At 72.9% G+C, this 115343-nt stretch carries 95 protein-coding genes and 2 tRNA genes (2 of these 97 cut by a window edge); 51 read left to right on the top strand and 46 right to left on the bottom strand.

Annotated elements, in window-relative coordinates:
- The 5 genes in view from ABZ576_RS03715 to ABZ576_RS03695 are tightly spaced (at most 41 nt apart) and all read right to left on the bottom strand, a layout consistent with a single transcriptional unit that may run on beyond the window.
- Positions 1-56 carry the 5' end (the start) of a protein phosphatase 2C domain-containing protein gene (locus ABZ576_RS03715; protein WP_360735352.1) on the bottom strand. 1267 nt of this gene lie to the left of the window's left edge, so 56 of the gene's 1323 nt are visible here — the first part of the coding sequence; its start codon is at positions 54-56; its stop codon lies off the left edge, out of view.
- Between the two features lie 3 nt (positions 57-59).
- Complete coding sequence (locus ABZ576_RS03710) at positions 60-2510, bottom strand: tetratricopeptide repeat protein (RefSeq protein ID WP_360735350.1); 2451 nt, start codon at positions 2508-2510, stop codon at positions 60-62.
- On the bottom strand, positions 2507-3787 hold the full coding sequence (locus ABZ576_RS03705; RefSeq protein WP_360735348.1) for a hypothetical protein: 1281 nt from the start codon (positions 3785-3787) through the stop codon (positions 2507-2509). The genes ABZ576_RS03710 and ABZ576_RS03705 overlap by 4 nt, the downstream gene beginning before the upstream one ends.
- Before the next feature lie 41 nt (positions 3788-3828).
- Positions 3829-4860, bottom strand: a complete 1032-nt coding sequence (locus tag ABZ576_RS03700; protein WP_360735346.1) for a glutamate ABC transporter substrate-binding protein — start codon at positions 4858-4860, stop codon at positions 3829-3831.
- 14 nt (positions 4861-4874) lie between these two features.
- A complete protein-coding gene (locus ABZ576_RS03695) occupies positions 4875-6200 on the bottom strand; it encodes a hypothetical protein (protein ID WP_360735531.1) in 1326 nt (441 codons plus the stop codon).
- Positions 6201-6543: 343 nt separating this feature from the next.
- On the opposite strand from ABZ576_RS03695, the gene ABZ576_RS03690 reads away from it, so the two are divergent.
- Positions 6544-7071, top strand: a complete 528-nt coding sequence (locus tag ABZ576_RS03690; RefSeq protein WP_360735344.1) for a GNAT family N-acetyltransferase — start codon at positions 6544-6546, stop codon at positions 7069-7071.
- 68 nt (positions 7072-7139) lie between these two features.
- Here ABZ576_RS03690 and ABZ576_RS03685 read toward each other — a convergent pair whose 3' ends face one another.
- The 7 genes from ABZ576_RS03685 to ABZ576_RS03655 all read right to left on the bottom strand — a co-directional run bounded on the left by ABZ576_RS03685 (position 7140) and on the right by ABZ576_RS03655 (position 15231).
- Complete coding sequence (locus ABZ576_RS03685) at positions 7140-8129, bottom strand: BadF/BadG/BcrA/BcrD ATPase family protein (protein WP_360735342.1); 990 nt, start codon at positions 8127-8129, stop codon at positions 7140-7142.
- A complete protein-coding gene (locus tag ABZ576_RS03680) occupies positions 8120-9385 on the bottom strand; it encodes a 6-phospho-beta-glucosidase (protein WP_360735340.1) in 1266 nt (421 codons plus the stop codon). Before ABZ576_RS03680 ends, ABZ576_RS03685 begins: the two co-directional genes overlap by 10 nt.
- 7 nt (positions 9386-9392) lie before the next feature.
- Complete coding sequence (locus tag ABZ576_RS03675) at positions 9393-10286, bottom strand: carbohydrate ABC transporter permease (protein ID WP_360735338.1); 894 nt, start codon at positions 10284-10286, stop codon at positions 9393-9395.
- Positions 10283-11230: a sugar ABC transporter permease gene (locus tag ABZ576_RS03670; RefSeq protein WP_360735336.1), complete on the bottom strand. Its 948-nt coding sequence runs from the start codon at positions 11228-11230 to the stop codon at positions 10283-10285. Before ABZ576_RS03670 ends, ABZ576_RS03675 begins: the two co-directional genes overlap by 4 nt.
- Positions 11227-12573 (bottom strand): ABC transporter substrate-binding protein, encoded by a 1347-nt coding sequence (locus ABZ576_RS03665; RefSeq protein WP_360735334.1) that lies wholly within the window; start codon positions 12571-12573, stop codon positions 11227-11229. Before ABZ576_RS03665 ends, ABZ576_RS03670 begins: the two co-directional genes overlap by 4 nt.
- A 100-nt stretch (positions 12574-12673) precedes the next feature.
- Complete coding sequence (locus tag ABZ576_RS03660; protein ID WP_360735332.1) at positions 12674-13885, bottom strand: ROK family transcriptional regulator; 1212 nt, start codon at positions 13883-13885, stop codon at positions 12674-12676.
- A gap of 236 nt (positions 13886-14121) precedes the next feature.
- Positions 14122-15231: a mechanosensitive ion channel family protein gene (locus ABZ576_RS03655; protein ID WP_360735330.1), complete on the bottom strand. Its 1110-nt coding sequence runs from the start codon at positions 15229-15231 to the stop codon at positions 14122-14124.
- 316 nt (positions 15232-15547) lie between these two features.
- Between ABZ576_RS03655 and ABZ576_RS03650 the strand changes: the two genes are divergently transcribed.
- Positions 15548-16084, top strand: a complete 537-nt coding sequence (locus ABZ576_RS03650) for an HNH endonuclease (protein WP_030608086.1) — start codon at positions 15548-15550, stop codon at positions 16082-16084.
- Between the two features lie 131 nt (positions 16085-16215).
- On the opposite strand, the gene ABZ576_RS03645 is transcribed toward ABZ576_RS03650, so the two are convergent.
- From ABZ576_RS03645 to ABZ576_RS03625, 5 genes are all read right to left on the bottom strand, one after another.
- Positions 16216-16908 carry a hypothetical protein gene (locus ABZ576_RS03645; RefSeq protein WP_360735328.1) on the bottom strand — a complete coding sequence of 231 codons (693 nt, stop codon included), beginning with the start codon at positions 16906-16908 and terminating at the stop codon, positions 16216-16218.
- 335 nt (positions 16909-17243) lie between these two features.
- Positions 17244-18455, bottom strand: a complete 1212-nt coding sequence (locus ABZ576_RS03640; RefSeq protein ID WP_360735326.1) for a hypothetical protein — start codon at positions 18453-18455, stop codon at positions 17244-17246.
- A gap of 212 nt (positions 18456-18667) precedes the next feature.
- On the bottom strand, positions 18668-19438 hold the full coding sequence (locus ABZ576_RS03635; RefSeq protein WP_360735324.1) for an ATP-binding cassette domain-containing protein: 771 nt from the start codon (positions 19436-19438) through the stop codon (positions 18668-18670).
- 229 nt (positions 19439-19667) lie between these two features.
- On the bottom strand, positions 19668-20663 hold the full coding sequence (locus tag ABZ576_RS03630) for a zf-HC2 domain-containing protein (RefSeq protein ID WP_360735322.1): 996 nt from the start codon (positions 20661-20663) through the stop codon (positions 19668-19670).
- Complete coding sequence (locus ABZ576_RS03625; RefSeq protein WP_360735529.1) at positions 20660-21265, bottom strand: RNA polymerase sigma factor; 606 nt, start codon at positions 21263-21265, stop codon at positions 20660-20662. Before ABZ576_RS03625 ends, ABZ576_RS03630 begins: the two co-directional genes overlap by 4 nt.
- Before the next feature lie 159 nt (positions 21266-21424).
- Between ABZ576_RS03625 and ABZ576_RS03620 the strand changes: the two genes are divergently transcribed.
- From ABZ576_RS03620 to ABZ576_RS03595, 6 genes are all read left to right on the top strand, one after another.
- Entirely contained in the window at positions 21425-21670 is a 246-nt protein-coding gene (locus ABZ576_RS03620) for a hypothetical protein (RefSeq protein ID WP_360735320.1), read from the top strand.
- On the top strand, positions 21671-23878 hold the full coding sequence (gene malQ, locus ABZ576_RS03615) for a 4-alpha-glucanotransferase (RefSeq protein ID WP_360735318.1): 2208 nt from the start codon (positions 21671-21673) through the stop codon (positions 23876-23878). It begins immediately after the preceding gene.
- A 49-nt stretch (positions 23879-23927) separates the two neighbouring features.
- Positions 23928-24209: a hypothetical protein gene (locus ABZ576_RS03610; protein WP_360735316.1), complete on the top strand. Its 282-nt coding sequence runs from the start codon at positions 23928-23930 to the stop codon at positions 24207-24209.
- Between the two features lie 477 nt (positions 24210-24686).
- Positions 24687-24914: a hypothetical protein gene (locus tag ABZ576_RS03605; RefSeq protein WP_360735314.1), complete on the top strand. Its 228-nt coding sequence runs from the start codon at positions 24687-24689 to the stop codon at positions 24912-24914.
- Positions 24915-25122: 208 nt separating this feature from the next.
- Positions 25123-27702, top strand: coding sequence for an aminopeptidase N (pepN, locus tag ABZ576_RS03600; RefSeq protein WP_360735312.1), 2580 nt, complete (start codon positions 25123-25125; stop codon positions 27700-27702).
- Positions 27703-27945: 243 nt separating this feature from the next.
- Positions 27946-29121 carry an MFS transporter gene (locus ABZ576_RS03595; protein ID WP_360735310.1) on the top strand — a complete coding sequence of 392 codons (1176 nt, stop codon included), beginning with the start codon at positions 27946-27948 and terminating at the stop codon, positions 29119-29121.
- Positions 29122-29196: 75 nt separating this feature from the next.
- Here ABZ576_RS03595 and ABZ576_RS03590 read toward each other — a convergent pair whose 3' ends face one another.
- On the bottom strand, positions 29197-30216 hold the full coding sequence (locus ABZ576_RS03590; RefSeq protein WP_360735308.1) for an aspartate-semialdehyde dehydrogenase: 1020 nt from the start codon (positions 30214-30216) through the stop codon (positions 29197-29199).
- A gap of 329 nt (positions 30217-30545) precedes the next feature.
- Between ABZ576_RS03590 and ABZ576_RS03585 the strand changes: the two genes are divergently transcribed.
- Complete coding sequence (locus tag ABZ576_RS03585; protein WP_360735527.1) at positions 30546-31094, top strand: sigma-70 family RNA polymerase sigma factor; 549 nt, start codon at positions 30546-30548, stop codon at positions 31092-31094.
- Position 31095: 1 nt separating this feature from the next.
- Positions 31096-32067, top strand: a complete 972-nt coding sequence (locus tag ABZ576_RS03580; RefSeq protein WP_360735306.1) for a hypothetical protein — start codon at positions 31096-31098, stop codon at positions 32065-32067.
- A gap of 140 nt (positions 32068-32207) precedes the next feature.
- Here the strand turns inward: ABZ576_RS03580 and ABZ576_RS03575 are convergent, their stop codons facing one another.
- A complete protein-coding gene (locus ABZ576_RS03575) occupies positions 32208-35504 on the bottom strand; it encodes a S8 family serine peptidase (RefSeq protein ID WP_360735304.1) in 3297 nt (1098 codons plus the stop codon).
- Between the two features lie 154 nt (positions 35505-35658).
- Positions 35659-36201 (bottom strand): CGNR zinc finger domain-containing protein, encoded by a 543-nt coding sequence (locus ABZ576_RS03570; protein WP_360735302.1) that lies wholly within the window; start codon positions 36199-36201, stop codon positions 35659-35661.
- Between the two features lie 109 nt (positions 36202-36310).
- Here ABZ576_RS03570 and ABZ576_RS03565 point away from each other — a divergent pair, with 109 nt between their 5' ends.
- The 5 genes from ABZ576_RS03565 to ABZ576_RS03545 all read left to right on the top strand — a co-directional run bounded on the left by ABZ576_RS03565 (position 36311) and on the right by ABZ576_RS03545 (position 41398).
- Positions 36311-36757 carry a VOC family protein gene (locus ABZ576_RS03565; protein WP_360735300.1) on the top strand — a complete coding sequence of 149 codons (447 nt, stop codon included), beginning with the start codon at positions 36311-36313 and terminating at the stop codon, positions 36755-36757.
- 2 nt (positions 36758-36759) lie between these two features.
- Complete coding sequence (locus tag ABZ576_RS03560) at positions 36760-37746, top strand: pyridoxamine 5'-phosphate oxidase family protein (RefSeq protein ID WP_360735298.1); 987 nt, start codon at positions 36760-36762, stop codon at positions 37744-37746.
- Positions 37731-38213 carry an NUDIX hydrolase gene (locus ABZ576_RS03555; protein WP_360735296.1) on the top strand — a complete coding sequence of 161 codons (483 nt, stop codon included), beginning with the start codon at positions 37731-37733 and terminating at the stop codon, positions 38211-38213. Before ABZ576_RS03560 ends, ABZ576_RS03555 begins: the two co-directional genes overlap by 16 nt.
- Before the next feature lie 200 nt (positions 38214-38413).
- Entirely contained in the window at positions 38414-40171 is a 1758-nt protein-coding gene (locus ABZ576_RS03550; protein WP_360735294.1) for a TIGR03767 family metallophosphoesterase, read from the top strand.
- 87 nt (positions 40172-40258) lie between these two features.
- Positions 40259-41398 carry a serine hydrolase domain-containing protein gene (locus tag ABZ576_RS03545; RefSeq protein ID WP_360735292.1) on the top strand — a complete coding sequence of 380 codons (1140 nt, stop codon included), beginning with the start codon at positions 40259-40261 and terminating at the stop codon, positions 41396-41398.
- A 7-nt stretch (positions 41399-41405) separates the two neighbouring features.
- Here ABZ576_RS03545 and ABZ576_RS03540 read toward each other — a convergent pair whose 3' ends face one another.
- The 3 genes from ABZ576_RS03540 to pepN (ABZ576_RS03530) form a co-directional block, all read right to left on the bottom strand.
- Entirely contained in the window at positions 41406-42215 is an 810-nt protein-coding gene (locus tag ABZ576_RS03540; RefSeq protein ID WP_360735290.1) for an SGNH/GDSL hydrolase family protein, read from the bottom strand.
- A gap of 225 nt (positions 42216-42440) precedes the next feature.
- A complete protein-coding gene (locus ABZ576_RS03535; protein ID WP_360735288.1) occupies positions 42441-43478 on the bottom strand; it encodes a hypothetical protein in 1038 nt (345 codons plus the stop codon).
- Positions 43479-43685: 207 nt separating this feature from the next.
- Positions 43686-46268, bottom strand: coding sequence for an aminopeptidase N (gene pepN / locus ABZ576_RS03530; protein WP_360735286.1), 2583 nt, complete (start codon positions 46266-46268; stop codon positions 43686-43688).
- A 142-nt stretch (positions 46269-46410) separates the two neighbouring features.
- On the opposite strand from pepN (ABZ576_RS03530), the gene ABZ576_RS03525 reads away from it, so the two are divergent.
- Positions 46411-47073 (top strand): DsbA family protein, encoded by a 663-nt coding sequence (locus ABZ576_RS03525; RefSeq protein WP_360735284.1) that lies wholly within the window; start codon positions 46411-46413, stop codon positions 47071-47073.
- Between the two features lie 168 nt (positions 47074-47241).
- Here the strand turns inward: ABZ576_RS03525 and ABZ576_RS03520 are convergent, their stop codons facing one another.
- The 15 genes from ABZ576_RS03520 to ABZ576_RS03450 form a co-directional block, all read right to left on the bottom strand.
- Positions 47242-48267 carry a 2-hydroxyacid dehydrogenase gene (locus ABZ576_RS03520; RefSeq protein WP_360735282.1) on the bottom strand — a complete coding sequence of 342 codons (1026 nt, stop codon included), beginning with the start codon at positions 48265-48267 and terminating at the stop codon, positions 47242-47244.
- Positions 48264-49337, bottom strand: coding sequence for an ABC transporter ATP-binding protein (locus ABZ576_RS03515; RefSeq protein ID WP_360735280.1), 1074 nt, complete (start codon positions 49335-49337; stop codon positions 48264-48266). Before ABZ576_RS03515 ends, ABZ576_RS03520 begins: the two co-directional genes overlap by 4 nt.
- Positions 49315-50142, bottom strand: a complete 828-nt coding sequence (locus tag ABZ576_RS03510) for a DeoR/GlpR family DNA-binding transcription regulator (protein WP_360735278.1) — start codon at positions 50140-50142, stop codon at positions 49315-49317. Before ABZ576_RS03510 ends, ABZ576_RS03515 begins: the two co-directional genes overlap by 23 nt.
- A complete protein-coding gene (locus ABZ576_RS03505) occupies positions 50139-51227 on the bottom strand; it encodes an ABC transporter ATP-binding protein (protein ID WP_360735276.1) in 1089 nt (362 codons plus the stop codon). The genes ABZ576_RS03510 and ABZ576_RS03505 overlap by 4 nt, the downstream gene beginning before the upstream one ends.
- Positions 51224-52048 carry a carbohydrate ABC transporter permease gene (locus ABZ576_RS03500; protein ID WP_360735274.1) on the bottom strand — a complete coding sequence of 275 codons (825 nt, stop codon included), beginning with the start codon at positions 52046-52048 and terminating at the stop codon, positions 51224-51226. The genes ABZ576_RS03505 and ABZ576_RS03500 overlap by 4 nt, the downstream gene beginning before the upstream one ends.
- A complete protein-coding gene (locus tag ABZ576_RS03495; RefSeq protein ID WP_360735272.1) occupies positions 52045-52929 on the bottom strand; it encodes a sugar ABC transporter permease in 885 nt (294 codons plus the stop codon). The genes ABZ576_RS03500 and ABZ576_RS03495 overlap by 4 nt, the downstream gene beginning before the upstream one ends.
- Positions 52929-54365 carry an extracellular solute-binding protein gene (locus tag ABZ576_RS03490; protein WP_360735270.1) on the bottom strand — a complete coding sequence of 479 codons (1437 nt, stop codon included), beginning with the start codon at positions 54363-54365 and terminating at the stop codon, positions 52929-52931. The genes ABZ576_RS03495 and ABZ576_RS03490 overlap by 1 nt, the downstream gene beginning before the upstream one ends.
- Positions 54366-54655: 290 nt before the next feature.
- A complete protein-coding gene (locus ABZ576_RS03485) occupies positions 54656-55303 on the bottom strand; it encodes a superoxide dismutase (protein ID WP_360735268.1) in 648 nt (215 codons plus the stop codon).
- Positions 55304-55422: 119 nt separating this feature from the next.
- Positions 55423-56811, bottom strand: a complete 1389-nt coding sequence (locus tag ABZ576_RS03480; protein ID WP_360735266.1) for an amino acid permease — start codon at positions 56809-56811, stop codon at positions 55423-55425.
- 122 nt (positions 56812-56933) lie between these two features.
- A complete protein-coding gene (locus tag ABZ576_RS03475; protein WP_360735264.1) occupies positions 56934-57824 on the bottom strand; it encodes a TauD/TfdA family dioxygenase in 891 nt (296 codons plus the stop codon).
- Positions 57825-57835: 11 nt separating this feature from the next.
- On the bottom strand, positions 57836-59173 hold the full coding sequence (locus ABZ576_RS03470; RefSeq protein WP_360735262.1) for an LLM class flavin-dependent oxidoreductase: 1338 nt from the start codon (positions 59171-59173) through the stop codon (positions 57836-57838).
- Positions 59170-59904 (bottom strand): ABC transporter ATP-binding protein, encoded by a 735-nt coding sequence (locus ABZ576_RS03465; protein WP_360735260.1) that lies wholly within the window; start codon positions 59902-59904, stop codon positions 59170-59172. The genes ABZ576_RS03470 and ABZ576_RS03465 overlap by 4 nt, the downstream gene beginning before the upstream one ends.
- A complete protein-coding gene (locus ABZ576_RS03460) occupies positions 59880-60728 on the bottom strand; it encodes an ABC transporter permease (protein ID WP_360735258.1) in 849 nt (282 codons plus the stop codon). Before ABZ576_RS03460 ends, ABZ576_RS03465 begins: the two co-directional genes overlap by 25 nt.
- Entirely contained in the window at positions 60725-61768 is a 1044-nt protein-coding gene (locus tag ABZ576_RS03455) for an ABC transporter substrate-binding protein (RefSeq protein WP_360735256.1), read from the bottom strand. Before ABZ576_RS03455 ends, ABZ576_RS03460 begins: the two co-directional genes overlap by 4 nt.
- 206 nt (positions 61769-61974) lie before the next feature.
- The gene (locus tag ABZ576_RS03450; RefSeq protein WP_360735254.1) at positions 61975-63174 is read right to left on the bottom strand and encodes an ROK family protein; all 1200 of its coding nucleotides are present in this window, start codon (positions 63172-63174) and stop codon (positions 61975-61977) included.
- A 435-nt stretch (positions 63175-63609) separates the two neighbouring features.
- Here ABZ576_RS03450 and ABZ576_RS03445 point away from each other — a divergent pair, with 435 nt between their 5' ends.
- Positions 63610-64188, top strand: coding sequence for a biotin transporter BioY (locus ABZ576_RS03445; RefSeq protein WP_360735252.1), 579 nt, complete (start codon positions 63610-63612; stop codon positions 64186-64188).
- A 108-nt stretch (positions 64189-64296) separates the two neighbouring features.
- Here ABZ576_RS03445 and ABZ576_RS03440 read toward each other — a convergent pair whose 3' ends face one another.
- The gene (locus ABZ576_RS03440; protein ID WP_360735250.1) at positions 64297-65715 is read right to left on the bottom strand and encodes an amino acid permease; all 1419 of its coding nucleotides are present in this window, start codon (positions 65713-65715) and stop codon (positions 64297-64299) included.
- A gap of 215 nt (positions 65716-65930) precedes the next feature.
- Between ABZ576_RS03440 and ABZ576_RS03435 the strand changes: the two genes are divergently transcribed.
- Together ABZ576_RS03435 and ABZ576_RS03430 are read left to right on the top strand one after the other, a co-directional pair.
- Complete coding sequence (locus ABZ576_RS03435) at positions 65931-66416, top strand: ribose-5-phosphate isomerase (RefSeq protein WP_360735248.1); 486 nt, start codon at positions 65931-65933, stop codon at positions 66414-66416.
- Between the two features lie 100 nt (positions 66417-66516).
- On the top strand, positions 66517-67326 hold the full coding sequence (locus tag ABZ576_RS03430; protein WP_360735246.1) for a DNA-formamidopyrimidine glycosylase family protein: 810 nt from the start codon (positions 66517-66519) through the stop codon (positions 67324-67326).
- 37 nt (positions 67327-67363) lie between these two features.
- Here the strand turns inward: ABZ576_RS03430 and ABZ576_RS03425 are convergent, their stop codons facing one another.
- Positions 67364-68605, bottom strand: coding sequence for a GNAT family N-acetyltransferase (locus tag ABZ576_RS03425; RefSeq protein WP_360735244.1), 1242 nt, complete (start codon positions 68603-68605; stop codon positions 67364-67366).
- Positions 68606-68776: 171 nt separating this feature from the next.
- On the opposite strand from ABZ576_RS03425, the gene ABZ576_RS03420 reads away from it, so the two are divergent.
- Positions 68777-69949 carry a PP2C family protein-serine/threonine phosphatase gene (locus ABZ576_RS03420; RefSeq protein ID WP_360735242.1) on the top strand — a complete coding sequence of 391 codons (1173 nt, stop codon included), beginning with the start codon at positions 68777-68779 and terminating at the stop codon, positions 69947-69949.
- A gap of 25 nt (positions 69950-69974) precedes the next feature.
- Positions 69975-70442 (top strand): HD domain-containing protein, encoded by a 468-nt coding sequence (locus ABZ576_RS03415; protein WP_360735240.1) that lies wholly within the window; start codon positions 69975-69977, stop codon positions 70440-70442.
- Here the strand turns inward: ABZ576_RS03415 and ABZ576_RS03410 are convergent.
- Entirely contained in the window at positions 70439-71626 is a 1188-nt protein-coding gene (locus tag ABZ576_RS03410) for an acyltransferase family protein (RefSeq protein ID WP_360735238.1), read from the bottom strand. The genes ABZ576_RS03415 and ABZ576_RS03410 overlap by 4 nt on opposite strands.
- A gap of 449 nt (positions 71627-72075) precedes the next feature.
- On the opposite strand from ABZ576_RS03410, the gene ABZ576_RS03405 reads away from it, so the two are divergent.
- Both ABZ576_RS03405 and ABZ576_RS03400 read left to right on the top strand, forming a co-directional pair.
- The gene (locus ABZ576_RS03405) at positions 72076-72270 is read left to right on the top strand and encodes a hypothetical protein (RefSeq protein WP_360735236.1); all 195 of its coding nucleotides are present in this window, start codon (positions 72076-72078) and stop codon (positions 72268-72270) included.
- A gap of 97 nt (positions 72271-72367) precedes the next feature.
- A complete protein-coding gene (locus tag ABZ576_RS03400) occupies positions 72368-74512 on the top strand; it encodes a serine/threonine-protein kinase (protein WP_360735234.1) in 2145 nt (714 codons plus the stop codon).
- 67 nt (positions 74513-74579) lie between these two features.
- On the opposite strand, the gene ABZ576_RS03395 is transcribed toward ABZ576_RS03400, so the two are convergent.
- Positions 74580-74653, bottom strand: a tRNA-Gly gene (locus tag ABZ576_RS03395).
- Between the two features lie 160 nt (positions 74654-74813).
- Between ABZ576_RS03395 and ABZ576_RS03390 the strand changes: the two genes are divergently transcribed.
- From ABZ576_RS03390 to clpX, 5 genes are all read left to right on the top strand, one after another.
- Positions 74814-74890: transfer RNA gene (locus tag ABZ576_RS03390), tRNA-Pro, on the top strand.
- A gap of 179 nt (positions 74891-75069) precedes the next feature.
- Entirely contained in the window at positions 75070-76440 is a 1371-nt protein-coding gene (gene tig, locus ABZ576_RS03385) for a trigger factor (RefSeq protein ID WP_360735232.1), read from the top strand.
- Between the two features lie 381 nt (positions 76441-76821).
- Positions 76822-77427 (top strand): ATP-dependent Clp protease proteolytic subunit, encoded by a 606-nt coding sequence (locus ABZ576_RS03380; protein ID WP_360735525.1) that lies wholly within the window; start codon positions 76822-76824, stop codon positions 77425-77427.
- 69 nt (positions 77428-77496) lie between these two features.
- Positions 77497-78162: an ATP-dependent Clp protease proteolytic subunit gene (locus tag ABZ576_RS03375; protein WP_360735230.1), complete on the top strand. Its 666-nt coding sequence runs from the start codon at positions 77497-77499 to the stop codon at positions 78160-78162.
- A 171-nt stretch (positions 78163-78333) separates the two neighbouring features.
- A complete protein-coding gene (gene clpX, locus ABZ576_RS03370) occupies positions 78334-79620 on the top strand; it encodes an ATP-dependent Clp protease ATP-binding subunit ClpX (RefSeq protein ID WP_030648610.1) in 1287 nt (428 codons plus the stop codon).
- A 69-nt stretch (positions 79621-79689) separates the two neighbouring features.
- Here clpX and ABZ576_RS03365 read toward each other — a convergent pair whose 3' ends face one another.
- On the bottom strand, positions 79690-80643 hold the full coding sequence (locus ABZ576_RS03365) for a hypothetical protein (protein WP_360735228.1): 954 nt from the start codon (positions 80641-80643) through the stop codon (positions 79690-79692).
- A gap of 137 nt (positions 80644-80780) precedes the next feature.
- Here ABZ576_RS03365 and ABZ576_RS03360 point away from each other — a divergent pair, with 137 nt between their 5' ends.
- From ABZ576_RS03360 to ABZ576_RS03305, 12 genes are all read left to right on the top strand, one after another.
- Positions 80781-83405 carry a valine--tRNA ligase gene (locus tag ABZ576_RS03360; RefSeq protein ID WP_360735226.1) on the top strand — a complete coding sequence of 875 codons (2625 nt, stop codon included), beginning with the start codon at positions 80781-80783 and terminating at the stop codon, positions 83403-83405.
- A 200-nt stretch (positions 83406-83605) separates the two neighbouring features.
- Positions 83606-85120, top strand: a complete 1515-nt coding sequence (locus tag ABZ576_RS03355; RefSeq protein ID WP_360735224.1) for a folylpolyglutamate synthase/dihydrofolate synthase family protein — start codon at positions 83606-83608, stop codon at positions 85118-85120.
- Between the two features lie 7 nt (positions 85121-85127).
- Positions 85128-85490: a DUF4233 domain-containing protein gene (locus ABZ576_RS03350; protein ID WP_360735222.1), complete on the top strand. Its 363-nt coding sequence runs from the start codon at positions 85128-85130 to the stop codon at positions 85488-85490.
- A gap of 65 nt (positions 85491-85555) precedes the next feature.
- The gene (ndk, locus tag ABZ576_RS03345; RefSeq protein ID WP_360735220.1) at positions 85556-85969 is read left to right on the top strand and encodes a nucleoside-diphosphate kinase; all 414 of its coding nucleotides are present in this window, start codon (positions 85556-85558) and stop codon (positions 85967-85969) included.
- Positions 85970-86230: 261 nt separating this feature from the next.
- Positions 86231-87250 carry a rod shape-determining protein gene (locus tag ABZ576_RS03340; RefSeq protein WP_014672705.1) on the top strand — a complete coding sequence of 340 codons (1020 nt, stop codon included), beginning with the start codon at positions 86231-86233 and terminating at the stop codon, positions 87248-87250.
- Between the two features lie 163 nt (positions 87251-87413).
- On the top strand, positions 87414-88355 hold the full coding sequence (gene mreC / locus ABZ576_RS03335; RefSeq protein WP_360735218.1) for a rod shape-determining protein MreC: 942 nt from the start codon (positions 87414-87416) through the stop codon (positions 88353-88355).
- Between the two features lie 13 nt (positions 88356-88368).
- Complete coding sequence (gene mreD / locus ABZ576_RS03330) at positions 88369-89046, top strand: rod shape-determining protein MreD (RefSeq protein WP_360735216.1); 678 nt, start codon at positions 88369-88371, stop codon at positions 89044-89046.
- A 105-nt stretch (positions 89047-89151) separates the two neighbouring features.
- A complete protein-coding gene (locus tag ABZ576_RS03325) occupies positions 89152-89340 on the top strand; it encodes a hypothetical protein (protein WP_360735214.1) in 189 nt (62 codons plus the stop codon).
- Between the two features lie 32 nt (positions 89341-89372).
- Positions 89373-91625: a penicillin-binding protein 2 gene (mrdA, locus tag ABZ576_RS03320; RefSeq protein WP_360735212.1), complete on the top strand. Its 2253-nt coding sequence runs from the start codon at positions 89373-89375 to the stop codon at positions 91623-91625.
- Entirely contained in the window at positions 91622-92818 is a 1197-nt protein-coding gene (gene rodA / locus ABZ576_RS03315) for a rod shape-determining protein RodA (protein ID WP_360735210.1), read from the top strand. The genes mrdA and rodA overlap by 4 nt, the downstream gene beginning before the upstream one ends.
- Positions 92819-92946: 128 nt before the next feature.
- Positions 92947-94476, top strand: a complete 1530-nt coding sequence (locus ABZ576_RS03310) for a CYTH and CHAD domain-containing protein (RefSeq protein WP_360735208.1) — start codon at positions 92947-92949, stop codon at positions 94474-94476.
- Between the two features lie 98 nt (positions 94477-94574).
- A complete protein-coding gene (locus tag ABZ576_RS03305) occupies positions 94575-96536 on the top strand; it encodes a TIGR03960 family B12-binding radical SAM protein (protein WP_360735206.1) in 1962 nt (653 codons plus the stop codon).
- A gap of 93 nt (positions 96537-96629) precedes the next feature.
- Here the strand turns inward: ABZ576_RS03305 and ABZ576_RS03300 are convergent, their stop codons facing one another.
- The 3 genes from ABZ576_RS03300 to ABZ576_RS03290 all read right to left on the bottom strand — a co-directional run bounded on the left by ABZ576_RS03300 (position 96630) and on the right by ABZ576_RS03290 (position 99286).
- Positions 96630-97169, bottom strand: a complete 540-nt coding sequence (locus ABZ576_RS03300; RefSeq protein ID WP_360735204.1) for a hypothetical protein — start codon at positions 97167-97169, stop codon at positions 96630-96632.
- A gap of 71 nt (positions 97170-97240) precedes the next feature.
- Positions 97241-98356, bottom strand: coding sequence for a glycosyltransferase (locus tag ABZ576_RS03295; protein WP_360735202.1), 1116 nt, complete (start codon positions 98354-98356; stop codon positions 97241-97243).
- A 183-nt stretch (positions 98357-98539) separates the two neighbouring features.
- Positions 98540-99286, bottom strand: coding sequence for a hypothetical protein (locus tag ABZ576_RS03290; RefSeq protein ID WP_360735200.1), 747 nt, complete (start codon positions 99284-99286; stop codon positions 98540-98542).
- Between the two features lie 407 nt (positions 99287-99693).
- Between ABZ576_RS03290 and ABZ576_RS03285 the strand changes: the two genes are divergently transcribed.
- The 11 genes from ABZ576_RS03285 to ABZ576_RS03235 all read left to right on the top strand — a co-directional run.
- Positions 99694-100293 (top strand): hypothetical protein, encoded by a 600-nt coding sequence (locus ABZ576_RS03285; protein ID WP_360735198.1) that lies wholly within the window; start codon positions 99694-99696, stop codon positions 100291-100293.
- Between the two features lie 36 nt (positions 100294-100329).
- Complete coding sequence (locus ABZ576_RS03280; protein ID WP_360735196.1) at positions 100330-101442, top strand: hypothetical protein; 1113 nt, start codon at positions 100330-100332, stop codon at positions 101440-101442.
- A 46-nt stretch (positions 101443-101488) separates the two neighbouring features.
- Entirely contained in the window at positions 101489-102265 is a 777-nt protein-coding gene (locus ABZ576_RS03275) for a TIGR03936 family radical SAM-associated protein (protein WP_360735194.1), read from the top strand.
- Positions 102266-102668: 403 nt separating this feature from the next.
- Positions 102669-107534 (top strand): Rne/Rng family ribonuclease, encoded by a 4866-nt coding sequence (locus ABZ576_RS03270; protein WP_360735523.1) that lies wholly within the window; start codon positions 102669-102671, stop codon positions 107532-107534.
- A 231-nt stretch (positions 107535-107765) separates the two neighbouring features.
- Positions 107766-108086, top strand: coding sequence for a 50S ribosomal protein L21 (gene rplU, locus ABZ576_RS03265; protein ID WP_028422127.1), 321 nt, complete (start codon positions 107766-107768; stop codon positions 108084-108086).
- A gap of 14 nt (positions 108087-108100) precedes the next feature.
- A complete protein-coding gene (gene rpmA / locus ABZ576_RS03260) occupies positions 108101-108355 on the top strand; it encodes a 50S ribosomal protein L27 (RefSeq protein WP_030605064.1) in 255 nt (84 codons plus the stop codon).
- Positions 108356-108477: 122 nt separating this feature from the next.
- On the top strand, positions 108478-109926 hold the full coding sequence (gene obgE, locus ABZ576_RS03255) for a GTPase ObgE (RefSeq protein WP_360735192.1): 1449 nt from the start codon (positions 108478-108480) through the stop codon (positions 109924-109926).
- Between the two features lie 188 nt (positions 109927-110114).
- The gene (locus tag ABZ576_RS03250; protein ID WP_360735190.1) at positions 110115-111527 is read left to right on the top strand and encodes a VCBS repeat-containing protein; all 1413 of its coding nucleotides are present in this window, start codon (positions 110115-110117) and stop codon (positions 111525-111527) included.
- A gap of 562 nt (positions 111528-112089) precedes the next feature.
- Positions 112090-113637 (top strand): alkaline phosphatase D family protein, encoded by a 1548-nt coding sequence (locus ABZ576_RS03245; protein ID WP_360735188.1) that lies wholly within the window; start codon positions 112090-112092, stop codon positions 113635-113637.
- A 344-nt stretch (positions 113638-113981) separates the two neighbouring features.
- A complete protein-coding gene (locus tag ABZ576_RS03240; RefSeq protein ID WP_360735186.1) occupies positions 113982-114449 on the top strand; it encodes a hypothetical protein in 468 nt (155 codons plus the stop codon).
- Between the two features lie 197 nt (positions 114450-114646).
- Positions 114647-115343, top strand: the beginning of a protein-coding gene (locus ABZ576_RS03235) for a bifunctional cytidylyltransferase/SDR family oxidoreductase (RefSeq protein ID WP_360735184.1). 800 nt of this gene lie beyond the right edge of the window; only the first 697 of its 1497 coding nucleotides appear in the window; the start codon lies at positions 114647-114649; its stop codon lies beyond the right edge, outside the window.

The following is a 115343-nucleotide window of genomic DNA, read 5'->3' as shown; positions in this document are numbered from 1 at the left end:
GGCTCCGCGCAGCTCGGGCACTTCGGCAGTGCGGCCTGCCGGGGCATCTGCGACATCGACTACACCCACGTCCGGGGGCGGTAACGGTTGGCCCGTTCCACCAGCTCGATCCTCTCTTGGCCGCCGGGCGCCAGCCGGGCCAGCGTGCGGTAGGCGCGCTCCAGGCCGAAGCGCAGGTCCCGCTCGTCCAGACCGCTGCCCAGCAGCACCCGGGCTCCGGCGGCGGAGCCGGTGCCCCGGCCCCCGGAGAGTATCCAGTCCAGCGCGCAGCCGAGCACTTCCGTCGCCAGCCGCTCGCGCCGTGCCGGGTCCAGGCCGTACGCCTGGAGCGCCTCGACCTGCCCGGCGGCGGCCGTCAGGTCGTCCAGGAACGGTACGTCACCGGCGCCGGCCGTGCGCTGTCTGAGCCGGGCCCGGACGGCGGCGACCCGGGCGGCCGTGTAGTGGATGGAGGACTCCGGCACCGACTCCAGCGTCCGTACGGCGCCCTGCCGGTCCCCGGCCGCGAGCCGCACCCGGGCCAGGGCGAACGCGGCGCTCACGAAGCTCGGGTCGGTCGTCCACACCAGGCGGTAGTACTCGGCCGCGTTGTCCGGCTGGCCCAGCACCTCCGCGCACAGGCCGAGCGCCAGCTTGGGCGCGGCCTCGCCGGGGAAGGCGTCGTAGACCGCGTCGAAGGCGAGCGCGGCGCCCTCGTAGTCGCCGGTGACCAGGGCGGCCACGCCCCGGTACCACACCACCCGCCAGTCGTCGGGCCGCTGCTCCTCCAGCTCGGCCAGGCTGCTCAGCGCGCCCGGCCGGTCACCGCTCTCCAGCCGGGCGCGGATCCGCCGCAGCCGGGACTCCACGCTCTGGGTGGGCGCCGCGGCCAGCGCGGTCATCAGCTCGGCCGGCGCGGAGCCCATGAGGCCCGCCAGGAAACCGGCGTCGGGGTCGTTCGGGTCGACCAGCGGCACCGGCAGGGCGAGCGCGGCGGCCGGGGCGTCGACCGCCGTCACGAGGGCCGCCGGGGCGGGTGCGGCGGCGGTGGTCCCGGCCTTGCGCACCGGCCGCGCGCCCAGCCGGGACACGTCTCCGTCCAGGCGCGGGAACAACTCCGTGTCCACGACCTTCACCTCGGGCGCGAACAGCGTCGACAGCGCGGGCCGCGGCTGCCCGCTCTGGAGCGCGACGACCTCCCGCAGCACGCCCGTCAGCTGCTCGGCCATCTCCTGCGCGGAGGCGAACCTGCGGGCCGGGTCGGGGTCGGTGGCGCGCACCAGGAGCCGGTGGAAGGACTCGTAGCGGCGGAAGACCTCGATGGTGTCGGGGTCGGGCAGGGAGTCGGCGTAGACGTTGGTGTAGCCCTGGAAGTCGAAGGTGAGGACGGCGAGCGTACGGCCCACCGTGTACAGGTCGCTCGCCACCGACGGGCCGACCTCGGCCACCTCCGGCGCCTGGTAGCCGACCGTGCCGTAGATGGCCGACTCGTCGTCGTCCATCCTGCGGACCGCGCCCATGTCGATCAGCTTGAGCTGGTCCTCGGTCTGGATGGCGTTGTCGACCTTGAAGTCGCAGTACAGCAGGTTCCGGCTGTGCAGGTGGCCGAGCGCCTCCAGCGCCTCGATGCCGTACGCGCACGCCTGCTCCACCGGCAGCGGGTCGCGCCGGCCGTCGGGCGCCCGGCGGGCGTTGGCGATCTCCTTCAGCGACTTGCCGCCGACGTACTCCATGACGATGTAGCCGTCGAGGGAGCCGGTGCGCGGGTCCAGGTGCTCCACGAAGTTGTAGATCCGCACGATGTTGGCGTGCTCGATCTCCGCGAGGAACCGCCGCTCGGAGATGGCCGCCGCCATCGCGTCCTGGTCGCCGGTGTCCAGCAGGCCCTTGAGCACCACCCAGCGGTCGGCGACGGCCCGGTCCACCGCGAGGTAGATCCAGCCCAGCCCGCCGTGCGCGAGGCAGCCCGCGACCTCGTACTGGCCGCGCACGATGTCCCCGGCCCGCAGCTTGGGCACGAAGGAGTACGGGTGCCCGCACTTGGTGCAGAAACCCTCCGTGCGGCCCGGCCGGTCGCCCCTGGCCCGGCCCACCGGCGCCCCGCAGTCCGACCGCGAGCAGAACCGCTTGCGCTCGGGCACCTCCGGGTTCTCCAGCACCATCGAGCGCGGGTCGGGCCGCGGCACCTGCGGTACGGCGACCAGTCCGGCGCCCAGCCGTCCGCGCGTGGAGGGGCCGGAGGAGGAGCCCGAGCTGCGCACCGACACCGAGCGGCCGGTGGACCGCCCCGACAGCGACCGCGACAGCCGCCCGGACACCGACCGCCGTGACCTCGACGACTGCGAGGACGAACGGGAACCGCCGCTGTCGGCCGAGCCCTTGGTGATCCCGGTGGCCGGCGAGCCCACCATGCCGGTCGCCGACACGACCGGCGCGAGACCGCAGGTGTCGCAGTACAGCTCGCCGCCGCCGACGTCCTCGTACGCCCCGCCGCAGTCCGGCCGCTGGCAGGTCCCCCCCGGCTGACTCATGACCGGTCCCCCTTACCGTCCTCCGGCGCGCCCGCGCCGCCGAGCAGTTCGGCCGCCGCGCGCTGGTAGCGCAGCACGGCCTGTTCGGCCACGCGCAGGTCGCAGGGCGCGCTCCACAGCATGCGGCGGGCCGCGTCGTACCGCTCGACCAGCAGCGGGTCCTCCGCGAGCCCGTGCCGGGCGACCTTCGCCTTGTAGGCGTCGAGCCTGCCGCGCAGCTCGGCGCGGACCGCGAGCGGCGCGGTGACCGCGGTCAACGACTCGCGGGCGCGCAGCAGTTCGTCCTCCGCCTTGCGCTCCAGCGACTCCAGCAGCGGGGAGAGCCGGTGCCACTGTGCCTGCCTGCGGTACTCCGCGGCGGCCGCCAGCTGCTCCTGGAGCACGGTCGGCGGTCCGCTCACCACCGGCACCTCGGTCGCGGCGATCTTCGCCAGCACCTCGCCGCGCGCGGCACGGGCCTCGGCGAGGGTGCGGTCCGCGCGCGAGAGCACGTCGCGCAGCCGGATCAGCCGGGCCTCCGCGTCCTGGCGCACGGTCAGCACGGCGTCGATCTCCCGCCGCACGTCCTCCAGGGCGCGCGCCTCACGGTCGTACACCGTCGTGTCCGGGCGGCCGCCGCCGGGCGCCGAACCGCCGCCGGCCGGCACCCAGAAGGCGAGCGGGTCGGTGACGGCGTCCTGGCGCAGCCTGGTCAGCGTGTGCGTGATCCGCTCCAGGTCGTCGCCGGCCGGGTGCTCGCCGGGGCGCACGCCGACGGAGTGCGCGAGCGAGCGGGTGCGCTGGAGCTCCGCGGCGAGCAGATCGATCCGCGCGGGCAGCGCCGACCACACCGCGTCGGCGGCGACGATCACGTCCAGGCTCGTCGCGTACAGCTCGTTCATCCGGTCGACCAGGGCGGACAGCGAGAACGTCTCGCTCAGCCGGCCGTTGCCGCCGCCGGGGACCGTCACCGACGGGCCGCGCAGCAGTTCGGTCAGTTCCGCCAGGTCCTCCCGGCTCGACCAGCGGCGCCGGGCGCGGATCTCCCGCGCACCGCGCAGCGTGGCCGTGTACGCGTCGAAGTACGCCCACAGCAGGGTGATCTGCGCCTCCGTGGCCTGCCAGCGCTCCTTGGTGACGCCGGTCAGTTCGGCACCCTCGAGGAGTCTGCGGCCCGCGTGGTCCTGGAGGGCCAGCAGCGAGGTTTCGATCGCCTCGTGCTCCTGGCCGAGCCGCGCCAGCGCACGGTCCACCTCGTCCCGGTCCATCACCGGCCCGGCGGGGTCCGTGACGCCCATCGATCACCTCTCGCTCGCTGTCTGTTCCGGTCGGGTGCTGCTCAACTCGTGCGCAGGTACTGCGGCGCCGGCGGCTTCGACGCGGCGGAATCCTTGCCCAGTGTCGCCGACAGCCAGTCGTCGTACGACGACTGCCAGCCGTGCGCGCGGTAGTCCACCAGAACGCGGTTGACCCGGCGTACCAGATCGGTGGCGTCCTTCTTCATCGCCACGCCGTAGTACTCGGTCGTGAACGCCTCGCCCTTCAGTTCGACGGCCGGGTCCTGGGCTGCCTGGCTCGCGGCGAGCGCGCCGTCGGTGACCACCGCGTCCACCTCCCCGAGCTGGAGCCTGACCAGGCAGTCGAGCTGGTTGGGAACGGTGGTGGACAGGTCGGTGGAGGCGGGCAGCCGGCCGGCCTTCCGGTCGGCTGCCAGCTTGGCGTACGCGGTCGAACCGGCGGCCGTGCAGACCTTCTTGCCCGCCAGCGAGTCGTCGTAGCCGGTCACCGGGGACGACTTGGGCGCCAGCACCTGCTGCCCGGTCTTGAAGTAGGGCGTGGAGAAGGCGACCTGACGCAGCCGGTCACAGGTGATCGTCATGGTGCGCACGACCATGTCGACGCGCCCGTCCTCGATCGCCGGGATGCGCCGGTTGGTCGGGATCGCCTTGAACTGCACCGCCTCGGGGTCGCCGAGGATGTCCTCGGCGATCCGGTGGACGAGGTCGATGTCGAAGCCCTCCAGCCGGGCGCCCTCGGTGTTCGGGTTGCGGTAGCCCCAGCGGTAGCTGTTCTGGTCGACGCCGACGACCAGTTTGCGCTTGGCGCCCGTACGGGCCTTGATGGCGTCGATGGTCGGGCCGTCCGCGCCGGACGGGGCCGGCGTCCGCTGGTGCGCCGTGGCGTCCTCGCAGTCGTCGGCGCGGACCCGGCTGCCGGTGGCGATCTTCTGCCCGCTCCGCTCAGCGGCGGCCGGCGCCTCCTGGGTGCGCGGCAGCAGCAGGACGAACGCCAGTGCCAGCGCGCACAGCACCGCCATCGCGGCGACCCCGCCCCAGCCCCTCAGGGAGGCCCGTGCACGGCTCACGTCCATCGCCTCGTCCTTCGTCACCGGTACTCCGAAAGTCTGCGCCCGATGCCGGCGACGCCGGCGGCCGCGCCCAGCACGGCGAGGACGGCGACGCCCACCGGCAGCCCGGTCATGGCGTCCCGGCCGTCACCGGCCGCCTGCCGGAACTCGGCCTGCTCGTGGTCGATGGCCCGGGCGAGGTTGCGGTCGACGCTGTCGAAGCACTCGCCGGTCGCGCCCTTCGCGCCGATCACCTTGTCCAGCGCCTGCTGGTAGTTGCCGTTCTCGTCCTCGGTCCGGGCGGCGGCGTGGCGTTGCTTCCACACCGCCATGTTGCCCTGCGCCGCCTCGACCGGTGCGCTGCCCCCCTGGTCGTCGGCGAGCGCCGCCGCCTCGGTCAGTCCCTTGCCGAGCACGGCCATGTCCTGGTCGAAGTCGTGGTGGTAGGCGTCGTACGTCTCGCCGTCGACCGTGATGGTCTCCGCGCCGCGCGCCACCAGGCTCAGGTTCTCGTTCCCGCGCGCCTTCAGGGAGGCGATCCGGGCGTCGTGCAGGACGTTGAGCGAGCGGACCCCGTGCTCGTAGGAGCCGTCGAGCCCCGAGCGGGCGACCGCGTGGCCCACGACCAGCCACAGCAGGGCCACCGTGGTCGCGGCGGTGGCGGCGGCCAAGCCGTGGTTGAGCACGCGGTTGGTGCGCCGGTACACGCGGTGCTGGGCCCAGCCGAGCGCGGCCAGCGCGAGCAGCCCGAGCCCGATCGCCACCCACGGGTACGGCGTTGCGTCCCCGTAGTCGGCGTCCAGCCGGCGGTTCTCCGTCGTGTACAGGTCCTCCGCCGCCGGGAGCATCTCCTTCTGCATCTTCTCGTTGGCGTAGCGCAGGTAGGCGCCGCCCACCGGGTAGCCCTGGCGGTTGTAGGTCCGGGCGCGCTCGATGAGGCCCTTGTACTCGGGCAGCAGCCGGTTCAGCCGGGCGATGGTCGCCTCGGCGGCCGAGCCGGGACGGGCGTTGGCGGCGGCGGTGACGAGTCCGGTGGCGGCGGTCCGTACGTCCTTCTCGTAGCGGTCCCGGGCGGGGGCGTTCTCCTGCCCGCCCGCCAGGAAGCCGCTGGAGGCGGCGGTGTTGGCGTCGGCCAGCGACCGGTAGATGCCGGCCGCGCCGGAGCTGAGCGGCTGACTGCGGTGCAGTACGTCGTCGGCGGCGGCCGAACGCGCGCTGGTCTGCCAGGCGGTGGCCGCCCCGAACGCGACGACGAGCAGCGCCAGCACGGCACCGATGATCCGCAGCCGTCCCGGCTCGGTCGTCGCGGCGGCCCGCAGCCGGTCGACGCCCTCGGCGAAGGCGGTCCGCCGGGCGGGCGGCACCGGCGGCACGGCGGCGGCCGGCGGACGGGGCTGAGCGGGGATGCCGGGGGCACCGGCGGGGCCGGGGGCACCGGCGGGACCGGCCGGCGGTGGTGCCGCACTGCTCATCGGCGGGTGTGTCACTCGACCTCCCCCATGGTCATCCGTTCGCCGCCCAGTATCACCGCCCGCACCGGCATTTAGCACCGGCCTTCACTGGATCTTGCTCGGATCGCAGTGCGCCCGGGGGCGCGCGCCGACGGACGCACCACCCTCACCGAGGAACACGCCGGGTACGGCGAATCGGTTCCCCGGCCTCCGGCCGTCCGGTCCCGGCCGTCCGGTGCCCTGCGAAGATCGCGGCATGCACGACATACGCTTCCGCCTCGCCGGCGATGCCGACCTCGCCTCCCTCGTCCGCCTGCGCGACGACGCCGCGCGCTGGATGCTGGCCCAGGGCATCACCGGCCAGTGGCGGCCGGGCGAACTGGACGAGGGCCACTTCCGCCGGGTCACGGAGAGCGGCGAGGTCTGGCTCGCGGAGTCCGGCGGCCGCCTGGCCGGGGCCTGGGAACTGTGGTGGGAGGACGAGGACGCCTGGGGACCGCAGCCGCCGGTGGCCGGTTACGTCCATCGTCTGATGGTGAACCGCGGCAGCGCCCCGCCCGGCACCGGGCGACTGCTCCTGCGCGCCGCGGAGCGCCGGGTGGCCGAGGCGGGGCGGACCCGGGCGCGCCTGGACTGCCTGGCCGGCAACGCGCCCCTGACCGCCTACTACCTGGACGCCGGCTACCGGGTCGTCGGCCACAAGACGGGCAAGCCGCAGCCGAGCGGCCCGCCCAAGTCGTTCACCCTCCTCGAGAAGCCCGTGCGCGCCGACGGCGGACCGTGATCACCCGTTCTCCGTCGGACACACGGCGGTCGTCCGGTGCCACGGGGAGAACGGGCCGCCGCCGCTGCCTACGGTCCGTTCTCCCAGTGGGACCGCGCCCGCTCCCGGGCCGGTGGTCCGGCCGCCAGGTGGTCCAGGCCCAGCAGGGCGGCGCCCAGGACCGGGCTCGCCGTCACCACGCGGACGTCGGCCTTGGGGGCACGGGCCGCCAGCAGGTCGCGCACGGTGTCGTTCAGCAGGGGGTGGCCGGCGGTGAGGACACTGCCGCCGAGCAGGACCGGCGTCTCCTCGGTGAGCAGGTCCAGGCGGGTCAGGGCGACCGTCGCCATCACCGCGACCTCCTCCGCCAGCCGGGTCACGAGGCCACGGGCCACCGGGTCGCCGTCCGCGGCCGTGGCGAACAGGACCGGGGTCAGTTCCTGCCGCCGCTCCTTGCCGACGTGCTCCAGGTGCAGGGCCTCGATGAGGGCGTACATGGTCGGCAGGCCGAAGTGCGCGGGCAGGGTGCGGGACAGGGCCGTCGGCCCGCCCCGCCCGTCCTCCGCGCGCGCCGCGTGCCACAGCGCCTCCTCCGCCAGGCCCCAGCCCCCGCCCCAGTCCCCGGAGATGCGGCCGATGGCCGGGAAGCGGGCGGTACGGCCGTCGGGTCGCATGCCCACGCAGTTGATGCCGGCGCCGCACACCACCGCCACCCCGCGGGGCTCGTCGACGCCCGCGCGCAGGATGGCGAAGGTGTCGTTGCGGACCGTCACCGACGCGCCCCACGCGCGCGCGTGCAGCGCGGCCGTCAGCCGCTCCTCCTCCACCGGCAGGTCGGCGTTGGCCAGGCAGGCCGAGACATGGGTGACGCCGGTGACGCCGGCGGCGGCGAACGCCCGGGCCACCGGATCCGCCAGCGCCTCCAGTGCGGCCGCCACGCCCACCGCCGGTGGGCGGAAGCCGCCTCCGCGGGCCGTGGCCAGCACCTCGCCGACGGCGGTGACCACGGCCACGTCGGTCTTGCTGTTGCCCGCGTCGACGGCGAGGACCGTCAGGGGGCCGGATGCGGTCAGGCCCACGCGAGGTGCTCCCGGTTGTGTGCGACGAGGCTGTCGGTGAGGGTTTCGGCGTACGCGTACTGGCCGATCAGCGGGTGGGCGAGCAGCGCGCGGAAGACGCGGTCCCGGCCGCCGCGCAGGGCCGCCTCCAGGGCCAGCTCCTCGTAGGCCGTGACGTTCGCGATCAGGCCGGAGAAGAGCGGGTCCAGCCCGGTCACGGGGAGCGGGGCCGGGCCGGCCGGGCCGACCGCCGCCTGCACCTCGACCACCGCGTCGTCCGGGAGGAAGGGCAGCGTGCCCCGGTTGAGGGTGTTGACCACCTGGTAGGGGTTCCCGCCGCCGCCCAGCAGGGCCGCCGCCAGGTCCACGGCCGCCTCCGAGTAGTAGGCGCCGCCCCGCTTGGCCAGCAGGGCCGGTTTCTCGTCCAGGGCCGGGTCGCCGTACATCGTCAGCAGCTCGCGCTCCATGGCGGCGACCTCCGAGGCGCGGGAGGGCCTGGTGCGCAGGTCCCGGACGACCTCGTCGTGCGCGTAGTAGTAGCGCAGGTAGTAGGAGGGGACGACGCCGAGGCGGTCCAGCAGGGGGCGGGGCAGGCGCAGGTCCTCGGCGATGGCCCCGCCGTGTCCGGCCAGCAGTTTCGGCAGGACGTCCGCACCCTCGGGGCCGCCAAGGCGCACACCTGTCTCCCAGGTGAGGTGGTTGAGGCCCACGTGGTCCAGGTGCACGTCCGCCGGTGTCACCCCGAGCAGGCCCGCGAACTTCCGCTGGAGACCGATCGCCACGTTGCACAGCCCGACCGCCCGGTGCCCGGCCCGGAGCAGGGCGCGGGTGACGATGCCGACCGGGTTGGTGAAGTCGATGATCCAGGCGCCGGGGTTGGCGCGGCGGACCCGTTCGGCGATGTCCAGCACGACCGGAACCGTGCGCAGGGCCTTGGCCAGGCCGCCCGCGCCCGTGGTCTCCTGCCCGATGCAGCCGCACTCCAGCGGCCAGGTCTCGTCCTGCTCCCGGGCCGCCTGGCCGCCCACGCGCAACTGGAGGAGCACGGCGTCGGCGCCGTCGACCGCCGCGTCCAGGTCGGACGTCGTGACGATCCGGCCGGGGTGGCCCTGCCGGGCGAAGATACGGCGGGCCAGGCCGCCGACCAGTTCCAGGCGGTCCTCGGCCGGGTCCATGAGGACCAGCTCCCCGACGGGCAGGGTGTCGCGCAGGCGGGCGAAGCCGTCGACGAGTTCGGGGGTGTACGTCGAGCCGCCGCCGATCACGGTGAGTTTCATATCCAGATCAACCCTTTACTCCGGTGAGGGTGACGCCCTCGACGAACGCCTTCTGGGCGAAGAAGAAGACGAGGATCACGGGGGCCATGACCAGCACCGTCGCGGCCATGGTGAGGTTCCAGTCGGTGTGGTGGGCGCCCTTGAAGGACTCCAGGCCGTAGGAGAGGGTCCAGGCGCCGGGGCTCTCGGACGCGTAGATCTGCGGGCCGAAGTAGTCGTTCCAGGCGTAGAAGAACTGGAAGAGGGCCACCGCGGCGATGCCCGGCCGGGCCATGGGCAGCACGACCCGCAGCAGGGTCCTCAGATCGCCGCAGCCGTCGACCTTCGCCGCGTCCAGGTACTCGTCCGGGATCGTCGTCAGGAACTGGCGCAGCAGGAAGACGGAGAACGCGTCGCCGAACGCCATCGGGACGATCAGCGGCCACAGGGTGCCGGACAGGTCCAGCTGCTTCGCCCAGAACAGGTACATCGGGATGACCACCACCTGCGGCGGCAGCATCATCATCGAGACCACCAGCAGGAGCGACAGGCTGCGCCCGCGGAAGCGGAACTTGGCGAGGGCGTACGCCACCGGGACCGAGGACACCACGGTCAGGGCGGTGCCCAGGCCGGCGTAGAGCAGGGTGTTCCGCCACCAGGTGAGAAAGCCGGGCGTGTCGAGGACCGTGCGGTAGTTGCCCCACTCCCAGGTGTGCGGGACCAGGTCCCGGCCGAGGGCCTGGCTGTCGCTCATCAGCGAGGTGAGGAACACGAACACGAACGGCAGCGTGAAGAACAGGGCGGCGGCGACGCCGAGCGAGTGGACCGCGATCCACTCCAGCACCGCCTTGCGGCGGGCGGCACGTCCGGCGGGGGAGAGGGGCGGCGCCGGTGCCACCGGCTGGACCGGTACGCGGGTCACGGTCGGTCACCTGCCTGGATCAGGCCGCCCCGGCGCCGCATGAGCAGCGCGGTGAACGCCATCGACAGGGCGAACAGCACCAGTGCCACCACGCAGGCGGATCCGTAGTCGAAACGCTGGAAGCCGAGGTTGTAGACGAGCTGGGGGAGGGTGAGCGTGGACTTGTCCGGGTAGCCGGGCTCGAACTGGGTGCCCGCGCCCTGGATCACACCGGAGGCGACCTTTCCCGCGATCAGCGGCTGCGTGTAGTACTGCATGGTCTGGATCACCCCGGTGACGACCGCGAACAGCACGATCGGGGAGATGTTCGGCAGGGTGACGTACCGGAAGCGCTGCCAGGCCGAGGCGCCGTCCAGCTGCGCCGCCTCGTACTGCTCCGCCGGCACGTCGAGCAGCGCGGCCATGAAGACGACCATCAGGTCGCCGACCCCCCACAGCGCCAGCAGGGTCAGCGCCGGCTTGGACCAGGCGGGGTCGCCGAACCAGCCCGGTGCCGGCAGCCCGGCCCGCTCCAGCAGGGAGTCGACCGGGCCGGTGCCGGGGTTGAGCAGGAACGCGAAGGCCATGGTCGCCGCCACCGGCGGGGCGAGGTACGGCAGGTAGAACAGGGTGCGGAAGAGTCCCGTACCGGTCTTGATCCTCGTGATGAGCAGCCCGACGCCGAGCCCGAAGACCACCCGCAGGCCCACCATGACCACCACCAGCCACAGGGTGTTGCGCAGGGCGGGCCAGACCAGCGGGTAGTGCGCGAAGACGTACGTCCAGTTCTTCCCGCCGCTCCACGTCGGCGGCCGGAAGCCGTCGTAGTGCATGAAGGAGAAGTAGACCGTGGACAGCAGCGGGTAGGCGAAGAAGACCGCGAAGCCGATCAGCCACGGCGACATGAAGGCGAGCGTGCGCAGGGCCGAGCGCCGGCGTTTCGACGCGAGGGTGACGGCGCTCATCCGCGGGCCTGCGCGATGTCCGTGTCGATCTGCGCGGCCGTCTTCCTCAGCCCGGCCCGCAGGTCGGTGACCTTGCCGCTCTCGTAGTCGTAGCCGAACTGCTGGATCGTCACCAGGTACACACCGCCGTTGACCGAGGCGGGGGCGGTGGTCGAGTCGGGGTGCGCGGCGATGTCCAGGAAGGTCTTGAACCGCGGGTCGTAGGTCAGCTCCGGGGACTCGAGCGCGGCGAACGTGGAGGGCACGTTGTGGATGGCGTTGGCGAAGCCGACCACCGCGCCGGTGTCCGTGCTGATGTACTCGACGAACTCCCAAGCCGCGTTCTGCTTGCGGCTGGTGGCGGAGATGCCCGCGATGGTGCCGGTGATGTAGCCCTTGCCGTACTGGTCGGCCTGGTCGTCGGGGACGGGCAGCGGGGCCACCCCGATCTCGAAGTCCGGGTCCGCCTCCTCGGCCATGCCGAGCCGCCACTCGCCGTCCAGCTGCATGGCGACCTGGCCGGTGTGGAAGGGATGCTTGGGGCCCCACTCGTCGCCGAGGGTGGCCCGGAACCTCTCCAGCCGCCGGAAGCCGCCGAGTTCGTCCACGAGCCGCTTCTGGAGCGTGAAGCCCCGCACGAAAGCGGGATCCCGGGCGAGGTTCGACTCGCCGCTTTCGGTGAAGTAGGCCGGGGAGAACTGGCCGAGGTAGTGCTCGGTGGTGGATTCCCAGCCGTGGTAGTTCGGCATGAAACCGAGCTGCCGGTAGCCGTCGCCCTGGCGGACGGTCAGCTTCCGGGCGTCGTCCTCGAACTCCGACCAGGTCTTCGGGGGGCGCCGGAGGCCGGCCTTCTCGAACGCCGTCTTGTTGTAGTAGAGCCCGTACGCGTCACCGAGCAGCGGGACCGAGCAGCGGTTGCCCTCGAAGCGCGTGTACTCGTTCATCGGCTTCGGGAACGTCTTCCCCGGGTCGATCCCGGACTTCTCGAAGAAGGGGTCCAGATCCACCAGCGCGCCCGAGGAGCAGAACTTGCCCACGTTGTTGGTGGTGAAGGAGGAGATCACGTCGGGGGTCTTCGAGCCGCCGGAGCGCAGCGCCTGGTTGATCTTGTCGTCGGTCATGTTGCCGACGACGTCCACATGGATGCGGGGGTGCGCCTTCTCGAAGCCGGCGACCAGCGCTCCGACCGCTTCCACCTCCTTCGGCGCGCTCCAGGCGTGCCAGAAGGTGATGGTCGTGTCCTTCGCCGGGTCGTCGGTGGCGCCCGCGCCGGACGGGCCGGTACACGCGGCGGTGAGCAGCACGGCGGAAGCAGTCAGGGCGAAAGCCGCTTTTCGGGCGAGTGCGGGTATGGCTGTGGGCATGGCGAGGTCTCCCGGGGACGGGTGGACGGAAGAGAGGAAAAAGGGGAGGAGGAGAGGAGGAGAGGGGGAGAGGGGGAGAGGGGGAGAGGGGTGCGGGGGCTCAGCGCGAGGTGTCGAAGACCTCGTCGCGGGTGGCGGCGAGCGCGGACTCCAGGGCGCCGCGCAGCACGGGGTGGTCGCGCACGTCCCCGACGACCAGCCGGGGCCGGGCCGCGGCCAGGTCCTCCAGCTCGGCCTGAACCAGGGCGCGCAGCACCTCGCCGCCGGCCGTCAGGGCGGAGCCGCTGAGGACGACGAGTTCGGGGTCGAGGACGGAGACGAGCGCGGCCAGACCGGTGGCCAGCCGGGTGGCGTAGACCCGGAGCAGCTCCCGGTGGGGACCGCTCGCGTGGTCGGCGGCGCGGGCGACGAGGGCGGCGGCCGCCTCGGCGTACGGCCCCGGCGGCAGGTCGGGGACACCGAGTTCCCGGGCCAGCTCCGGCAGGGCCTGCGAGCCGGCCAGCTCCTGGTAGCCGCCGCTGTTGGCCTTGGTGACCTGGCGGACCAGCGGTGCGCCCGGCACCGGCAGGAACCCGACCTCGCCGGCGCCGCCGGTCCAGCCGCGGTGCAGCCGGCCGCCGAGGACCAGGGCCGCGCCGAGGCCCTCCTCGTTCCACAGCAGGACGAAGTCACGGTGGCCGCGGGCCGCGCCGAGCCGCTGCTCGGCTATGGCGACGAGGTTGACGTCGTTCTCGTACTCGACCGGCATCGGCAGCGCGGCGGCGAGGTCGTCGAGGAGCGTGGGGGAGTGCCAGCCGGGCAGGTGGGAGGCGTAGCGCAGCCGCCCGGTGTTGGGGTCGAAGGCGCCGGGCGTGCCGATGACCAGCCGGTGCACGTCGGACCGGGTGAGCCCGGCGGCCTTGACGGCGCCGTCGAGCGCGTCGGTGACCTGCCGGACGACCGCGTGCGCCGGCCGCCGGCCGGGGGTGGGCAGCTCGTACTCGCCGACCGTGCGGCCGGTGATGTCGGCGACCGCGGCCCGGATGCGGTCCGGGGTGACGTCGAGCCCGGCGGCGTGGGCGGCGGTGGGGTTGACCGCGTACAGCTGGGCGTTGGGGCCCGGCCGGCCCTCGCTGGTGCCGGTGAGCCGGACCAGCCCGGCCGCCTCCAGGCGGGCCAGCAGCTGGGAGGCGGTGGGCTTGGACAGGCCGGTGAGCTTGCCGATCCGGGTGCGCGACAGCGGCCCGTGCTCCAGCAGCAGGTCCAGGGCGGCACGGTCGTTCATGGCGCGCAGGACGCGCGGGGTGCCCGGCGTACCGGCGGTTCCTGCCATGGGGTCGACACCTGCCTTTCCAGCCGCCCAGCTTTTCAGTGACCCGGGCGTGGCGTCCAGTCTTGATCTCCGGTCGCCGGGAGCCACTGTTAGGAAACTTTCCTGTTCGAGTGGGAGGAACGTAAGCCCGGCGGGAAGCGGGCGTCAATACACGGCGCCCCCGAGGCGACGGAGTCGTTACCTCGGGGGCGCGGTGGTACGGGCGTGGTGGGTACCGGGCCGCCCGGCCCGGCCGGCTACTTCGCCGGGGGCGCCGGGCGCTGGGCGGCGATCGGGGACGCCGCCGCCGATTGCGGGGAGTCCGCGTTGGCGTACACCGACGGGGCCGCGACCGTCGCCGTCGGGTCGGGGGCGTCCGCCTGGTCCTCGACCGCGGTCGCACCGCCCACGATCCGGATGCTCGCCGCGTCGAACGCCCGCTTGATCCGCCAGCGCAGCTCCCGCTCCACCGTCACCGACTTGCCCGGCATCGTCTTCGCCGACACGCGTACGACCATGGAGTCGATCAGCACCGAGTCCAGACCGAGGACCTGCACCGGCCCCCACAGCAGCTCGTTCCAGGGCTCTTCCTTGCCCATCTTCTCGGCGACCTCGTCCAGCGTGGCCCTGACCCGCTCCAGGTCCTCGCTCGCCCGCACGGTCACGTCCACCCCGGCCGTCGCCCAGCCCTGCGAGAGGTTGCCGATCCGCTTCACCTCGCCGTTGCGGACGTACCAGATCTCGCCGTTCTCACCGCGCAGCTTCGTCACGCGCAGCCCGACCTCGATCACCTCGCCGGACGCCACGCCCGCGTCGATCGTGTCGCCGACGCCGTACTGGTCCTCCAGGATCATGAACACGCCGGACAGGAAGTCCGTGACCAGGTTCCGGGCGCCGAAGCCGATCGCGACGCCCGCGACACCGGCGGACGCCAGCAGCGGCGCCAGGTCGATCTTGAAGGTGGACAGCACCATCAGCGCCGCCGTCCCGAGGATCACGAAGCTCGCCACCGAGCGCAGCACCGAGCCGATCGCCGCCGCCCGCTGCCGCCGCCGCTCGGCGTTGACCAGCAGCCCGCCCAGCGCGGTGCCGTCCACGGCCTGCGCGGTGCGGTTCATCCGGTCGATCAGCTTGGTGATCGCCCGCCGCACCACCGCTCTGAGCGCCACCGCCACCGCCAGGACCAGCAGGATCTGCAGGCCCATCGCGAGCCAGGTCTGCCAGTTCTGCTCGACCCAGCTCGCCGCGTTCGTCGCGCTCTCCTGGGCGTCCTGGAGCGTCGGCACGGCCGGGGCCGACCCGGAGGGCGACGGCGACGGGGACGGCGATGCACCGGCGGCCGTCAAGGCGGCGGGCAGGGACGACACGGCAGGTACCTCCAAGGTGCTGCGCGGTCCGTACCGGTGGGCGGTCAAGGTCACGAAAAGGTCACCGGACGGACAGGTTCACCACACTAACGGGGCATTGTGGGTGCCTCGGGCCGATCCGCGCAGGAGGCGTGCAGGAGAGACAGGACTCACGCGGGCTTGAACAGGCCATGATCCGGGGGATGAATCGGATGTGGTCGAAAACACTCCCAGCCCGTTACCGGGACATGGTGGCGCTTCCGCCAGGCGTGAGGGGAGACTGGCCACAGTTCGTCCCGGCGCGAGCCACGCGCCGCCGACGCCCAAGGAGGCACCCGTGCCGCATGTCCTGGTCCTCAACGCGTCGTACGAGCCGCTCGGCGTCGTACCGCTCCGCCGCGCGCTCGTCCTCGTCCTGGAGAACAAGGCCGTCTCCCTCGAGGAATCCGGCGCCTATATGCACAGCGCAACCGTGACCCTCCCCGCACCCAGCGTGGTCCGGCTCAAGCGATTCGTCCGGGTCCCCTATCGGGGGCCCGTTCCTCTCACCCGGCGGGCGCTCTTCGCGCGCGACGGGGGCCGGTGCATGTACTGCGGTGGCGTCGCAACCAGCGTCGACCACGTCATCCCGCGCAGCCGCGGGGGCAAGCACGTCTGGGACAACGTGGTGGCCTCCTGCCGCCGCTGCAACCACGTCAAGGCCGACCGCCACCTCGTCGAGCTGGGCTGGCGGCTGCGGCACAAACCGGCTCCGCCGACCGGACTGGCCTGGCGGATCATCGGTACCGGGCACCGGGACCCGCGGTGGCTGCCGTACCTGCAGCCCTACGGCGCGGACGACGCACTGGCCCGGATCGACGGGGTCTCCGCCTAGGGCGTGTCCGGCCATTGCCGTCGTCGCCCGGAGGGCGGCCGCGCGCGCATGGTCGGACAGGCCCCTGATCCGGTCCGCCGTGTCCGCGCCCGTGACAGGTGGGCGCCCGGTCGGCCGACAGGGGGCGGCGCCTAGCCGGCACCCCCCTCGGGGCGGGCGCCCCGTACCGCGTACAGGGCAGCGCCCAGTACGAACGCCGTCACCGCCGTCGCCCACGCGCCCCCCTGGGCGCCCGGCTGCACCGGCCACGCCCACACCGTGGCAGCGCGTCCGCGGGCCATGCCGGAGGCCAGGTAGACGGCGCTCACGTAGGCGAAGGCGGGCAGCCAGCTGAGGCGGGCGCCCAGCAGCACGGCCGCCGCCGCGGTGAGCCCCGTGCAGCCCAGGGTGTTGCGCAGCACGGCGGGCGGACCGAAGGTCTCCGCGTGGCCGAGCACGGCCGGCGCCACCAGCAGGGCGGCCAGCACGGTCAGCCCGGCCAGCTGCACCAGCCGGCGCGGCCACCACGGCCGGACGGCCGTGCGGTCCAGCTCGTCGCAGGCGCTGTACAGGCTCGTCCCGATCACCGCCGACGCCAGCAGCGGTGCCAGCGCGACGACCGGCACCCGGCGGTCGGGGTCCAGGTAGGCGTCCAGCCGGCCGGCCGCCCACACCGCGAAGAGGGCCGTACCGACGAGCGCCGCGAGCGTGAGCGGCAGCGCCCGCGAGCGGGCGTACAGCAGCAGGCCGGGGGGCGGGGGCAGGGGCGTGCGGGCTGTCGGGACGGGGGTGCGGGGCGGCGGCGCGGGATGGTGCGCCACCGGCACCGGGCCGTGGGGCGTCATCACGGGGCCGTGGGGCGCCGGGGCAGGGCCGTGGGCCGGCGGTACGGGGTCGTGGGGCGTCATCAGGGGGCCGTGGGGCGCCGGGGCAGGGCCGTGGGCCGGCGGTACGGGGTCGTGGAACGGTGGTACGGGGCCGTGGGCCGGCGGTACGGGGTCGTGGAACGGTGGTACGGGGCCGTGGGCCGGCGGCGCTGGGTCGTGGAACGGTGGCGCTGGGTCGTGGAACGGTGGTACGGGGCCGTGGGCCGGCGGCGCTGGGTCGTGGAACGGTGGCACGGGGCCGTGGGCCGGCGGCGCTGGGTCGTGGAACGGTGGCACGGGGCCGTGGGGCGTGGTCACAGTGCGGGGACCTCCTCCGGGTGGCAGCCCGCCCGGGCCGCGAAGTACGCCGACAGCCACTCCCGGCGCTCGTGTCCGTCCATGCGGGTGAGCCGCGCGCGGGCCTCGCGCAGCGCCGCCCGCTCCGGGTCGAAGCGGTCCAGGTCGTCCCGGGCCGCGTGCGGCGCCAGATAGCCCCGCACCGCGTCGTCCGTCGTCTGCACCCGCTCGCTCAGCTGCTCCTCCGGGCAGTCGCCGCGCAGCGAAAGCGCGCCGGCGGCCTCCCAGGCGAACCGCTCCGGATCGGTCAGCCGCCCCCGTACGGCCGACCAGCCCAGCGGGATGAGGCCCGGCAACTCGGCCTCGCCGGCGCGCGGCGCGCCGCCGTGGTCGGCCCACCGCACCGGCAGGTTCCGCACCCCCTCCAGCCGGCCCGTGACCCCCGCCAGCGCATCGCCGACCTGCGGCAGCATCCCCGCGTACCGGGCGTTCACGCACACCGCCGGAGTCGTGGAGGTGTCGCACACCTGGCGGCGGGTCAGGGGGTCGGCGTGCCACAGACCCTCCCCGCTCTGTGCGAGCAGCACGCCGGCGGCCAGCGCCAGCGCCAGCGGCGGCAGCGCCGTCACCCGGCGCCGCGCCGCGTACGCCAGCGCGCAGGCACAGGCGAGCCCGCCGGTCCAGACCGCCATCGCCCACGGCTGCCACCACACCGGCAGCTCACCGACCGCGACCAGGGCGGCCGGGTTGAGCGGCCGGGCGGCGGCCGGACCATCCAGGGCCACGACCGCCAGCCCCACGTAGCCGGCCATCGCCAGCAGCGGCGCCGCCAGCCGCGTGGACACCACCCGGCCCAGCACGTGCCCGGCCAGCGCGCCGGCCGCCATCGCGACCGCGTCCCCCGGCAGCAGGGCCGGGTGCGGCCGGTCGCCCCGGGCGTAGGGCCAGGTGGCGAGCATGGCCGAGGCGCCCGCGACGAGATAGCCGACGGCCACCCACAGCGCGACGGGCAGCGCCGCCACCAGCAGCCGGGCCAGCGGCGGCCGTACGGTCGTCGCCCACAGCTCCTCGGTACGGCGCCGCCGCTCCCGGCCGCCCTGCCAGCAGCCCGCCGCCGCGGCGAGCGGCAGCGTGATCACCATGGCCGTGTGCACCTGGACGGCGGTCTCCGACCAGCCGCCCTGCCAGCGGTCCGCCGTCCCGCCCAGCAGCGCGCCGGACGTCAGCACGACCGCGGCGCCGGCCCCGGGCGCGAAACCCCGTAGCCACTCCGCCCGCAGCGGATGCGGCGCCCGCCCCCGCCTCGAACGCGGCCCCGAATGCGACCCCGCACGCGGCCCCGACGGCGGCCCCGGCTCGGACGTCGGCCGCGGCACGGCCTCCGGCACCGAGTCCGGCGCCGGCACCGGCCCTGTCCCCCGCTGTCCGGTGGCGCGGCCCATCACACCGCCTCCCGGGCACCCGGAGCGCGGTGCGCCCTCAGCGCCGCCGTGTACCCGCGCTCGATCGGATGGTCGCCCGGCCCGCCGGACGCCTCCCCGAGCCGGCTGAGCGCCCCGGGCGTGCCCCGGTACGCGATCCGCCCCCGGTCCAGCAGGGTGACCTCGGTACAGGCGGCCGCCACGTCCTCCACCAGGTGGGTGGAGACCACCACGGTCGCCGTGGCCCCGAGCTCCCGCAGCAGCTCCCGGAACTGCACCCGCTGCTCGGGATCCAGACCGGCGGTCGGCTCGTCCAGCAGCAGTACGGCCGGGTCGTTGACGATCGCCTGCGCGATGCCCACCCGGCGGACCATGCCGCCCGACAGCGTCCGCACCTTCGCGTCGATACGGTCCCCGAGGCCGGCCCGGGCCACCGCCCGCTCCACGGCGGCCGGCACCCGCGCCGCCGGCACCTCCTTCAGCCAGGCCACGTACGCGACGAACTCCCGCACCGTGAAACCCGGGTAGTAGCCGAACTCCTGCGGCAGATAGCCGAGCCGCCGCCGCACCCCGGCCAGCCCGCGGTGGCCGGCGGTGTCCTCGCCGAGCAGCTCCACCCGGCCGGCGTCCGGCCGCGCCACCGTGGCCAGCACCCGGATCAGCGAGGTCTTCCCGGCCCCGTTCGGCCCGAGCAGTCCGTGCACACCGGTGCCGAGCGCCAGGTCGAGCGAGTCGAGGGCGAGGGTCTTGCGATGCCGGACCCGCAGGCCGGACACACGTAGGGAACTCATGTCTCTCCAGGACAGGGCGCGGGGCCGCGACAGCCGGTCGGGTCCCGCGGATCGGCCGGGCACGGGACCGTGACGGCCGGCCGCTCCGCGAAACGGGTCGCGCGCGGGGCCGGCGACGGTCGGCCGGGTGCCGGGTGTCGGTCGGGTGCGGGGCCGCGACGTACGGTCGGGCCCCGGAGTCGGTCGGGGGGGGGGCGGCTCGACGCCGCGGACAGGTGGGGGACGCCCTTCAGCGCCGCAGCGGGCGGTCGTACGCGGGGCGGCGGCCGGTCAGCAGGACGGCGCTCAGCACGGCCGCCGCCGCCCAGCCGCTCTGCGCGGCGGCACCGTCCAGACAGCGGGACAGCTGCTCGGCCAGCCGGCCGGTCACCGCACCGCCCGGCGCGACGGCCACCGGCCCCAGCACCGCGCACAGCCAGCCGCCCCCGGTCACCCCGGCCGCCGCCCGGCACCCCACGAAGGGGGCCAGCACCAGGGTGGCCAGCGCCAGCACCAGCGCCGGCAGCAGCCAGGCCGCCGCGGCCGGGGCCCCCGAGGCGGGCAGCAGCAGCCCGGTCAGGGTCAGCAGCGGCAGGCTCACCGCCAGGACGGCGACCGTACGGGTGAGCGCCAGCCGCAGCCCGCCGCCGGGCGTGGCCGCGGCCACCTCGTGCAGCGGATCGGCGTGCGGGCCGTAGGAGAGGGCGACCCCGGCGACCGGCACCACCGGAGCGATCGCCAGCAGCAGCGCCCGCGCCCCCGGCAGCCCGGCCCCGTACGACAGGGCCGGCGCGCCCATGGCCACGCCCAGCACGGCCGGCAGCCACGCCCCGCGCACCGCGGGCCCGGCAGCCCACAGCAGCCGTACCCACCGGGACAGCCCCACCGCCGGCCCGGCCGCCCCGACGGCCGGCGCCCCCGCCGCCACGGCACCCTGCGGTACGGCACCCGGCGCCGACGGCCCGGCGACGGGCCCCGGCAGCGCCGGCGCTCCGGCCGGCCCCGGCACCGCGGGCACGGCACCCTCCGGCAGCGGAGCGGACTCCAGCACCGCGGCCCGTACCCGGGCGAGCACCGCGTCCGCCGCCGTACCGCGTACCGCGGCCGACACCCGGGACGCGCACCGGGCGCAGTCCTCCACGTGCTTCTCCAGGGACCAGGCGTCCGGCTCCGGCAGGACGCCCTCGGCATAGCGGGCGACCAGGTCGTCGGAGGCGTGCCAGTGCCGCCTGTCGGGACGCGTCATGCCGTACCTCCCAGCGGGGACGGGTTCAGCTGGGCGAGGGCCTCGCGCAGCTCGGCGCGGGCGCGGCGGGCCCGGGACTTGACCGTGCCCTCCGGTATGCCGAGCAGCCGGGCGGCCTCGCGGGTGCTCAGCCCGTCGACGACCGTCGCCCGCAGCACCTCGCGCAGCTCGGGCGAGATCCGGTCGAGCGCCGTACCGACGTCGCCGTACTCCAGGGCGGCCAGCACCCGGTCCTCGGCGGACGGCGCGGCGGCGGCCTCGTACCGCCCCGCGGACTCCGGCTCCGGCAGCGGCGCCGCGACCCGCGCGGACCGCTCCTGCGCCCGCCGCGCGTCGACCAGCCGGCGGGCCGCGATCGTCCACAGCCAGCCGCCCGCCTCCTGCCCGCGGTGCCCGGCCGCCGACCGCCACACCGTGACGAACGTGTCCTGCAGCACTTCCCGCACCAGCTCCGGATCGGCGCACCGCCGGGTCAGCCGCGCGTGCAGCCACCCGGCGTGCCGGTCGTACAGGGCGGCCATCGCCGCCGCGTCCCCCCGGGCGACGGCCCGCAACAGCGCCGCGTCCCCGCCGCCGTCGTCCTTCTCCCGCTGGCCCCCCATGGGGCGGAACAGTCTCACACCCCCTCTATCGATCACGGGACCGGCGGCGGATCACCCCGGCCGCCGGTTTTTGCCGCGCGTGGCGTCGGCGTCTCTGGGTAGGCCTGCCGTAACCCGTCCATAGCCACAGCATCCGGCACACCGACAAGGAGGCCCTCCGTGGGCGCACCCGCTCGACTCACGCTCCCGGCCCCGTTCAAACCCGTGGCGGACCCGTCCGCCGCCCCCCACGACGCGTCGCTGTGCGTCTTCAGCGCGGAGAGCGCGTGCGCGCAGACACCGCTGACCAGCGAACCCCCGCTGCCCGACGCCGAGCCCCTGACCAGCGAGCCCCCGCTCGCCGAGGCCGCACCGCTGACCAGCGAGTCGGACCCGGTCCCGGACTCCTTCGCGCCGGGACTGTAGATGGCCGCGGCGCACGACGAGCACCTCGCGGAGGACCTCGCCCGGCTCGCCGAGCTGCACGGGGTCGCCACCTCCTACCGCCCCGCCCCGGACCGCACCGTCAAGGTCCCCGCCGCCGCCGTGACCGCCGCCCTCGCCGCCCTCGGCGTCGACGCGACCGGCCCGGACGCCGTCCGCACCGCCCTCGCCGCCCGGGAACGGGAACTGCGCGAGCGCCTGCTGCCGCCCACGGTGGTCCACTGGACCGGCGCCGAACCGCCCGCCGCCCTCACCGCCCTGCCCGCCGGCACCCGGCTGCACGTCGAGCCCGAGGAGCCGCCGACGGCGGCCAGGTCCGAGGGAGCGGTGGAGAACCCCGGCACATCCCGGACGCAGCAGACCTCCGAGGCAGGTGCGGCTCGCGAGGCCGAGGAGACCGCCGGGTCCGTCCGCCCGGCGCACGCGGTCCTCGCCGGCCTCCCGCCCGGTGTCCACCGGCTGACCGCCACCGCCCCCGACGGGCGCACCGGCCAGGCGTACCTCGTCGTCGCCCCCGACCGGCTGCCGGCCCCGCCCGGCCGCGGCCACGGCCTCCTCGTCCAGCTCTACTCCCTGCTCTCCCACCGCTCCTGGGGCATGGGCGACCTCGCCGACCTCGCCGAACTGGCCGGCTGGGCCGGGCGCACCGCCGGCACCGGCTTCGTGCAGGTCAACCCGCTGCACGCCGCGGTACCCGGCGCCCCCACCGACCCCTCCCCCTACCGCCCCTCCTCCCGCCGCTTCCCCGACCCCGTCCACCTGCGCGTCGAGGACGTCCCCGAGTTCGCCTACGTCGAGGACCGCGAGCGGCTCAACGGCCTGCTCGCCCAGGCCGAACGGCTGCGCGCCGCCGTCCTCGACAAGGGCGCCCTCATCGACCGCGACGCCGTGTGGGACCTGAAGCGGCAGGCGCTGGAACTGGTCCTCGCCGTCCCGCTGGGCCCCGGGCGGCAGGCCGCCTACGACGCCTTCCGCGCCGCCCACGGCCAGGCCCTCGAGGACCACGCCACCTGGTGCGCCCTCGCCGAGATCCACGGCTCCGACTGGCACTGCTGGCCGGACGGGCTGCGCGACCCCCGCTCGGCGGACACCGCCCGCGCCCGCACCGAGCTCGCCGGCCGCGTCGCCTTCCACGCCCGCCTCGCCTGGCTCACCGACGGCCAGCTCAGGGCCGCCCAGCGCGCCGCACGCGAGGCCGGCATGCCCGTCGGGATCGTGCACGACCTCGCCGTCGGCGTGCACCCGGCCGGCGCCGACGCCTGGGCCCAGCAGGACGTGTATGCCGCCGGCATGTCCGTCGGCGCCCCGCCCGACGCCTTCAACGCCCGCGGCCAGGACTGGGGCCTGCCGCCCTGGCGGCCCGACCGGCTCGCCGCCTGCGGCCACGCCCCCTACCGCGAGCTCCTGCGCGCCCTCTTCCGCTACGCCGGCGCCCTGCGCATCGACCACGTCATGGGCCTGTTCCGGCTCTGGTGGGTCCCCGAGGGCAGCCCGCCCACCGACGGCACCTACGTCCACTACGACGCCGAGGCCATGCTCGCCGTCCTCGCCCTGGAGGCCACCCGCGCCGGGGCCCTCGTGATCGGCGAGGACCTCGGCACCGTCGAACCCGGCGTACGCGAGGCACTCCAGCGCCGCGGGGTGCTCGGCACCTCCGTGCTCTGGTTCGAACGGGACTGGGACGGCGACGGCCGCCCGCTGCCGCCCGAACGCTGGCGCCCCGACTGCCTGGCCACCGCCACCACCCACGACCTGCCGCCCACCGCGGCCCGCCTCATCGGCGACCACGTCGGCCTGCGCGACCGGCTCGGCCTGCTCACCCGTTCGGCGGCCGAGGAACGCGCCGAGGCCACCGCCGACGCCGCGGAGTGGCTCGCGCTGCTCGGCAGCCTCGGCCTGCTGGACAGCCCGGCGGCCGGACCGCCCGGCTCGGACGAGGAGGAGGAGATCCGCGCCGTCCACCGCTTCCTGCTGCGCACGCCGGCCCGCCTGGTCGGGGTCTGGCTCCCGGACGGCGTCGGCGACCGCCGCCCGCAGAACCTGCCGGGCACCTGGGACGAGTATCCCAACTGGCGGCTGCCGATCGCGGACCGGGAGGGCAGGCCGGTGCCGCTGGAGGAACTGGTGGCCTCCGGGCGGCTCAGGGCACTGCTGGAGGTGCTGCGCGACGGCACCGACCCGCACCGGTAAGGCACCCCCGGGCGCGCGGCCCCCACGACGGTTCGCTAACTTGATTTCCGTGGACAAGAAGAACGCCCTGCGCGCCGGCGCCCTGGCCGCCGGTACGACGCTGATGATGCTGCTCATGTCGTCCCCCGCGCTCGCGCTGGCCCGCGACGACGGCGACGACCCCGGCAAGGGCCTGAGCGTCGTCGAGACGCTGGGGCTGTACGTCGTCCTCCCCCTGGTGCTGTTCGCGGTCATCACCGGCCTGGTCATGGCGCTCGACAAGTCCCGGGCCAAGAAGGACACCACCTCGTCCAACATCAACGTGAAGTCCGGGGCCGGGGCCAAGGCCTGAGCCGCACACCGGTCCGTTCGCCGGGGGCGCCGTCCTCCCGTCGGTACGCGCGTACGCCGTACCCGGGGCGGGACCGGCGCCCCCGGCGTTTTCCCGTGGTCCCGGTGTCCCGCCCGCCCGGCACGCCTTCCGGCGCCGGGTGATCGCACCGGTCGCCGTCGCCCCCTTCGGCGCACGCGCGGCCCCGGCGGCATCGGCGGCGACCCGTCGTCGCAGGTCACAGCCGTCCGAGATGCTGAGCCACCGATGGGCGGCTAGCGTGATGGAGGAGGGCCGCGATCGGGCGGTGTGCCCGCCGTCGGCGAGGGCCCTGCCCAACGGGGCCGATCAGCCCCGGCGCGCAGGCCGTGCTCTCGCCCCCCGCGGCAACCCACGACCGTGCCGTGTTCGCATCCACCACGGCCGCGGCCATCGCCCCCGTACCGGAAACCCCCACGAGGGCGTGGAAGGAAGGTAGGCCCAATGAAAGCACAACGCGTGAGGCGTCTCTTCGCAGCATCCGCGGCCGGGCTCGTCCTGGCCGGCGGCGCCGCGATCGGTGCCGCGGGTACGGCCTCGGCGGCCACCCCGGACCAGGTGTCCACCAACCGCGGCTGCTTCGACCGAGGCGGCTGGTGGTACGGCGACTGCAACCGCTTCGGCCGAGGCGACTTCTACCGCAACGGCTTCGTCGACAGCGGTGTCGTGGTGATCGTGGTGAGCTGACCGCGGAGGCGAGCCGCCGCACCACTCGCTGCCGGACGGGCCCCGAACGCCCGTCCGGCAGCGCTTTTCTGCCCGGCGGCGCTCCTGCCCGGCGCCCGCGCCGGCGTCCCGCGCCGTCGCCGCGCCCACCGGCGGCAACGGGACATCGCCTTCCCCGTCGATCCCATGGAAGGATGGCGCAACCGACACATAACGAGGAGATGACCGCGTGCCTGGCACAAACCTGACTCGCGAAGAGGCGCAGCAGCGGGCCGAGCTGCTCACCGTTGACTCGTACGAGATCGATCTCGACCTCTCCGGCGCGCAGGAGGGCGGTACCTACCGGTCCGTGACCACGGTGCGCTTCGACGTGGCCCGGGGCGGTGCCGAGTCCTTCATCGACCTGGTGGCCCCGACCGTCCATGAGGTTGTCCTCAACGGCGACCAGCTGGACCCCGCCGAGGTCTTCAAGGACTCGCGGATCGCCCTGCCCGCCCTGCTGGAGGGGCGCAACATCCTGCGGGTCGTCGCGGACTGCGCCTACACCAACAGCGGTGAGGGACTGCACCGCTTCGTCGACCCGGTGGACCAGCAGGCGTACCTGTACACCCAGTTCGAGGTCCCGGACGCCCGCCGCGTGTTCGCCTCCTTCGAGCAGCCGGACCTGAAGGCCACCTTCCAGTTCACCGTGAAGGCGCCCGAGGGCTGGACCGTCATCTCGAACTCGCCGACGCCCGAGCCGAAGGACAACGTCTGGTCCTTCGAGCCGACCCCGCGCATCTCGACGTACATCACGGCGCTGATCGTCGGCCCCTACCACTCGGTGCACAGCGTGTACGAGAAGGACGGGCAGAGCGTGCCGCTGGGCATCTACTGCCGTCCCTCGCTCGCCGAGTTCCTTGACTCGGACGCGATCTTCGAGGTCACCCGGCAGGGCTTCGACTGGTTCCAGGAAAAGTTCGACTACGCCTACCCGTTCGAGAAGTACGACCAGCTCTTCGTGCCCGAGTTCAACGCGGGCGCCATGGAGAACGCGGGCGCGGTGACCATCCGCGACCAGTACGTCTTCCGGTCCAAGGTGACCGACGCGGCGTACGAGGTGCGCGCGGAGACCATCCTGCACGAGCTGGCCCACATGTGGTTCGGCGACCTGGTCACCATGGAGTGGTGGAACGACCTGTGGCTGAACGAGTCGTTCGCCACCTACACCTCCATCGCCTGCCAGGCCGCCGCCCCCGGCTCGCGCTGGCCGCACTCGTGGACCACGTTCGCCAACTCCATGAAGACCTGGGCGTACCGGCAGGACCAGCTGCCGTCCACGCACCCGATCATGGCGGACATCCGCGACCTGGACGACGTGCTCGTCAACTTCGACGGCATCACCTACGCCAAGGGCGCCTCCGTCCTCAAGCAGCTCGTCGCGTACGTCGGCGAGGACGAGTTCTTCAAGGGCGTGCAGGCCTACTTCAAGCGGCACGCGTTCGGCAACACCCGCCTGTCCGACCTGCTGGGCGCCCTGGAGGAGACCTCCGGCCGCGACCTGAAGACCTGGTCGAAGAAGTGGCTGGAGACAGCGGGCATCAACATCCTCCGCCCGGAGGTGGAGACCGACGCCGATGGCGTCGTCACCTCCTTCGCCGTCCGCCAGGAGGCCCCGGCCCTGCCGTCCGGCGCCAAGGGTGAGCCCACCCTGCGCCCGCACCGCATCGCCATCGGCCTGTACGACCTCTCCGACGCCGGCAAGCTGGTCCGCACCGACCGGATCGAACTGGACGTCGACGGCGAGCTGACGGCCGTACCGCAGCTGACCGGCACCCGTCGCCCGGCCGTGATCCTGCTCAACGACGACGACCTGTCCTACGCCAAGGTCCGCCTGGACGAGCAGTCGCTGAGGACCGTCACCGAGCACCTCGGCGACTTCGCGGAGTCCCTGCCGCGCGCCCTGTGCTGGGCCTCCGCCTGGGACATGACGCGGGACGCCGAGCTGGCCACCCGCGACTACCTCTCCCTGGTGCTGTCCGGCATCGGCAAGGAGTCCGACATCGGCGTCGTGCAGTCCCTGCACCGCCAGGTCAAGCTGGCCATCGACCTGTACGCCGACCCGGCCGCCCGCGAGTCCCTGCTGACCCGCTGGACCGACGCCACCCTGGCCCACCTGCGCACGGCCGAGCCGGCGAGCGACCACCAGCTGGCCTGGGCCCGCGCCTTCGCGGCCACCGCCCGCACCCCGGAGCAGCTGGACCTGCTGGAGGCGCTGCTCGACGGCACGCAGACCGTCGAGGGCCTGGCCGTCGACACCGAGCTGCGCTGGGCGTTCGTGCAGCGGCTCGCGGCCGTCGGCCGGTACGACGAGACGGAGATCGCCGGCGAGTACGAGCGGGACAAGACGGCGGCGGGCGAGCGGCACGCGGCCACCGCCCGCGCGTCCCGGCCGACGCCGGAGGCGAAGGCGGAGGCGTGGTCCTCGGTCATCGACTCCGACAAGCTGCCGAACGCGGTGCAGGAAGCCGTGATCGGCGGCTTCGTCCAGACCGACCAGCGGGAGCTGCTCGCGCCGTACGCGGACACCTACTTCGAGGTGCTCAAGGGCGTCTGGGAGTCCCGTTCGCACGAGATGGCCCAGCAGATCGCCATCGGCCTGTACCCGGCCATCCAGGTCTCGGCGGAGACCCTGGCCAAGACGGACGCCTGGCTGGCCGCGGCCGAGCCGAGCGCGGCCCTGCGCCGCCTCGTCTCGGAGTCCCGCTCGGGCATCGAGCGCGCCCTGAAGGCCCAGGCGGCGGACGCGGCGGCGGGCTCCGCCGCCTAGCCACAGCCCGCGCACAGGGGCGCCCGGCATCCGTGCCGGGCGCCCCTTCGCACGCGTGCACTCCCGCGGTCCCGCTGCCGCCCCGCCGGCACCCGGGCGAGCACCCGCACGCACTCCGGCGCCCGCAGCCGCGGCCCGGAGACGCGGACCCCTCCCACGCGCGCGGTGTCGACGGCTTCCGCTCATGCCCCGGTGAGCGGTTCGCCGTTGTTCCCCGGCCGGGTGGGGAAAAGGCTGTCGTCCATGGTTTCCACCCCGCTCGCCCCGGCCGCGGGCCGCCCCGTGCCCGCCCGCCCGTGGGCCGCCGTGCTCGCCCTCGCCGCCGCCACGTTCAGCGTCGTCACCACCGAGATGCTGCCCGTCGGCCTGCTCCCCTCCCTCGCCCGCGACCTGGGCGTCTCGGCCGGCACCGCCGGGCTCGCGCTCACCCTGCCCGGGCTGGCCGCCGCCGCTGCCGCCCCGCTGCTGCCGGTCGCCGTGCGCCGCGCCGACCGGCGTACCGTGCTGTGCGCGCTGCTGCTCCTGCTGACCGCCGCCAACCTGCTCACCGCCTGTGCCCCCGCCTTCCCGGTGCTGCTCGCCGCCCGTGTGCTGGTCGGGGTGGGCATCGGCGGGGTGTGGGCGGTGGCCGCCGGGCTCGGTGGCCGGCTGCTGCCCGGGCCGGCCGCCGGACGGGCCACCGCCGTCATCTTCAGCGGCATCGCCCTCGCCTCGGTGCTCGGGGTACCGGCCGGCACCCTGCTCGGCTCGGTCGCGGGCCGCTCCTGGGCGTTCACCGCGATGGCCGGCTGCGCCTGCGCCGTCGCCGTCGCCCTGGCCGCCCTGCTGCCGCCGCTGCCCGCCGAACGGCCGGTCCGCCTCGCCGCCTTCCCCGCCCTGCTGCGCCGCCCGCCCGTCCGCCGGGCCCTGGCCACCGCGGCCCTGCTGGTCACCGGTCACTTCGCGGCCTACACCTACGTCCGGCCCGTGCTGCAGCGCACCCCCGGCACCGGCCCGGCCCTGGTCAGCGCACTGCTCCTCGGCTACGGCCTGGCGGGCGTCGCCGGGAACTTCGCGGGCGGCGCGCTCGCGGCCCGCGACCCGCGCCGCGCCCTGCGGCTGATCGCCGCGCTCCTCGGCACCGCCGTCCTGCTGCTGGTCCCGGCCACCGGCTCGGCGGCCCTCGCCGGGGCGCTGCTCATCGTGTGGGGGGTGGCGTACGGCGGGGTGTCCGTCAGCGCCCAGAACCTGCTCTCGGCGGCCGCCCCGCAGGCCCCGGAAGCGGTCTCCGCGCTGTTCGCCGGGGTCTTCAACACGGCCATCGCGCTCGGCGCCCTGGCCGGCGGCCGGCTCGCGGACGGTCCGGGGCTGACCGCCGTCCTGGTCACGGGGGCGTCCCTGGCCCTGCTGGCGGCCCTGGTCGGCGGGCGGCGCGGGTGACGGGCGGCGCGGGTGACGGCCCCGGCATGGAGAAGGGGCGGCCGCCGGGGCCGCCCCTCGTCGTCGCGGGGTGGGTTACCTCGCCGACAGCTCCGCCGCCACCAGCTCCGCGAGCTGCACCGCGTTCAGCGCGGCGCCCTTGCGGAGGTTGTCGTTGGAGATGAACAGGGCGAGGCCGTTGTCCACCGTCTCGTCGCGGCGGATGCGGCCGACGTACGACGGGTCCTGCCCGGCCGCCTGGAGCGGGGTCGGGATGTCGGAGAGGGCGACACCCGGCGCCTTGGCCAGCAGCTCGGTGGCGCGCTCGGGAGAGATCGGGCGGGCGAACCGGGCGTTGACCTGGAGCGAGTGGCCGGAGAAGACCGGGACGCGCACGCAGGTGCCGGAGACCTTCAGACCGGGGATCTCCAGGATCTTCCGGGACTCGTTGCGCAGCTTCTGCTCCTCGTCGGTCTCGTTCAGACCGTCCTCGACGATGGAGCCCGCCAGCGGGAGCACGTTGAAGGCGATGCTGCGCTTGTAGACCTGCGGCTCGGGGAAGTCGACCGCCGCGCCGTCGTGGGTCAGCTTGTCGGCCTCGGCGGCCACCTTCTGCACCTGGCCGTGCAGCTCCGCCACGCCCGCGAGACCCGAGCCGGACACCGCCTGGTAGGTGGCGACGACCAGCGCCTGGAGGCCCGCCTCCTCGTGCAGCGGCTTCAGCACCGGCATCGCGGCCATCGTGGTGCAGTTCGGGTTGGCGATGATGCCCTTGGGGCGGTCGGCGATCGCGTGCGGGTTCACCTCCGAGACCACCAGCGGGACCTCCGGGTCCTTGCGCCAGGCCGAGGAGTTGTCGATCACGACCGCGCCCTGGGAGGCCACCTTTTCGGCCAGCGCCCGGGAGGTCGCGCCGCCCGCGGAGAACAGCACGATGTCCAGGCCGGTGTAGTCGGCGCTCGCCGCGTCCTCCACCGTCACACCGTCCAGCACCGTCCCGGCGGACCGGGCCGAGGCGAACAGGCGCAGCTGGGTGACCGGGAAGTTCCGTTCCGTGAGGATCCCGCGCATGACCGTGCCGACCTGACCGGTGGCTCCGACGATTCCGACCCTCACAGCGACTCCCTTTACGTGTCTCTAACCTGACCGGGGCTTTTCCATCATGCGGCCGACCCCGGTCCACCTGTCCAATTCTTTGCCCAGCCTGCCCGAAGAGTGGGACACGATCATCCGGCGAACGGTTGCGTATGTCCGCCCGACACCCGGCTGAGCTGGAGATCCTTCCTCCGCTGCGGCCCCGCGCCGGAAGCTGTGCTGTCCCGCCCCTGCCCGTCCGGGCCCCGGCCACACGACGGTGTGACGTACGCCTCGGCGGCCGTCCGCGGCGGGCCGAACGTTCCGGCCCGCCGCCGCGTCGTAGGAGCAAACGCGTGAGGGGGTGGCTTGTGCTGCGCGGAAAGGCGCGCCGCGGTCAGGGGGCCCGGGCAGGCGGTGGTGACCGCACCGCCGGTGATCCGCTGGACGCGGCCCAGGAACGCCGGGTGCGGGCGGTGCTCGCGCTCGGCGGGGTGCCGCAGTCGGACCTGCCGGACGGGGTGCAGCAGGTCCGGCTGCGGCTGCTGGAGCGGGCCGCGAGCGGTCGCGAGGCGCCGCGGGACGTGTCGGCGTGGGCGGCGGTGGTCGCCTCCAACCTGGCCATGGACTGGCACCGGGCCAAACGGCGCCGGGAACGGCTGGGCGAGCGGCTGGCCGCGCTGCGCGAGCCCGCGCACCCGTCGGGCGAGGAGACCAGCCTGCTGTCCCTCGCCGTCGCCCGGGGCCTGGACGAGCTGCCGGCCGCCCAGCGGCAGGTGGTCGTGCTGCGCTTCTTCGCGGACCTGCCCGTGCGGGCCATCGCGCAGGAGCTGGGCGTCCCGGAGGGCACGGTGAAGAGCAGGCTGCACACGGCGGTCCGCGCACTGCGCGACCGGCTGCACGAGGACGAGGTGGTGTGACGTGACCGCCGGACACGAGGACGCGCCGGGAGCCGGGGGAGCCGGGGGAGCCGGGGGAGCCTGGGGGGCCGGGGGAGCCGGGGGAGCCGGGGAGTACGCCGGCATGGACGCCCTGATGACGGCCATCACCGGCGCCCGTCCGCCGGAGGAGGCCCGCCGGGACCCCGCCTTCCTCGCCGAGCACCGGGCGGCCGAGGCCGACCTGAGGGTGCTGCGGGAGCACCTGGCCCGGCTCGCGGAGACACTGACCGGGGAGGCCGGAGAAGCCGCAGAAGCCGCAGAAGCCGCAGAGGCCCCAGAGGCCGCAGAGGCCGCAGAGACCGCAGAGGCCGTTGAGGCCGGGGATGCCCGGGAGACGGGGGCGGCGCCCGTTCCGGGGGCGCGCCGCCCCAGGAGCCGTACCCGCCCCGCCGGGCCCGCCCGGCCGCCGCGCCCCGGGCGTCCCGCGGGACTCCGCCGGGCCGTGCGGATCGCGCTCGGCGCGCTCGCCGGCACCGCGGCCTTCTCGCTGGCGCTGGGCTTCGGACTGCTGGTGACGCGGGCCGCGGGCGGTGCGGACGACAACGGCGGCTCGTCGGCCAAGAGCGCCGCCGACGCCGCGGGCCGGGAGACCGGGACCGGCTGGCAGTCCGCGGACCCGGAACGCGCACTGGCCTGCTCCCGGCTGGTGGTGGAGGGCACCGTGGCCCGGGTGGACCGGCGGGAGGGCACCGCCCGGAGCCGGGTCAGGCTCACCGTGACCCGTTCCTACAAGCCCGCGCACGGCCCGGCCGAGGTCGGTTTCCTGCTCGGCGCGGACGCGCGGCCGGCGCCGGCCGTGGGGCAGCACGTGCTCGTGGGGGTGGCGCGGGACGGGCGGCACGCGAGCCTGTGGGCCGTCGGGGACGCCCGGGTGGCCGCCGAGCGCGCCTGGATCACCGAGGCCCTGCCCGGCTCCCGCCACACGGCGTGCCCCTCCGGCGGCGCACCGTGAGCGGAGCCGGGCAGCGGGGGCCGGTCCGGCGAGGGCGGCCAGCGGGAACCGTCACGGCCGAGGGGCGGGCGGTCGGAGCGGGTGCGCGAGAGGGGCGGGCGTCCCTCCGGACACCCGCCCCTCCCGTGCGCGTCACCTCGTTACGGCGTGACCTTCTCGATCTTCACGTTGGCGATGCCCGCGACCGTGCCGCGCGCGTTCACCAGCTGCACCCGGCCGAAGAACTCACGGCCGGCCGGAGCCTCGGCGGCGGCCGTGACCTGGCCGGTCACCGTCGTCGAGTCGCCCGTGCCGAGCGTGACCGGGCCGGAGCCGTCGACCGTGACGGAACCGAGCGAGGAGGAGAAGAACACGTCCCGGTAGTCGTAGTCGGTCGAGCCGGACGGCACCGAGTAGCCGACGACCTCGATGGTGTAGGTGCCGGCGGCCGGGGAGGGCACGGAGACCGACTCCTCCGAGTCGCCGTCGGCGGACTGCGCGACCTGGTCGCCGTTCGCGTCGTACACCGTCAGGTCGAGGTCGGCGGCGGTGTCCGAGACCCCGCCGATCGCCACGTCCAGGGACTTCGCGCCGGCCGGGACCTGCACCGTGCTGGTCTGCGTCTCACCCTGCTTGATGGCCGGGCGGGTCGCCTTGGCGGAGCCGAGCGGACCGCCGACCAGCTTGCCGTCCAGCGCCGCGTAGGTGTTGGTCACCTTCCAGGAGGCGGTGGCCGGCGTGCCGACCTTGGCCTCGGGGACGGTCACCGTCTCGGGGTCGAAGGCCGCGCCGAGGACGGCGACGTCCAGCTGGTACGGGTTGTCGAGCAGCGGGGAGGTGCGCCGGGACTCGACCTCGATCTCCCAGACGCCGGGCTGCGGGTCGGCGTACGCGCGCACGCCGGGCTTGCAGCCGTTGCCGTCCAGGTAGTTGTTGTAGCAGTACGGGGTGCCCGTGGTGTCGGACGGGACGCCGTACGGGTGGATGGCGATGAACCGGGTCTGGCTCTTGTCCTTCAGCCCGCCGATCGCGACCTCCAGCGACTTCGCGCCCTCGGGCACGGTCACGAAGTACGACCGCGTGCTGTTGCGCTGCACCGAACCCGCCGCGGAGAAGGTGTACTTCACCGGGGCCGCGACCACGACCGTGGAGAGGATCTGCTTGTCGACGCCCTCGGTCCTCGGGTCGTCGACCTCCAGGATCGCGCTCTTGATGCCCGCCGACCCGGGGGCCGCCTGGACCTTGACCGTGACCGGCTTGTTCAGCGGCAGCCGCACCACGTCGTCGCCGACGATGCGGAAGGTGCGCCCGGCGTTGTTCTCGAAGTGCAGCTCGTGCCGGACCGCCTTGTCCGGGCCGGAGGTACGGGTGATGGTCACCTCGTACGTCTTCTTCTCGCCCGCCTTCAGACCGCCCTCGCGGTCGTACAGGCCGGTGCCGAAGCCCGGGGTCTTCAGGGCGTGGTCGATCGCGGTGTCGACCGGCGCCTTGACGGTGTAGTCGTGCGCGGTGGCGTCGTCCTTGATCGCCTCCCACGCGTCCACGATGTTGATGAGGCCCGCGCCCTCCTCGTACGCCTGCACACCCGTGATGTGGTCGGCGGTGGAGGTCAGGGCGGTGCGCAGCTTGGCGGGCGGGAGGTCGAGGCCCTTCTGCTTCGCGGCGCTCAGCAGCAGCGCGGAGGCGCCGGCGGCCTGCGGGGAGGCCATCGAGGTGCCCTGGAGCATCGAGTAGCCGGCCGGCAGCGAGTAGCCCGCCTCGGCGACCGGGGAGCCCGGCAGCCAGGTCTGGGTGGTGTTGATGGCGGCACCGGGCGCGCTCAGGGTCGGCGTGAAGCCGCCGTCCTCACGCGGACCGCGCGAGGAGAAGGGCATCATCGCGTACTTCTTCTCCACCGCGGAGCCGTAGTTGGCGGCCCAGGTCTCCTTGGAGATCGCCGCGCCGACCGAGATCACCTTGTCGGCGAGGCCGGGGTCGCCGATGGTGTTGGCGCCGGGGCCGGAGTTGCCGGCGGAGATCACCAGCTGGACGCCGTAGGTGTCGATGAGCCGGGTGTACAGCTCGGCGCGCGCGTTGTTGCCGTCGTTCAGGGCCGGCAGGCCGCCGATCGACATGTTGACGATGTCGACCCCGCGCTTGGTGACGAGGTCGATCATGCCCTCGGTGAGGGCGACGTTGGTGCAGCCGCCGGTCCAGGTGCAGGCGCGGGAGGAGACGAGCTTCGCGCCGGGGGCCGCGCCGTTCATCTCGCCGCCGAACAGGCCGTTGGCGGCGGTGATGCCGGCGACGTGGGTGCCGTGCTCGGACTCGATGACGCCGATGTTGACGTAGTCGGCCTTGGCGCCGGAGGCGTTGTAGACGACGTCCTTGCGGGTCTCGACCACGAACGGGACGCGCTCGGCGACGTCCGTCGCCGGGTCGTCGGTACCGAAGTAGCCGACCTGGTAGGCGTCCTTGTACGGCTTCATCGGCGTGTCGTCGGTGAAGTCCAGGTTGTCGTTGGTGTCGACGCGGACCGTGCCGGCGGCCGGGTCGTACAGCACGCCCCAGGCGTCGGTGGTGTCGCCGTCGCGGTTGAGGTCGCCCTTCTCGTCACCGCCGGCGGTGGCGGACTCGTACATGTAGTTGTACTTGTACGAGCCTTCGGGCGCCGTGAACTTCTCCGTGCCCTGCGAGGCGGTGGTGATGGAGAAGGACGGGCCGCTCACGCCGGTGGTCATCCGCCGCCAGGTGCCGTCGCCGTCGGAGACGGGGTCGGTGGCGGTCACCCAGTCGACGATCTTCCGCTCGCCGGTGGTGGTCTTCTGGAGCGCCGGGTGGCCGAGGTCGATGCCGGAGTCCAGGATGCCGATGGTGATGCCGCGGCCGTCGGCCTTCGGGTGGTCCTCGACGAAGTCGACGGCGCCGGTCTCGAAGGACGGGTTGTACGGGTTCTCCGCCGGGGTGTCCTTGCCCGGCGCGCCGTAGGTGCCCTGCGCCGCGGCGGACTTGGTGCCGTTCGGCGTCGGGTCGTCGAGCGCGATCTCCTGCTTGAGGTCGATCGCCCGCACGGAGGACAGCTTCGCGGCGGCGGCGATGGCCGAGTCCGCCTCGGCGGTCGGGACGGTGGCCCGGACGTACCCGAGCTTGTCGTCGGTACGGCCCACCAGGCCGCCCTCGACCGCGTCCAGCTCCCCGGCGACCTGCTCGGTCCGGCCGGGAGAGGTCGCGATCATCATCGTGACGGTCTTGTCGCCGTCGGCCTTGGCCTCGGCGAGCAGGGCGGCGTCGTCGGAACCGAGCTTGGCGTCGGCGGACTTGACGCCGGGGTCGGCGGCCGGGGCGGCCGGGGCGTCCGCGGCGAGGGCCAGGGGTATCGGCCCGGCCGCGGAGAGAGCGGCCACGATGCCCACGGCCACGGCTATGCGGGCCAGGCGTCTCGGACCGGGTATGGGATCACGCTCGGGCGTGTGGGTCATCGGCATCCCTCAGGTGAAGAAACGAGCGGACGAGAGCGCTCAGCCTTACCCAAGGGTCCGGATTTCGGGGACCGTTGACCGAATCGATATGAATGTATGGGGAAAACCCGCGATGTGATGTGTGCGGATCCGGCCTGTTCGGTCCGGAATCCGCTCAGTTCTCCTTGGCGCGGGCGTAATGCCGGGAAGCCTTGGCCCGGTTGCCGCACGCAGCCATCGAGCACCAGCGGCGGGTGCCGTTCCGGGACGTGTCGAAGAAGTACAGGATGCAGTGGGCGCCCGAGCAGGCGCGGATCCGGTCCGGGCCCCGGGTGAGCAGCTCCAGGTAGTTCCGGGCGGCGAGCCAGGCCGGGCCCCAGGCGGGGTCGGCGAACTCGGGTTCCTCCGCCGGGTGGCCCCCGGCGGTCAGCCGGGCCCGGATCCTGCCGTGCGCAAGGACGGCGTCCACGAGCGGCGCGGCCTGCGCGGGGGAGCCGTCCACCGCGGCCTTGACGGCGTCCCGGGCCGTGCGCAGCCGGCGCAGCACCTCGGCGTCGGCCGGGTGGGCCCCGGCCAGCCCGTTGCTCGCGAGCCACACCGCGAGCCCGTCCGTGTCCGCGAGCAGGTCCTGGACGACACCGGTGTTCCACCGGGTGTTGAGCAGGTCGAGCGCGAGCGGTTCACCGGTGAGCGGGCGGGGGTCGCGGGTGGCGGACATCGGGCACTCCTTGTCGACTAACCCCTCAAGCCTACGTGACCGGTTGACTCGGTCGGTTCTAACCCTCTAATGTGACTGACGACGGTTAGATAGTTCGAAGGGGAGAGCCATGACCTTGCGCACCGCGCACATCGGCCTGAACGTCACCGACCTCGACCGCTCGCTCGCCTTCTACCGGGACGTGCTCGGCTTCGCCCTGCTCGCGGAGGGCAAGGAGGACGACCGGCGCTTCGCGTTCCTCGGCGACGGCAGCGGCGTGCCCGTCGTCACCCTCTGGCAGCAGGCCCAGGGGGCGTACGACCGCGGCCGGGCCGGCCTGCACCACCTCGCCTTCTGGGCCGACTCCGTGGACCGGCTCCGGGAGTACGAGACGGCGCTGAGGGCCGCCGGGGTGGAGTTCGCCCACGACGGTGTGGTCGCCCACCGGGAGGGCGCGTCCTCCGGCGGGATCTTCTTCCACGACCCGGACGGCACCCGGCTGGAGATCTCCGTACCGCACGGCCTCGATGGTGCCCCGGCCCCGCACGCCTCCGCACCAACGTGCGGCTTCTTCTAGCCATGAGCGGGTACCACGCCGGCTCGCGGGCCGTGCAGGACCTGGTCGGCGTGCGCGAGCGCGCCGACCACGTCGGCCGCTCGCTCGGCCAGGACATCAAGGCCGTCGCGGCGGCCTTCCTGGAGCTCCAGCCCCTGCTCGTCGTCGGTGCCGCGGACCCGGTGACGGGCGGGGTGTGGGCCGCCCCGCTCGCCGGAACGCCCGGGTTCGTCCGCGCCACCGGCCCCCGGCGGATGTCGGTCGCCCTCGGGCGGCCGGGGCCCGCCCCGGCCGGCCCCGACGCGGGCGACGGCCCGGTCGGCCCCCTCGCCCCGCCCGGCCCGGACGCGGGGTACGGCCCGGCCGGCCCCCTCGCCGCGGCCCTGCGGATCCCCGGCACGCCCGTCGGCACCATCGCCCTCGATCCCCGCACACGCCGCCGGATGCGGCTGAACGGCCGGCTCCGGCCCACGGCGCGCGGCTTCGCGGTCGACGCCGACCAGGTGTTCTCCAACTGCCCCAAGTACATCCAGCGCAGGGAGGGCTACGAGACGGTCGCCGGCCGCACCCCCGGCCCGGCCCGCCGGTCGCAGCGGCTGGGCCCCGAGGAGACGGCGTTCGTCCGGGCCGCCGACACCTTCTTCCTCGCCACCGTGCACGCCTCCGGCGCCGACGCCAGCCACCGCGGCGGCGGCCCCGGCTTCGTCCGGGTCGTCTCACCGCGCGAACTGTGCTGGCCGGACTACCCCGGCAACGCCATGTTCCTCAGCCTCGGCAACCTGCGCGCCGACCCGCGCGCCGGAATGCTCTTCCTCGACTGGGACACGGGCAGCACGCTCCAGCTCACCGGCGAGGCCCGCACCGGCTTCTCGGCCGACGGCGAGCGGACGGTCCGCTTCACCCTCACCGAGGCGCTGTGGACCCCGGCCGCGGTGCCGCTGCGCTGGTCGCCACCGGAGTACTCGCCCGCCAACCCGCCCGCTAACGTCGGGGAATGCGACGAAAGCTGAGGGTGGCGGCCTACGCCGTGTGCGTCCGCGACGGACGGATCCTGCTCGCCCGGTCTCCGGGACCCGACGGCACCCCCGAGTGGGTGCTGCCCGGCGGCGGCGCCGAGCACGGCGAGGACCCGTACGACACCGTCCGCCGCGAGGTCACCGAGGAGACCGGCTACCGCATCGAGGTGACCGGTCTCCTCGGCATCGACTCCTCGCACCGGGTCTTCCCCAGCGGGCGCCCGCGCCGGCGCACCGACCACCACGGGGTGCGGATCGTCTACGAGGGCGAGGTCGTCGGCGGTGAACTCCGCCACGAGGTCGGCGGTTCCACCGACTTCGCCGCCTGGCAGGACCTGGACGCCGTACCCGGGCTCACCCGCGTACGACTGGTCGACGTGGCCCTGCGGCTGTGGCGCGAACGCCCGGCCCACGGACACCTGGAGGACCTGCCCCTGCCCCATCAGATGAACGAGGAGTGACCGGCCCCCGGCTGCCCGCGATCCACTCCATGACCGCCTCCGGTACCCCGTGATCCACGTACGGTGATCGGCGCTGCGCGTTGCGGCCGCGTTCACGCACAGGTCATCCCCGGTGCCAACGATCCACGGTGAGCGGGGCGTTCGCGTCCGCGACGGCCCGCGACCACTGCCGACGCGTTCGCACTCGGGGAGATCGCGCCATGTCGCGCACACGCTCTGTCGCCGCCTCCGTCCCGGGGGCCAGCCGCCGTACCGTCCTCGCCGCCGCCGGAGCGGTCTCGCTCTCCGCGGGCGTCGGCTACGCCCTCCGTCCCGCCGACGGCCGGGCCGCCACGACCGGAGCCGAGGCGCCCGTCGCCCACTCCCGGCAGGCGGCCGCGGCGGCCCCGCTCGCGCCCTACACCAAGGGCACCACGCTGGCTTCCGTCGCCGCCCCGCGGGCCGGCTCCAACTACCGCCGTCTGGGCGACGGGCCCGGCTGGAAGCGGGTGGTGCGCGAGGACCTGGCGGCGGCCGCGTCCGGCCGCGCCGGCCGCCGTACGGCGCTCGCCGCCTTCGTGCAGTTCACCGACCTGCACCTGATGGACGTCCAGCACCCGCTGCGCCTGGAGTACCTGCGCGCCCACGACGTGCACGCCTGGCGTCCGCACGAGGCGCTCACCGTGCCCGGTGCCATCTCCCTGGTGGAGCGGGTCAACGCGCTGCGCGGCGCCCCGGTCACCGGCACCCCGCTGCACTTCGTGATGACCACCGGCGACAACACCGACAACAACGCCCACTCCGAACTGGAGTGGTTCATGAAGGTGATGAGCGGCGGCCGTATCACGCCGGACTCCGGGGACCCCAGGCACTACGAGGGCGTGCAGAACAGCGGCCTGAAGCTGTACTGGCAGCCGGGCTCCACCGTCCGCGACGACGACAAGGCGCTCGGGTTCCCGTACCTGAAGGGCTTCCTGGCCGCCGCGACCCGCGAGGTGCGCAGCCCCGGCCTGAAGCTGCCCTGGTACTCCACCGTCGGCAACCACGACTCCCTCCCGCTCGGCTGCTACGGCTCCCACGGCGACCCCTACCTCGCCGAGGCGGCCATCGGCGGGAAGAAGCTGATGAGCGTCCCCGCCGCCGACGCCCGGAAGCTGCAGGAGGCCATCAAGAAGGCCAAGGACCCCAAGGGCACCGGTTACCGCGACTTCCTCAAGGCCCACGCCCGCTCGATGCGTTCGGTCACCCCCGACGAGAAGCGGGCCCCGTACACCCAGGCCGACTACCTGAAGGCCCACCTCGACCCCGCCCACCAGGGCCTCGGCCCGGTCGGCCACGGTTACTCCTCGGCCAACCTGGACGCGGGCACCCAGTACTACGCCTTCCGGATATCCGACGACGTCATCGGCATCAGCCTCGACACCACCGATGCCGGCGGCCACTACGAGGGCTCCCTCGGCACCGCCCAGCTGGAGTGGCTCGACCGGACGCTGAAGGCCAACAAGGACTCCTACGCCGTCGTCTTCAGCCACCACACCAGCAAGACCATGACCAACACCCGCCCCGACCCGGCCCGCCCGGGGGAGAAGCGGCACGACGGCGCCGCGGTGGTCGCGCTGCTCGCCTCCCACGCCAACGTCCTGGCCTGGGTCAACGGCCACATCCACCGGAACGTCATCACCCCGCACCAGGGCTCCGGCGGACGCTCCTTCTGGGAGATCTCCACCGCCTCGCACGTCGATTTCCCCCAGCTCGCCCGCATCATCGAGCTGGTCGACAACAAGGACGGCACCGTCTCCCTGTTCACCACCCTGGTCGAGTCCGCCGCCCCGCACCGCACCGACTACGCCGACCTCTCCCAGACCGGCCTCGCCGCGCTCTACCGCGAGCTGTCCTACAACGCCCCCGGCGCCAACAAGGCCCTCGCCGGCAGCGCGGCCGACCGGAACACCGAACTGGTGCTCAAGAAGGGCCGATAGTCACTCAACCGGCCTACACCGGGCAACCCGCGCGCACCGCTCACGGTCCCTTCCCCCGACCTGGCACCTTCAGAGACTGGGGAAGACATGCGCGCACGTACGACCGCGGTGGCCGCCACCGCCCTGCTCCTGACGGCGGCCCTGGCCGCCCCGGCCGTCGCCGCCTCCGAGGGCGGTCCCGGAAGCGGCCACCCGGCCACCCGCAAGGCGATCGAGGCGGCGGTCGAGGCCGGTGTGCCCGGGGTGACCGCCACCGCGCGGGACGCCCGGGGCACCTGGTCCGCGACCGCCGGCGTCGGCGACACCCGCACGGGCGCGCCGCGCTCGGCCGCCGACCGCTACCGCGTCGGCAGCATCACCAAGACCTTCGTCGCCACGGTCCTGCTCCAGCTGGCGGCGGAGGGCCGGCTGTCCCTGGACGACACGGTCGACAGATGGCTGCCCGGCGTCGTCCGCGGCCACGGCCACGACGGCCGCCGCATCACGGTCCGCCGGCTGCTGAACCACACCAGCGGCGTCTACAGCTACACGGAGGACGAGGAGTTCGCCCGCACCTACTTCACGAAGGACGGCTTCTTCGAGCACCGCTACGACACCCGCACCCCGCGCGAGCTGGTGGCGATCGCGATGCGGCACCGCCCGGACTTCGCACCGGGCGCGTCCTGGAACTACTCCAACACCAACTACGTCCTCGCCGGCATGGTCATCGAGAAGGTGACGGGCCGCTCCTACGCCACCGAGATCCGGCACCGCGTCATCGAGCCGCTGCACCTGACGGCCACCTCCCTGCCCGGCACGGAGGTCACCGTGCCGCGGCCCAGCAGCCGGGCCTACTCCACCCTCGCCGAGAAGACGGCGGGCACCGTCCACGACGTCACGTACCTCAACCCCTCCATCGCCTCGGCGGCCGGCGAGATGATCTCCGATTCGGCCGACCTCGACCGCTTCTACGGCGCCCTGCTGCGCGGAGACCTCCTTCCGCCGAAGCAGCTGAAGGAGATGAAGACCACCGTGAGCAACGATCAGGTCCCGAACGTCGGCTACGGCCTCGGCCTCATCGAGACCACGCTGAGCTGCGGCGTCCACGTCTGGGGCCACGAGGGCGGCATCCACGGCTCCGCGTCCACCGCCGTGACGACGGCGGACGGACGCCACTCCCTGGCCCTCAACTTCAACGGGGACTGGACGGGCGACATGGGGGCGGTCGTCGAAGGGGAGTTCTGCTAGGCGGCGGTCAGGCGACGCCGGCGAGGACCGGCAGGTAGCCGAGGGACTGTCCCGGGGCCGTGGGGTGGTACGACTCGGTGATCGCCAGGACGTCGACGCCGTGCAGCCAGGGGTGGGACGAGCAGATCTCGTGGCCGGCGAAGGCGGTGGCGACGTCGGCGAAGGTGAACCCGTGGTCGGCGGCGCGCTTGGCGATCACCGCGTTGAGGTGGTCGACGCCCTCGTTCAGCGCGGCGCGGGCCGTGTCGGGCAGGCCCACCGAGCAGCCGCCCCGGAGCCGGTACAGGTGCGGGTAGCCGAGCACCACCACATGGGCGGCGGGCGCCCGCTCCCGGATGGCCGTGTAGAGGCGGTCCAGGTCGTACGTCAGGGTCCCGTCCATCCTGGCCCGGGAGCGGGAGACGGCGGACAGGCACCCCTTGCCACCGCCCAGCGCGCAGCTCGCGATGACACCGACGAAGCCGGAGTCGCTGCCGCCCACGGTGAGCGTGACCAGGCCGGTGCGGGCGTTGAGGTGGCCGAGCTGCTCGGTCAGGACCTCGGCCGCGCCGGCGCCGTTGCACGCCGCGAAGCTGAACGACGACGGCGCGTGGGCCTCCGCCCACAGCACGGGGTAGGCCCGGCTGCTGCGCTTGCACTCCCTGCCGTCTTCCAGGTAGTCGCCGGCTCCGACACCGGAGGAGTAGGAGTCGCCGAGGGCCACGTAGCCGGTGGCCGCGGTCCGGGGCGCCGGCTGTGCCGTCGCGGGGTCGGCGAAGGCGCAGGCCGCCGCCAGGAGGAGGGAGGCCGCACCTGCCGCTATTCGGGACTGGCTCATGACTCTCCTCTACCGCGGGCGCGCCCGGTGCCGCCCGCGGTCCTGGTCCGTCCGGGTGAACCGTCACCCGGACGGACCAGCACAAGTGGCCGCGGCGGCCCGCACGAGGAGGGGCCGCCGGTACCCGGCCTGGCGGCCCCTCCTCTCCCCTCCCGCCGGCCGGCTCCCCTCCCGCCGGCCCGGCTCCCCTCCCGCCGGCCCGGCTCCCCTCCTGCCAGGCCGGGCCTACCGGGGCAGCACCACGACGTACGCGGCGGGGTCGCGGTCGCCGGCCGCCATCAGCGCCGTACGCACCACCGCCGCCTGCTGCTCCGGGCAGTCCCGCAGCTTCCTCGGCGTGATGTGCACGACCGTGATGCCGAGGCGCTCCAGGTGCTCGCGCTTGCGGGCGTACTCCGACCACAGCGCGTCGTCGTCCTGCCGGGGTGCGCGGGTGTCGAGCTCGACGGCGACCGCCTGGTCCGGCCAGTAGGCGTCCAGCCCGCCCAGGTCCGGGCCGCCGGGCAGGCGCAGGTCGACGTTCCAGACCGGGTCGGGCAGGCCGTACTCGCCGACCATCCGGTAGAGGCGGTCCTCGGCGACCGAGCGGCCCTCGGCGAGCAGGGCGTCCACCGCGTCCACCACGTGCGGCCGGTTCAGCAGCCTGGCCCGGGTCAGCTCCCGCACCACGGCCGCCGGTTCGCAGTGCCCCGCGCGCACCGCCTCGGTGAGCAGCCGGCGTACCGCCTCGGCGTCCGTCACCCGAGCCACCGCGTCCGCCAGCGCCCGCGGGACCGGCGCCACCGGCAGGCCCGTCACGACCTGCGGGTCGGGCAGCGCGGCGGTGCGCACGACGCGCACGTAACCCGTGGAGCGCAGCCGGCGCAGGCGCGGGACCAGGACGTCCACCCGGTCCAGGGAGAGCAGCGGCGGGGTGGACGAGAAGCCGTGCAGGGTCAGTGCCACCAGGCCGGTGATGACCGCCTCCGCGTACAGCGGCCGGTGCGGACTCCCGGCCGTCGGCTGGACCGGAACGCCGGACTCCGCCGCGCGGGCCGCGTACAGCAGTGCCCCGTGCAGCCGCTCCTCGCTCGTGGGCGGGCCGGGGTGGAGCAGGACGACCTGCGGGAGCAGCTCCCGCCAGGGCCCGCCGGGCCGGCAGTGCTCGGCCAGGTCGGCCTGCGTCACGCCGTGGGCGCGCAGCTGGGCCGCCGTCAGGACGCGGCGGTGGACCTCGGAGAGGTGGCGGAGGGGGCGCGGGGAGAGCGGGGTGTTGTGGGTCATGGCCTCGGGATTCCCGCGCCCGGACCCGCCCGTAACCGCTGTTACACGCCCGTCGAGAACTGCGGACAAGACGGGACTAAAGGTCAGGTGTTCGGGTGCCGAGCAGGGACCGGAAACCCCTGGTCCGATCGGGTGCGGACCAGGGGTTACGGCTGCGCTTGCCCGGATTTCGTAACGGTCACCGGCCGGGCGAGCTCAGGCCAAGGCTCACCGGACGGCGGCCGCCGCGTCGCACGCCTGTGCGCGCAGCGCCCGCGCCAGGTCGTCCCGGGACTCCAGCACCAGCCGGCGCAGCGCGGGCGCCGCGTCCTGGTGCGCCCGCAGCCAGGCGTCCGTCGCGTCGAGGGTCTCCTGGCGGTCCTGGTACGCCGGGAACAGCCCCCGGACCACGTCCATCCCGATCTGGATCGACCGCTCCCGCCACACCCGCTCGATCGCCGCGAAGTACTTCTCCGCGTACGGCGCGGTCAGCTCCCGCTGCGACGGCCGGCCGAAGCCCGAGATCGTCGCCTCCACCAGCGCGTTCGACAGCGTGTCGGACTCCACCACCTGCGCCCACGCCTGTGCCTTGACCGCCGCCGACGGGCGGGCCGCCAGACAGCGCACCTGGTGCCGCTTGCCGGAGGCCGTGTCGTCCCGGGCCAGCTCCGCCGCCAGCACCGCCTCGTCGGCCGCCCCGTGCGCGGCCAGCGGCTCCAGGAACGCCCAGCGCAGCTCCTGGTCCACCTCCAGACCGTCGACCGAGGTGGTCCCGTCCAGCAGTTCCCGCAGCAGCGCCAGATCCGGCTCGGCGGCGGCCACGGCCGCGAAGAACCGCGCCCATGCCAGCTGGTGCTCACTGCCCGGCGCGGCCGCCCGCAGCTCCCGCAGCGCGCCCTCCGCCAGCAGCTCGCCGCCGGCCGCCCGCCAGTCGGGCGCCGCGTAGTGCACCAGCGCCGAGTCCGCCCAGGCGTGCAGCATCTGCAGCACACCGATGTCCGACTCCCGGCCCGCGAACCGCAGCACCAGGTCGATGAAGTCCCGCGCCGGCAGCAGCCCGTCCCGGGTCATGTTCCACAGCGCCGACCAGCCGAGCGCCCGGGCCAGCGGGTCGGACAGCGCGCCCAGGTGCGTGCGCAGGGTGGCCAGCGAGGTCTCGTCGAAGCGGATCTTGCAGTAGGTCAGGTCGTCGTCGTTGACCAGCACCAGCTCCGGCGCCTGGGCGCCCGCAAGTTCCGCCACGACCGTGCGCGGCTCGTGCACGTCCGTCTCCACACGCGCGTACCGCTCCAGGGCGCCGTCGGGCGTACGGCGGTACAGGCCCACCGCGATCCGGTGCGGGCGCAGTTCCGGGTGCGACTCCGGAGCCTCCTGGACGATGGCCAGCTCGGCGATCCGGCCGCCCTCGGTGTCCAGCAGCACCTGCGGGGTCAGCGAGTTCACCCCGGCCGTCTGGAGCCAGGACCGCGCCCACCCCGACATGTCCCGGCCGCTGGTCTCCGCCAGCACCGCCAGCAGGTCGCCGAGGCGCGTGTTGCCGTAGGCGTTGCGCTTGAAGTAGCGCCGGGCGCCCTCCAGGAACGCGTCCTGGCCGACGTACGCCACCAGCTGCTTGAGCACCGAGGCGCCCTTGGCGTAGGTGATGCCGTCGAAGTTGAGCTTGGCGTCCTCCAGGTCACGGATGTCCGCCGTGATCGGGTGCGTGGACGGCAGCTGGTCCGCGCGGTACGCCCAGGCCTTGCGGCGGTTGGCGAACGTGATCCACGCGTCCTTGAAGCGGGTCGCGCCCACGTTCGCGAACGTGCCCATGAAGTCCGCGAAGGACTCCTTCAGCCACAGGTCGTCCCACCACTCCATGGTGACCAGGTCGCCGAACCACATGTGCGCCATCTCGTGCAGGATGACGTTGGCCCGCGCCTCGTACGACGCCTGCGTCACCTTGCCGCGGAAGATGTACTCCTCGCGGAAGGTCACCAGGCCCGGGTTCTCCATCGCGCCCAGGTTGTACTCGGGCACGAACGCCTGGTCGTACTTCCCGAACGGGTACGGGTAGTCGAAGTGGTCGTGGAAGAAGTCCAGGCCCTGCCTGGTCACCAGGAACACGTCGTCCGCGTCGAAGTGCGGCGCCAGACCCTTGCGGCACATCGCGCCGAGCGGGATCTCCAGCTTGGTGCCGTCCTCGAAGGTGCGGGTGTAGGAGTCCGTCACGTAGTGGTACGGGCCCGCCACCACGCACGTGATGTACGTCGAGATCGGCTTGGTCTCCGCGAACCGCCAGACCCCGTCGACGAGTTCACCGGCACCGTTGCTCCACACCGTCCAGCCCTCGGGCGCCCGCACCTCGAAGCGGTACGGCGCCTTCAGGTCCGGCTGCTCGAAGTTGGCGAACACCCGGCGGGCGTCGGCCGGCTCGTACTGCGTGTACAGGTAGACCTCGCCGTCCTCGGGGTCGACGAAGCGGTGCATTCCCTCGCCGGTGCGCGAATAGGCGCACCGGGCGTCCACCACCAGCTCGTTCTCCGCGGCCAGGTCCTCCAGCGCGATCCGCGAGCCGTCGAAGACCTCGCCCGGGTCCAGGTCCCGGCCGTTGAGCGTCACCGAGGTCACGCCGGGGGCGATCAGGTCGGCGAAGCTCGACGCGCCCGGCTCGGCGCACCGGAAGCGGATGGTGGTCACCGAGCGGAACGTGCGCGGCTCCCCGTTCCCGTCACCGACGGCGGACCTCAGGTCCAGGGACACCTCGTAACCGTCGACGGACAGCAGGGCGGCCCGCTCCCGGGCCTCGTCGCGGGACAGATTCTCACCGGGCACGGACGGCACTCCCTTGTGAACGCGTGGGTGATGGCGGCTGAACAGGACCGATCCTGCCATGTGCTCCTGACGGCGGGCAGCAGGGAATGCGGATGGCGGCGACCTCGTTGAGGTTTCAAAAGACGTTTCTGCGAGGAGACCCATGTCCGAGACCACCCCCTCGTCCGGCAAGACCCCCGTCGACTTCTGGTTCGACCCGCTGTGCCCCTGGGCCTGGATGACCTCCCGCTGGGTGCTGGAGGTGGAGAAGCTCCGCGACATCGAGGTCCGCTGGCACATCATGAGCCTCGCGGTCCTGAACGAGAACCGGCTGGACGAGCTGCCCGCCGAGTACCGGGAGATGCTCGCCACCAAGGCGTGGCAGCCGGTCCGCGTGGTCACCGCGGCCTGGCAGAAGCACGGCGAGGACGTCCTCGGCCCGCTCTACACCGCGCTCGGCACCCGCATCCACAACAACGGCGAGGGCCCGACCCGCGAGGCCGTCGCCGGCGCGCTCGCGGACGTCGGCCTGCCCGCCGAGCTGATCGACTACGCCGACCAGGAGGACTTCGAGTTCGACGCCGAGCTGCGCGCCTCCCACAAGGAGGGCATCGAGAAGGTCGGCCAGGACGTCGGCACGCCGGTCATCGCGCTGCCCGGCCCCGACGGCGAGCAGATCGCCTTCTTCGGCCCGGTCGTCACCCCCGCCCCGAAGGGCGAGGAGGCGGCCCGCCTGTGGGACGGCACGATCGCCGTGGCCTCGGTACCGGGCTTCTACGAGATCAAGCGCACCCGCACCAAGGGCCCGGACTTCGGCAACCTCTGAGTCCGCTCGGTACCGCGGCCCCGCGGGGCCGCGGTACCGCGGCGGTGTGCGGGCGACCGGCCGCGCCGCCACGGCCGGTTCCCCGTCCGGCCCGGCCGGAGGCGGCGGCCTGCACCGGCAATACGGGCCCGCGTCGGTGACGACGAACGTGCCGAGCCTCCCGGGCCCTCAGGTCAGACAGTGCGCGAGCGGCTCCCCGCGCAGCCAGCGGCCCACCTCGGCGGCGGCGATCCGGGCGGCCTTCTCCGCCACCGCCCGGCTGGCCCCGCCCAGATGCGGGGTGAGCACCACCCGGCCGGCCATCGCCTGCAGCCGCGAGCCCGGCGGCAGCGGTTCGCGGGCGTAGGTGTCCAGGGCCGCCGCGGACAGCCGCCCCGCGGCCAGCGCGTCGCACAGCGCCTCCTCGTCCAGCAGCGGGCCCCGCGCCGCGTTCACCACCACCGCGCCCGGCGGCAGCAGCGCCAGCTCGCGGGCGCCGATGAGGCCGCGGGTCTCGGCGGTGAGCCGGGCGTGCAGGGTGAGCACCGCCGAGCGGCGCAGCAGGTCGTCCAGGGCCGACAGGCGCAGCCCGTGCACCTCGCCGCGGACGTACGGGTCGTACACCATCACCCGCGCCCCGAACGCGCACAGCACCCGGGCGACCCGGCTGCCGACCGCGCCGTAGCCGACGAGTCCGACGGGCAGGTCCTCCAGCTCCAGGCCGCCGTGCTCGTAGGTGTAGTACGACGAGCCCGCCCAGCTGCCCTGCCGGGCGAGGAGGTCGTGGGCCTGCGGGATGCGGCGCAGGGCGGCGAGCAGCAGGCCCACGGTGAACTCGGCGGTGGCGGCGGCGTTGCGGCCGGGCGCGAAGCACACCCGCACGCCGTGCCGCTCGGCCGCCTCCAGGTTGACGTTCACCGGTCCGCCCCGGCAGACGACGACCAGCCGCAGCGCGGGGCAGGCCGCGAGGACCCGCTCGGTGACCGGGCCCATCTGGGTGACGAGCACCTCGGCGCCGGCGAGGGCCGCGATCAGCTCGTCCTCGGCGTCGCTCGCCTCGCTCACCTCGGCCACCGGCCCGAACGGCTCCAGCGGCCAGCCCAGCATCACCTCCCGCACCGCGCAGCCGCTCTCCTTGGCGAGCGCGGCGGTGATGAGGGACGGCAGGACGAAGTGGTCGCCGGCGGCCACCACGCGCACACCACTGGAGGTCATCGCAGGGAGTCTCCCGTCTCGGCGTCGAAGACATGGGTGAGCCCGGCCGCCACCCGGACCCGCTCGTCGTGGGCGAGCCGTACCCCGGGCCCGGTGAGGACCACCAGGTGCCGCTCCACCCCGTCCAGGGCGAGGGTGGCGATACCGGACTCCAGCAGGGGTTCGTGGGCGACGACCCGGGCGGGGATGCCGTCGGCGCCGGTGAGGCTCAGGTCCTCGGGCCGGATGCCGACCACCACCGCACGGCCGTCCGGCACCGGCACCGGCAGCGGCACGCGCACCCCGGCGGACAGCCGGGCGTGGCCGTCGGCGCCGGCGACACCGGGCAGCAGGTTGATCGCGGGCTCGCCGACGAAGTCGGCCACGAAGACGGTGGCCGGGTGGTCGTAGATCTCGTACGGGGTGCCGAGCTGCTGGATCACGCCGTCCCGCATGACGGCGATCCGGTCGGCCAGCGACAGGGCCTCCTCCTGGTCGTGGGTGACGAGGATCGTGGTGTGGCCCGCGTCCCGCTGGATGCGCTTGAGCTCGCGACGGGTGGTGTCGCGCTGGGCCGCGTCCAGGTGGGACAGCGGCTCGTCCAGCAGCAGCACGTCCGGTTCCCGGATCAGGGCGCGGGCCAGGGACACCCGCTGCTTCTGCCCGCTGGACAGACCGGCCGGGCGGGCGTCGAGGACGTCGGTCAGCCCCACCCGCCCGGCGATCTCGGCGACCTTGCGCGAGACGTCCTTCCCGCGGCGGCCGCCCCGGGCCCGCAGCCCGAACGCCAGGTTCTCCGCGACCGTCAGCGGCGGATACAGCGCGTAGTTCTCGAAGGCCACGCCGATGTTGCGCCGCCGCGCCGGCCGGTCCGTCACCGAGGCGCCGCCGACCAGGATGTCCCCGCCGGTCACCGTCTCCAGGCCCGCGATCATCCGCAGGGTGGTGGACTTCCCGCAGCCCGACGGGCCGAGCAGCCCCAGCAGTTCACCCGAGTCCAGGCTCAGGTCCAGGCCGCGGACCGCCTCCACCGCCGGTCGGCCCCGCGACCGGTAGGTCTTGCGCAGCTCACGCAACTCCAGCGTGGTCATCGCCCTCCCTCAAGCCGGTGGCGCACACCTCGTAACGCACCTTGTGCTCGTCCAGGTCGCGCAGCGCCTCGGCGGAGGCCCCGTCGTCCACCAGCAGCAGGTCGAAGCGGGACAGGGGCGCCACCCGGTGCAGGGCGACCCGGCCCAGCTTGGTGTGGTCGGCCAGCAGCACGTTGCGGGCGGCCACGTCGAGCATCGCCCGCTTCACGGAGACGATGTGCTGCTCCTGGTGGTAGGCGTAGCCGCCGTGCACGCCCGAGGTGGACACGAAGCCGACGTCCACGCGCAGCTGGCCGACGGCCTCCACGCAGGACACCCCGAGGAAGGAGGAGTGCAGCCGGTCGTAGTCGCCGCCGAGCGCCATCAGATGGATGCCCCGCCGGCCGGCGAGCAGGTTGATCGCCTCCAGGAAGTTGGTGACGACGGTGAGCGGGGTGATCTCGCCGAGGGACAGCCGGCGGGCGATCTCCAGGGTGGAGGTGGAGTCGTCCAGCAGGATGGCCATGCCCGGTTCCATCCGCCGCATCGCCCGCTCGGCCAGCGCGGCCTTCTGCGGGCGCATGGTCTTCAGCCGGTACTGCACGTTCGACTCGAACACGCCGGACGGCTGCGCGGTCACCCCGCCCCGGGACTTCCGTACCACGCCCTGCCGTTCGAGTTCGTCCAGATCGCGGTGGATGGTCATCAGGCTCACCCCGAACCGCTCGGCCAGTTCGGCCGCGGTCGCCGAGCCCTCGGCGAGGACCAGTTCGGCCACGGCGGCCTGGCGGGCCGCGGGTCCCCGCCGCGCACCGGTGCCGCTCATCGCCGCGCCATCCGCCGGCCCGGGAGCCCGGGCCGGTCGGCCTCGAACACCAGCAGGTCCTCGGGCCGGACGACCGGGCGGACCGGGTCGTCGGGGCGCAGTCCGGCCGCCTCGCCGCGGGACGTCACGAGCGACAGATGCCGGGCGCCGATCCGCACGGTCACCTCCACTGACCGGCCGAGTACCTCGGTGACGTACACCGTCCCGGCCAGCCGGTGCCCCTCGCCGGTCAGCGACACGTCCCGGGGGCGCACGCCCACCAGCACCTCGGTGCCGGCGGCCACCCGGACGGGAAGGGGCAGTTCCAGCGCTCCGTCCGGGGACCGGAAGGTGCCGTCCCCGGTCACCGCCCCGGGCAGCAGGTTGATCCGGGGCCGCCCGAAGGCCCGCGCGACCTCGGTGTCGTGGGGCCGGTACCAGATGTCCTCCCGGGTGCCGGTCTGCACGATCCGGCCCTGACGGATCACCCCGATCCGGTCGCCGAGCGCCAGCGCCTCCACCGAGTCGTGGGTGACGTACAGGGTGGTCGTGCGCCGGACGGCCCCGATCGCCTTCAGCTCGGCCCGCATCTGCTGGCGCAGCTTGGCGTCGAGGTGGGACAGCGGCTCGTCCAGCAGGAAGGCGCGGGCCGGGCGGACCAGCACCCGGCCGAGGGCGACCCGCTGCCGCTGCCCGTTGGACAGCTGCCCCGGCATCCGGTCCAGCAGGCCGCCGATGCCGAGGAGCCCGGCGACCGCGCGGACCCGGTCGCGGGCCTCGGCGGCGGGCAGCCTGTGGCGCGGGGAGCGCAGGGGTGAGACCAGGTTGTCGTACACCGACCGGTGCGGGTACAGGGCGTAGCTCTCGAAGCACATGGCCAGGCCCCGGTCGTACGGCTCCACGCCCCGCATGTCCCGGCCGTCGATCTCGACCGTGCCGGCGTCGGGCCGCTCCAGCCCGGCGACGGTCTTCAGGGCGGTCGTCTTGCCGGCCCCCGACGGCCCGAGCAGACAGAAGAACTCCCCGTCCCGGACGTCGAGTTCCAGTCCGTCCAGGGCGGTCGTGCGGCCGTAGGACTTGTGTACGCCCCGCAGCGCGATGCTCATGACTTCACCGCCCCGAAGGACAGCCCGCGCACCAGGTAGCGCTGGATGGTCAGCGCGAGCAGCAGCGGCGGGACGACCGAGACGAGCGCGGCGGCGGCCGTGAGGTGGTACTTGGGCCGGTCGCCGCCGAGGAAGGACAGGGCGCCCACGGTCACCGTCTGGGCCTCGTTGGAGGTGAGGATCAGCGGGAAGACGAAGTTGTTCCAGGCGAAGATGAAGGCCAGCAGCGACACGGCGGCGACACCGGGCCTGACCAGCGGCAGGACCACCCGGAAGAACGCCTGGGTGCGGGTGTAGCCGTCCAGGAGGGCCGCCTGCTCCAGCTCCGGGGGCAGATCGGCGAAGTACGACCGCATGATCCACACCACCAGCGGCAGGGTGACCAGCTGGAGCACCCACACCATGCCCACGTAGGTGTCGAACAGGCCCAGCTTCCGGTACAGCACGAACAGCGGGATGATCACGGTGAGTTCGGGCGCGAACCGGAACGACAGCAGCGTGAACATCAGGTTCTCCGAGCCCCTGAACCGCCAGCGCGCCGAGGCGTACGCGGCCGGCAGCCCGACCACGAGGGACAGCGCGACCGCGCCCACGGACACCACCAGGCTGTTGACGAAGAAGCGGACGAACGGGATGCCCTCGCTGTCCCCGAGCACCGTGCGGTAGGCGCCCAGGGTCGGGGTGAAGGAGAAGTAGGTGCTGAAGAGCTGGTCGGCCGGCTTGAGGGAGAGGATCAGCATCCAGGCGACCGGGAACAGCGCGAAGACGAAGTACAGGAGCAGGGCGGCGTCCGCCAGCCACCCCCACAGCCGCCCCTTCACCCGGACACCTCCGCCGCCTTCCGCTGGATCCGGCCCAGGTGCCGGACCAGCACCATCGCGGCCAGGTACACCACGGCCCACAGCACGATCGTGTAGCTGATCCCGAAGGAGTACCGCTGGAACCGGATGGCCTCCAGGTACGCCCGGATCTGGAGCACCACGGTGGAGTCGCCGGGCCCGCCCTCGGTCAGCGCGTAGATGACGTCGAAGACCTTCAGCGAGTCCATGAACCGGAAGATCAGCGCGACCATGACGTACGGCCACAGCATCGGCAGGGTCAGCCGCCGGAAGGTGTACCACCGGCCGGCGCCGTCCACGGCCGCCGCCTCGAACGGGGAGACGGGCAGCGACCGCAGCCCGGCCAGGGCGAGGATCGCCACGAACGGGGTGTACACCCACACGTCGACGGCGATCGACGACAGCAGCGCGCCCGTCGGGGTGTCCGTCCACTGCACCCCGCCGAGCCCGACGGGTTCCAGCAGGTGGTTGACCACCCCCACCGACGGCTGGAGCATCAGCTTCCAGATGATCGCCGCGATGACCGGGGCGATCATCAGCGGCAGGATCAGGATCTTCTCCAGGACCCGGCCCACCGGCGACGAACGGTGCAGCAGCAGGGCGACGGCGACCCCGAGCACGGTCTCCACGCCGGCCGCGCCGACCGCGTACAGCACGGTCACCCAGGCCGAGTGCCAGAAGGCGTCCTGCGAGAAGACCGTCGCGTAGTTGTCCAGCCCGACCATGTCGGGCCGCGGCTCGGCCGCCGAGAAGTCGAACAGCGTGTAGTACAGGCCGAGTCCGAACGGGTAGAGGATCCCGCAGGTCAGCAGCAGCGCCGGGAGGATCAGCAGGTACGGCCGCAGCGCCGGGCGCGACCGCATCAGCCGACCTTCGGGCCCAGGTCGTCCGCCAGCCGGTCCAGCACGGACCGCGCGCTCTTCCCGCCGTAGATCTCCTGGAGGGCCGCGGCCCAGCTGGTGGTGGCGTCGAAGAACTGGGCCTGCGGGGTGAACTGGATCTCCGTCTGGCCGACGACCGTCTCGAAGGTCTCCAGGAAGCCGGGCAGGTGCCGCATCCTGTCCCGGTAGGCGCCGTCCTGGCTGACCGACCTGCGCACCGGGTCGATGTGGTTGTGCCGGAGCGCGGCGCGGCGCAGGTGTTCCTTGCCCGTGGCCCACTGGAGGAACAGCCAGCCGGCGCTCTTGCGGGTGCTCCGGGCGTTCATGCCCAGCGACCAGATCCACATGTTGGTGGCGAGCGAGCCGTCCGGTCCCTTGGGACCCGGATGGAAGGCGATCTTCCCGGAGGCGGGCGAGGCCCCTTCGACGGCCTGGAAGTAGGCGGCGGTGTCGGCGTCGAAGAGCATCCCCGCCTTCCGCGCGCCGAGGTCGGCGGAGCACTGGTACCAGGTGTACGACGTCCAGGACGGCGGCCCGCCCTGCCGGACCATGGCCGCCCAGTCCTCGGTGAACGCCACGGCCTCGGGGGAGTTCATGGCGGGGGTGAGCTTCCCGCCGTCGACCGTGAAGTCGCGCAGCCCGTTGCGGGCGTACATCGTCATGAACCCGGGGTGGATGGTGGCCCAGCTCCGCGACCCGCGCACGGCGATCCCGTACATCCCGTCGAACCCGGCGCCGGGCGCCTTCTTCTTGATCACCCCGGCCAGCTCGCGCAGTTCCCCGAAGGATTCGGCCGGTTTCAGTCCCAGCTTGCGGAACACCTCGGTGTTGTAGGCGACCACGTTGGTCTCCCAGCCCCAGGGCAGCGCGTACTGCCCGCCCCGGCCCAGCGGCGCGCCCGCCTTCAGCGACCACTGGTCGGCCTGGAGGAGGTTGGGGAAGAAGTCCGCCTGGTCCCATTCGGCGGCGGTGGCCGAGGAGTTGCGCATCCAGGGCCCCAGGTCCTCCAGCCAGCCCGGCGGCCCGTACTGCCACACCATGTAGGCGCCGAGCATGAACACGTCGTAGGAGGCGCGCCCGCCGGCCAGGTCGACGGTGAGCTTGTCGAAGTAGTTGTCCTCGGGGAAGACGTCGTACTTCACCTCGATGCCGGTCCTGTCGGTGAAGGACTTCAGGTCCGCGATCAGGGCGTCGGTGTACGGGTGCTTGTTCAGCAGCGCCCTGACGGTGCCGCCCTTCTCCCGCTTCCAGTCGAAGGCGCCGGTGACGTCGTCCGCGGCCGAACCGCCGCCCTCGCCCCGGTCGTCGCCGCCGAAGCCGGTGCCGCAGCCGGAGAGCAGCGGGGCCGCGGCGGCACCGGCGGCGAGGGCCCCGGTGAGCGTGAGGAAGCGTCGGCGGTCGTGCACGTGCCTGTCCATCCGGGACCTCCGTCGGTGGGGCGGTGGGGTCGGGCGGGTTCACCGTGCGAGTCGACTCGACAACAGAGGGTGTAACGGCACGGGATGACCGTCAATCCCTCGCGCGCGGGGAGACGAGGGGGAAATCCCGGACGGCGGTGGGAAGTTCACAGGGCCGGTCGCGATGGGCGGAGGTTCGGCACGCCCATGGGAAGACCCCCGTGAGTCACGTCCTCACGGGGGTCTCCTCTCATCCGCCTGCCGCCGTGAAGGGTGAGAAGACGATCACGAGGCAGGACGACCGAGGGGGCTCAGGGAGCCGTCGGCAGCACGTCCGCGCGGGACGTGGCGGCCGCGTACCGGCGGGCGACGTCCTGCCAGTTGACGACCTGCCACATCGCCTCGATGAAGTCCACCTTCTGGTTGCGGTACTGGAGGTAGAAGGCGTGCTCCCAGGCGTCGAAGACCAGCAGCGGGGTGGAGCCCTGGCCGACGTTGCCCTGGTGGTCGTAGACCTGCTCCACGATCAGCCGCCCGCTCAGCGGCTCGTGGGCGAGCACGCCCCAGCCCGAGCCCTGGGTGGTGGCCGCGGCCTTGGAGAGCTGGGTCCGGAAGGCGGCGAAGGAGCCGAAGGACTCCTTGATCGCCTCGGCCAGCTCGCCCACGCCGTCGGCGGCCAGCGGCTCGCCGCCGCCGTCCTTCGGGCCGGTCATGTTCTGCCAGTACACCGAGTGCAGGATGTGCCCGGACAGGTGGAAGGCCAGGTTCTTCTCCAGGCCGTTGATCGTGCCCCACGCCTCCTTGTCCCGGGCCTCGGCGAGCTGCTCCAGGGTGTCGTTGGCGCCCTTCACGTAGGCCGCGTGGTGCTTGTCGTGGTGCAGTTCGATGATCTCGGGGCTGATCACGGGCGCCAGCGCGGAGTAGTCGTAGGGCAGGTCGGGCAGCGTGTAGACGGGCATGGGTGATCCCCTCCGGAACCTTATTGCAAGTCTCTTGCAAGTACACGCTAGCAACAAGAAGATCCGGACAACAGAAAGGCCCCCACGTGTCCGTGGGGGCCTCGCCGGGGAGCGCCGGTTCAGTCGCGGGCGCGCACCCGCTGCCACACGTAACCGAGGGCCGCCAGGGCCAGCGTCATCCCGCCCGTCGAGTACAGCTGGACGCGGGTGTCCGGCTCACGGGCCATCAGCACGAAGATCGCCGCCATGCCGGCCAGCGCCAGCCAGGTCAGCCACGGGAACGCCCACATCCGCACGACCAGCTTCCCGGGCGCCTCGCGCTCCAGCCGGCGGCGCAGCAGCAGCTGGGAGACCGCGATGAAGATCCAGACGACCAGGATCACCGCGCCGATCATGTTCAGCAGCCAGGGGAAGACCTCGTCCGGGCTCCAGTAGCTGAGCAGCACGCACAGGAAGCCCACGACGCAGGAGGTGAGCACCGCGAGCCGGGGCACACCGCCGGAGAGCCGCGCCAGCGCCTTCGGCCCCTGACCGCGCCCGACCAGCGAGTAGGCGATGCGCGAGGAGCCGTAGATGTTGGCGTTCATCGCCGACAGCAGGGCCACCAGGACGATCACCTTCATCAGCTGCCCGGCGCCCGGGATGCCGATGTGCTCCAGCGCGGCGACGTACGGGCCCTTGTCCGGGTCGACGATGTCCTTCGAGTCCCAGGGGACCAGCGTCACCACGACCGCCATGGAGCCGATGTAGAAGAGGGCGATGCGCCACATCGCCGTGCGGACCGCGGAGGCCACGCCCCGCACCGGGTCCTCCGACTCGGCGGCCGCGATCGTGACCGTCTCCAGACCGCCGTAGGCGAAGACCGACGCGAGCAGCCCGATGATCAGGCCGTCGCTGCCGTTCGGCAGGAAGTCCGTCAGGTTCGACGCACCGGGGGCCTGGGTGCCGGGCAGGACCCCGGTGATGGCCAGCAGCCCGAGGATCAGGAACAGGCTGATCGCACCGACCTTCAGGGCCGCGAACCAGAACTCGAACTCGCCGAAGTTCTTCACGGCGGCCAGGTTCGCCCCGCAGAACACCACCATGAACAGGGCCACCCACATCCACTGCGGGGTCCCCGGCACCCAGCTCTGGACGATCTTCGCGGCGCCGATGCCCTCCAGCCCGACCGCCGTGCACAGCAGCACCCAGAACGACCAGCCGGCGGCGAAGCCGGCCCAGGGGCCCATGGCCCGCTCGGCGTGCGCGGAGAAGGAGCCCGACGACGGGTAGGCGGCCGACATCTCGCCGAGCATCCGCATCACCAGCATCACCAGCAGGCCGGAGAGGGTGTAGGCGACCACGATGGACGGGCCGGCGGCGGCGATGCCCGCACCCGAACCGACGAACAGGCCCGCGCCGATGACCCCGCCGAGGGCGATCATCGACAGATGGCGCTGCTTGAGGCCGTGGGAGAGGGAGGAGCCGTCCTGCTGCGGAGGCGTCTCGGTGGTGGTGCTGTGGGGCATGGGCGCGGCTCTCCCGGTGCAATGGACGGGACAAAAACCCCGCCAGTCTGGGCGGCCCGTCCGCTCACGGGGAGGGGCTGCCCACTATCCGGACACCTGCCCTACGCACGGCGAGCGTACGGTTACGCTGCCACCGGGGTGTAGTGCGAGGCGTCGCCCTCGACCGAGTAGCTCTCCTTGCCCCCGACACCGGCCGGGACGTCACCGGCCACGGTCACCCGGTGCAGGCGGCGCGGCCGCCCGTCGTAGTTGTCGACGGCGTAGTGCTGCGTGATGCGGTTGTCGAAGAGCACCAGCTGGTTCTCCGACCAGCGGTGGCGCAGCACGTTCTCCGGGCGGGTGACGTACGCCTGCAGCAGCTCCAGGACCCGGCGGGACTCCCCGCGCGACAGCCCGGTGATCCGCTGCGCGAACCCCCCGATGAACAGGCCGCGCTCGCCGGTCAGCGGATGCACCCGGACCACCGGGTGCACGGTGCGGTAGGTGAGGGACGTGAACTCGGCGCGCTGCGCGGCCCGGTCCGCGTCGATCTCCTCCTCCGGCACCGCGTAGTCGTAGTCGTTGGTGTGCTCGGCCCACAGGGTGTCGGCGAAGCGGCGCAGCGGCTCGGGCAGGTCGCGGTAGGCGCCCGCCGCGTCGGCGATCAGCGTCTCCCCGCCGTACGGCGGGACGGTCAGGCTGCGCAGGGTGCTGGCCTGCGGCGGGTTGAGGACGAAGGTGACGTCGGTGTGCCAGTGGTTGGCGCGGCCCCGCTCGCTGTCGACCGGCAGCACGTTCGGGGCGCCCGGCACGGCACCGACCGTCGGGTGCGCGGTGGTCAGCTCGCCGAAGTGCCGGGCGAAGGCCTGCTGGCCCGCGTCGTCCAGGCGCACGTCGTCGAAGACGAGCGCCTTGTGCGCGTTCAGCGCCTCCCGCAGCGAGGCGACCTGCGCCGCGTCCAGCGGCCGGGAGATGTCGACGCCCCGGACGCGGGCGCCGATCCGTGCGGTGATCTTCGTGATCTCGAGGGGCATGGCGGTTCCTTTCAGGCGAACGCGGGGCTGAGGTACTGGTTGGCGGGGCGGGGCAGGCCGTAGCGGTCCCGCAGGGTGCGGCGGGGGCCGTATTCGGCGCGGAACAGCTTCCGGGCGCGCAGGATCGGTACGACGTGCTCCACGAAGGCGTCCAGGCCGGAGGGCAGCACCGCCGGCATGATGTTGAAGCCGTCGGCGGCCCCTTGCGTGAACCAGGTCTCGATGCGGTCGGCGACCTGCTCGGGCGTCCCGGCGAAGGTGAGGTGCCCGCGCCCGCCGCCGAGCCGGCCGATCAGCCGCCGCACGGTCAGCCGCTCCCGCCGGGCCAGCTCGACCACGAGCGTGTAGCGGCTCTTGGCGCCCTCGACGGCGGACTCGGGCGGCAGGCCGGCGGGCAGCGGGGCGTCCAGCTCCAGGGTGCCGGGCTCCAGCCGGAGCAGGCTCTCCAGGCGCCTCACCCCGTGCTCGTACACGATGTGGTCCTCCAGCACCTGCTCGTTCGCCCGCGCCTCGGCCTCCGTCGACCCGAGGACGGGCACGATCCCGGGCAGCACCTTGACGTGGTCGGGGTCGCGTCCGGCCCGCCGGGTACGGGCCTTGAGGTCGGCGTAGAAGGACCGGGCACCGGTCAGCGTCTGCTGGGCGGTGAACACCGCCTCCGCGTAGCGGGCGGCGAACGCCCTGCCGTCCGCCGAGGAGCCGGCCTGCACCAGCAGCGGGTAGCCCTGCGGGCTGCGGGGCACGTTGAGGGCGCCCTCGACACCGAAGTACGTGCCCCGGTGCCGGGGCGGGTGAATCTTGCCGTCGTCGCCCCAGACGCCCGCCGCCTTGTCGGCGACGACCGCGTCGTCCTCCCAGCTGTCCCACAGCTTGAGGGACACGTCGAGGAACTCGGCGGCGCGGGCGTACCGCTCGGCGTGCGGGGGCTCGTCGGCGAGCCCGAAGTTGCGGGCCGCCTCGGCCCCCGCGGTGGTGACGATGTTCCAGCCGGCCCGGCCGCCGCTGACGATGTCCAGCGAGGCGAACCTGCGGGCCAGGTTGTAGGGGGAGTTGTAGGAGGTGGAGGCGGTGGCGATCAGGCCGATGTGCTCGGTGGCCGTGGCCAGCGCGGTCAGCAGGGTGAGCGGTTCCAGGGCGCCGGCCGGCCGCTGCGCCAGGCTGCCCCACAGCTGCGGACCGTCGGCGAGGAAGAGGGAGTCGAAGGCGCCGCGCTCGGCGATCCGGGCGAGGTGCACGTGGTGCCGGAGGTCGACGTGCGCGTACGGGTCGCTCTCCGGCAGCCGCCAGGACGCCTCGTGGTGGCCGGTGTCCATCAGGAACGCGTTCAGGTGGAGCTCTCTCGTGGTCACCGGTGGTCCTCCGTGACGCCCAGGGCGGCCAGCAGCCGCTCGCGGTACTCGCCCAGCACCGGCTCCCGGTAGGAGCGCGGATGGGGGTGGTCGATGGTCAGGTCCAGGCCGATCCGGCCCCGCTCCAGGACCAGGACCCGGTCGGCGAGCACGATCGCCTCGTCGACGTCGTGGGTGACGAGCAGGACGGAGGGCCGGTGGCGCCTCCACAGCTCGCGCAGCAGGTGGTGCATCCGGATCCGGGTCAGCGCGTCCAGGGCGCCGAACGGCTCGTCCGCCAGCAGCAGCTCGGGCTCGCGGACCAGGGAGCGGGCGAGTGCGGCGCGCTGGGCCTCGCCGCCGGACAGCTCTCCCGGCCAGGACCGCTCGCGGCCCTCCAGGCCGACCTCGGCCAGCGCCGCCCGGCCGCGTTCCCGGGCGTCCTTGCCGTCCAGCCCGAGCAGGACGTTGTCCAGCACCCGGCGCCAGGGCAGCAGCCGGGAGTCCTGGAACACCACCGAGACCCGCTCGGGCGCGGCCAGCCGCCCGCCGCCCGCCACCCCGTGGTCCAGGCCCGCCACCGCCCGCAGCAGGGTGGACTTGCCGGAGCCGCTGTGCCCGAGCAGCGCCGTGAACTGTCCGGCGGGCAGCTCCAGATCGATGCCGTCGAGGACCGTGCGGCCCCCGAAGGACCGGGTCAGGCCGTCCAGCCGCACGGCGGGCCGGGTCAGTTGCCGAGTGTGCGGCGCCACGACAGCACCCTCCGTTCGATCAGACGGACCACGCTGTCGGAGACCAGGCCGAAGACGCCGTAGATCAGCAGGCCGACCAGGATGACGTCGCTCTGGCCGTAGTTCTGCGCCTGGAACATCAGGTAGCCGAGACCGCTGGTGGCGTTGATCTGCTCCAGGACCACCAGGCCGAGCCAGGAGCCGGTCACGCCGAGCCGGAGCCCCACGAAGAATCCGGGCAGCGCGCCGGGGATCACCACCTGGCGGACGAAGGCGAACCGCGACAGCCCCTGCACCTCGGCGAGTTCGACGAAGCGGCCGTCGATGCCGGACAGCGCGGCGTGCGTGTTCAGGTAGACGGGGATGTAGACGACGATCGCGATGATGGCGATCTTGAAGGTCTCCCCGATGCCCAGCCAGAGGATGAACAGCGGGATCAGACCGAGGGTCGGGATCGCCCGGTTGAGCTGCACGGTCCCGTCGATCAGCGCCTCCCCGACCCGGCTGAGCCCGGAGGCGAGGGCCAGCAGCACCCCGGCGGTCAGGCCGATCGCGAAGCCGTAGCCGGCGCGTTCCAGGGACGTCAGCACATCGGTGGGCAGCGTCCCGTCGGCCCACAGGCGCCCGGCGGTCCGCAGCACGGTCCAGGGCGCCGGGACGGCCCCCGGGTCCAGGGTGCCGGCGGCGGAGGCGGCCGCCCACAGGGCGAGCAGCACCAGCGGGCCGGCCAGCCGGGCGGCGGGCAGCCGGCGGCCGGGGGAGAGGCGGCGGCGCCGGCGGACCTGGCGGTGTTCCGCGGCCCCCGCCGCCGCGACGGCGGTCGTCGTCGTGGTCACGGCGGTCACTTCCGGTACTCCTCGGGTACGGCCCGGGCGGCGATCGCCTCGAAGCGGTGGTCGAAGAGCGAGGACACGTCGAACTTCTTCACGAACCCGCCTTCGGCGAGCAGGTCGGCGGTCTCCTGCTCCCACCGGATCGCCTCGTCCCAGCTGGGCGGGAACAGCGGTTTGTTGGCCAGCTCGGAGATGCCCCGGGCCTGTTCCGGGGTCAGGTTCTGCGTCCCGACGTAGAACTCCTCGTTCCACACGTCCGGGTGCTCGTACTGCCAGACCTGGCCCTCGGCCCACCGGGGGATGTAGGCGGCGATCGCGGCGGCCTTCGCCGGGTCGTTCAGCACGTACTGCGGCGCCCACAGCAGGTTGAGCAGGTCGACGACGTCGGTCCGGACGACGTGGGCGCCCTTCCCGCCGTACTGCTTCAGGTACGCCGGCGCCTGGCTGTTGGCGAGCGGGGCGATGTCCACCTGCCCGGACTGCAGCGCGGTGAGGAACTGGTTGCTGGTCAGCGGGACCAGCTGGACCTCGTCGTACGACAGCCCGGCCCGCTTCAGCGCCCGGAGCAGGACCACACCCTGCGCCTGGCCCTGCGAGAACGCGAGCTTCCTGCCCTTGAAGTCCGCGACCGTGCGGATGTCGCTGCCCGGCCTGGTGGCGAAGAGGTAGTTGGGCCTGCGGGTGATGCCGATCGCCACGATCCTGGCGTCGAAGCCCTGGTAGTGCGCCTGGATCGGCGGGATGCCCGCGTTGTTGGCCAGGTCCAGGGACTTGGCGCGGAAGGCGTTGATCACATCCGGGCCGGCCCCGATGTTCACCCAGCTCGACACCCGGAAGGGCAGCTCGGGCAGCTTGGCCAGCCGGAACAGCAGCTGCTGCTGGTCCTGGTAGGAGGCGATTCTCAGGCTGGTGCCGGCCGGGACCTCGGCGGCGAGGGGCTCGGTCGCGGCGCCCTTCGCCGCGGCGGACGCGTCGCCCGTGGCGCAGCCGCTCAGGCCCGTGACGGCGGCGGAGGCGCCGAGCAGGGAGGCGAGAAAGACACGACGGTGCATGGGAGGACTCCCGGGAGAAAAGGAGAGGAAAAGCCGGAGACATTCCGGGAAGAGAAGCCGGAGGAAGAAGAACTCACACAGCGGGAAACACGCGCTTCATGCGCGGCAATGTGTCAGCAACAGAAGGTGCGACAGCTGGTGAGAGAGCTCATGACCAGGATGTTCCTGGCCATGAGCGAAATCTGTCAACATTCCGAGGTTCTGAATTAAATAGCCTCAGGTGACGCGCCCAGCGGATCCCGGAACAGCACGTCGAGAATCACGGAGCCGCCCGCGACCGCCAGCACGGAATCCGGGAAACTCGTCGGGAGGACGGCCGTGCGGCGCGCCGTGCCGGCCGCGTCCCGCAGCGCGGCCAGGCAGTCCGGGAAGTGCAGCGAGCCGACCTCGGTGACGACCACCGTCTCCGGGTTGAGCACGTCCAGCAGCAGTCCGACGGCCCGCCCGGTCGTCCGGGCCCGCTCCAGCAGCAGCCGCCGGGCCACCGCGTCGCCGGCCGCCGCCGCGGCCACCACGTGCATCGGATTGGCCGAGTCGACCACCCCGGCCGCCCGCGCCCGCCGGCACAGCGTCCGCTCGCCCAGCTCCGCCTGGAGGCAGCCGGTACGGCCGCACGGGCACGGCTCGGCGCCGCCCGGCACCGGCAGGTGGGCGATCGCACCGGCGGCCGAACGCGGGCCGTGGTGCACCTCGTCGTTGGTGGCGAAGGCCGCGTCGACCACGTTGCCCACGAAGAGGTGCAGCACGCTGCGGCTGCCCCGGGCCCGCCCGAACAGCCGCTCCCCGTTCACCAGCGCCCGCGCGTGCCCGTCCACGTGCACCGGCAGACCCGTGCGGACGCCCAGCAGCTCCCGCACCGGCACGTCCCGCCAGCCCAGCAGCTCGTGCTCGACCACGGTGCCCGTCTCCCGGTCCACCCAGCCGCCCACCGCCACCCCGACGCCCAGCGGGCGGCGGCCCGGTACCTCGGCGCACAGCGCCGCCAGCCCCTCGGCGGCCCGCGCCAGCACCCGGCCCGGCTCGGTCCGTTCGTGCCGCAGTTCCCGCCGCGCCACGACCCGGCCGCGCAGATCGAGCAGCGCGACCGTGGTGTACGGCACGGCCACATGGATCCCGGCGACCAGGAAGCGGGTGTCGTCCAGGTCGACGGGTACGTGCGGCCGGCCGACGCCGTTGGAGCGGCGGGGCGCGGCGGACTCCCGGATCAGGCCGAGCCCGGCGAGCAGCGCGCAGTGCCCGGTCACCGACGCGGGCGACAGCCCGGTCAGCCGGGCGATGGTGCTGCGCGCCACCGGTCCGTGCTCCAGCACGGAGCGCAGGACGACGCTGGCGCTGGTGCGCCGCCGGTCGCTGTCGGCGGCACGCGGAACGGGTGAGACAAGGGTGGATGCCGCGGTACGGGGCATGGAGAACCGTCCTCGGGAACGGGGCCGTCACGTCTCGACAGGTCTCGGAGGACGAAGGCGCGCCGGAGCCCGCCCCCTATCCGGGGCGGCGACAGGTGGCCGTGCCCTGGCGTCGCAGGTCCACATAGCGACGCGAGGTGAGGTACCGGGCCTGGGCAACCATGGCTGGAAGGGTAGGGCAGGAACGGTGAATCCGACCAGACGAGCAGGGTTCGATTGGCGAGATTCCACAGTCACGTCGACGCGCTGTCACGTGAGCGAAACGTCTCTGCCTCCGTGATCAGTGTCACGCGCCGATGGGTGTCACCCACACCCTTTGTACGGAGCCCACCAAGCTGGCGCTCCGCGCTTTGTCGAGCGCTGACGGTGATCGGCTTCGCGCGGCTGGGATAGCGTCACGGTGTCCCAGCCTCTCCCGTCACCCGCGGAGTCCCCATGAGCACCGCTGCCGCCACCGTCCGCCCCCGCGAGGTACTCGCCGACCTGCTGCCCGCGTCCCGCGTCCGCGACGCCGCGCTCGTGCTCGGCGGCGCCGCGCTCACCGGCCTCGCCGCCCAGATCGCGGTGCCCGTCCCGGGCTCCCCGGTGCCGGTGACCGGCCAGACCTTCGCCGCCCTGCTGGTCGGCACGGCGCTCGGCGCGAGCCGCGGCCTGGCCGCGCTCGCCGTGTACGCGCTCGCCGGGCTCGCCGGCGTTCCGTGGTTCGCCCACGGCACCTCCGGCGTCTCCGTCTCCTTCGGTTACATCCTCGGCATGCTGCTCGCGTCCACCGTCGTGGGCGCCCTGGCGCGCCGCGGCGCCGACCGCTCCGTGCCGCGCATGGCGGGCACGATGCTGCTGGGCGAGGCGATCATCTACGCGATCGGCGTCCCGTACCTGGCCTACGCCGCCGACCTCTCCGCCTCCCAGGCCGTCGCCGCCGGCCTCACCCCGTTCCTGATCGGCGACGCCCTGAAGGCGGCCCTGGCGATGGGCCTGCTGCCCGCCGCCTGGAAGCTGGCCGGCAAGCGCTGAGGCGCTCCGCCCCGGGCGTCCTCCACCCGGCGCGGCCGGATGCGACAAGGCCGTACGCCCCGACGATTCCCGTCGGGGCGTACGGCCTTGCTGCGTCCTGGAACCGGATCAGCCGACGGACACCTTGTCGGCCGGGGACTCGGCCGCGGCGGCCGGGCGGTTCGCCGACATCCGCTCCTTCACCACCGCGATCACCAGCACGACCGCCGCGACCAGCACCGACAGCAGCACGGTCTCCCGGCCGTCGTGCTCGGTGTCGGTCAGCATGTAGCCGAGGACGAAGACGATCATCGCGGCCGTCGCCCAGGTCAGGTACGGGTACAGCCACATCTTCACGACGAGCTTCTCCGGCGCCTCCTGCTGGAGGATCTTCCGCATCCGCAGCTGCGAGAAGCAGATGACCAGCCACACGAACAGGGCCACCGCACCCGAGGAGTTGACGAGGAACAGGAAGATCGTGTCCGGGGACAGGTAGTTGAAGAAGACGGCGACGAAGCCGAAGACGACCGAGGAGAGGATCGCCGCCATCGGCACGCCCCGGCTGTTGACCCGCGCGAAAGCCTTGGGCGCGTCACCGCGCTCGCCGAGCGAGAAGGCCATGCGGGAGGCCGTGTAGAGACCCGAGTTCAGGCAGGACAGCACCGACGTCAGCACGATGAAGTTCATGAGCTGGCCGGCGTGCGCGATGCCCAGCGAGTCCAGGGCGGCGACGTAGGAGCCGTCCTTCGCGATGGACGCGTCGTCCCACGGCAGCAGCGAGACCACGACCAGGATCGAGCCCAGGTAGAAGACGCCGATCCGCCAGATGATGCTGTTGGTGGACTTGGTGACCGCACGCTGCGGGTCCTCGGACTCGCCGGCCGCCAGCGTGGCGATCTCGCTGCCCATGAAGGAGAAGACGACCAGCAGCACACCGGTGAGGATCGCTCCCGGACCGTGCGGCAGGAATCCGCCGTGCGAGGTCAGGTTGCCGAAGGACGCCTTCTCGGCGTCCACCCCCGGCAGCACGCCGAACACGGCCAGCAGGCCGACGACGATGAACGCGCCGATCGCCACGACCTTGATACCGGCGAACCAGAACTCGAATTCGCCGTAGGAGCTGACGGAGACCAGGTTGGTCGCGGTGAGCACGACCATCACGATGAGTGCCCAGCCCCATTGCGGGACGTCGGGGACCCACCCGTTGAGGATCTTGGCGCCGGCGGTCGCCTCGACGGCGAGCACGACGACCCAGAAGAACCAGTACAGCCAGCCGATCGAGAAGCCGGCCCAGCGGCCCAGCGCACGGTCGGCGTGCGCGGAGAACGAGCCGGACGTCGGATTGGCGGCGGACATTTCGCCGAGCATGCGCATCACCAGCACGACGAGCGTGCCGACGAGTGCGTAGGACAGGAGGATGCCCGGTCCCGCGGTGGCGATACCGGAGCTGGAGCCGACGAAGAGTCCGGCTCCGATGACGCCACCGATCGCGATCATCGACAGGTGGCGGTTCTTCAGTCCTGCTTGAAGGCCCGAACCAGGGGTCATGGACGGATTTCCTTTGCGCCAGGTGGAGCTGCCCGTACGAGCGGTGTACGAGTCGGTCCAGTGAATCCGAGGTGAACGAATTCGGGAACCTCTGAATCCGGATCGTTACTTGAGGATTACTTGAGGATCTATGGCTTCGCTCACAGATTTCTCCACGGACCGACGGCCGGCACCCTGGGGCTGCTGCCCGTGAACGGGCGTGTCACACTCGTGGCATGCGCGTGTATCTCGGCTCCGACCATGCGGGCTACGAACTCAAGAACCACCTCGTCGAGTGGCTGAAGGCCGCCGGCCACGAGCCCGTCGACTGCGGGCCGCACATCTATGACGCCCAGGACGACTACCCGCCGTTCTGCCTGCGCGCCGCGGAGCGGACGGCCGCGGACCCGCAGGCCCTCGGCATCGTGATCGGCGGCTCGGGCAACGGTGAGCAGATCGCCGCCAACAAGGTGAAGGGCGTGCGCGCTGCGCTGGCCTGGAGCGAGGAGACCGCGGCGCTCGGCCGTCAGCACAACGACGCCAACGTGGTGGCCGTGGGCGCGCGCATGCACAGCACGCAGGAGGCAACCAAGTTCGTCGAGGTCTTCCTCGGCACCCCGTTCTCCGGCGACGAGCGGCACATCCGCCGTATCGACATGCTCGCGGCCTACGAGACCACGGGCGACCTCCCGCCGATCCCGGCCCACCACCCCCAGCAGTAGTCGAGGCCCGGTCCGGGGGCCGAGCCCCCCGACCGCGTCCGCCCGCCCGGCCGCCCCGGACCGGCGGGCGGGCGGGAAAGACGGAAAGGACACGGCAGCCTTGCCGGAAGGGCACACGATTCACCGGCTGGCCCAGGACTACGCCGAGCGCTTCCGTGGCACGGCCCCCCGCGTCACCAGCCCCCAGGGCAAGTTCTCCGACGCCGCCGCCCTCCTGGACCGCACCGAGCTCACCGCCACCGAAGCCCACGGCAAGCACCTCTTCCTGCGCTTCCGGGACGCCGACTGGGTCCACATCCACCTCGGCCTCTTCGGCAAGGTCGGCTTCGGCGACGCGCCCGCGCCCCCGCCGACGGACACCGTCCGGCTCCGGCTGGCGAACGACACCTCGTACGTCGACCTGCGCGGCCCCACCACCTGCGCCCTGATCACGGACGGCGAGAAGGAGGCGATCCACCACCGGCTCGGCCCCGACCCGCTGCGCGCGGACGCCGACCCCGCCACCGCCTACCGGCGGATCTCCCGCAGCCGTACGACGATCGCCGCACTGCTCATGGACCAGAAGACCGTGGCCGGCGTCGGCAACGTCTACCGCGCCGAGGTCCTCTTCCGGCACGGCATCGACCCCTACCGCACGGGCCGGGACATCACCCCGGCCGAGTGGCACGCGATCTGGACCGACCTGGCCGAGCTGATGCGCGAGGGCGTGCGGAACAACCGGATCGACACCGTCCGCCCGGAGCACACCCCGGAGGCGATGGGCCGCCCGCCCCGCGTGGACGACCACGGCGGCGAGGTGTACGTCTACCGCCGCGCGAACCTGCCCTGCCACGTCTGCGGCGGCGAGATCCGCACCGCGGACCTCGCCGCCCGCAACCTCTTCTGGTGCCCGGCCTGCCAGAAACGGTGACCCGGGCGGTGCCCCGCCCCAGGGGGTGTCTCACCCCCTAGAAACCGTGCGACAGCCACGGGGCCACCGGTGAGCCGAACGCCACCGACGTCTCCGCCAGCGCCCCCGGCCGCAGCTCCCGCACCCGCCCGGCGGCGGCCAGCGACAGCAGGCTCACCCCGCCCAGGTAGGCCGCGCCCAGCTCCCGCACGGACACGGCGAGGTCGGCCGCGTCGGCCGTGCGCTCGCAGGAGGCGCCCTTCTGGTCGCCCGTCAGCCGCCAACGCCCCGCGTTCCAGGGGCAGAAGGCGTCCTCGACCTCGAACACGACGTCGACGGGCGTCAGATACGTCCGGGCCGACAGGGCCGCTCCCACGTCCACGAGGCGGACGTACCCGGCGTCCCGCGACCGCGGCAGACAGCGGCGGGTGTCGGAGACCAGGTGCTGCCAGGCGTCGTCGACCGGCCGGCTCCGCACCTTCAGCGTCGTCATCAGGTCGATGCCGAACAGGAAGCGCCACAGCGCGGCCTCGCTCGCGGGATCCAGCGCTGCCAGGTCCTCCAGGGTCACCGTGCCGTCGTGGCCGCTCGGCCCCCACCCCATCTTGGTGCGGAACCGGGCGTACCCGGTGATCACACCGCCCCGTTCGGCGACCACGCACTGCAGGGCGGACGCCCCCTCGCGCTCGCTCTCCGGGTCGAGCAGGGCGGTCCGCTCCCAGCCGGGCTGCCGCGCCAGCATGCCGGGGCGGCGGGGCACCAGGGCCGCGTACACCGTCTCGCAGTGCTCCAGGACATCGGCGGGCGGCGCGTAGCGCACGCGCACCTCGTCGGTGCCCGCGGGCAGCGCCAGCGTCACCCGGCCGGTGTCGATCTCGGCGTCGAGCTGGAAGGTCGCCGCGCCGTACCCGAAGCGGCCGTAGATCGCCGGCTCGGAGGCGAACAGCGCGGCCAGCGGTTCACCCTTGGCGCGGGCGTCGTCCAGCAGCCGGCGCATCATCGACGTCAGCACCCCGCGCCGCCGGTGCGTCGCGGCCACGCTGACCATCGTCACGCCCGCGGTGGGCACCACCGCCCCGCCCGGCACGGTCATCCGGAAGCTGAAGGCCCCGGACGTGCCGACGAGGGTCTCCCCGTCCCACACGGCCAGGGAGCGATCGAACTCGGTGAGCGATTTGTCCAGTTCGCGTTCTTCGGTGGAGGTCGGTCCGCCGCCGAACGCGCGGATCAGGTGCTCCCACCACCCATCGAACTCCTCCGGGCGCAGCGTCTTCAACTCGGTCCCGTGGTCAGTCCCCATGGGCCATGCCTATCAGGGCGAAGCGGGACCAGCCACCGAATTTCTCCCGCCGGGAACCCACCGGAAACCCGGCCGCAGCAGGCGGACGGACGGCGAAGCGGAATCTCGCAGGGGGGACAAGTGGGACCTCCCGTGCCAAGCGGCCGGTCCGCTGGATAGGGTCCCGGACTAATGGCAGCAGGACGACAGCGGCGCGCGAAGGCCGAGACGTTCACGGCACGGTGGCGGAAGCAGTGGCACCGGGCCCGCGTCGGCCTGCGCAGAAGCGCGGTGGACTACTTCCGCGGCGACGGTTCGGACTGGGTCGCCTTCGCCGGACTGCTGCTGGCCATCCCCTTCCTCGCGGCCATGACCCTGGCCGACGCGGTCTGGTGCTCCCCGGCCACCCTGGTGCTGCCGATCGTCGCGGGTGGCCTGCTGCTGCGCCCGGCGAGCCTGCTCGGGCTGTACGCGGCGGCGGCCACCGCGCTGATCGTGGAATCCGTGCGGCTCGGCCCGTACACCGAAGGCCCCTCCCGGGTCACCCCGGGCATCGTCCTGGTGGTCGCCGCGTGCGGCTTCTTCGGGCTGCTGACCGCGCAGTTCCGCAGCCGGGTCGGCGTGCCCTGGCGGCGCGGCGGCACCATGCTGTTCGACCTGCGCGAGCGGATCCGGGTGCAGAGCAAGCTGCCGAAACTGCCGCAGGGCTGGCACCACGAGATGGCGCTGCGCCCGGCGGGCGGGCAGTCCTTCTCCGGCGACTTCGTCGTCGCGGCCCGGACGAACGGCGGCCGCACGCTGGAGGTCGTGCTGACCGACGTCTCCGGCAAGGGCATGGACGCGGGCTCGCGGGCCCTGCTGCTGTCCGGCGCCTTCGGCGGCCTGCTCGGCTCGCTGCCCCCGCACGCCTTCCTGCCGGCCGCCAACGGCTATCTGCTCCGCCAGGACTGGGACGAGGGCTTCGCCACCTCCATCCACCTCGTCCTCGACCTGGACTCCGGGGACTACGAGCTGTACTCCGCCGGCCACCCGCCGGGGCTCCAGCTCAGCGCCGGCAGCGGGCGCTGGGAGGAGAAGGCGGCCGAGGGCCCGCTGCTCGGCGTGTACGACGGCGCCCAGTTCGACTCCGTGAAGGGCTCGCTGCGCCCCGGCGACGTGCTGATGCTGTTCACGGACGGCCTGGTGGAAACCTCCGACCGGGACATCGTGGAGGGCATCGACCGGCTCACCGGCGAGGCCGACCGCTATGTGGCCGGCGGTTTCCACGGCGCCGCCTGGCACCTCATCGAGGCGGTCGCCAAGGACGTCAACGACGACCGGGCCCTGCTGCTGATCTGCCGAGAGGCCTCGGCGAACACCCGCTGAACACACCCCGCACGGGAGACAACCGGTGACCCACCTCACCCTGGCCGAGGTCGAGGCCCTCGCCCGCGCCGCCCACGAGGGCCGGACCGACAAGGCCGGACGCCCGTACGCGGAGCACCTCGCCGCCGTCGCCGACGGCGTCCGCGCCCGCGGCGGGGACGCCGAGCAGATCGCCGCGGCCTGGCTGCACGACGCGCTGGAGGACGCCGCGCTGAGCGAGGAGTGGCTGGCGGCGGCCGCCCTCTCGGAGCGGACCAAGGCCGTCGTGCGCGCCCTCACCAAGCGGCCGGGGGAGCCGCCCGAGGCGTACGCGCGCCGGATCCTCGCCACCCCGGGGGCGCGCCTGGTGAAGGAGGCCGACCTGGCGCACAACGCCGACCCGGCCCGCCTCGCGGCACTGGACGGGCCGACCCGGGACCGGCTGACCGAGAAGTACGCCCGGATGCGCGCGCTCCTCGGCCTGGACCCGCGGGCCGGTGCCGGGGCGCGCTAGACGCCGACCTTCTCCCGCTCCTTCTGCCGCTCGCGGGCGAGCGCGGCGGCGTCCTGCCGGAAGGCCCACTCCATCTTCGGCTCCATCGCGAAGCGGAAGACCCGCTGCACGGGCCGGGTGCACAGCACCGTGACGGCCGCCGCCGCGGCCAGGGTCACCAGGATCTCGCCGAGCGGCCGGTGCAGCCAGGGGTGCTCGAACCAGCCGCGGTAGTCGCCGAGCTTCACCAGGAAGCCGTGCAGCAGATAGCCGTAGAGCGTGCCCGCGCCGAGCGCGGTGAACCACATGTGCCGGCGCGGCACCCAGGCGAAGAAGCAGGCCGTCAGCACCAGCGAGCAGCCCATCATGGCGAGCGTCATCACCGGGCCGGACCACCACGGGGCGCCCAGCTCCTGCGCGGAGTCGCGGTGGTAGAACCACGCGGTGTTCATGCGCGGCACCGCCCACCAGCCGACCGCCAGCGCCGCCGCGAACACCGGCACCGAGGCGATCCGCACCGAGCGGCGGCGCACCAGCTGGAAGTGCTCCGGCTTCATGCACAGGCCGAGCACGAAGTACGGCAGGAACTGCAGGACCCGCTGGAGGTCGAGGTCGTCACCGATGTTCGGGGTGACGGTCGCCAGCATCGCCAGGCCCAGGGCCAGCGGCACCGGCCAGCGCACCAGCTTCCAGACGGGGGTCGTCAGCCGCCACACGAACAGCGCGACCAGGAACCAGGTGAGATACCAGGGATCGAGGAGGCTGATCTCCTCGTGGGAGCCGGTGACGGCGTTCTTGAAGAGCGGGTACGCCGTCTCGAACAGGACGTACGGCACGGCGACGCCGGTGATCAGCCGCTTGAGCCGGTCGGGCCGCATGTCGAAACTGCGCGAGAAGAAACCGGAGATGAGGATGAACGCCGGCATGTGGAAGCTGTACACGACGGTGTACACGCCTTCCAGGATCCGGCTGTCGCCCTTCAGCGGTTCCCACGCGTGCCCCATCGCGACCAGCACGATGGCCAGGTACTTGGCGTTGTCGAAGAACGCGTCGCGCTGCCCGCCGCCGGGTCTGTCCGCCGCCCGCCCGGGGCGCGGCTGCTGCGCGCTCACGGGGGTACGCGGAGTGGGCACTCCGTCCGCCGGCGACTGTGCCGGGGGGAGCGGCCTGCGGTTCTGGCCGGGGGACGAGGCGGCGTCAAACATCTCAGGCACCCTAGCGTCGTCTGCGGGATTTCGTAAAACTCCCGCAGTCATTCCTGGTTATCGACTTCGGGTACCCGGTTATTTACCGAACTTGCCACCCCTGTCCACGTGATGGTGGGCACACCCGAGTCGCTGGTTCACCCAGGATGTCCCGATTCATCATGACTAATTAGGGCATACGTCGTCTCTATGGGTCTCTGTGGCATCAATTCGAATTACCTGCGCAGGGGATGTGTGGGCGCGGAAACGAAGTCGGGGTAATTCTTGGCGCGCCGGCGGCGGCCGGCCGGTCGAATTGCAGTGCGGGACATCGCCCGCGGCGGGCGGGCGTCCGACGTTGCGTCACGGGCCGCATGAGGCGGCCGGGTTGGTGGCACGATGGTTCTGGCGGGGGTGCGCGGGCCGTACCTCCGGGCCGGGAGAGCGGACCGACCGAGGGTGTGATCAGTGTGGCCATTTCACTGTCTGTGGTGCTGCTGTTGGCGATCATCCTGGTGGTCCTCATCCGAGGGGGGAACATCAAGGCCGGCCCCGCCATCGTCGCGATCCTCTTCGGCTTCTTCCTCGCCTCGACCGGCATGGCACCATCGATCAACCGCTTCCTCAACTCGATAGCGGACTCGATCAACGCGATCAGGTTCTGACCCGGCGGGGGAGCCGGACGGACCGGTCGAACGGGACGGCGGGGAGCCGGACGGCACAGCGGGCCGGACGGCTGGAACAACGGGGGGACGTACGGGAATGGCGCTGCGCGATTCCGACCCGAGGGAGGTCGGCGGCTACCGGATCGAGGACCGCCTGGGCAGCGGCGGCATGGGCGTGGTCTACCTCGCCCGCTCCGCCTCCGGCCGCCGGCTCGCCGTCAAGGTCGTCCACGGCCAGTACGCCGACGACGACGAGTTCCGCATCCGGTTCCGCCGCGAGCTGGCCGCCGCCCGGCAGGTCAGCGGCGCCTTCACGGCCCCCGTGGTGGACGCCGACGCCGATGCCGCACGCCCCTGGATGGCCACGCTCTACATCCCCGGCGAGGACCTCGGCAGCCACGTCCGCCGGCACGGCCCGCTGCCGCCCGCCCGGCTGCGCGACCTCGCCGCCGGCCTCGCCGAGGCACTGCGCGACATCCACCGCGCCGGAGTGGTCCACCGGGACCTGAAACCGGCCAACGTCATGCTCGCCGAGGACGGCCCCCGGGTCATCGACTTCGGCATCTCCCGGGCCGCCGAGGCCGCCGGCATGGACGCCCTCACCCAGACCGGCCGGGTGATGGGCACCCCGCCCTTCATGTCCCCCGAGCAGTTCGCCTCCCCGCACGAGGTGGGTCCGGCCACCGACATCTTCTCCCTCGGCGCGGTCCTGGTGTACGCCGCCACCCGGCGCGGCCCCTTCGACAGCCCGAGCCCCTGGGAGACGGCGACCCGGGTCGTCGAGGGCGACGCCGACCTGACCGGCGTCCCCGGCGACCTGCTCCCCTTCGTCCGCCTCTGCCTGGAGAAGCACCCCAAGTCACGCCCCGGCCCCGGCGAGCTCCTGCACCTGCTGCGCGAGGGGCGGCTGCCCGACCCGCGCCCCGAGCCCGACCCGCCCGTCGCCGAGCCCGGCCGTCCGCGCCGGCGCCGCTGGTGGCCCGCCGCCGTGGCCGCCACCGCCGTACTGGCCGCCGTGGCCGCCACCACCACCGTCCTCGCCCGCGACGGCGGGAGCGCCCCGCACGACCTGCCGGCCGGCTGGCATGCCTGGCACCGGCAGGCCGTGGACCCCACGGCCGGGAACGAACAGTCCGTGGGGCCGAGCGAACCGTTCAGCCACTGCGCCGTGGCGGACCGGGCGCTGCTGTGCGCCGGCGACGGGATCATGGCCGCCCGCTTCACCCTGGCGAGCGGCCGCAACACCTGGACCCGGCCCATGGACCCCACCCCCGCCCAGACCTCCGCCAGCGGCGGCGGCGCGATCATCGGCACCCGCCCCGGCGCCGTCTACGTCTTCGGCGCCGACAGCACCGACATCGGATCCGGCGAGGACGGCGAGAGCCGCACCCGGTACACCGTGCAGGCCCTGGAGCCGGACACCGGCGAGCCGGTGTGGAGCACGGTCGTCTCCGAGAACGTGGACGGCTTCGGCCCGGAGTTCACGGGCGCCGTCGCCACCCCGGCCGGGGTCGTCACGGCCTACGGCGACGCCGCCGGCTCCTACGCCCTGCTCGACGCCGCGCACGGTGAGGTCCGCTGGCGGCACAAGCTGCCCGGCGGCGCGAACGGCGACTGCGGACTGACCGGCGCCGGCGGCGAGGCGTACCTGGTCTGCCGCACCGCCGACGACGACGGGGACAACGCCCGCACCACCGTCGCCCGGCTCGACCCCGCCACCGGCGAGGCCCGCTGGCGGATCACGGCGAAAGGCGCGCTGATTCCGTTCGGGCAGGCCCAGGGCCGTCTGGTGCTGGGCACCGACCCGCTCACGGACAAGCTGACCGGCCTGACCCTGATCGACGCCGACTCGCACGTCCTGACGACCGTACGGCTGTCCACCCCGCGCACCGCCTCGGGCGCCTCCGTCGTCCGCGGCACCCTCTACCTCACCCTCACCAGCGGCAGCGTCCGCGCCATCGACCCGCGGACCGGGCGGGAACTGTGGCAGAGCAACTCCACCGTCGAGCAGCCCGGCCCGCCCACCGCCTCCTCCACCCGTCTCTTCCTGGCCTCGCCCACCGGCCGGCTGGCCGCCCTGGACCTGCGCACCGGCGAGGTCACCGGCACCCTCCCCGGCCGGGACGACGGCGAGGGCAGCGGCTCCGGCATCACCCCGGCGGCCCCCGTCCTGTCCGGCGACGCGCTCTACGTCCCCTACGGCATGCGCTCGGTCTACAGCGTGGACGTCGGCGACCTGTGAGTCCGCCGTACCGGAAACGGCCCGGGGCCGGACGGAGGAAACATCCTGCGTCCGGCCCCGGGCCGAGTGGAGCGGGCGACGGGAATCGAACCCGCGTAGCTAGTTTGGAAGACTAGGGCTCTACCATTGAGCTACGCCCGCAGCAGCGAGCCGCAGGTCGGTGACCGCGGCGCTGAAGGCATCGTAGCGGGTCGCCCGCCGCCGAGGCCAACGAATGGGCCCCGGAGGCGCCGCGCGCGCCGCCCCCCGGAATGCGGCCGACGCGACCGGCCGGGGCATGTACCCTACGTGTCGCACCAGACGGGGTGTGGCGCAGCTTGGTAGCGCGTCCGCTTTGGGAGCGGAAGGCCGTGGGTTCAAATCCCGCCACCCCGACCACCGGCTCGCGACGTCGCGATGATCGCCTTTTGGGGCGCTGACCGGCTGCGGTTACTATGCAAGCTGCGCGCCCGTGTGTCCCGGCCCTCACGGCCTACGAACTCCTCCGGGCGGCTAAATCCGCCGGACCCGTCGGGTCCCGGCAGAACCCGAGAAGTCAGCCACAAGGAGACCGAACCGTGAAGAGCGCCGTGGAGACCCTGAACCCGACCCGGGTTCGGCTCACTGTCGAGGTGCCCTTCGAGGAGCTCAAGGACAGCCTCGACGCGGCGTACAAGAAGATCAACCAGCAGGTCACGGTGAAGGGCTTCCGCAAGGGCAAGATCCCGGCCCGCGTGATCGACCAGCGGTTCGGCCGCGGTGCGGTGCTGGAGGAGGCCGTCAACGACGCGCTGCCCAAGTTCTACACCGAGGCGGTCAACGAGGCCGAGCTGAGCCCGCTGGGCCAGCCCGAGGTCGACATCACCGAGCTGAAGGACGGCGAGACGCTGAACTTCACCGCCGAGGTCGACGTCCGCCCGGCCCTGGAGATCCCGGACTACTCCGGCATCGAGGTCGAGGTCGACGCCGTCGAGGTCACCGACGAGGACGTCGAGAAGTCGATCGAGCAGCTCCGTGAGCGCTTCGCCTCGACCTCCCCGGTCGAGCGCGCCGCCGAGGACGGCGACGTCGTCACCATCGACCTGGAGGCCAAGGTCGACGGCGAGGTGCTGGAGGACGGCATCGCCAACGGCGTCTCCTACACGATCGGCTCCGGCGAGCTGCTGGACGGCATCGACGACGCCGTCAAGGGCAAGTCGGCCGGCGAGGAGGCCACCTTCACCTCCGAGCTGAAGGGCGGCTCCGCCGCGGGCAAGGAGGCCGAGGTCACCGTCAAGGTCACCCAGGTCGCCGCCCGTGAACTGCCCGAGCTGGACGACGAGTTCGCGCAGCTCGCCTCCGAGTTCGACACCCTGGACGAGCTGAAGGCCGACAGCCGCAAGCGTCTGGCCAACATGAAGCAGTTCGACCAGGCCACCCAGGCCCAGGAGCGCGTCCTGGAGAAGCTGCTGGAGCTGGTCGAGGTCCCGGTCCCCGAGAAGCTGCTCGAGGACGAGATCAACACCCGCAAGCACAACCTGGAGCACCACCAGCTCGGCCAGATGGGCCTCACCCTCGACAAGTACCTGGAGATCCAGGGCAAGACCGCCGAGGAGTTCGAGACCGAGACCCGCGAGGCCGCGGTCAAGGGCATCAAGACCCAGTTCGTCCTCGACGAGCTGGTCAAGAAGGAGCAGCTGAACGTCAACCAGGAGGAGCTCACCGAGCACCTCATGCGGCGTGCGGCCTCCTCCGGCATGTCCCCCGACCAGTTCGCCCAGGCCGTCGTCGAGGGTGGCCAGGTGCCGCTCCTGGTCGGCGAGGTCGCCCGCGGCAAGGCCCTGGCCGTCGTGGTCGAGGCCGCCACGGTGAAGGACACCAACGGCGAGATCGTCGACCTGGACGACGAGGAGGAGGAGACCGAGGCCGCCGAGGCGTCGGAGACCTCCGAGGAGAAGGCCGAGGGCTGAGCGGTCCCGCGGCGCCTCCGAAGCGCGTACGACGGGCCCTGGGGAGTTTCCCCGGGGCCCGTCGCCGTACCGGCGGACGGCGGGCCCGCAGGGGCGCCGGGGCGGCGCCACGGCCCGCCGGGGCCCCGCGGGGCGCGGCGGGCCCCGCACACCACCGGCGCACCGCCCCGTCCCCCGTGGCACCGCACCGGCCCCCCGCGCCGGCGCTACGCCCCCGGCGAACACCGTCATCTCCGGGATTCCCCGAAGGGGCCTGAGCGTTAGGGTCCATGAATACGAGGGCAGGGGAGTCTCCTGAACCCCCCGCTAAGCCCCGGCAGGAACACGTGAAGACGGCCCGGCGCCGTCGTAAGACGAGCAGGTGGATACGTGACGAATCTGATGCCCTCCGCCGCCGGCGAGCCTTCCATCGGTGGTGGCCTCGGCGACCAGGTCTACAACCGGCTGCTCAACGAGCGGATCATCTTCCTCGGTCAGCAGGTCGACGACGACATCGCCAACAAGATCACCGCACAGCTGCTGCTCCTCGCCGCCGACCCGGACAAGGACGTCTACCTCTACATCAACAGCCCCGGCGGCTCGGTGACGGCCGGCATGGCGATCTACGACACCATGCAGTACATCCCGAACGACGTGGTCACGATCGCCATGGGCATGGCGGCCTCGATGGGCCAGTTCCTGCTCACCGGCGGCGCCGCCGGCAAGCGCTTCGCCCTGCCGCACGCGGACATCATGATGCACCAGGGCTCCGCCGGCCTCGGCGGTACGGTCTCGGACATCAAGATCCAGGCCGAGTACCTGCTGCGCACCAAGAAGCGCATGGCCGAGCTGACCGCGCGGCACTCGGGCCAGTCGGTCGAGGCGATCATCCGCGACGGCGACCGCGACCGCTGGTTCACCCCGGAAGAGGCCAAGGAGTACGGTCTCATTGACGAGATCATCACGCACGCCTCGGGTGTTCCGGGAGGCGGCGGCACCGGTGCCTGACCGGCCCGGCCACGCCACGCACCGCCGAGACCGAAGCCCCCAGAACGCCACCAGGACGGTGAACACCCCATGAGCAACTTCCCCGGCGCCGCCAACGGCATGTACGAAGGGCCCCGCCCCGACAGCCGCTACGTCATCCCGCGCTTCGTCGAGCGCACCTCCCAGGGCATCCGCGAGTACGACCCGTACGCGAAGCTCTTCGAGGAGCGCGTGATCTTCCTGGGCGTCCAGATCGACGACGCCTCCGCCAACGACGTCATGGCGCAGCTGCTGTGCCTGGAGTCGATGGACCCCGACCGGGACATCTCGATCTACATCAACAGCCCCGGTGGCGACATGACCGCTCTGACGGCGATCTACGACACGATGCAGTTCGTGAAGCCCGACATCCAGACGGTCTGCATGGGCCAGGCGGCCTCCGCCGCGGCCATCCTGCTCGCCGCCGGTACGCCGGGCAAGCGCATGGCGCTGCCGAACTCGCGCGTGCTGATCCACCAGCCGGCGGGCTCCACCGGCCGCGGTCAGCTCTCCGACCTGGAGATCATCGCCAACGAGTTCACCCGGATGCGTGAGCAGCTGGAGAACATGCTGGCCAAGCACACCAACCGGCCGATCGAGAAGATCCGCGAGGACATCGAGCGCGACAAGATCCTCACGGCCGAGGAGGCGCTGGAGTACGGCCTCGTCGACCAGATCATCTCCACCCGCAAGCTGAACAACGCAGCGGTCCGCTGACGCGGAACGCGGCACTCCGGGCCCCTCTCGGCACGGCTCAGGTCAAAGTGAACCCTGCCAAGAGGGGCCCGAACACCGGGCCCGGCAAGGTACCGTCGGACATAAGGCAGCACCAGGAGTCTGCTGGACTCGTTACGTCCAGGCGTCTCCCAGGCGAAGGGGAAGCACACCGTGGCACGCATCGGTGACGGCGGCGATCTGCTCAAGTGCTCGTTCTGCGGCAAGAGCCAGAAGCAGGTCAAGAAGCTCATCGCAGGGCCCGGTGTGTACATCTGCGACGAGTGCATCGATCTCTGCAACGAGATCATCGAGGAAGAGCTCGCGGAGACCAGCGAGGTCCGCTGGGAGGAACTGCCCAAGCCGCGCGAGATCTACGAGTTCCTCGAGGGCTACGTGGTCGGCCAGGAGGCCGCCAAGAAGGCGCTCTCCGTCGCGGTGTACAACCACTACAAGCGGGTCCAGGCGGGCGAGAACGGCGGCGCGAGCGGCCGTGACGACGCGATCGAGCTGGCAAAGTCCAACATCCTGCTGCTGGGCCCCACCGGCTCCGGCAAGACCCTGCTCGCCCAGACGCTGGCACGCATGCTGAACGTGCCGTTCGCCATCGCCGACGCCACGGCGCTGACCGAGGCGGGCTACGTGGGCGAGGACGTCGAGAACATCCTGCTCAAGCTCATCCAGGCGGCCGACTACGACGTCAAGAAGGCCGAGACCGGGATCATCTACATCGACGAGATCGACAAGGTCGCCCGGAAGAGCGAGAACCCGTCGATCACGCGTGACGTCTCCGGCGAGGGCGTCCAGCAGGCCCTGCTGAAGATCCTCGAAGGGACCACGGCCTCGGTCCCGCCGCAGGGCGGACGCAAGCACCCGCACCAGGAGTTCATCCAGATCGACACGACGAACGTCCTGTTCATCGTGGGCGGCGCCTTCGCGGGCCTGGAGAAGATCATCGAGGCCCGGGCCGGCGCCAAGGGCATCGGCTTCGGCGCGACGATCCTGTCCAAGCGCGAGCTGGAGTCCAAGGACGTCTTCGAGGACGTCATGCCGGAGGACCTGGTCAAGTTCGGCATGATCCCCGAGTTCATCGGCCGCCTCCCGGTCATCACGTCGGTCCACAACCTGGACCGCGAGGCCCTGCTCAAGATCCTCGTCGAGCCGCGCAACGCGCTCGTCAAGCAGTACCAGCGCCTGTTCGAACTCGACGGCGTCGAGCTGGACTTCGAGCGCGAGGCCCTGGAGGCCATCGCCGACCAGGCCATCCTCCGCCAGACCGGCGCCCGCGGCCTGCGCGCCATCATGGAGGAGGTCCTCCAGGGCGTGATGTACGAGGTCCCGTCCCGCAAGGACGTCGCCCGCGTCGTCATCACCGCCGACGTGGTCCTCTCCAACGTCAACCCGACCCTGATCCCGCGCGACGCCCGCGGCCGGGGCTCGGGCGAGCAGAAGACGGCGTAACGCGCGAGGAGCGCACGAAGGGGCCCCGGTCAGCCGACCGGGGCCCCTTCGCCGTCACCGCGGGACGCGTCAGAGCTTGACGCGGACCTCCTTGCGGAACTTCGCGGTCAGCTCGGCGTCGGTCTGCGGGTCGCTGCTCCGGCCCGCCGCCAGGTTGGCGATGTCCATCGGCATGACCAGGCCGAGGGTGCTGTGGTCGCCCCAGATGCAGATGGTCATCGTCACGTCCTTCGGGCCGCCGCTGCTGGCGCCGGTGGGGGCGCTGGCCTGCTGGCACTTGAGGATCGCGCCGTCGAGCCCGGACGGCTCGTACGCCTTCGGCTCACCCTTCAGGGTGACTTCGCTGTCGCTTTCCTTCTGCGACTCGGTCTTCATGTAGTCGAACATCGCGTCGACGGCCTTCTCGGGGTCGTCGATCGTGCCGTACACGCCGCCGAAGTTGATGCCCTTCTGGCTGAGCGGGTTGTCCTCGTCACCGGACTGGTACTTCGCGCTGACGTCCTTCGGATCGTGCACGCCCCACTTCTCGGCGTCCTTCAGATCGTCCTCCGTCATCGTGTCGCCGTTGCCGTCCTTCTTCTTGTACTCGGACAGCACCGTCGACGGAGTCGTGAGCTTGTGCGGGCCGTCGTCCGCGACATCGCTGCCGCCGCTGCCGCCCAGCACGAAGTACGCGGCCACGCCCAGGGCGGCGACCACGGCCACCGCGCCGATGATCAGACCCGTCTTCTTCTTCCCCCCGGCCGGCTGCGGCGCCTGCGGCATGCCGAACGGCTGCTGCTGGCCGTAGGCGGGCTGCTGGCCGTACGCGCCCGGCTGCTGCGGGGCACCCTGCTGCGGGTAGCCGTACCCAGGCTGCGGCGCCTGCGGGGCCTGCTGGGGATAGCCGTAGCCGGGCTGGGGAGCCTGCGGCTGCTGGCCGTAGGGGCCCGGCTGACCGTACGGCCCAGGCTGCCCCTGCTGGCCGTACGGACCCGGCTGCTGGGGCGGCTGGCCGTACGGACCCGGCTGGTTGTTGCTCATTCCTGGGTTCCCCTCCAGATGCTTATGTGTTCCTGACATCCTGGCCCAGGCCCGGGAAACCGACGTCACCGGGGGCCGCACCGTTACAGAACAAACGCGTTTCGGGACCACCCCGTGACACCTCTAAACTGACCCCCGTGACCGAGAACGCTCAGCAGCAGCCACCCGCGCCCGACACCGAACTGCCGACCCAGTACGCGCCGGCCGACGTAGAGGGGCCGCTGTACGAGCGCTGGGTGGAGCGGGGCTACTTCGAGGCGGACGCGAAGAGCGACAAGCCGCCGTACACCGTCGTCATCCCGCCCCCGAACGTCACCGGCAGCCTGCACCTCGGGCACGCCTTCGAGCACACCCTCATCGACGCCCTCACCCGCCGCAAGCGCATGCAGGGCCACGAGACGCTGTGGCAGCCGGGCATGGACCACGCCGGCATCGCCACGCAGAACGTGGTCGAGCGCGAGCTGGGCAAGGAGGGCAAGTCCCGCCACGACCTGGGCCGTGAGGCGTTCGTCGAGCGCGTCTGGCAGTGGAAGGCCGAGTCCGGCGGCCAGATCAGCGGCCAGATGCGCCGCCTCGGCGACGGCGTCGCCTGGTCGCGTGAGCGCTTCACCATGGACGAGGGCCTGTCCCAGGCCGTCCAGACCATCTTCAAGAAGCTCTACGACGACGAGCTGATCTACCGCGCCGAGCGCATCATCAACTGGTGCCCGCGCTGTCTGACGGCGATCTCCGACATCGAGGTCGAGTACCAGGACGACGACGGCGAGCTGGTCTCGATGCGCTACGGCGACGGGGACGACTCCATCGTCGTCGCCACCACCCGCGCCGAGACGATGCTCGGTGACACCGCCGTCGCCGTCCACCCCGACGACGAGCGGTACCAGCACCTCGTCGGCAAGCTCATCAGGCTGCCGCTCACCGAGCGCTCCATCCCGGTCGTCGCGGACACGCACGTCGACCCGGAGTTCGGCACCGGCGCCGTCAAGGTCACCCCGGCCCACGACCCGAACGACTTCGAGATCGGCCAGCGGCACGACCTGCCGTCCATCACCGTGATGGACGAGCACGCCGTCATCACCGTCCACGGCCCCTTCCAGGGCATGGACCGCCTGGAGGCCCGCTCGGCGATCGTCGCCGCGCTGCGCGCCGAGGGCCGGATCGTCGCCGAGAAGCGGCCCTACGTCCACTCCGTCGGCCACTGCTCGCGCTGCAAGACCACCATCGAGCCGCGCCTGTCCATGCAGTGGTGGGTCAAGGTCGGCCCGCTGGCCAAGGCCGCCGGCGACGCCGTCCGCGACGGCCGCGTCAAGATTCACCCGCAGGAGATGGAGAAGCGGTACTTCGACTGGGTCGACAACCTCCACGACTGGTGCATCTCGCGCCAGCTGTGGTGGGGCCACCGCATCCCCGTCTGGTACGGCCCGAACGGCGAGGTCGTCTGCGTCGGCCCGGACGAGGAGCCGCCGGCCGGCGAGGGCTGGCACCAGGACACCGACGTCCTCGACACCTGGTTCTCCTCCGGCCTGTGGCCGTTCTCCACGCTCGGCTGGCCCGAACAGACCGAGTCGCTCGCGAAGTTCTACCCGAACTCCGTCCTGGTCACCGGCTACGACATCCTCTTCTTCTGGGTCGCCCGGATGATGATGTTCGGCCTGTACGCGATGGACGGCACCCCGCCGTTCCACACCATCGCCCTGCACGGCATGGTCCGCGACCAGTTCGGCAAGAAGATGTCGAAGTCCTTCGGCAACGCGGTCAACCCGCTGGACTGGATGGACAAGTACGGCTCCGACGCCCTGCGCTTCACCCTGGCCCGCGGCGCCAACCCGGGCGTCGACGTGCCGATCGGCGAGGACTGGGTCCAGGGCTCGCGCAACTTCGCCAACAAGATCTGGAACGCCACCCGCTTCGCGCTCATGAACGGCGCGACGGTCGAGGGCCCGCTGCCGGACGCGTCGCGGATGTCGGCGACCGACCGCTGGATCCTCTCCCGGCTCAACTCCGTCGTCGCCGAAGTCGACGCCCACTACGACGACTTCCAGTTCGCCAAGCTCTCCGACGCCCTCTTCCACTTCGCGTGGGACGAGGTCTTCGACTGGTACGTCGAGCTGTCCAAGACGACGTTCCAGGCGGGCGGCGAGCCGGCCGAGGTCAGCAAGCGCGTCCTCGGCGAGGTCCTGGACGTCACCCTGAGGCTGCTGCACCCGGTGGTCCCCTTCGTCACGGAGACCCTCTGGACGACGCTGACGGGCGGCGAGTCGGTGGTGATCGCCGACTGGCCGACGGACAGCGGCTTCCGCGACGCCGACGCCGAGCGGGAGATCGGGACGCTCCAGTCCGTCATCACCGAGGTCCGCCGCTTCCGCGCCGACCAGGGCCTCCAGCCCGGCCAGCGGGTCCCGGCCCGCCTGACGCTGGACGGCACGGCGCTCGCCCCGCACGAGGCGGCCATCCGCCAGCTGCTGCGCCTCCAGCCGGAGGGCGACTCCTTCACGGCCACGGCGACCCTGCCGGTGGCGGGTGCCGAGGTGGCCCTCGACCTGTCCGGCACGATCGACGTCGCCGCCGAGCGCAAGCGCCTGGCGAAGGACCTGGCCGCCGCCGAGAAGGAGAAGGCCCAGGCCACGGCCAAGCTCGGCAACGAGGCCTTCCTGGCGAAGGCCCCGGAGAACGTCGTGGACAAGATCCGCACGCGCCTGGCCAAGGCCGAGGAGGACATCGCCCGCATCACCGCCCAGCTGGAGCGGCTGCCGCAGGCGTGAGTCGCTCACGCCGGCGAGCGTCGAACGTGTGACGTTGCCGAAGGCCCCGGCGCCGACGAGGCGCCGGGGCCTTCGGCGTGCCCCGTCAAGGGCGGCGGGGAACCGCGCGATCAGCCACGACGCACCCGCGGCCGGCCGGCGAGACAAGCCACCCCATACCGGCGCCGCGCCGCAGGCATCCGCTCCGTAGACTGGGCCTCGTGAGCGAAGCGCCCGGCACCAGCGACACCCCCGACCCCCTCGACTCCTTCGACGAGATCATCGAAGCCGAGACCACCCGCGACCCCGACCTGGCGGCCATCGAGGCCGGCAGCCGCACCCTGCGCACCCAGGGCGGCCCCTTGCAGGCGGACGTGCCCGCCCGCCCCGAGGACCCCGAGGTCGACAAGGCGCTGCGCGAGGTCGAGGCGGAGCTGGCCACCCGCTGGGGCGAGACCAAGCTGGAGCCCTCGGTCACCCGCATCGCCGCGCTGATGGACGTCCTGGGCGAGCCCCAGCGCTCGTACCCCTCGATCCACATCACGGGCACGAACGGCAAGACGTCCACGGCCCGCATGATCGAGGCCCTGCTCGGCGCCTTCGAACTGCGCACCGGCCGCTACACCAGCCCGCACGTGCAGTCGATCACCGAGCGCATCAGCCTGGACGGCGCCCCGATCTCCGCCGAGCGGTTCATCGAGACGTACCAGGACATCAAGCCCTACGTCGAGATGGTCGACGGGCAGCAGGAGTACCGCCTGTCCTTCTTCGAGGTGCTCACCGGCATGGCGTACGCGGCCTTCGCGGACGCCCCGGTGGACGTCGCCGTCGTCGAGGTCGGCATGGGCGGCTCCTGGGACGCCACGAACGTGATCGACGGCGATGTCGCCGTCGTGACCCCCATCGACCTCGACCACACCGACCGGCTCGGTGGGACGCCCGCGGAGATCGCCGTCGAGAAGAGCGGCATCATCAAGCAGGACGCCACCGTCATCCTGGCGCAGCAGCCGGTGGACGCGGCGCAGGTGCTGCTGAAGAAGGCCGTCGAGGTGGACGCCACGGTCGCCCGCGAGGGGCTGGAGTTCGGCGTCGTCGCCCGCCAGGTCGCCGTCGGCGGGCAGCTGCTCACGCTGCGCGGCCTCGGCGGCGAGTACACCGAGGTCTACCTCCCGCTGCACGGCGCCCACCAGGCGCACAACGCGGCCGTCGCCCTCGCCGCGGTGGAGGCGTTCTTCGGCGTCGGCGCGCAGCGCGCGGAGTCGCTGGACATCGACACCGTGCGCAAGGCGTTCGCGGCCGTTTCCTCGCCGGGCCGCCTGGAGGTCGTACGGCGCTCCCCGACGGTCGTGCTGGACGCCGCACACAACCCGGCCGGTGCCGAGGCCACCGCCGAAGCCGTGCGGGAGGCGTTCGACTTCACCCGGCTGATCGGCGTCGTCGGCGCGAGCGGCGACAAGAACGTGCGGGGGCTGCTGGAGGCCTTCGAGCCGATCTTCGCCGAGGTCGTCGTCACCCAGAACTCCAGCCACCGCGCCATGGACGCGGACGAGCTGGCCGCGATCGCCGTCGAGGTGTTCGGCGACGACCGCGTGCAGGTCGAGCCGCGGCTTCCGGACGCCCTGGAGGCCGCGATCACGCTGGCCGAGGAGGAGGGCGAGTTCGCCGGCGGCGGTGTACTGGTCACCGGTTCCGTCATCACGGTCGGCGAGGCCCGGCTGCTGCTGGGGAAGGGCTGAGACTCACGTGCGTACGCTCTGTTCATCGACCCTGATCGGCGAGTTCTTCGTCATCGGCTTCGCCGGGCTCGTCGCCATGAAGGAGCCGGACCTGGCCACGTCGACGGTGTGGCTGGTCTGCGGGATCGCCATGCTGCTGTGCCTGCTGCTGTGCGGGATGGTGACCCGCCCCGGCGGAGTGGCCCTCGGCTGGGCCCTGCAGATCGCCCTGATCGCCTCCGGCGTCGTCGTGCCGATCATGTACTTCCTGGGCGCGGTGTTCGCGGCCCTGTGGTGGGCGTCGGTGCACTTCGGCAGAAAGGTGGACGAGGCGAAGGCCGCGTTCGCGGCCCGCTCCCAGTCCGCCTCCTCCACGGCTGACGCTGCGTAACAGGTGCCCCGACACGCCCTGTAACCTCGTCCCACCGCACCAGCAAGCCGTGTAAGGAGCCCCTCGTGAGCCAGCGCACCCTCGTCCTCCTCAAGCCCGACGCCGTCCGTCGCGGTTTGACCGGCGAGATCATCAGCCGTATCGAGCGCAAGGCCGGCTGGCAGATCACCGCGCTGGAGCTGCGCACCCTGGACCAGGAGACGCTGGAGCAGCACTACGGCGAGCACAAGGGCAAGCCCTTCTACGAGCCGCTGGTCGCGTTCATGTCCTCCGGCCCGGTCGTCGCGCTGATCGTGGAGGGTGAGCGGGTCATCGAGGGCGTGCGCCAGCTGGCCGGCCCCACCGACCCGATCGCCGCCGCGCCCGGCTCGATCCGTGGTGACTACGGCGTCATCGTCCGCGAGAACCTGATCCACGCCTCCGACTCCGAGGAGTCCGCCGAGCGCGAGGTGAAGATCTTCTTCCCCGGCCGCGCGTGACGCGAGGCGGCCGACGGAAAGGTCCGGGCCCGGTCCCGGACCTTTCCGGCATGGCCCGGGCATTTGAGGGAACGAGCGCCCCCGAACGCCCGTCTCCACAAGCGGGGCGGCACGCCATCTGGTGACAATGGCGGAGACCCTCGCGCAGTGTTCGTGCAGGCGCGTTTACGATGGAAGCCTTCACGTCACAGCACCCGCCTCGCCTACCTGACATGCCCTCAAAAGCGCAGGAAGGCCAGATGAATCCGGATGGGGAACTCAATGTCGTTCATCGGCCGTGACATGGCTGTCGACCTCGGGACCGCCAACACGCTGGTGTACGTCAGGGGTCGCGGGATCGTACTGAACGAGCCGTCCGTCGTGGCGATCAACACCAACACGGGTGGAATCCTCGCGGTCGGTGCCGAAGCGAAGAAGATGATCGGCCGGACGCCGGGCAACATCGTGGCCGTGCGCCCCCTGAAGGACGGCGTGATCGCCGACTTCGAGATCACCGAGCGGATGCTCCGCTACTTCATCCTGAAGATCCACAAGCGGCGGTATCTGGCCCGTCCGCGGGTCGTGGTCTGCGTGCCCTCGGGCATCACGGGCGTCGAGCGCCGCGCGGTCATCGAGGCGTCCTCCCAGGCCGGCGCCCGCCAGGTGCACATCATCGAGGAGCCCATGGCGGCCGCCATCGGCTCCGGCCTGCCGGTCCACGAGGCCACGGGCAACATGGTGGTGGACATCGGCGGCGGCACCACGGAGGTGGCGGTCATCTCGCTCGGCGGCATCGTCACCGCCCAGTCCATCCGCGTCGCCGGCGACGAGCTGGACAACGCGATCATCCAGTACATCAAGAAGGAGTACAGCCTTCTGCTGGGCGAGCGCACGGCCGAACAGATCAAGATCACCATCGGTTCGGCGTACGACCTCGACACCGACGAGCACACCGAAGTCCGCGGCCGGGACCTGGTGTCCGGGCTGCCGAAGACCGTCGTCATCTCGGCCGCCGAGGTCCGCAAGGCGATCGAGGAGCCGGTCAACGCCATCGTGGACGCGGTCAAGACCACCCTCGACAAGTGCCCGCCGGAGCTCTCCGGCGACATCATGGACCGAGGAATCGTTCTGACCGGCGGCGGAGCCCTGCTGCGCGGACTCGACGAGCGGCTGCGGCGGGAGACCGGCATGCCGATCCACATCGCCGAGGACCCGCTGGACAGCGTCGCGCTCGGTTCCGGGAAGTGCGTCGAGGAGTTCGAGGCGCTCCAGCAGGTCCTCGACGCCCAGCCGCGCAGATGAGCCACTGCTCGATTCCGCCGTACGAGACGTACTCCTCTCGTGCGGCGGATCGTTGATATAGAGGCATGAGCTCCCCCTGATGGGCCCTTTGGGTTCGCGCCGCAGCGGCGCGTTTCTCGAGGGATCCCGAATTCCTACTTGAGGAAAGGCACGGCCGCCGCACGTGAGGGACACGAAAGAGAGCCGGCTGCTCCTGGTCCTGCTGGTCGCCATCGCGTTCGCGCTGATCACGGTGGACATCCGCGGAGGCCGCAACTCCCCGGTCGACGGTGCCCGGCAGGCCGCCGCCGCGGTGTTCGGCCCGGTCGAGGACGGCCTGTCCTCCGCGGTCGACCCGGTCGGCAACGCCGTCTCGGCGATCCGTGACTCCGGCAGCCGGCACGACCGGCTCGCCGCGCTGGAGAAGGAGAACGCGGCCCTCAAGGCGAAGCTCGGCAGCGACGACCGCAACCGCAGCCGCCTCAAGCAGCTCGACAAGGTGCTCAAAATCGCCGGCGAGGGGCAGTACGGCATCAAGGGAGCCCAGGTCATCGCCATAGGGTCGGCCCAGGGCTTCTCCTGGACCATCACCATCGACGTCGGCGCCGACGACGGCATCCGGCGGGACATGACCGTCCTGAACGGCGACGGCCTGGTCGGACGGGTCACCACCGTCGGCCCGAGCACCTCCACCGTGCTGCTCGCCAACGACCCCGACTTCACCGTCGGCACCCGCATGGAGGCGGGCGACGAACTCGGCTTCGCCTCCGGGCAGGGCGACCGCCCGCTGCGCGTGGAACTCCTCAACGGCAAGGCTGAGGTGAAGAAGGGCGACCGGCTCGTCACCTTCGGCTCGCACGCCGACAAGCCGTTCGTGCCCGGCGTCCCGGTCGGCGTGGTCTCCCGCGTCGACCCCTCCGGCGGCGGCCTCACCCGCACCCTCTACGTCACCCCGTACGTCAGCTTCACCAAGCTCGACATCGTCGGCGTGGTCGTGCAGCCCCCGAAGAAGGACCCGCGGGACACCGTGCTCCCGGCCGCGCCCAAGCCGGTCCCGACACCGACGGTGACCGTCACGGTCACCCCGTCGGCCGACGACGCCCCCGCCACCGACGAGCAGCAGTAGGAGCCGTATCCCCATGCGTGTCAACCGGATCGTGCTCTCCAGCGCGCTGGTCGTCGTGGCCCTGGTCGTCCAGGTGAGCGTCCTCGCCCGCCTGCACCTGCCGGGCGCCGTCCCCGACCTGCTGCTGCTCACCGTCCTCGGCCTCGCGCTGGTCTACGGCCACGTCGGCGGCGCCCTGGTCGGCTTCGGCGCCGGCCTGCTCGCCGACCTCGCCCCGCCCGCCGACCACGCGGCCGGCCGGTACGCCCTCGTGCTGTGCGTCATCGGTTACTTCGCCGGACTCGTCAAGCCGGAGAACGGCCGGCTGAAGTCGGCGACCGGCCCCATGGCCGTCGTGGTCGCCGCCGCCCTCGGCTCCACACTGCTGTACGCCGGGGTGGGTGCCCTGGTCGGCGACACCGCCGCCCGGCACGTCGGCCTGACCGGGCTGCTGTTCTCGGCCGCCCTCTACGACCTGCTGCTCGCCCCGTTCGTCGTGCCCGGCGTCATGTGGCTGGCCCGCCGCTCCGACAACGACCCGCTCACCGAGACCGGCCCCGCGGCCAAGGCCGGCGACATCTCCTCCGGATGGCTCTCCTCCGGCACCGGCCTGCGCATCGGCGGCCAGCGCGGCGGCCTCGGCGCCCTGAAGGCCAAGGCCCGCACCCGCTCCGCCCGGGTCGGCCGCATCAAGGGGGTCAAGCGGCTGTGAACGCCCGGGAATTCACCCGAACGGGTCAGCTCTCCCGGAACGCGGGCGCACAGGCCGGCCGTTCATCATGCGAACGGGCGGGGGCGGACCGCACACCCGCGCCCCGTGCACACCCGCTGCGCGTGCATCCGCACCGCGCACACCCGCACCGCGCACACCCGCACCGCGCACACCCGCACCGCGCGCATCCGCACTGTGCACATCCGCACCGCGCGCATCCGCACTGTGCACATCCGCACCGCGCGCATCAACACCGTGCACACCCGCTGCGCGCGCATCCGTACCGCGCACTGACGTCCACGCACTGAGAGGGGGAGACAGCCGCAGTGACCAACATTCCCGAGACCGGTCGGACCCCACGGGTCCAGATCCGGCTCGTCGTGATCCAGATCCTCGTCCTCTCCCTGCTCGGCACCCTCGGCGGCCGGTTGTGGTACCTCCAGATCCGCGAGGGCGCGGAGTACCAGAAGGAGGCGTCCGGCAACCACGTCCAGCAGGTGGTCGACCCCGCCGTGCGCGGCGACATCCTGGACGCCCGCGGCGTTCCCCTCGCGGACAACGAGACCCGGCTGGTGGTCTCCGCTTCCCGCACCGACCTGCTGAAGCAGGAGGACGGCGGCGAGGCCGTCCTCACCAAGCTGGCCGGCGTCCTCGGCATGAGCCCCCGGGACGTCAAGCAGAAGGTCCGGCTGTGCGACGCCAAGACCCCCCAGCCCTGCTGGAACGGCTCGCCCTACCAGCCGATCCCCATCACCGACGAGGCCACGGCCAAGCAGGCCCTCCAGATCCGCGAGCGCTCCGAGGACTTCCCCGGCATCACCGCCGAGCCCGAGGCCGTCCGCCGCTACCCGGGCCCGGGCAAGTCCAACACCTCCCAGGTGCTCGGCTACCTCTCGCCCGTCACCGACGCCGAGATCCAGAAGGCCAAGAACACCGACTCGCCCTACCTGCGCTCCGACATGGTCGGCCGCTCCGGCCTGGAGCGGACCTACGACAAGGTGCTGCGCGGCAAGGCCGGCGTCACCCGCTACGAGGTCGACAACCTCGGCCGGGTCATCGGCAAGGCCGAGTCGGACGCGGCCGAGCCCGGTTCCAACCTGGTCACCAGCATCGACTCCCGCGTCCAGCGCGTCGCCGAGTACGAACTGGACAAGGCGATGAAGATCGCCCGCCAGCAGTTCGACAAGATCACCGGCGAGAACTACAAGGCCGACTCCGGCGCCGTCGTGGTGATGGAGGCCAAGACCGGCCGGATCGTCGCCATGGCCTCGGCGCCGACGTACGACCCGAACGTCTGGGTCGGCGGCATCTCCGCGAAGGACTACAAGGCCCTCACCGGCAAGGACTCGAACTACCCGCTGCTCAACCGGGCCATACAGGGTCAGGCCGCACCCGGCTCGACCTTCAAGGTGATCTCCACGGCCGCCGCGGTCGAGGCCGGCTACGACTTCAACGGCCGCTACCCCTGCACCAGCTCCTACTCGGTCGGCGGCCAGGTCTTCAAGAACTTCGAGGGCGAGAGCTTCGGCCCGATCCCGCTGGGCCGCGCCCTGGAGGTCTCCTGCGACACCGTCTTCTACTACCTGGCCGACAGGGAGTGGAAGCGGGACGGCGGCATCAACCCCAAGAAGGGCCAGCCGAAGGACTACTTCTACAAGGCCGCCCACCAGTTCGGCCTCGGCAAGGAGACCGGCGTCGACCTGCCCAACGAGGTCACCGGCCGCGTCCCCGACCGCGAGTGGAAGCAGGCGTACTGGAAGGCCAACAAGGACGCCTGGTGCAAGACCGGCAAGAAGGACGGCTCCTACGTCGAGAAGATCGCCTACGAGAACTGCCTCGAAGGCAACAAGCTGCGCGAGGGCGACTCGATCAACTACTCCATCGGCCAGGGCGACACCCTCGTCACGCCGATCCAGGAGGCCGTGATCTACGGCGCCGTCGCCAACGGCGGCACGATGTACCAGCCGACCATCGGCAAGGCGATCATCAGCGCGGACGGCAAGACCGTCGAGGAGATCAAGCCCAGGAAGCGCGGCAGGCTGCCGGTCAGCCAGGCCACCCTCAAGGGCATGAACGACGCCTTCGCGGGCGTCATGACCCGCGGAACGGCCGCCTGGAAGTTCGGCGGCTGGCCACAGGACCAGATCCCGCTGCACGGCAAGACCGGTACCGCCGAGGTCTACGGCAAGCAGACCACCTCCTGGCTGGCCACCTACTCCGAGGACTACACGGTGATCATGACGATCGCCCAGGCCGGTACGGGTTCCGGCGCCTCCGGTGAGGCCGTGCGCAACATCTACAGCGCGCTCTACGGCGTCCAGGGCGACGGTTCCATCGACACCGGCAAGGCACTGCTCCCCAAGCCCCAGAAGGGCCTGCCGAAGGTCCGCACGGACGGCACCATCGTCGACCCCAAGGTCAAGGGCGACCCGGCCAAGGACGTCGAGGCCGCCCAGAAGGACAACGAGACCAACGGCGACGACGGACAGCAGCCGGCCACCACGCCCTCGCCCACCACGGGCAACCGCGACACCCGCAGGCGAGCCCGCGGGCGGGGAAGCCGGAGGATGCCCTCATGACCGGAGCGAACAGCTTCTCCGTCTCCGGGTACGGCCCGCAGCGGGCCGGCTGGACCAGGGTCTTCGCCCGCGACTCGCTGGCCCGCAGACTCGACTGGCCCATGCTGCTCGCGGCCACCGCCCTGTCCCTGCTGGGATCCCTGCTGGTCTACTCGGCGACCCGCAACCGCACCGAGCTCAACCAGGGCGACCCGTACTTCTTCCTGGTCCGGCACCTGATGAACCTCGGCATCGGGCTCGCCCTGCTGGTCGGCACGGTCTGGCTCGGCCACCGCGCCCTGCGCAACGCCGTCCCGATCCTCTACGGCCTGTCGGTGCTCCTCGCCCTGGTGGTCCTCACCCCGCTCGGCGCGACGATCAACGGCCAGCGCAACTGGCTGGTCATCGGAGGCTTCTCACTCCAGCCCGCCGAGTTCCTCAAGGTCACGATCATCCTGGGCATGGCCATGATGCTGGCCGCGCGGGTGGACGCCGGGGACAAGCCCTACCCGGACCACCGCACCGTCTTCCAGTCCCTGTGCCTGGCCGCCGTACCCGTCCTGATCCTGCTGCTCATGCCCGACCTCGGCTCGGTCCTCGCCATGGTGGCGATCGTCCTCGGCGTGCTGCTCGCCTCCGGCGCCTCCAACCGCTGGGTCTTCGGCCTGCTCACCGCCGGAGTCATCGGCTGCCTCGCCATCTGGCAGCTGCACGTCCTGGACGAGTACCAGATCAACCGGTTCGCGGCCTTCGCCAACCCCGACCTCGACCCCGCCGGCGTCGGCTACAACACCAACCAGGCCCGCATCGCCATCGGCTCCGGCGGGCTCACCGGAGCCGGCCTCTTCCACGGCTCCCAGACCACCGGCCAGTTCGTGCCCGAGCAGCAGACCGACTTCGTGTTCACGGTCGCGGGGGAGGAGCTCGGCTTCCTCGGCGCCGGCTTCATCATCTTCCTGCTCGGGGTCATCCTGTGGCGCGCCTGCCGGATAGCACGCGACTCGACCGAGCTGTACGGCACGATCGTCGCCGCCGGGATCGTCGCCTGGTTCGCCTTCCAGTCGTTCGAGAACATCGGCATGACCCTCGGCATCATGCCGGTCACCGGTCTGCCGCTGCCGTTCGTGTCGTACGGAGGCTCGTCGATGTTCGCCGTGTGGGTGGCCGTGGGACTCCTTCAGTCGATCAAGGTGCAGCGGCCCATGTCGGCGTGAGACTCCGCGACCGCACGGGGCGTCCACCGGGTGAGGGGGCGGGAGACCCGCGCCGCTCACCCGGTGGACGCCCCCGTGCGGCCCCAGGCCCACTGCCGCCCGGGCGCGGCGCCCGTTAGATTCGGTGCATGGCGGATGCGAAACGCGAGATCGAGCGCAAGTACGAATCCGACGAGAGCGGGCTGCCCGACCTGACCGGCGTCGCCGGCGTGGCCGCCGTCCTCGACAAGGGCCTGGTCGAACTGGACGCCACGTACTACGACACCGCCGACGAACGGCTCACCGCGGCCTCGCTCACCCTGCGCCGCCGCACCGGCGGCTCGGACGCCGGCTGGCACCTGAAATTCCCCGTCGCCCCCGGAGTCCGCGACGAGATCCAGGCCCCGCTCTCCGACACCGTCCCCGAGGAGATCACCGCCCTCGTCCGCTCCCGGATCCGCGACCGGGACCTCGTCCCCGTAGTCCGGCTGCGCTCCGCGCGCGACGTGCGGCACCTGGTCGACGCCGAGGGCACCCTGCTCGCCGAGGCGAGCGTCGACGCCGTGACCGCCGAGCGGCTCACCGGCGAGGGCCGCACCGCGCAGTGGACGGAGATCGAGGTGGAACTGGCCGACGGCGGCGACCCGGCCCTCCTCGACCAACTGGAGAAACGGCTGCGCCGGGCGGGCGTACGACCGTCCGCCGCACCCTCGAAACTCGCCCGCGCCCTCGCCCAGACCGCGCCGGGCCACCGGGGGGACCGCAAGGACCGCAAGGACCGCAAGAAGAAGAACGGCCCCGCCGCGCCGGTGACCGCGGGCGACCACGTCCTCGCCTACCTCCGCGCCCAGCGGGACGTACTGGTCGAGCTCGACCCCGCCGTCCGCCGCGGCCTGCCCGACTCCGTCCACCGCATGCGGGTCGCCACCCGCCGCGCCCGCAGCACCCTGCGCACCTTCCGGGCCCTCCTGGACCGCACCGTCACCGACCCCCTCGCCACCGAACTGAAATGGCTCGCCGGCGAGCTGGGCGTCGACCGGGACCAGGAGGTGCTGGCCGACCGCCTGAGCACCGCCCTGGACGCGCTCCCGCCCGCCCTGGTCGGCGGCCCCGTCCGGGAACGGCTCACGGCCTGGGCCCAGGCCCGGCACGGCGCGGCCCACGCCCGCCTCACCGGCGTCCTCGACTCCCGGCGCCACCTCGCCCTGCTGGACGGCCTCGATACCCTCCTCACCGACCCGCCGCTGCGGCCGGCCGCCGGCAAGAAACCGGAGAAGGCACTCGCCAAGGCCGTACGCAAGGACCTGGCACGGCTGACGGACGCACTGGACCACGCCCTGGCGCTGCCGCCCGGAGAGGACCGCGACCTCGCCCTGCACCAGGCCCGCAAGAAGGCCAAGCGCACCCGCTACGCGGCCGAGGCCACCACCGAGGCCCTCGGCGCCCCCTCCCGCTCCCTCACCAGCGCCATGAAATCCCTCACCACCCTGCTCGGCGACCACCAGGACAGCGTCATGGCCCGCCACGCCCTGCGCGAGCTGGCGGCCGTGGCCCACGCGGCGGGGGAAGGCGCCTTCACCTACGGGCTGCTGTACGGCAGGGAGGAGGCACGGGCGGCCGCGCTGGAGGCGGAGCTGCCCGCGCGGTGGGCCAAGATCAGGAGCGGGGCGACCGGCTGAGGGTTCGGGACAGGCCGCCGAGCGGGTTACGCTTGATGGTCACCCGCCCCCAGCCTCCGGCCGGGGGTACCCCCAGTCAGCTCATGAAGGTTCGCGAGATGCCTGTCGAGTCGGTTTTCCCGCAGCTCGAAGCTCTGCTCCCGCACGTGCAGAAGCCGATCCAGTACGTCGGCGGAGAGCTCAACTCCACGGTCAAGCCGTGGGACGAGTGCGACGTCCGCTGGGCGCTCATGTACCCGGACGCCTACGAGGTCGGTCTGCCCAACCAGGGCGTCATGATCCTCTACGAGGTCCTCAACGAGCAGGAGGGGGTCCTCGCCGAGCGCACCTACAGCGTGTGGCCGGACCTGGAGGCGCTGATGCGCGAGCACCGCGTCCCGCAGTTCACGGTCGACAGCCACCGCCCGGTGAAGGCCTTCGACGTGTTCGGCCTCAGCTTCTCCACGGAGCTGGGCTACACCAACATGCTCGCCGCCCTGGACCTGGCCGGCATCCCCCTGGAGTCCCGGGACCGGACGATCGACGACCCGATCGTCCTGGCCGGCGGCCACGCGGCCTTCAACCCCGAGCCGATCGCCGACTTCATCGACGCGGCGGTCATCGGCGACGGCGAGCAGGCCGTGCTCGACATGACGAGGATCATCCGCGAGTGGAAGGCGGAGGGCCGCCCCGGCGGCCGCGAGGAGGTCCTCCTCCGCCTCGCCAAGACGGGCGGGGTCTACATCCCGGCGTTCTACGACGTCGAGTACCTCCCCGACGGCCGTATCGCCCGCGTGGTCCCGAACCGGTCCGGCGTGCCGTGGCGCGTGTCCAAGCACACGGTCATGGACCTGGACGAGTGGCCGTACCCCAAGCAGCCCCTCGTGCCGCTCGCCGAGACGGTCCACGAGCGCATGTCGGTGGAGATCTTCCGCGGCTGCACGCGCGGCTGCCGCTTCTGCCAGGCAGGCATGATCACCCGCCCGGTGCGCGAACGCTCCATCACCGGCATCGGCGACATGGTCGACAAGGGCCTGAAGGCGACGGGCTTCGAGGAGGTCGGCCTCCTCTCCCTCTCCTCCGCGGACCACTCCGAGATCGGCGACATCGCCAAGGGCCTGGCGGACCGCTACGAGGACGACAAGATCGGCCTCTCCCTCCCCTCCACCCGCGTCGACGCCTTCAACATCGACCTGGCGAACGAGCTGACCCGCAACGGCCGCCGCTCCGGCCTGACCTTCGCCCCGGAGGGCGGCTCGGAGCGCATCCGCAAGGTCATCAACAAGATGGTCTCGGAGGAGGACCTGATCCGTACGGTCGCCACGGCCTACGGCAACGGCTGGCGCCAGGTGAAGCTGTACTTCATGTGCGGCCTGCCGACGGAGACGGACGACGACGTCCTCCAGATCGCGGACATGGCGACCAAGGTGATCGCGAAGGGCCGCGAGGTCTCGCGCTCGAACGACATCCGCTGCACGGTCTCGATCGGCGGCTTCGTCCCCAAGCCCCACACCCCCTTCCAGTGGGCCCCGCAGCTCTCGGCCGAGGAGACGGACGCCCGCCTGGAGAAGCTGCGCGACAAGATCCGCGGCGACAAGAAGTACGGCCGCTCGATCGGCTTCCGCTACCACGACGGCAAGCCCGGCATCGTCGAGGGCCTGCTCTCCCGCGGCGACCGCCGCATCGGTGCCGTCATCCGCGCGGTCTACGACGACGGCGGCCGCTTCGACGGCTGGCGCGAGCACTTCTCCTACGACCGCTGGATGGCCTGCGCCGACAAGGCCCTGGCCCCCTTCGGCGTGGACGTCGACTGGTACACCACCCGTGAGCGCACCTACGAGGAGGTCCTCCCCTGGGACCACCTCGACTCCGGCCTGGACAAGGACTGGCTCTGGGAGGACTGGCAGGACGCCCTCGACGAGACGGAGGTCGAGGACTGCCGCTGGACACCGTGCTTCGACTGCGGGGTGTGTCCGCAGATGGACACCCACATCCAGATCGGCCCCACGGGCAAGAAGCTCCTGCCCCTGACGGTCAAGAACGCCGGCCCGACGCCCGCGGCGAGCGGTCACGCGCACTGAGGACGCACTCGTCCAGGTGACCACCGAGCCCCCTTCGATCCGGAGGGGGCTCGGTGGCACGGCGATCGCCGGCATTTCTCCTGGGCCGTTTCTTCATGAGCCTCGGCTTCGTCGGAGGACGTAGGTGCTGCGGGAGTCGGGGTCGCCGAAGAAGAAGTACAGGTTCAGGGCCTTCCCGTCGTCGCGCCGCAGTTCGAAGGTCCAGGTGTAGGTCCGGGGTGTGCCGGTGGTGTTCACGGCCGGGCCGGGCGGGTCGTCCGGCTCCGGTGCGCGGGTGGCCACCGCGGTGCGCGAGGTGAGCGTCAGCAGGACGTGCCGGCCGTCGCTCCACCCGGCCCGCTCGCCGGTCAGTTTCCAGGTTCCCGTACCGGACAGACGCCACCTGTCGTCGAAGTCCCATTCCTGTCCGTCCAGGAGGCGGATGTCGGCCCTGCCGTCGGGCCGCAGGACGACCTTCGTCCGGTCGAGGCCGAGCCACGTCCCCGGCACCTCCGCGCGCCGTACGTCGTGCAGCCCGGGCACGTCGTCGTACATGTGGGGATTGCAGCCCGACAGGACGAACGCACAGGCGACGAGCACCGCGCGGGAGCAGCGTCGAAGGCGGTGGCCGTGGATCCACCGTTGACCGGTCATGGGGCCGCATGCTGGCACCTTTTTTGAACATGTTCAACTCGTGTCCGGCCAGGGAGTCGGGCCGGGGGATGTCAGGCGGGCTGGGGCCGGCGTGCGCCCATGGCCAGCTTGGTCCTGGCGAAGTCGCGGTTGGCGATGATCCGTTTGCGGTGGGCCTCGGGCAGCCGGCCGCCGTCCAGGAGCTGCTCGCAGCACTCCAGCGACTCCCGGTAGGAGCCCATCCAGTACGCCGACACCGCCAGCTCGTCCAGGGCCCGCCAGTCGTACCAGCCGTGCTCGACGAACAGGATGTCGTCGGGGCGCGGGATCTCCACGGCGCGTCGGGCGAACAGGTAGGCGAGCGGCCAGCGCTCGCCCCGGACGCGGCACAGGTGCGCGAGCTCGCCGAGCGGCTCGGCGCGGGTGGGGCGGTGGCTGTGGGCGTCCATGAAGCGGGCCATGACCTCGGCCGTCTTCCGCTTGAGCGTCACGGCGAGCCGGGCGGCGTAGAGCCGGGCGCAGAACACCTCCTCGGCGAAGCCGCCCATGGCCGCGCGGCGGTCGTAGGCGGCGAGCGCCTTCGCCGGTTCGCCGGCGTCGCGCCAGCTCTGCGCGAGGTAGAAGACGTACCGGGTGTTCTCCGGTTCCCTGGCGAGCCCGTCCTTCAGGACGGCGGCGTCGCGCAGGTACTTGGCGCGCTGGTCGCCCCGCTGGCGTCCGCCGCCGCCCAGGATGACCATGCGGGCGCCCGGCAGCGTCGCGCGGCTGAACCGGGTGTCGCACTCCAGGTACTCGTGCAGGACGCCGACGTACCGCCAGGGGAGGCGGGTCGACACCATCGTCGGGCGCCAGTGGACGACGGGGCCGTGGCGCACCTCGAAGTCGTAGCAGTCGTGGGTCAGTTCCGGCATGGTGAAGCCGGGGTCGGTCTCCAGCACGTCGTCGGCGTCGATGAACAGCAGGTACCGCGCGTGGTCCCGGGCCCGTTCGATCGCCTCCGTGCGGCTGAGGTCGAAGCCTTTCCACGGGCTCTCGTGGAGCGTGCCGGGCAGGTCGGCGAGGGTCTCGCGGATGACGTCCTGGGTGCCGTCGGTCGAGCCCGTGTCGAGGATCATCCAGGTGTCGACGAGGGGGCGGACGGACTCGAGGCAGCGGCGGATCACATGCGCCTCGTCCTTGACGATCATATTGAGACAGACCGTTTTCATGGGCTTTTTTCTTTTCCCCGAAAGAAAGGAACGGGCGGTGAATTTATCGACCCCCGGATGCCTGTACAAGCAGCCACGGGCGGGGCCGCGTGGCTTTTTCCGGGCAGTTCGCAAGGGGTGCCCGGCGGCCGCTCGCGACCTTCCGCCGGGCACCCCTTGTGCGGTGCCGGAGCGCCGCGGCCGCTAAACGATGGTCCCGCCGTTCACCGCGCCGGAGGCCGGCTGCCTGTTCACCAGGACCCAGGGGTTGTTGTCGCAGTTCAGGGTGCGGTTGCTGGGGACGACCTGGCAGCTGGTCTCGTAGACGGAGCCCGTGGTGGTGATGACGTCCACCCGCAGGTTGCCTTCCGTCGCCACGCCCAGGCTGTGCTGGGCGAGGGCGATGCCACACGCGTTCTGCGGGTAATTGGGATGGGTGCTGAGGTCGGTCCACAGGAAAGGACCGGGAGTGGCCGTCGTGAGGTCACGAATACCCGCGAACGCCCTGGCCGGGTCCGAGCCCGCCAGTGCGGCGCGCAGTTCGAAGTTGTTGCTGTCCTGACTGGCGTCGATGTCGGTGCACGGGCCGGTCGCACCGGTCGCGCCGGTGGCACCCGTGGCCCCCGTCGCGCCGGTGGGGCCGGTCGCACCCGTGGCACCCGTGGCCCCCGTCGCGCCACGACACTGGTCGTGGTCGCCGCCGGAGGGGCCGGCGGCCTTCTTCTTCGTCTTGTGGTCGCCGCGATCGCCATGGTCGCCACGGTTGTCGCAGTCGTGGCCGCCGCCCTGCTTGGCGGCCGGCGTCCGGTCGGTGACGGCGCGGCCCGCCGCCGCGGCCGGTGCGGCCACGGCGGCCGCCAGCACCAGGGTGAGGGAGGTCAGCATCCCGGCCTGCTTGAACCGTGCGCGGGCCACCGGCCCGAGCCGTGTGGCCCTGTACTCAGGACTCATGCAGTGCTCCTTGCCTAGAGGCGGTCCGGGCGGGGACCCGGACGGTGGTCCGGGGGTTCCCGGACTCCAGTGCGAGCGTGACCTGCGTGTGCGGGACCGGCCGAGCCGTACGAGCCAAACGGGGATATTTGTCCTCACATCAGAGCAATAGCCGCTGCCCGACAGGCGGCTTTCCCCCCACCGTCACCTGGTGACACCGCCGTGAACCGGCGGTACCCCCGTCGTCCGGTGACACCAACTGCGCGCCCGACGGGCCCGATTGGGGCGGCCCGGCGGTGATCCGGCCGCCGTGCGCCCGGCCCGCCGGGTGGCGTGCGGCCCGCGGTGGACGGCAGCACGATGGAAGGAGGCGCGGCCACGGGACCGTACGGGGAACCCGCGGCCACGGCACCCGACGGGAGACGTCCATGACGCGGCAGACGGAGACGAAGGCCCCGCCCGAGAAGCCCGCCGGCATGGGCGGTGTGTTCTTCTCGTTCGCTCCCTGGATCGTCTTCGGGGTGGTCGCCAGTCCCAGCACCTGGGAGTACGCGGCACTGGCGGCGCTCGTCGCCGCGATCGTGCTGTCGGGGAAGGACGTCGCCCGGCACAGGTTCTACCTCCTCGACATGGTCGGCATCGTGTTCTTCGCGGTGATCACGGTCCTCGCGCTCGCCCTGGACCGCTCGCGGCTGCTCTGGCTGGAGACCTACGCCCAGGTCGTCTCCAGCGGAGTCGTCGCCGTCGTCGCGCTGGCCTCGCTGCTCAAGGACCCCTTCACGGCGCAGTACGCCCGGCGGCAGACGCCCCGCGAGTGGTGGGACTCGCCCGTCTTCCTGCACGTCAACCGGGTGCTGACGGCCGCGTGGGGCGTGGTCTTCGTCCTGATCACCGTCTCCACCTGGCTGGCCGTCCGCGTCCCGTCCCTGGACGACTGGCTCGACTGGGTCGTCCCGGTGGTGCTGCTGGTGGCGGTCGTCAAGTTCACCGAGCGCTACCCCGAGGCGTACAAGGCGCGCGTGCCGTAGTGCATCCGGACGGCCGTTCGGAGCGTCTACGGGGGTATGGAGTTCGACAAGCCACCCGCACAGCCGCAGCAGCCCCAGGGCTGCCTCGTCGTCGCCGTCCGCCTCCCGGTGCGGATCGTCGTCCTGGTGCTGGTCGTGCCGGTGCGGATGGTGTGGGACCTGCTCGTCGTCACCGGGCGGTTCCTGCGGGACACCGTCTTCCGGCCGGTCGGCCGGGCGCTGCTGTGGACCGGCCGGGCCGTGTTCGTGTGGCCGTTCGTCGGCCTGTGGCGGTACGTCCTGGTGCCCGTCGGCATGGCGCTCGCCTGGCTCGGCAGGGTCCTCGTCGTCGTACCGGCCGTGTGGGTCTACCGGCACGTCCTCACCCCGGTCGGGCACGGCCTGGCCTGGCTGGCCCGCGGGGTGGGCGCCGGGTTCGCCTGGGTCTACGCGCGCGTGCTCACCCCGGTCGGGCATGCGCTGACCTGGGTGCTGAAGGGCGTCGGCGCGGCCCTGGCCGCCGTCGGGCTCGGCGTGTACACGGCCGTCGCCTGGCTGCTGCGGTACCTCGTCGTCGTCCCCGCGCGGTGGCTGTACGCCTGGGTCCTCGCGCCGGTCGGCCGGGGTGTCGCCTGGTGCGTACGGGGGCTCGGGTGGCTGCTGGGACTGCTCGTCACCGGCGTCGGCGCGGCCCTGTACTGGACCGCCCGCGTCCTGTTCGTCCTTCCGGCGCTGGCGCTGTGGCGCTGGATCCTCGCGCCCGTCGGCCGGTTCCTCGCCTTCGTCGCGCGCGAGGTGGGCGAGGCCCTCGGGCACGCCTGGCGGGTCGCCGGGCGCCTCTCGCGGGCCTTCGGGCGGGCGCTCGCGACCCTCTTCCGGTGGATCTTCGTGGAGCCGGTGCGCTGGGTGTACCGGACCGTCCTCACCCCGGTCGGGCACGCCGTACGGGACGCCGTGGTGCGGCCCGTCGCCGCGGGCCTGCGCGCGGTGGGCCGGGCCTCGCGCGAGGCGCTGGACTCGGCCCGCGCCACCGTGCGGCAGGCCCGTGCCGACGTCCGGCGGGCGCTGTTCGGCGAGCCCCGGCAGCCGGTCGCGGTGGACCGGCGGGAACCCTCGGGCGGCGCGGCACGTAGTCTTGGTAGCAGTACGACCGCTCTCACGAAGGACTAGGACACTGGGCAAGCGACAGCCCGAAGGCCCGCCGCCCGCACCCGCGGTGCAGCGCATCCGACTGCGCTACACCAAGCGCGGCCGCCTGAGGTTCACCAGCCACCGAGACTTCCAGCGCGCCTTCGAGCGCGCGCTGCGCCGTGCCGAGGTGCCCATGGCGTACTCGGCAGGGTTCACGCCGCACCCGAAGGTGTCGTACGCCAATGCCGCACCCACCGGCACGGGCAGCGAGGCGGAGTACCTGGAGATCGCGCTCACCGAAGCGCGTGACCCGGAGACCCTGCGCGTCCTCCTCGACGAGTCGCTGCCCGCCGGGCTCGACATCGTCGAGGCGGTGGAGGCGCGGACCTCGGGCCTCGCCGACCGGCTGACGGCTTCCGTCTGGGAGCTGCGGCTGGACGGTGTCGACCCGGCCGACGCCGAGCGCGCGGTCGCGGCCTTCAGCGGGGCCGGGGCCGTCGAGGTGCAGCGGATGACCAAGAACGGCGTCCGCACCTTCGACGCCCGCCCGGCCGTGGTGAGCCTGGAGACACGCGGTGCGCCGGCTGATAGGCCGAGCGACCAGCCCTGTGCGATACTGCGGCTGGTTGTTCGGCACGTGACGCCTGCCGTACGACCCGACGACGTCCTGTCCGGTCTCCGCGCCGTGGCCGACCTGGCGCCGCCGGTCCCCGCAGCGGTGACCAGGCTGGCGCAGGGGCTGTTCGATGAAGAGACCGGCACGGTGACCGACCCGCTCGCGCCCGACCGCGAGGCAGCCGAGGCCCTGACGGCCACGCCGGCTGCCGCCGCGACGGCAGCGACGCCGGAAGGTCCCGCGTAGGGACGGACGTCGTAGCGCCGCCCTCGTACTCGGGAGCCACCTGGGTCGGGCAGCGCACCGACCAGAAGACTTTCGCCAGGCCGTACCGACAAGGCGTACGGAACCGGCGAGACAGGACACAGAGTGCTCCCGTGCGGCGCCCGCGCCCCGGACGGCGGCCATCGCGCATCGCGCGGGCCGCGGACGTCAACGGCGGACGGTCCCTCGAGACCGGCGCCGGACCAGGTGCGGCGCCCGGGAGCCTGACGGGAGAACCGCCCGCATGCTCGAACCGACCGAACCCATCGAGGGTTCCGAACAGAACACTCCGAGCGACACCCTGCCGCCGCGCAGGCGTCGCCGTGCCGCCTCCCGCCCGGCGGGCCCGCCCTCCGCGGCCGCGGAGGCGCCCGCCGAGGTCACCGTGCCGGCCATACCGGTCGCCGATGCCGACGAGGTCACCGAGATCGTCGAGGACACCGAGGCCGCCGAGAGCGCCGAGGCCCTGACGGCCGGTGCCGAGGACGCCGCCGGGACCGAGGAGGCCGCGGAGACGGACACCGAGAAGGCCGCTGGGACCGAAGAGGCCGCCGTCGCGCAGGCGCCCGCAGCGCGTCCGCGCCGCCGCGCCACCCGCCGGGCGTCCGCGCCCGCCGGTTCGCCGGTGCCCGACGAGGCGGCCGAGGCCGCCGAAACCGTCGTCCCCGCCGCGTCCGCCGCCGAGCCCGAGAAGCCGGCCGTCGCCGAGGCCGGCGCCGTCGTCGTCGGCGAGGAGGCCGCGCCGCGCCGCGTCCGGCGCCGGGCCACGCGCACCGTCTCGGCACCCGCGGCCACCGCGCCCGAGACCGGTGCCGCCGCCGACGGCGGTACCGAGACCCCCGCGGCAGCCCAGGCCACCGCGGCCGAGGAGACCGCTGCTTCCGCGCCCGCCGAGGAGCCGGCCGGCCGTCCGCGTCGGCGTGCGACCCGTCGGTCGGCCGCGCCCGCGGGCGCTCCGGCGTCCGCGGAGGCCGCGGAGACGGTCGCACCGGTCGCGGAGGCGCCTGCTGCGCCCGCTGCCGCTGCTGCCGAGGGCCGGGCGGAGGCGCCTGCCGCCGCTGCTGCCGAGGGTGAGGCGGAGGCTGCTGCTCCGGCGGGTCGTCCGCGTCGCCGTGTGAGCCGTCGGGCGTCCGCGCCCGCGGGTGCTGCGGCGTCGGCCGAGGCTGCCGAGACCGTGGTGCCCGCCGTCGCGCCGGTCGCGGAGGCGCCTGCTGCGCCCGCTGCCGCTGCTGCCGAGGGCCGGGCGGAGGCGCCTGCCGCCGCTGCTGCCGAGGGTGAGGCGGAGGCTGCTGCTCCGGCGGGTCGTCCGCGTCGGCGTGTGAGCCGTCGGGCGTCCGCGCCCGCGGGTGCTGCGGCGTCGGCCGAGGCTGCCGAGACCGTGGTGCCCGCCGTCGCGCCGGTCGCGGAGGCGCCTGCTGCGCCTGTTGCGCCCGCTGCCCCTGCCGCTGCCGCCGAGGGTGAGGCGGAAGCTGCTGCTCCGGCCGGTCGTCCGCGTCGCCGCGCGACCCGCCGGGCGTCCGCGCCCGCCGGTGCGCCCCAGGCCGCCGCTGCCGAGGAGACCGCGCCCGCCGCCGAGGAGACCGCGCCCGCCGTCGAGGAAGCGCCCGCCGCCCAGCCGGCCGCCGCTGCCGAGCCCCTCGCCGGTACCCCGGCGGAGGAGCCCGCCGCCGAGGAAGCCGCCCCGCGCCGTACCCGGCGCCGGGCCACCCGCCGGGTCTCCGCGCCCGCCGGTGCCCCCCTGACCGAGGAGGCCGCCGTGCCCCAGGCCGAACAGGCGGAGGAGTCCGGCGTGCGCGCCCACACCCCCGAGGTCCCCGTGACCACCCACACCACCGAGCCCGCTCCGGCCACCGCCGAGGCGCCGCAGGCCCCGGCCGCCCAGGCGCCCGCCGAGGCCGGCGCCCCGCGTCGTACCCGGCGCCGGGCGGTGCGGCCCGCCTCCGGGTTCGCCGAGCCCGCACGGTCCGCCGCGCCGGCCAGGCCCGCCGCGGAGGCCGCCGAAGCGCCCGAGGCCGAGGCCCCGCGCCGGCCGGCCCGCCCCTCCGTCGCCGTCTTCCAGGCGCCGGTGTTCGCCGAGCCCAGGTTCCAGACCCCCGAGCGGGCCGCCGCCGAGGCCGCCGCCGAGGCCGCCGGGACGGAGCAGCCCGAGGAGTACGCGGAGTCCGCGGAGGAGCGCGCCGAGACCGGCACGCGCCGCCGCCGTCGCCGTCGCGGTGCCGCCGCGGAGGAGACCCGTCCGGTCGCGGCCGCCGCCGAGGACGAGGAGACGGAGCCGGCCGAGGAGGAGGCGGAGGAGGCCGAGGAGCCCCTGGAGGCCGCCGAGGACCTCTCCGAGAGCGACGAGGCCGAGGACGCCGAGGAGGCCGAGGGCTACGAGGAGTCCGGCTCGCGCCGCCGTCGCCGCCGTGGCGGACGCCGCCGCCGTCGCGGTGACGCCGCCGAGGGCGAGGGCGGGGACGCCGACGCCGGGGAACTCGCCGCCGAGCAGGCCGCCCAGGACGCCGAGGACACCGCCGAGCAGGAGGAGGAGGACGCCGAGGACGCCCGCGACGAGGCCGGCGGTTCCAGCTCCAGCACCCGCCGTCGCCGCCGTCGCCGTCGCCGGGCCGGTGACACCGGCGTCGACGCCGAGCCGTCCGCCGACGACCCGGAGCGCACGGTCGTCAAGCTCCGCGAGCCGCGCAAGCAGGCCGAGCCGTCCGACGAGGTGCAGTCCATCAAGGGCTCGACCCGTCTGGAGGCCAAGAAGCAGCGCCGCAGGGAAGGCCGGGAGCAGGGCCGCCGCCGCGTTCCGATCATCACCGAGGCCGAGTTCCTGGCCCGCCGCGAGGCCGTCGAGCGCGTGATGGTCGTCCGGCAGCACGGCGACCGTACGCAGATCGGCGTCCTGGAGGACGGCGTGCTCGTCGAGCACTACGTCAACAAGGAGCAGTCGACCTCGTACGTCGGCAACGTGTACCTGGGCAAGGTGCAGAACGTACTGCCCTCCATGGAGGCCGCGTTCATCGACATCGGCAAGGGCCGCAACGCGGTGCTCTACGCCGGTGAGGTCAACTTCGAGGCGCTCGGCATGGCCAACGGGCCGCGCCGCATCGAGTCCGCCCTGAAGTCGGGCCAGTCCGTCCTCGTGCAGGTCACCAAGGACCCGATCGGACACAAGGGCGCCCGCCTGACCAGCCAGGTCTCCCTCCCGGGCCGCTACCTCGTGTACGTCCCCGAGGGCTCGATGACCGGCATCAGCCGCAAGCTGCCCGACACCGAGCGGGCCCGGCTGAAGAGCATCCTCAAGAAGATCGTCCCCGAGGACGCGGGCGTCATCGTGCGCACCGCCGCCGAGGGCGCGAGCGAGGACGAGCTGCGCCGCGACGTCGAGCGGCTCCAGGCGCAGTGGGAGGAGATCCAGAAGAAGGCGAAGAGCGGCAACGCCCCGACGCTGCTGTACGGCGAGCCGGACATGACGGTCCGCGTCGTGCGCGACATCTTCAACGAGGACTTCACCAAGGTCATCGTCAGCGGTGACGACGCCTGGCAGACGATCCACGGGTACGTCTCGCACGTCGCCCCGGATCTGGCCGGCCGGCTGTCGAAGTGGACCTCCGAGGTCGACGTCTTCGCCACCTACCGGATCGACGAGCAGCTCGCCAAGGCGCTGGACCGCAAGGTCTGGCTGCCCAGCGGCGGTTCGCTGGTGATCGACCGGACCGAGGCGATGGTCGTCATCGACGTCAACACCGGCAAGTTCACCGGCCAGGGCGGCAACCTGGAGGAGACGGTCACCAGGAACAACCTGGAGGCGGCCGAGGAGATCGTGCGCCAGCTGCGGCTGCGCGACCTCGGCGGCATCATCGTGATCGACTTCATCGACATGGTCCTGGAGTCCAACCGCGACCTGGTGCTGCGCCGCCTGCTGGAGTGCCTGGGCCGGGACCGTACGAAGCACCAGGTGGCCGAGGTCACCTCGCTGGGCCTGGTCCAGATGACCCGCAAGCGGGTCGGCCAGGGCCTGCTGGAGTCCTTCTCGGAGACCTGCGTCCACTGCAACGGGCGCGGTGTGATCGTCCACCTGGACCAGGCGACCGTGAACGGTGGCGGCGGCAAGCGCAAGAAGCGCGGCCGGGGTGCCGAGGCGCCGGAGCCGGTGCACGAGCACGTGCACGAGACCGCGGCCGTGGCCGTGGAGTCCGGCGAGGCCGTGGAGCCCGAGGTGGAGACCGCCGCGGAGGTGGCCGCCGAGGCCGCCGAGCCGGTGGCCCTGCCCGCCCCGGACTTCGCGCCCGACGAGGAGCTGTACAGCAGCGTCGCCGAGGCGGAGGCGGCGGCCGGCCGTGGCCGTACGCGGCGCCGGGCGAGCCGCCGGGTGTCCGCTCCGGCGGGCGCGCCGAAGGCGGAGAAGACCGGCAGGTCCGCCAGGGCGGCGAGGGCCGCGGAGGCCGAGCAGGCCGAGCAGGCCGAGCAGGCCGAGCAGGCCGCCGAGGTGCCGACCGCGCAGGACGTCACCGCCGAAGAGGCGGCGGCGCGCCCGGTCCGGCCGGAGCCGGCCGCCGAGGCGCTGGCCGAGCCGGTGGCCGCCGAGGACCAGGTGGTCCCGGCGCCGCAGGCCGAGGCCCCGGCCGCCGAGGAGGCCGCGCCCAAGGGCCGTACGCGCCGTCGGGCGACCCGGAAGGTGTCGGCCCCGGCCGGTTCCCCCGCGGGCGCCGAGGCGGCCGTGGTGACGGTGCCGGAGACCGCACCCGCGGCACCGGCCGAGTCGCCGGCCGAGCAGCCCGCTCCGGCCGCCGAGGTCCCCGCCGCCGAGGTCCCGGCGGAGGAGGCCCCGGCGCCCGTCGAGGCCGCCGCGCCGGCCCGCCCGCGCCGCCGTGCGGTGCGCAAGGCCACCGCGCCGACCGCGTCCGAGGAGGCGGCCGTCGTGGTCGTCCCGTCGGCCGCGGCCGAGGAGGCACCGGCGCAGGAGGCTCCGGCCCCCGAGGCCCCCGCGGCCCCGGCCGGCACCGAGGCGGAGCCGCAGGCCCCGGCGGGCGAGGTGACGCCCGAGGAGGTGGCCGAGGTGACGGCTCCGGCCAAGAAGGCGGCCCGCAAGACCGCCGCCAAGAAGACCGCGGCGAAGAAGACGGCGGCCAAGAAGACCGCGGCCAAGAAGACGGCCGCCAAGAAGACGACGGCCAAGAAGGCGACGAAGACCGCCAAGACGGCCGCCGCGAAGTCGACGGCGAAGAAGACCACCACGGTCTCCACCGCCGGCGACGAGGGCTGACGCCTGAAGTGTGCGGCCGGTCCACGTGACCGGCCGCACACCCAGGGGGCCCGGTTTGACCCCCTCGGCCGTGGACCCGTACCCTTGACCGTCGGCGTGTCCACTGCACACGCCACATCCCCGTAAACCTAATTCCTCCCGGGCGCAAGGCGGGCCGGGAGAGGTCGTCCGTGTGTTCCTGGGCGACTGGCCTGCGGGGGTGCCGTTTCTTCGAGCGAAAGTGAGATCCGCGTGTACGCCATCGTGCGCAGCGGTGGTCGCCAGCACAAGGTTGCTGTCGGCGACATCGTTGAGGTTGACAAGATTTCCACTGCCAAGGTTGGCGACACGGTCGAGCTCTCGACCCTGCTCGTTGTCGACGGCGACTCCGTGACCAGCGACCCGTGGGTGCTGGCCGGCATCAAGGTCCAGGCCGAGGTCGTGGACCACCACAAGGGCCAGAAGATCGACATTCTGCGCTACAAGAACAAGACCGGCTACCGCCGTCGGCAGGGCCACCGCCAGCAGTACACGGCGATCAAGGTCACGTCGATCCCCACGGCTGCGAAGTAAGGGACTGAGGAGAAATGGCACACAAGAAGGGCGCATCGTCCACCCGGAACGGTCGCGACTCCAATGCCCAGCGGCTCGGCGTGAAGCGCTTCGGCGGTCAGGTCGTGAGCGCGGGTGAGATCCTGGTCCGCCAGCGCGGCACCCACTTCCACCCCGGCGCCGGTGTCGGCCGTGGCGGCGACGACACGCTGTTCGCCCTCCAGGCCGGTGCGGTGGAGTTCGGTACCCACCGTGGCCGCAAGGTCGTGAACATCGTTCCGGTCGCCTGAATCGCCTGATTCAGCACCGAACGCTTTCGCGAGGCGGACCTCACTTCCCGTTCGGGAAGGCGGGTCCGCCTTTCGCGTGTTAACACAGGTAAAACCCGTCATCTTTCTGGAGGCACCCCACCATGACCACCTTCGTGGACCGCGTCGAGCTGCATGTCGCCGCGGGTAACGGAGGCCACGGCTGTGCCTCCGTCCACCGTGAGAAGTTCAAGCCGCTCGGCGGCCCCGACGGCGGCAACGGCGGCCGTGGCGGTGACGTCATCCTGACCGTCGACCAGTCGGTCACGACGCTGCTCGACTACCACCACTCCCCGCACCGCAAGGCCACCAACGGCAAGCCCGGCGAGGGCGGCAACCGCTCCGGCAAGGACGGCCAGGACCTGATCCTGCCGGTGCCGGACGGCACGGTGGTGATGGACAAGGCGGGCAACGTGCTCGCCGACCTGGTCGGCCACGGCACCTCGTACATCGCCGCGCAGGGCGGCCGGGGCGGCCTCGGCAACGCGGCGCTGGCCTCCGCCCGCCGCAAGGCGCCCGGTTTCGCGCTGCTGGGCGAGCCCGGCGACCTGCAGGACATCGTCCTGGAGCTGAAGACCGTCGCCGACGTGGCCCTCGTGGGCTACCCGAGCGCCGGCAAGTCCTCGCTGATCTCCGTGCTCAGCGCGGCCAAGCCGAAGATCGCCGACTACCCGTTCACCACGCTGGTCCCGAACCTGGGCGTGGTGACCGCCGGTTCCACCGTCTACACCATCGCCGACGTGCCCGGTCTGATCCCCGGCGCCAGCCAGGGCCGCGGTCTCGGCCTGGAGTTCCTGCGCCACGTGGAGCGGTGCAGCGTGCTGGTGCACGTGCTGGACACCGCGACGCTGGAGTCCGACCGCGACCCGGTCTCCGACCTCGACGTCATCGAGGAGGAGCTGCGGCAGTACGGCGGCCTCGGCAACCGGCCCCGGATCGTCGTCCTGAACAAGGTCGACGTGCCGGACGGCAAGGACCTCGCCGAGATGGTCCGCCCCGACCTGGAGGCCCGTGGTTACCGGGTCTTCGAGGTGTCCGCCGTCGCCCACATCGGCCTGCGCGAGCTGTCCTTCGCGCTCGGCGACCTGGTCGGCAAGGCGCGGGCCGCGAAGCCCAAGGAGGAGGCGACCCGGATCGTCATCCGGCCCAAGGCCGTGGACGACGCGGGCTTCACCGTCACCCGTGAGGACGTCGGCGGCGAGCCGCTGTTCCGGGTGCGCGGCGAGAAGCCCGAACGCTGGGTCCGGCAGACCGACTTCAACAACGACGAGGCCGTCGGCTACCTCGCCGACCGGCTCAACCGCCTCGGCGTGGAAGAGGAGCTGATGAAGGCGGGCGCCCGCGCGGGCGACGGCGTCGCCATCGGCCCCGAGGAGAACGCGGTTGTCTTCGACTGGGAGCCGACGGTCATGTCCGGTGCCGAGATGCTCGGCCGCCGTGGCGAGGACCACCGCTTCGACGCCCCCCGGCCCGCCGCTCAGCGCCGCAAGGACAAGCAGGCGGAGCGGGACGATGCGCTGCGGGAGTACGACGACTTCGACCCGTTCGAGTAGGCGCGCCGTCGGCCCGTCCGCGTGCGCGCCGCGGGTGAGCGGACAACTGAAGAGGTGAACGTCGGGAGAACCGGTGGTGTCCGCGAGGGCAACCCCGGCCCGCCCTGGCGAGTCGAAGGGTGCGGCACGGAACGGATCTTGGTCTGTTCCGTGCCGCGTCCCTCTGTCGTCCGACTCCTGGAGCCGAAGTGCCTGACCAGCCTCGTTCCTTCTCCCGCCGCACCCTGACGCTCGCCACCGGCCTCGCCCTGGCCGCCGGTGCCGTACTGGCGGCCCCCGCGGCGGACGCGGCCCCGCGCCCCGCCCCGCAGGTGCGGGCGGACTTCAACGGCGACGGCTACGGTGACCTGGCCGTCGCCGCGCCCTCCGGCACGGTGGGCGGCAAGGCCCGGGCCGGCTATGTGGCGGTGATGTACGGATCGCCCAAGGGCCTCGCCGCGAAGAAGGTGTACACGCAGGCGTCGCCCGGCGTCCCCGGAGCCGTGGAGAAGGAGGACTTCTTCGGGTCGGGGCTGGCCACCGCGGACCTGGACGGCGACGGCTTCACCGACCTGCTGGCCGGGGCGGGCGGCGAGCAGTGGACGCGGGACGGCGTCGGCCGCTCGGGCAGCCGGACCGTGCTGTGGGGCGGTCCGAAGGGCTTCGTCTCCGGCACCCTGCTGCCCGCCGAGGGGACCGGCCGCCACCAGGACCCGCTCACGGTCGCCGGTGACTTCGACGGCGACGGGCATCAGGATCTGGCACGGGGCGGGCGGGTGCTGCTCGGTCCGTTCGGGCGGGACGGCCGCCCGGCGGGCGTCCAGGAGGGCGCCGAGTTCATCGACGGCGACCTCAGCACGGTCGCGGTGGCGGTCGGCGACACCGACGGCGACGGCACCGACGACGTCGTGACGCTGGCCCGGACCTACGACCCGGACGACGAGGGCGACTACGGGCACGGCGTCTTCTACGCGCGCGGCGGCCGCGACGGACTGCGCGCCCCGGCCGAACTGAAGGGCCTGTACGGGTCGGAGGGCGACGACCTGGCGCTCGGCGACCTCGACGGCGACGGCCGGGCGGACCTGGTCGTCGGTGGCCGGACCCTGCGCGTCCTGCACGCCGGCGCGCAGGGCCTGGGCGCGGGCGAGCCCCGGGTGATCACCCAGGACACGCCGGGCGTGCCCGGCGCCCAGGAGGCCGGGGACGGGTTCGGACACGCGCTGGCCCTCGGCGACGTGACGGGTGACGGCCGCGCCGACATCCTGGCGGGCATCCCCTTCGAGGACTTCGACGGGCTGCGCAGCCCCGGCGCCTTCGCCGTCGTACCCGGCGGCCCCTCGGGCGCCACCGGTGCCGGGACCAAGGTGTTCACCCAGAACAGCGCGGGCGTCCCCGGTACGGCGGAGAAGGACGACTGGTTCGGCGCCGCCGTGCACCTCGTGGACGGCGACGGCGACGGCAGGGCCGAGCCGGTGGTCGGCGCGCCCCTGGAGGACTCCCGCGCCGGTGCGTTCTGGGTGTTCCCGGGCCGGACGAGCGCCAAGGGGTCCTTCACCGTGGGTGCCCGCGTCCTCGGCACGGTCGCGTCCGGCGCCGAACTCGGCTTCGTGTTCCCCAACTGACCCGGCTTCACCCGAGATTTTCGGCCGGACCACGGCGCTGGCCGACGCGGACGCCGACGGCAGGGCCGGCCTGGTCGCCGGCGACCCGGAGGAGAACGCCGCAGACGGCGCGGTGCGGGTGTGCCCGGCGGCGTCCGGGGGCGTCACCCACGCCGCAGACGGCGTGGTGCGGGTGTGCCCGGCGGCGTCCGCGGGCGTCACCGCGGGTGGCGCCTTCTCGTACGGTCCGGCCGGACCCGGTCGGCCCGCCGCCAAGGCCCGGTTCGGCGTCTCGCCCGGCGACTGACCGGGCCGGCCGCCCGCAGGGCCGGTCAGCCGGGCCGGGCGCCCGCGGGCCGGTCCGCGGGCGGCCGTCGCCGACGACGGCGGTGGGGCGGATTCCGACCTACCGTCAGGCCCGTTGTGCCGCGAGGGTTTTCCCTGCCGCAACGGGTCTTCTGTTGTCTGCTCATTTGTCATGCTCGCGATGGGCTTCGTTCAGCAGGCGGACCGTCCGGCCGTGGGAACTTCCGAATGTCCGACAGACCAGCCCAAGTGGCCACTGTGGCAAGGGAGTCAGCGCATGACCGCACCATCGCCCGACCGCCGCCGCTTTCTGACCGCAGGGGCCGCCCTGCTCGGCGCCGCCGCCTCCGCGCAGCTGTGGCTGCCCGGCACCGCCCGCGCCGCCGACACCCCGCTGCCCGACGGGGTGTTCACCCTCGGCGTCACCTCCGGCGATCCACTGCCCGACGGCATCGTGCTGTGGACCAGACTCGCGCCGGACCCGCTGAACGGCGGCGGCATGCCCGACGCGGTCTTCCCCGTGGAGTGGGAGATCGCGGAGGACGAGCGGTTCCACCGGATCGCCCGCCGGGGCACCGCCCAGGCCCGCCCCGAACTCGGCCACAGCGTCCACGCCGACGTCCGTGGCCTGCGCCCGGACCGCCCGTACTGGTACCGCTTCCGGGCCGGCGGCCAGCTCTCGCCCACCGGCCGCACCCGCACCGCGCCCCACCCGCACCAGCGGGGCGGCTCGCTGCGCGTCGCCCTCGCCTCCTGCCAGAACTGGCAGCACGGCTACTTCACGCCGTACGCGGACATGCTCGCCCAGGACCCCGACGTCGTCCTGTTCGTCGGTGACTACATCTACGAGTCCGGACCGTCCGCCACCGCCGTCCGCCGGCACGAGGGCAAGGGCGAGCCGTACACCCTCGCGCAGTACCGCAACCGGTACGCCCAGTACCGCACCGACCCCGACCTCGCCGCGATGCACGCCAACGCCCCCTGGGTGGTGACCTTCGACGACCACGAGGTGGACAACGACTGGGCCGGCGAGATACCGCAGGACCCGGACAAGCAGCCGCACGACAAGTTCGTCACCCGGATGACAGCCGCCTTCCAGGCGTACTACGAGCACATGCCGGTGCGCGCCAGCGCGATCCCGAACGGCCCGCACATCCAGATGTACCGCCGGCTGGAGTTCGGCCGGCTCGCCCGGCTCAACGTCCTCGACACCCGGCAGTACCGCAGCGACCAGGCCACCACCCAGGAGGGCGCCGAGGCGCCCACGCAGACCATGCTCGGCGCCGGGCAGAAGCAGTGGCTGCTCGACGGGCTGTACGACTCCCCGGCCCGCTGGAACCTCATCGCCTCGCAGATCATGATGGCCGAGACCGACCTGCTGCCCGGCGACGGCAAGCTCTGGTACTACGACGCCTGGGACGGCTACCAGGCCGAGCGCAACGCCCTGCTGGAGGAGTTCGCCGACATCCGCAACCCGGTCGTGCTCAGCGGCGACCGCCACCTGACGATGATCAGCGACCTCAGGACGGACTACGCCGACCCGGACTCCGACGTCGTGGGCGCCGAGTTCGTCGGCACCTCCATCTCCAGCAGCGGCGACCAGGACCAGGACGCCTTCCACAAGCAGTGGGACCCGCTGAAGGCGGACAACCCGCACTGGAAGCTGATCGACGCCCACCGCGGCTACCACCTGTTCGACATCCGCCGCGACGGCATCGACGCCCGGGTCCGGGTCGTCGACACGGTGCTGAAGCCGCAGGCGACGGCGAGCACCCTGGCCCGGCTGCGGGTGGAGTCCGACGAGCCGGGCGTCCGGCTCGTGTGAGACCCGCGGGAGCCTGGGACTCATCCGGGTCCCAGGCTCCTCCCGGCCCCGTCTCGGGCAGGGCTCCTGCCGTCCGCTGGCGCAGCCCGGCGGGGACCGGGTGCACATCGTGGTCACGCCGCGCCCGCTCGCGAGGATCATGCCCTCGCCGTGGCAGCAGTAGGTGCAGAACGGGCTGCGCAGGGGCTACGCGGACCGGCTGGAGCACATGCTGCGCAAGCCGCCGTACGAGAAGCCCAGCCCCAGCTTGCGGTGGCGGCACCGGCACGGCCGGCTGGTCGGGCGCTGGGCCCGGGCGGTCGGCGCCGGGCGGGTCACCGTGGCCGTGGCGGACGACCGTGGCCGTGGCGGACGACCGCGACCGCGGCGGGCTGCCGCGCGCCTTCGAGGCGCTGCTCGGCCTGCCGGGCAATCTCCTCCAGCCGGTCCCGGACACCGCGAATCGGTCCCTCACCCTGGCCGAGACCGAAATGCTGCGGAATCTTAATGTGGAATTCCGTGGCAATGGTCTCCCGGACGCGCTGTATTCCCGTCTCGTGCGGGGCGGCGCGGTGCCGCATATGAAGAACACGTGCAGCCCCGCGGCCGGGGACGTGAAGATCCCCACGCCCCGCCGGGCGGCCGAGGCGGCGGCCGCGATCGGCGCCGGGGCGGCGGAGCGGATCACCGGGCCGGGCGTCCGCGTGCTTGGTGACCCGGCGCTGCTGTCCGCCGTACCCGAGGGGCCGGAGCGCGGGGTGCACCAGACGCCGTCGAAGGAGCTCGTGCGGGTGCTCGGGCACCGCCGTCTCAAGCGGCTGCGGCGGCGCTGACCCCGGTTCACCGGCGGCCTGTGGACTTACTCACAGCAAATTCACGGGGGTTCACACCGCCCGCCGCCAATCACCAGGAGTGCAAGGTGAATGACAGGTAGCGCGCACATATGCATGGGACGTCGCTCACCTTGCACTGCGGTTACCCGAAGTGGGACCATTTCACGGTTCCCTGTCGCCCCAAGGTAGGTCAGCCTGTGTCCCAGCACATAGCCAAGCCCCGAACCACCGCAGTGATCCTGGCCGGTGGCACCGGCCAGCGGGTGGGTCTGTCGATCCCCAAGCAGCTGCTGAAGATCGCCGGCAAGGCAGTCATCGAGCACACCCTGACGACCTTCGAGAAGGCCGACTCGATCGACGACATCATCGTGCTGATGGCCCCGGGCTACGTACCGGACGTCGAGAAGATCGTCGCCAAGGCCGGCTTCACCAAGGTGAAGAAGATCATCGAGGGCGGCTCGACCCGGAACGAGACCACCGAGCGCGCCATCTCCGCCCTCGGCGAGGGCCTGGCCGAGGGCGAGGACGTCAACGTCCTCTTCCACGACGCCGTGCGCCCGCTGCTCTCGCAGCGCGTCATCGACGACTGCGTGACCGCCCTGGAGCGCTACCAGGCCGTGGACGTCGCCATCCCGTCCGCGGACACCATCATCGTCACGCGCACGCACGGCGAGGACGGCGAGTTCATCACCGAGATCCCGGACCGCTCCCGCCTGCGCCGCGGCCAGACCCCGCAGGCCTTCAAGCTGTCCACGATCCGCCGCGCCTACGAGGTCGCCGCCGGCGACCCCAACTTCCAGGCCACGGACGACTGCTCGGTGGTCCTCAAGTACCTGCCGGACGTGCCGATCCACGTCGTCGCGGGCGACGAGTACAACATGAAGGTGACCCAGC

This window comes from Streptomyces sp. NPDC013455, from assembly GCF_040632975.1.
GTDB lineage: Bacteria > Actinomycetota > Actinomycetes > Streptomycetales > Streptomycetaceae > Streptomyces.
This window is presented reverse-complemented; position numbering and strand designations above follow the sequence as displayed.

Excerpts from the sequence above, each read along its gene's own strand:
- ABZ576_RS03380 (WP_360735525.1), top strand. The coding sequence starts at position 76,822 with ATGCCCTCCGCCGCCGGCGAGCCTTCCATCGGTGGTGGCCTCGGCGAC.
- malQ (WP_360735318.1), top strand. The coding sequence starts at position 21,671 with ATGGCCGCGGCGCACGACGAGCACCTCGCGGAGGACCTCGCCCGGCTC.
- ABZ576_RS03645 (WP_360735328.1), bottom strand. The coding sequence starts at position 16,908 with ATGACGCCCCACGGCCCGGTGCCGGTGGCGCACCATCCCGCGCCGCCG.
- ABZ576_RS03480 (WP_360735266.1), bottom strand. The coding sequence starts at position 56,811 with ATGCCCCACAGCACCACCACCGAGACGCCTCCGCAGCAGGACGGCTCC.
- ABZ576_RS03535 (WP_360735288.1), bottom strand. The coding sequence starts at position 43,478 with ATGACCCACAACACCCCGCTCTCCCCGCGCCCCCTCCGCCACCTCTCC.
- ABZ576_RS03295 (WP_360735202.1), bottom strand. The coding sequence starts at position 98,356 with ATGAAAACGGTCTGTCTCAATATGATCGTCAAGGACGAGGCGCATGTG.
- ABZ576_RS03680 (WP_360735340.1), bottom strand. The coding sequence starts at position 9,385 with ATGAAACTCACCGTGATCGGCGGCGGCTCGACGTACACCCCCGAACTC.
- ABZ576_RS03365 (WP_360735228.1), bottom strand. The coding sequence starts at position 80,643 with ATGAGCAACAACCAGCCGGGTCCGTACGGCCAGCCGCCCCAGCAGCCG.
- ABZ576_RS03420 (WP_360735242.1), top strand. The coding sequence starts at position 68,777 with ATGGCAGCAGGACGACAGCGGCGCGCGAAGGCCGAGACGTTCACGGCA.
- ABZ576_RS03285 (WP_360735198.1), top strand. The coding sequence starts at position 99,694 with ATGACGCGGCAGACGGAGACGAAGGCCCCGCCCGAGAAGCCCGCCGGC.
- ABZ576_RS03700 (WP_360735346.1), bottom strand. The coding sequence starts at position 4,860 with ATGGACGTGAGCCGTGCACGGGCCTCCCTGAGGGGCTGGGGCGGGGTC.
- ABZ576_RS03310 (WP_360735208.1), top strand. The coding sequence starts at position 92,947 with ATGGCGGATGCGAAACGCGAGATCGAGCGCAAGTACGAATCCGACGAG.
- ABZ576_RS03445 (WP_360735252.1), top strand. The coding sequence starts at position 63,610 with ATGAGCACCGCTGCCGCCACCGTCCGCCCCCGCGAGGTACTCGCCGAC.
- ABZ576_RS03505 (WP_360735276.1), bottom strand. The coding sequence starts at position 51,227 with ATGAGCATCGCGCTGCGGGGCGTACACAAGTCCTACGGCCGCACGACC.
- ABZ576_RS03705 (WP_360735348.1), bottom strand. The coding sequence starts at position 3,787 with ATGGGCGTCACGGACCCCGCCGGGCCGGTGATGGACCGGGACGAGGTG.
- rodA (WP_360735210.1), top strand. The coding sequence starts at position 91,622 with ATGACCGGAGCGAACAGCTTCTCCGTCTCCGGGTACGGCCCGCAGCGG.
- ABZ576_RS03555 (WP_360735296.1), top strand. The coding sequence starts at position 37,731 with ATGCGACGAAAGCTGAGGGTGGCGGCCTACGCCGTGTGCGTCCGCGAC.
- ABZ576_RS03245 (WP_360735188.1), top strand. The coding sequence starts at position 112,090 with ATGACCGCACCATCGCCCGACCGCCGCCGCTTTCTGACCGCAGGGGCC.
- ABZ576_RS03570 (WP_360735302.1), bottom strand. The coding sequence starts at position 36,201 with ATGTCCGCCACCCGCGACCCCCGCCCGCTCACCGGTGAACCGCTCGCG.
- rpmA (WP_030605064.1), top strand. The coding sequence starts at position 108,101 with ATGGCACACAAGAAGGGCGCATCGTCCACCCGGAACGGTCGCGACTCC.
- ABZ576_RS03340 (WP_014672705.1), top strand. The coding sequence starts at position 86,231 with ATGTCGTTCATCGGCCGTGACATGGCTGTCGACCTCGGGACCGCCAAC.
- ABZ576_RS03490 (WP_360735270.1), bottom strand. The coding sequence starts at position 54,365 with ATGGACAGGCACGTGCACGACCGCCGACGCTTCCTCACGCTCACCGGG.
- ABZ576_RS03575 (WP_360735304.1), bottom strand. The coding sequence starts at position 35,504 with ATGACCCACACGCCCGAGCGTGATCCCATACCCGGTCCGAGACGCCTG.
- mreD (WP_360735216.1), top strand. The coding sequence starts at position 88,369 with ATGCGTGTCAACCGGATCGTGCTCTCCAGCGCGCTGGTCGTCGTGGCC.
- obgE (WP_360735192.1), top strand. The coding sequence starts at position 108,478 with ATGACCACCTTCGTGGACCGCGTCGAGCTGCATGTCGCCGCGGGTAAC.
- ABZ576_RS03290 (WP_360735200.1), bottom strand. The coding sequence starts at position 99,286 with ATGAGTCCTGAGTACAGGGCCACACGGCTCGGGCCGGTGGCCCGCGCA.
- ABZ576_RS03630 (WP_360735322.1), bottom strand. The coding sequence starts at position 20,663 with ATGACGCGTCCCGACAGGCGGCACTGGCACGCCTCCGACGACCTGGTC.
- ABZ576_RS03665 (WP_360735334.1), bottom strand. The coding sequence starts at position 12,573 with ATGCCCACAGCCATACCCGCACTCGCCCGAAAAGCGGCTTTCGCCCTG.
- ABZ576_RS03485 (WP_360735268.1), bottom strand. The coding sequence starts at position 55,303 with ATGCCCGTCTACACGCTGCCCGACCTGCCCTACGACTACTCCGCGCTG.
- ABZ576_RS03400 (WP_360735234.1), top strand. The coding sequence starts at position 72,368 with ATGGCGCTGCGCGATTCCGACCCGAGGGAGGTCGGCGGCTACCGGATC.
- ABZ576_RS03565 (WP_360735300.1), top strand. The coding sequence starts at position 36,311 with ATGACCTTGCGCACCGCGCACATCGGCCTGAACGTCACCGACCTCGAC.
- ABZ576_RS03520 (WP_360735282.1), bottom strand. The coding sequence starts at position 48,267 with ATGACCTCCAGTGGTGTGCGCGTGGTGGCCGCCGGCGACCACTTCGTC.
- ABZ576_RS03375 (WP_360735230.1), top strand. The coding sequence starts at position 77,497 with ATGAGCAACTTCCCCGGCGCCGCCAACGGCATGTACGAAGGGCCCCGC.
- ABZ576_RS03660 (WP_360735332.1), bottom strand. The coding sequence starts at position 13,885 with ATGGCAGGAACCGCCGGTACGCCGGGCACCCCGCGCGTCCTGCGCGCC.
- ABZ576_RS03560 (WP_360735298.1), top strand. The coding sequence starts at position 36,760 with ATGAGCGGGTACCACGCCGGCTCGCGGGCCGTGCAGGACCTGGTCGGC.
- ABZ576_RS03710 (WP_360735350.1), bottom strand. The coding sequence starts at position 2,510 with ATGAGTCAGCCGGGGGGGACCTGCCAGCGGCCGGACTGCGGCGGGGCG.
- ABZ576_RS03455 (WP_360735256.1), bottom strand. The coding sequence starts at position 61,768 with ATGCACCGTCGTGTCTTTCTCGCCTCCCTGCTCGGCGCCTCCGCCGCC.
- ABZ576_RS03625 (WP_360735529.1), bottom strand. The coding sequence starts at position 21,265 with ATGGGGGGCCAGCGGGAGAAGGACGACGGCGGCGGGGACGCGGCGCTG.
- ABZ576_RS03670 (WP_360735336.1), bottom strand. The coding sequence starts at position 11,230 with ATGAGCGCCGTCACCCTCGCGTCGAAACGCCGGCGCTCGGCCCTGCGC.
- ABZ576_RS03635 (WP_360735324.1), bottom strand. The coding sequence starts at position 19,438 with ATGAGTTCCCTACGTGTGTCCGGCCTGCGGGTCCGGCATCGCAAGACC.
- ABZ576_RS03305 (WP_360735206.1), top strand. The coding sequence starts at position 94,575 with ATGCCTGTCGAGTCGGTTTTCCCGCAGCTCGAAGCTCTGCTCCCGCAC.
- ABZ576_RS03440 (WP_360735250.1), bottom strand. The coding sequence starts at position 65,715 with ATGACCCCTGGTTCGGGCCTTCAAGCAGGACTGAAGAACCGCCACCTG.
- ABZ576_RS03525 (WP_360735284.1), top strand. The coding sequence starts at position 46,411 with ATGTCCGAGACCACCCCCTCGTCCGGCAAGACCCCCGTCGACTTCTGG.
- ABZ576_RS03510 (WP_360735278.1), bottom strand. The coding sequence starts at position 50,142 with ATGAGCGGCACCGGTGCGCGGCGGGGACCCGCGGCCCGCCAGGCCGCC.
- ABZ576_RS03540 (WP_360735290.1), bottom strand. The coding sequence starts at position 42,215 with ATGAGCCAGTCCCGAATAGCGGCAGGTGCGGCCTCCCTCCTCCTGGCG.
- ABZ576_RS03545 (WP_360735292.1), top strand. The coding sequence starts at position 40,259 with ATGCGCGCACGTACGACCGCGGTGGCCGCCACCGCCCTGCTCCTGACG.
- ABZ576_RS03475 (WP_360735264.1), bottom strand. The coding sequence starts at position 57,824 with ATGCCCCTCGAGATCACGAAGATCACCGCACGGATCGGCGCCCGCGTC.
- ABZ576_RS03495 (WP_360735272.1), bottom strand. The coding sequence starts at position 52,929 with ATGCGGTCGCGCCCGGCGCTGCGGCCGTACCTGCTGATCCTCCCGGCG.
- ABZ576_RS03595 (WP_360735310.1), top strand. The coding sequence starts at position 27,946 with ATGGTTTCCACCCCGCTCGCCCCGGCCGCGGGCCGCCCCGTGCCCGCC.
- ABZ576_RS03450 (WP_360735254.1), bottom strand. The coding sequence starts at position 63,174 with ATGCCCCGTACCGCGGCATCCACCCTTGTCTCACCCGTTCCGCGTGCC.
- ABZ576_RS03410 (WP_360735238.1), bottom strand. The coding sequence starts at position 71,626 with ATGTTTGACGCCGCCTCGTCCCCCGGCCAGAACCGCAGGCCGCTCCCC.
- ABZ576_RS03425 (WP_360735244.1), bottom strand. The coding sequence starts at position 68,605 with ATGGGGACTGACCACGGGACCGAGTTGAAGACGCTGCGCCCGGAGGAG.
- ABZ576_RS03280 (WP_360735196.1), top strand. The coding sequence starts at position 100,330 with ATGGAGTTCGACAAGCCACCCGCACAGCCGCAGCAGCCCCAGGGCTGC.
- ABZ576_RS03550 (WP_360735294.1), top strand. The coding sequence starts at position 38,414 with ATGTCGCGCACACGCTCTGTCGCCGCCTCCGTCCCGGGGGCCAGCCGC.
- ABZ576_RS03515 (WP_360735280.1), bottom strand. The coding sequence starts at position 49,337 with ATGACCACGCTGGAGTTGCGTGAGCTGCGCAAGACCTACCGGTCGCGG.
- ABZ576_RS03300 (WP_360735204.1), bottom strand. The coding sequence starts at position 97,169 with ATGACCGGTCAACGGTGGATCCACGGCCACCGCCTTCGACGCTGCTCC.
- ABZ576_RS03435 (WP_360735248.1), top strand. The coding sequence starts at position 65,931 with ATGCGCGTGTATCTCGGCTCCGACCATGCGGGCTACGAACTCAAGAAC.
- ABZ576_RS03690 (WP_360735344.1), top strand. The coding sequence starts at position 6,544 with ATGCACGACATACGCTTCCGCCTCGCCGGCGATGCCGACCTCGCCTCC.